Annotated in this window: 75 protein-coding genes and 2 pseudogenes; 44 read left to right on the forward strand and 33 right to left on the reverse strand. The window is 60.9% G+C overall.

Annotated elements, in window-relative coordinates:
* Positions 1-689 precede the first annotated feature (689 nt).
* The 3 genes and pseudogenes from gyrB to dnaA form a co-directional block, all read right to left on the reverse strand.
* Complete coding sequence (gyrB, locus tag H663_RS34325) at positions 690-3,293, reverse strand: DNA topoisomerase (ATP-hydrolyzing) subunit B (RefSeq protein WP_053169189.1); 2,604 nt, start codon at positions 3,291-3,293, stop codon at positions 690-692.
* Positions 3,294-3,378: 85 nt separating this feature from the next.
* Positions 3,379-4,488, reverse strand: coding sequence for a DNA polymerase III subunit beta (dnaN, locus tag H663_RS34330; protein WP_053169191.1), 1,110 nt, complete (start codon positions 4,486-4,488; stop codon positions 3,379-3,381).
* Between the two features lie 166 nt (positions 4,489-4,654).
* Positions 4,655-6,056: pseudogene (dnaA, locus tag H663_RS34335) on the reverse strand (chromosomal replication initiator protein DnaA).
* A gap of 239 nt (positions 6,057-6,295) precedes the next feature.
* Between dnaA and rpmH the strand changes: the two are divergent.
* The 12 genes from rpmH (at position 6,296) to H663_RS34395 (ending at position 17,240) form a co-directional block, all read left to right on the forward strand.
* A complete protein-coding gene (rpmH, locus tag H663_RS34340; protein ID WP_005798102.1) occupies positions 6,296-6,430 on the forward strand; it encodes a 50S ribosomal protein L34 in 135 nt (44 codons plus the stop codon).
* Positions 6,431-6,497: 67 nt separating this feature from the next.
* Positions 6,498-6,944 carry a ribonuclease P protein component gene (locus H663_RS34345; RefSeq protein WP_053169196.1) on the forward strand — a complete coding sequence of 149 codons (447 nt, stop codon included), beginning with the start codon at positions 6,498-6,500 and terminating at the stop codon, positions 6,942-6,944.
* Entirely contained in the window at positions 6,944-7,216 is a 273-nt protein-coding gene (gene yidD, locus H663_RS34350) for a membrane protein insertion efficiency factor YidD (protein ID WP_205872732.1), read from the forward strand. Before H663_RS34345 ends, yidD begins: the two co-directional genes overlap by 1 nt.
* Positions 7,213-8,901 (forward strand): membrane protein insertase YidC, encoded by a 1,689-nt coding sequence (gene yidC / locus H663_RS34355; RefSeq protein WP_053169200.1) that lies wholly within the window; start codon positions 7,213-7,215, stop codon positions 8,899-8,901. Before yidD ends, yidC begins: the two co-directional genes overlap by 4 nt.
* A gap of 88 nt (positions 8,902-8,989) precedes the next feature.
* Positions 8,990-10,402 carry a tRNA uridine-5-carboxymethylaminomethyl(34) synthesis GTPase MnmE gene (gene mnmE / locus H663_RS34360; protein ID WP_053169202.1) on the forward strand — a complete coding sequence of 471 codons (1,413 nt, stop codon included), beginning with the start codon at positions 8,990-8,992 and terminating at the stop codon, positions 10,400-10,402.
* Between the two features lie 264 nt (positions 10,403-10,666).
* Positions 10,667-11,644: a fatty acid desaturase family protein gene (locus H663_RS34365; RefSeq protein ID WP_053169204.1), complete on the forward strand. Its 978-nt coding sequence runs from the start codon at positions 10,667-10,669 to the stop codon at positions 11,642-11,644.
* Positions 11,645-11,694: 50 nt separating this feature from the next.
* Entirely contained in the window at positions 11,695-12,477 is a 783-nt protein-coding gene (locus H663_RS34370) for an SDR family NAD(P)-dependent oxidoreductase (protein WP_053169206.1), read from the forward strand.
* Positions 12,478-12,639: 162 nt separating this feature from the next.
* Positions 12,640-13,416 carry an ABC transporter ATP-binding protein gene (locus H663_RS34375; protein WP_053169208.1) on the forward strand — a complete coding sequence of 259 codons (777 nt, stop codon included), beginning with the start codon at positions 12,640-12,642 and terminating at the stop codon, positions 13,414-13,416.
* Entirely contained in the window at positions 13,409-14,119 is a 711-nt protein-coding gene (locus H663_RS34380; protein ID WP_053169210.1) for an ABC transporter ATP-binding protein, read from the forward strand. Before H663_RS34375 ends, H663_RS34380 begins: the two co-directional genes overlap by 8 nt.
* A 24-nt stretch (positions 14,120-14,143) precedes the next feature.
* Positions 14,144-15,358, forward strand: coding sequence for an ABC transporter substrate-binding protein (locus H663_RS34385; RefSeq protein WP_053169212.1), 1,215 nt, complete (start codon positions 14,144-14,146; stop codon positions 15,356-15,358).
* Between the two features lie 30 nt (positions 15,359-15,388).
* On the forward strand, positions 15,389-16,276 hold the full coding sequence (locus tag H663_RS34390; RefSeq protein ID WP_205872733.1) for a branched-chain amino acid ABC transporter permease: 888 nt from the start codon (positions 15,389-15,391) through the stop codon (positions 16,274-16,276).
* A gap of 4 nt (positions 16,277-16,280) precedes the next feature.
* The gene (locus H663_RS34395) at positions 16,281-17,240 is read left to right on the forward strand and encodes a branched-chain amino acid ABC transporter permease (RefSeq protein WP_053169216.1); all 960 of its coding nucleotides are present in this window, start codon (positions 16,281-16,283) and stop codon (positions 17,238-17,240) included.
* Between the two features lie 122 nt (positions 17,241-17,362).
* Here the strand turns inward: H663_RS34395 and H663_RS34400 are convergent, their stop codons facing one another.
* Entirely contained in the window at positions 17,363-17,899 is a 537-nt protein-coding gene (locus H663_RS34400; protein WP_053169218.1) for a 2,4'-dihydroxyacetophenone dioxygenase family protein, read from the reverse strand.
* 252 nt (positions 17,900-18,151) lie between these two features.
* Positions 18,152-20,137 (reverse strand): monovalent cation:proton antiporter family protein, encoded by a 1,986-nt coding sequence (locus H663_RS34405; protein WP_053169221.1) that lies wholly within the window; start codon positions 20,135-20,137, stop codon positions 18,152-18,154.
* 111 nt (positions 20,138-20,248) lie between these two features.
* Between H663_RS34405 and H663_RS34410 the strand changes: the two genes are divergently transcribed.
* Genes H663_RS34410 through lptC form a run of 3 tightly spaced genes read left to right on the forward strand, consistent with a single transcriptional unit; the run spans position 20,249 to position 22,414 of the window.
* Positions 20,249-21,235 (forward strand): KpsF/GutQ family sugar-phosphate isomerase, encoded by a 987-nt coding sequence (locus H663_RS34410; protein WP_053169222.1) that lies wholly within the window; start codon positions 20,249-20,251, stop codon positions 21,233-21,235.
* Position 21,236: 1 nt separating this feature from the next.
* Positions 21,237-21,815 (forward strand): KdsC family phosphatase, encoded by a 579-nt coding sequence (locus H663_RS34415; protein ID WP_053169224.1) that lies wholly within the window; start codon positions 21,237-21,239, stop codon positions 21,813-21,815.
* Between the two features lie 35 nt (positions 21,816-21,850).
* Positions 21,851-22,414 carry an LPS export ABC transporter periplasmic protein LptC gene (gene lptC / locus H663_RS34420; RefSeq protein WP_240620537.1) on the forward strand — a complete coding sequence of 188 codons (564 nt, stop codon included), beginning with the start codon at positions 21,851-21,853 and terminating at the stop codon, positions 22,412-22,414.
* Between the two features lie 379 nt (positions 22,415-22,793).
* Here the strand turns inward: lptC and H663_RS34425 are convergent, their stop codons facing one another.
* Positions 22,794-23,309 carry an RNA recognition motif domain-containing protein gene (locus H663_RS34425; protein ID WP_053169228.1) on the reverse strand — a complete coding sequence of 172 codons (516 nt, stop codon included), beginning with the start codon at positions 23,307-23,309 and terminating at the stop codon, positions 22,794-22,796.
* A gap of 228 nt (positions 23,310-23,537) precedes the next feature.
* On the reverse strand, positions 23,538-24,740 hold the full coding sequence (locus H663_RS34430; RefSeq protein ID WP_053169230.1) for an ammonium transporter: 1,203 nt from the start codon (positions 24,738-24,740) through the stop codon (positions 23,538-23,540).
* Between the two features lie 199 nt (positions 24,741-24,939).
* Between H663_RS34430 and H663_RS34435 the strand changes: the two genes are divergently transcribed.
* The 3 genes from H663_RS34435 to H663_RS34445 all read left to right on the forward strand — a co-directional run bounded on the left by H663_RS34435 (position 24,940) and on the right by H663_RS34445 (position 26,429).
* Positions 24,940-25,137: a hypothetical protein gene (locus H663_RS34435; protein ID WP_053169232.1), complete on the forward strand. Its 198-nt coding sequence runs from the start codon at positions 24,940-24,942 to the stop codon at positions 25,135-25,137.
* 92 nt (positions 25,138-25,229) lie between these two features.
* Positions 25,230-25,754: a GNAT family N-acetyltransferase gene (locus H663_RS34440; protein WP_053169234.1), complete on the forward strand. Its 525-nt coding sequence runs from the start codon at positions 25,230-25,232 to the stop codon at positions 25,752-25,754.
* Positions 25,755-25,871: 117 nt separating this feature from the next.
* Positions 25,872-26,429 (forward strand): TMEM165/GDT1 family protein, encoded by a 558-nt coding sequence (locus H663_RS34445; RefSeq protein WP_053169236.1) that lies wholly within the window; start codon positions 25,872-25,874, stop codon positions 26,427-26,429.
* Positions 26,430-26,467: 38 nt separating this feature from the next.
* Here the strand turns inward: H663_RS34445 and rsmA are convergent, their stop codons facing one another.
* From rsmA to H663_RS34460, 3 genes are read right to left on the reverse strand one after another with little or no spacing between them, the layout of a single operon-like run.
* Positions 26,468-27,241, reverse strand: coding sequence for a 16S rRNA (adenine(1518)-N(6)/adenine(1519)-N(6))-dimethyltransferase RsmA (rsmA, locus tag H663_RS34450; protein ID WP_053169238.1), 774 nt, complete (start codon positions 27,239-27,241; stop codon positions 26,468-26,470).
* Entirely contained in the window at positions 27,238-28,578 is a 1,341-nt protein-coding gene (locus tag H663_RS34455; RefSeq protein ID WP_053169240.1) for a peptidylprolyl isomerase, read from the reverse strand. Before H663_RS34455 ends, rsmA begins: the two co-directional genes overlap by 4 nt.
* Positions 28,571-31,000, reverse strand: coding sequence for an LPS-assembly protein LptD (locus H663_RS34460; protein ID WP_240620538.1), 2,430 nt, complete (start codon positions 30,998-31,000; stop codon positions 28,571-28,573). The genes H663_RS34455 and H663_RS34460 overlap by 8 nt, the downstream gene beginning before the upstream one ends.
* Positions 31,001-31,081: 81 nt before the next feature.
* Here H663_RS34460 and H663_RS34465 point away from each other — a divergent pair, with 81 nt between their 5' ends.
* The 3 genes from H663_RS34465 (at position 31,082) to H663_RS34475 (ending at position 34,292) form a co-directional block, all read left to right on the forward strand.
* Positions 31,082-32,188, forward strand: a complete 1,107-nt coding sequence (locus tag H663_RS34465; RefSeq protein WP_053169242.1) for an aminoglycoside phosphotransferase family protein — start codon at positions 31,082-31,084, stop codon at positions 32,186-32,188.
* Positions 32,189-32,190: 2 nt separating this feature from the next.
* A complete protein-coding gene (locus tag H663_RS34470; RefSeq protein WP_053169245.1) occupies positions 32,191-32,892 on the forward strand; it encodes a 16S rRNA (uracil(1498)-N(3))-methyltransferase in 702 nt (233 codons plus the stop codon).
* Positions 32,893-33,113: 221 nt separating this feature from the next.
* Positions 33,114-34,292, forward strand: a complete 1,179-nt coding sequence (locus H663_RS34475) for an MFS transporter (protein ID WP_053169247.1) — start codon at positions 33,114-33,116, stop codon at positions 34,290-34,292.
* Here H663_RS34475 and H663_RS34480 read toward each other — a convergent pair.
* Positions 34,258-35,115, reverse strand: a complete 858-nt coding sequence (locus H663_RS34480) for an alpha/beta hydrolase (protein ID WP_053169249.1) — start codon at positions 35,113-35,115, stop codon at positions 34,258-34,260. The two genes, H663_RS34475 and H663_RS34480, sit on opposite strands and share 35 nt — an antisense overlap.
* Positions 35,112-36,593: a M20 family metallopeptidase gene (locus H663_RS34485; RefSeq protein ID WP_053169251.1), complete on the reverse strand. Its 1,482-nt coding sequence runs from the start codon at positions 36,591-36,593 to the stop codon at positions 35,112-35,114. Before H663_RS34485 ends, H663_RS34480 begins: the two co-directional genes overlap by 4 nt.
* Before the next feature lie 274 nt (positions 36,594-36,867).
* Here H663_RS34485 and H663_RS34490 point away from each other — a divergent pair, with 274 nt between their 5' ends.
* The 14 genes from H663_RS34490 to H663_RS34555 all read left to right on the forward strand — a co-directional run bounded on the left by H663_RS34490 (position 36,868) and on the right by H663_RS34555 (position 52,300).
* Positions 36,868-37,611: a LytTR family transcriptional regulator gene (locus tag H663_RS34490; RefSeq protein ID WP_053169253.1), complete on the forward strand. Its 744-nt coding sequence runs from the start codon at positions 36,868-36,870 to the stop codon at positions 37,609-37,611.
* A gap of 301 nt (positions 37,612-37,912) precedes the next feature.
* Positions 37,913-38,776 carry an FAD binding domain-containing protein gene (locus H663_RS34495; protein ID WP_053169255.1) on the forward strand — a complete coding sequence of 288 codons (864 nt, stop codon included), beginning with the start codon at positions 37,913-37,915 and terminating at the stop codon, positions 38,774-38,776.
* Positions 38,777-38,793: 17 nt separating this feature from the next.
* Positions 38,794-39,279, forward strand: a complete 486-nt coding sequence (locus tag H663_RS34500; RefSeq protein ID WP_053169257.1) for a (2Fe-2S)-binding protein — start codon at positions 38,794-38,796, stop codon at positions 39,277-39,279.
* Between the two features lie 29 nt (positions 39,280-39,308).
* Positions 39,309-41,720, forward strand: a complete 2,412-nt coding sequence (locus tag H663_RS34505; RefSeq protein ID WP_053169259.1) for an aerobic carbon-monoxide dehydrogenase large subunit — start codon at positions 39,309-39,311, stop codon at positions 41,718-41,720.
* Between the two features lie 12 nt (positions 41,721-41,732).
* The gene (locus H663_RS34510; RefSeq protein WP_053169261.1) at positions 41,733-42,365 is read left to right on the forward strand and encodes an SRPBCC family protein; all 633 of its coding nucleotides are present in this window, start codon (positions 41,733-41,735) and stop codon (positions 42,363-42,365) included.
* Positions 42,366-42,367: 2 nt separating this feature from the next.
* A complete protein-coding gene (locus tag H663_RS34515; protein ID WP_053169262.1) occupies positions 42,368-43,366 on the forward strand; it encodes an AAA family ATPase in 999 nt (332 codons plus the stop codon).
* Positions 43,367-43,478: 112 nt separating this feature from the next.
* Complete coding sequence (locus H663_RS34520) at positions 43,479-44,696, forward strand: vWA domain-containing protein (protein ID WP_053169264.1); 1,218 nt, start codon at positions 43,479-43,481, stop codon at positions 44,694-44,696.
* Positions 44,697-44,720: 24 nt separating this feature from the next.
* Positions 44,721-45,821 (forward strand): XdhC family protein, encoded by a 1,101-nt coding sequence (locus H663_RS34525; protein ID WP_053169266.1) that lies wholly within the window; start codon positions 44,721-44,723, stop codon positions 45,819-45,821.
* A 2-nt stretch (positions 45,822-45,823) separates the two neighbouring features.
* Positions 45,824-46,504, forward strand: coding sequence for a nucleotidyltransferase family protein (locus tag H663_RS34530; RefSeq protein ID WP_053169268.1), 681 nt, complete (start codon positions 45,824-45,826; stop codon positions 46,502-46,504).
* A 17-nt stretch (positions 46,505-46,521) separates the two neighbouring features.
* Positions 46,522-47,223, forward strand: a complete 702-nt coding sequence (locus tag H663_RS34535) for a TIGR02466 family protein (protein ID WP_053169441.1) — start codon at positions 46,522-46,524, stop codon at positions 47,221-47,223.
* Positions 47,216-48,322 carry a hypothetical protein gene (locus tag H663_RS34540; RefSeq protein ID WP_133240033.1) on the forward strand — a complete coding sequence of 369 codons (1,107 nt, stop codon included), beginning with the start codon at positions 47,216-47,218 and terminating at the stop codon, positions 48,320-48,322. The genes H663_RS34535 and H663_RS34540 overlap by 8 nt, the downstream gene beginning before the upstream one ends.
* Positions 48,323-48,376: 54 nt before the next feature.
* Complete coding sequence (locus H663_RS34545; protein WP_053169272.1) at positions 48,377-49,381, forward strand: XdhC family protein; 1,005 nt, start codon at positions 48,377-48,379, stop codon at positions 49,379-49,381.
* Between the two features lie 271 nt (positions 49,382-49,652).
* Entirely contained in the window at positions 49,653-50,126 is a 474-nt protein-coding gene (locus tag H663_RS34550; RefSeq protein ID WP_053169274.1) for a (2Fe-2S)-binding protein, read from the forward strand.
* Positions 50,123-52,300: a xanthine dehydrogenase family protein molybdopterin-binding subunit gene (locus tag H663_RS34555; RefSeq protein ID WP_053169276.1), complete on the forward strand. Its 2,178-nt coding sequence runs from the start codon at positions 50,123-50,125 to the stop codon at positions 52,298-52,300. The genes H663_RS34550 and H663_RS34555 overlap by 4 nt, the downstream gene beginning before the upstream one ends.
* 425 nt (positions 52,301-52,725) lie before the next feature.
* Here the strand turns inward: H663_RS34555 and H663_RS34560 are convergent, their stop codons facing one another.
* The 6 genes from H663_RS34560 to H663_RS34585 form a co-directional block, all read right to left on the reverse strand.
* A complete protein-coding gene (locus H663_RS34560) occupies positions 52,726-53,469 on the reverse strand; it encodes a sulfite exporter TauE/SafE family protein (RefSeq protein ID WP_053169278.1) in 744 nt (247 codons plus the stop codon).
* A gap of 225 nt (positions 53,470-53,694) precedes the next feature.
* Entirely contained in the window at positions 53,695-54,528 is an 834-nt protein-coding gene (otnI, locus tag H663_RS34565) for a 2-oxo-tetronate isomerase (protein ID WP_053169280.1), read from the reverse strand.
* Between the two features lie 148 nt (positions 54,529-54,676).
* Positions 54,677-55,336 carry a class II aldolase/adducin family protein gene (locus tag H663_RS34570; RefSeq protein ID WP_053169281.1) on the reverse strand — a complete coding sequence of 220 codons (660 nt, stop codon included), beginning with the start codon at positions 55,334-55,336 and terminating at the stop codon, positions 54,677-54,679.
* Positions 55,337-55,607: 271 nt separating this feature from the next.
* Positions 55,608-56,876, reverse strand: a complete 1,269-nt coding sequence (otnK, locus tag H663_RS34575; RefSeq protein WP_053169443.1) for a 3-oxo-tetronate kinase — start codon at positions 56,874-56,876, stop codon at positions 55,608-55,610.
* Between the two features lie 121 nt (positions 56,877-56,997).
* Entirely contained in the window at positions 56,998-57,903 is a 906-nt protein-coding gene (ltnD, locus tag H663_RS34580; RefSeq protein ID WP_053169283.1) for an L-threonate dehydrogenase, read from the reverse strand.
* A 50-nt stretch (positions 57,904-57,953) separates the two neighbouring features.
* The gene (locus tag H663_RS34585) at positions 57,954-58,928 is read right to left on the reverse strand and encodes a Bug family tripartite tricarboxylate transporter substrate binding protein (RefSeq protein WP_053169285.1); all 975 of its coding nucleotides are present in this window, start codon (positions 58,926-58,928) and stop codon (positions 57,954-57,956) included.
* 385 nt (positions 58,929-59,313) lie between these two features.
* Between H663_RS34585 and H663_RS42520 the strand changes: the two genes are divergently transcribed.
* The 3 genes from H663_RS42520 (at position 59,314) to H663_RS42410 (ending at position 59,954) form a co-directional block, all read left to right on the forward strand.
* Positions 59,314-59,487 (forward strand): SDR family NAD(P)-dependent oxidoreductase, encoded by a 174-nt coding sequence (locus H663_RS42520; protein WP_420844055.1) that lies wholly within the window; start codon positions 59,314-59,316, stop codon positions 59,485-59,487.
* A 6-nt stretch (positions 59,488-59,493) separates the two neighbouring features.
* Positions 59,494-59,721, forward strand: a complete 228-nt coding sequence (locus H663_RS42525; RefSeq protein ID WP_420844056.1) for an SDR family oxidoreductase — start codon at positions 59,494-59,496, stop codon at positions 59,719-59,721.
* A 98-nt stretch (positions 59,722-59,819) separates the two neighbouring features.
* A complete protein-coding gene (locus H663_RS42410) occupies positions 59,820-59,954 on the forward strand; it encodes a hypothetical protein (RefSeq protein ID WP_276309837.1) in 135 nt (44 codons plus the stop codon).
* A 259-nt stretch (positions 59,955-60,213) separates the two neighbouring features.
* Here H663_RS42410 and H663_RS34600 read toward each other — a convergent pair whose 3' ends face one another.
* The 7 genes from H663_RS34600 to H663_RS34630 all read right to left on the reverse strand — a co-directional run bounded on the left by H663_RS34600 (position 60,214) and on the right by H663_RS34630 (position 66,252).
* Entirely contained in the window at positions 60,214-60,867 is a 654-nt protein-coding gene (locus tag H663_RS34600; protein ID WP_053169287.1) for an energy transducer TonB, read from the reverse strand.
* Complete coding sequence (locus H663_RS34605; protein ID WP_053169289.1) at positions 60,864-61,292, reverse strand: ExbD/TolR family protein; 429 nt, start codon at positions 61,290-61,292, stop codon at positions 60,864-60,866. Before H663_RS34605 ends, H663_RS34600 begins: the two co-directional genes overlap by 4 nt.
* Positions 61,293-61,294: 2 nt before the next feature.
* Positions 61,295-61,726, reverse strand: coding sequence for an ExbD/TolR family protein (locus tag H663_RS34610; protein WP_053169291.1), 432 nt, complete (start codon positions 61,724-61,726; stop codon positions 61,295-61,297).
* 33 nt (positions 61,727-61,759) lie between these two features.
* On the reverse strand, positions 61,760-62,605 hold the full coding sequence (locus H663_RS34615) for a MotA/TolQ/ExbB proton channel family protein (RefSeq protein WP_053169293.1): 846 nt from the start codon (positions 62,603-62,605) through the stop codon (positions 61,760-61,762).
* Positions 62,606-62,696: 91 nt separating this feature from the next.
* On the reverse strand, positions 62,697-62,873 hold the full coding sequence (locus H663_RS42530) for an FAD-linked oxidase C-terminal domain-containing protein (protein ID WP_116695899.1): 177 nt from the start codon (positions 62,871-62,873) through the stop codon (positions 62,697-62,699).
* Between the two features lie 6 nt (positions 62,874-62,879).
* A complete protein-coding gene (locus tag H663_RS34625; protein WP_083451008.1) occupies positions 62,880-64,013 on the reverse strand; it encodes a heme-dependent oxidative N-demethylase family protein in 1,134 nt (377 codons plus the stop codon).
* Positions 64,014-64,050: 37 nt separating this feature from the next.
* A complete protein-coding gene (locus H663_RS34630; protein ID WP_165803924.1) occupies positions 64,051-66,252 on the reverse strand; it encodes a TonB-dependent receptor in 2,202 nt (733 codons plus the stop codon).
* 205 nt (positions 66,253-66,457) lie between these two features.
* On the opposite strand from H663_RS34630, the gene H663_RS34635 reads away from it, so the two are divergent.
* The gene (locus tag H663_RS34635) at positions 66,458-67,873 is read left to right on the forward strand and encodes an aminotransferase (RefSeq protein ID WP_053169299.1); all 1,416 of its coding nucleotides are present in this window, start codon (positions 66,458-66,460) and stop codon (positions 67,871-67,873) included.
* On the forward strand, positions 67,873-68,748 hold the full coding sequence (locus H663_RS34640; protein WP_053169301.1) for a PhzF family phenazine biosynthesis protein: 876 nt from the start codon (positions 67,873-67,875) through the stop codon (positions 68,746-68,748). The genes H663_RS34635 and H663_RS34640 overlap by 1 nt, the downstream gene beginning before the upstream one ends.
* A gap of 33 nt (positions 68,749-68,781) precedes the next feature.
* On the opposite strand, the gene H663_RS34645 is transcribed toward H663_RS34640, so the two are convergent.
* The 5 genes from H663_RS34645 to H663_RS34665 form a co-directional block, all read right to left on the reverse strand.
* Positions 68,782-69,525, reverse strand: coding sequence for a helix-turn-helix domain-containing protein (locus tag H663_RS34645; RefSeq protein ID WP_053169303.1), 744 nt, complete (start codon positions 69,523-69,525; stop codon positions 68,782-68,784).
* 70 nt (positions 69,526-69,595) lie between these two features.
* A complete protein-coding gene (locus H663_RS34650) occupies positions 69,596-70,786 on the reverse strand; it encodes a M20 aminoacylase family protein (RefSeq protein WP_053169305.1) in 1,191 nt (396 codons plus the stop codon).
* Positions 70,783-71,832: a histone deacetylase family protein gene (locus H663_RS34655; RefSeq protein WP_053169307.1), complete on the reverse strand. Its 1,050-nt coding sequence runs from the start codon at positions 71,830-71,832 to the stop codon at positions 70,783-70,785. Before H663_RS34655 ends, H663_RS34650 begins: the two co-directional genes overlap by 4 nt.
* Positions 71,833-71,852: 20 nt before the next feature.
* Positions 71,853-73,553, reverse strand: a complete 1,701-nt coding sequence (locus tag H663_RS34660; protein WP_053169309.1) for an FAD-dependent oxidoreductase — start codon at positions 73,551-73,553, stop codon at positions 71,853-71,855.
* A 48-nt stretch (positions 73,554-73,601) separates the two neighbouring features.
* Positions 73,602-74,963 (reverse strand): MFS transporter, encoded by a 1,362-nt coding sequence (locus H663_RS34665; RefSeq protein WP_133240034.1) that lies wholly within the window; start codon positions 74,961-74,963, stop codon positions 73,602-73,604.
* Between the two features lie 110 nt (positions 74,964-75,073).
* Between H663_RS34665 and H663_RS34670 the strand changes: the two genes are divergently transcribed.
* Positions 75,074-76,555, forward strand: a complete 1,482-nt coding sequence (locus H663_RS34670) for a M81 family metallopeptidase (RefSeq protein WP_053169313.1) — start codon at positions 75,074-75,076, stop codon at positions 76,553-76,555.
* A 66-nt stretch (positions 76,556-76,621) separates the two neighbouring features.
* A complete protein-coding gene (locus H663_RS34675; protein ID WP_053169315.1) occupies positions 76,622-77,110 on the forward strand; it encodes a RidA family protein in 489 nt (162 codons plus the stop codon).
* A 236-nt stretch (positions 77,111-77,346) separates the two neighbouring features.
* Here H663_RS34675 and H663_RS34680 read toward each other — a convergent pair whose 3' ends face one another.
* From H663_RS34680 to yfcF, 3 genes and pseudogenes are all read right to left on the reverse strand, one after another.
* Positions 77,347-78,222 carry a YihY/virulence factor BrkB family protein gene (locus H663_RS34680; RefSeq protein WP_053169445.1) on the reverse strand — a complete coding sequence of 292 codons (876 nt, stop codon included), beginning with the start codon at positions 78,220-78,222 and terminating at the stop codon, positions 77,347-77,349.
* A 276-nt stretch (positions 78,223-78,498) separates the two neighbouring features.
* Positions 78,499-78,798 (reverse strand): annotated as a pseudogene (locus tag H663_RS34685) (NIPSNAP family protein); the annotation flags it as partial.
* Between the two features lie 196 nt (positions 78,799-78,994).
* Positions 78,995-79,630, reverse strand: a complete 636-nt coding sequence (yfcF, locus tag H663_RS34690) for a glutathione transferase (RefSeq protein WP_053169447.1) — start codon at positions 79,628-79,630, stop codon at positions 78,995-78,997.
* A 104-nt stretch (positions 79,631-79,734) separates the two neighbouring features.
* On the opposite strand from yfcF, the gene gcvA reads away from it, so the two are divergent.
* Both gcvA and H663_RS34700 read left to right on the forward strand, forming a co-directional pair.
* Positions 79,735-80,646 (forward strand): transcriptional regulator GcvA, encoded by a 912-nt coding sequence (gcvA, locus tag H663_RS34695; protein ID WP_053169317.1) that lies wholly within the window; start codon positions 79,735-79,737, stop codon positions 80,644-80,646.
* A gap of 583 nt (positions 80,647-81,229) precedes the next feature.
* Positions 81,230-82,210, forward strand: coding sequence for an IS110 family RNA-guided transposase (locus tag H663_RS34700; RefSeq protein ID WP_116695777.1), 981 nt, complete (start codon positions 81,230-81,232; stop codon positions 82,208-82,210).
* Positions 82,211-82,594: the final 384 nt, after the last annotated feature.

The raw sequence follows: 82,594 nt of genomic DNA on the forward strand, positions 1-82,594 counted from the left end.
GGCAATCCAGCGACTGAGGTCAAGCCATCGCCAATGCCATTGAAACTGCCGCTGCTGGATTGCCGCGTCGCAAGCTCCTCGCAATGACGGCCCTTTGTCATTACGAGCCGGACATCTGTTATTGGGCTCCCCAGTCATTGCGAGCGAAGCGCGGCAATCCAGCGACTGAGGTCAAGCCATCGCCAATGCGATTGCAAATGCCGCTGCTGGATTGCCGCGTCGCAAGCTCCTCGCAATGACGGCCCTTTGTCATTGCGAGCCCTACATCTGTTATTGCGAGCCCCAGTCAATGCGAGCGAAGCGCGGCAATCCAGCGACTGCGGTCAAGCCATCGCCAATGCCATTGAAACTGCCGCTGCTGGATTGCCGCGTCGCAAGCTCCTCGCAATGACGGCCCTTTGTCATTGCGAGCCCCTTGCAACATTGCTCTGCCCCCCGTCATTGCGAGCGAAGCGCGGCAATCCAGCTGATTTGTTTGGAGTTTTATTGATCCGGACCTTTGAAGTCTGCAGGGTGACTTCAATCTTGCACCTTGTGGGAGCTAGCCCTGCTGGCGATCAGACGCTTGTGGACCACAGGCTTTTCTCTTGCAGTGCAAGCTCCCACAAAATCCTCCCAACTTGGAACACACAGCTCTGACTTCATCGGGCCGAATCTATGAGATATCTCCGGATTCGGATTGATAAATCTTAGATATCAATATTCCCCGCCCGCAGCGCATTGGTCTCGATGAAGTGGCGGCGTGGCTCGACTTCGTCGCCCATGAGCATGGTGAACACGCGGTCGGCTTCGATGGCGTCGTCGATCTGCACGCGCAACAGGCGGCGCACGGTGGGGTCCATGGTGGTTTCCCAAAGCTGAGCGGGGTTCATTTCGCCCAAGCCCTTGTAGCGCTGACGGCTGGTGGTGCGTTCGGCTTCACTGATGAGCCAATGCATGGCCTGGCGGAAGTCGCCCACTTTTTCTTCTTTTTGGCGCTCGCCTTCGCCGCGCTGGGCTTTGGCACCTTCGCTGAGCAGGCCCCGGAAGGTTTCGGCCGCTTCGGACAGTGCGGCGTAGTCGGCACCGCGCACGAAGTCTTGGGTGATGACGCTGCTCTTGATGTTGCCGTGGTGGCGACGGCTGATGCGCAGGATGGGTTTGTCGGTGCGCACATCAAATTCGGCGGACACTTCGGCCGGGATGCCGGTGGTGTTGAGTTCGCGCAGCTTGGCTTGCAGTGCGGGGGCGCAGGCGGCGGCGGTTTCGAGGGTTTCGAGGTTGATCGACACACCGTCGGCCATGGCGCGCAGGGCTTCGGCGTCCATGAAGTTGGACAGGCGGCCAATGACCGCTTCGGCCACTTGGTGCTTTTGCGCCAGGGCCTCCAGGGTGTCGCCGCTGAGCACCTGGGCGTTGTCGCCGCCGGTGGTGATGCTGGCGTCTTTCAAGGCGATGCGCAGCAAGAAGCCGTCGAGCGCCGGGCCGTCCTTGAGGTACAGCTCTTCTTTGCCGGCCTTGACTTTGTAGAGCGGTGGCTGGGCGATGTAGATGTGGCCACGCTCGACCAGCTCGGGCATCTGGCGGTAGAAGAAGGTGAGCAGCAAGGTGCGGATGTGCGCGCCGTCCACGTCGGCGTCGGTCATGATGATGATGCGGTGGTAGCGCAGCTTGTCGGGGTTGAAGTCGTCGGTGCCGCTCTTGCCGGAGTCGGCGGCCACTTTGCCAATGCCGGTGCCCAAGGCGGTGATGAGCGTGATGATTTCGTTGCTGGTCAGCAACTTTTCGTAGCGGGCTTTTTCGACGTTCAGGATCTTGCCGCGCAGTGGCAAGATGGCCTGGAATTTGCGGTCGCGGCCTTGCTTGGCGGAACCTCCGGCCGAGTCTCCCTCGACGATGTAGATTTCGCACAGGGCCGGGTCTTTTTCCTGGCAGTCGGCCAGTTTGCCGGGCAGGCCCATGCCGTCGAGCACGCCTTTGCGGCGGGTCATTTCACGGGCCTTGCGGGCCGCTTCGCGGGCGCGGGCGGCTTCCACGATCTTGCCGCAGATGATCTTGGCGTCGTTCGGGCGCTCTTCCAGGTAGTCGGTCAGGGCTTTGGCCACGATGTCTTCCACCGGGGCGCGCACTTCGCTGGACACCAGTTTGTCTTTGGTCTGGCTCGAGAACTTGGGTTCGGGCACCTTGACTGAGAGCACGCAGCACAGGCCTTCGCGCATGTCGTCGCCGCTGACTTCGACCTTTTGCTTTTTGGCGATCTCGTTTTTCTCGATGTACTTGGCAATCACGCGGGTCATCGCGGCGCGCAGGCCCGTGAGGTGGGTGCCGCCATCACGCTGGGGGATGTTGTTGGTGAAGCACAGCACCGACTCGTTGTAGCCGTCGTTCCACTGCATGGCCACTTCCACACCGATGCTGGTGCCGGGAATGCCGCCGTAGCTGTCGGCCGGGCGCTCGCCGTTGGCATGAAAGGCCGTGGGGTGCAGCACTTTTTTGTTGGCGTTGATGAAGTCGACAAAGCCTTTGACGCCACCGGCACCTGAAAAGTCGTCTTCCTTGCCGCTGCGTTCGTCTTTGAGGCGGATGCGCACGCCGTTGTTGAGGAAGGACAGTTCGCGCAGGCGCTTGGCCAGGATGTCGTAGTGGAAGTCGTTGTTCTGCGTGAAGATGTCGGTATCGGGCAGGAAGTGCACTTCGGTGCCGCGCTTGTCAGTGGCGCCGGTCACGCGCATGGGCGAGACTTCAAAACCATCCACGGTGTCGAGCAAGCGGTTTTGCACAAAGCCGCGTGCAAATTCGATTTCGTGCACTTTGCCTTCGCGACGCACCGTGAGGCGCAGCCATTTACTGAGGGCGTTCACGCAGGACACGCCCACGCCGTGCAAACCGCCAGAGACCTTGTAGCTGTTTTGGTTGAACTTGCCGCCCGCGTGCAGTTCGGTCAGAGCGATTTCTGAGGCACTGCGCTTGGGCTCGTGCTTGTCGTCCATCTTCACGCCTGTGGGGATGCCACGGCCGTTGTCGGTCACACTGATGGAGTTGTCTGAATGGATGGTGACGACGATGTCGTCGCAGTGGCCGGCCAGCGCTTCGTCAATCGAGTTGTCCACGACCTCAAAGACCAGGTGGTGCAAACCGGTGCCGTCCGAGGTGTCGCCGATGTACATGCCGGGGCGTTTGCGCACGGCTTCCAGGCCTTCCAGGATCTGGATGGCACCTTCGCCATAGCCTTCAGATGCGCCCGCCTGATGGGCGTCGATCTTGGGCTGAGCGGTGGTGAATGCGTCTTCGCTGGGGGTGATGTCGTCGGTCATGTGAGTTTTTCTCGGTCGCTTGAATGGCCGAAACCCGCGAGGGGTCGCGGGTTTCGATAAGGTCTATGGCCTGTTGGCTTTCGCCTTAAATGCGCATCGGCATCACCACATATTTGAAGTTGTCGTTCTCGGGGATCGTGATCAGCGCCGAGCTGTTGGCATCGGCCAGGTCAATGCGCACCATGTCCTGACTCATATTGCTGAGCACATCAATGATGTAGGTCACGTTGAAGCCGATCTCAATGCTGTCACCGCTGTAGTCGATGTCGAGTTCGTCCACGGCTTCTTCCTGCTCGGCGTTGGTGGACGCCACGCGCAGGCTGCCGGGGTCGAGGTTCAGGCGCACACCCTTGAATTTGTCGCTGGTCAAAATGGCCGTGCGCTGCAGGCAGGACAGCAGGGCTTGACGACCCAGGGTCATGTTGTTGCTGTGGCCTTTGGGGATCACGCGGTTGTAGTCGGGGAACTTGCCTTCGACCAGTTTGGTCACGAACTCCATGCCGTCAAAGCTGAACTTGGCCTGGTTGTTGGCAAACTGCATCTCAATCGCGCCGTCAGCGTCCGACAGCAAACGCTGCAATTCGAGCACGGTCTTGCGTGGCAGGATGACTTCTTGTTTGGTGGGCACTTCCACGTCGAGTGTGGCGGCCGTGAAGGCCAGGCGGTGGCCATCGGTGGCGACCAAACTCAGGCGATTGCCTTCGGCCACAAACAAGATGCCGTTGAGGTAGTAGCGAATGTCGTGCACGGCCATGGCAAACGAAACCTGACTCAGCAACTGCTTGAGGGTTTTTTGCGGCACGCTGAACACGGGGCCAAAGGTGGCCGCCTCTTGCACCAGCGGAAAGTCTTCGGCCGGCAAGGTCTGCACGGTGAACTTGGACTTACCGCCCTTGAGGATCAGTTTGGCTTGCGAAGACTCCAGGCTCACGGTTTGGTCAGCCGGCATGGTGCGCAAGATGTCGATGAGTTTGCGGGCCCCCACGGTGGTGGTGAAGTCACCGGGGTCACCGTCCATCTCGGTCGTGGTGCGGATCTGGATTTCGAGATCGCTGGTGGTCAGCTGCACGGCGTGACCCGTTTTGCGGATCAGCACGTTGGCCAACACGGGCATGGTGTGACGACGCTCCACAATGCCGGACACGGATTGCAACACGGACAGCAATTTGTCTTGAGTGGCCTTCAGAACGATCATTTGTCTACCTTTGATGGTTTTTCAAGCTTGAGCCTTGTGGGCTGGGGTGAGGTGGTCAACAGACGACATTTTCGCCTGTTTTTGGGTGCTTTTGAGGGGCATGGACTGGATTGCCGTGTCGCAAACTCCTAGACATGACCCCAAAGCGTGAACTCATCTGGTCCTGTCAGCCCTTGAGGGTCTGCTCCAACACGTGCAGTTGCTGGTTCAGCTCAGTCATTTGCTGGCGCTCGGTGCCAATTTTGCGAACGGCATGCAGCACGGTGGTGTGATCACGGCCACCAAACAGCTCGCCAATTTCGGGCAGGCTTTTTTTGCGTCATTTCCTTGGCCAGGTACATGGCAATCTGGCGTGGCCGGGCAATGCTGGCGGGGCGCTTTTTGCTGTACATGTCCGCGACCTTGATCTTGTAGTAGTCGGCCACGGTCTTCTGGATGTTCTCGACGCTGATCTGGCGGTTCTGGATAGACAGCAAATCGCGCAGGGCGTCGCGCGCCAGCTGGATGGAGATTTCCTTCTGGTTGAAACGCGAATAGGCCAGGATCTTGCGCAGCGCGCCTTCAAGCTCACGCACGTTGGAGCGGACGTTTTTGGCCACGAAAAACGCCACTTCCTCGGGCATTTCACTGCCTTCGCTGATGGCTTTGTTGATCAAAATGGCCACCCGCATTTCCAGCTCGGGCGGCTCCATGGCCACCGTGAGACCGGAATCAAAGCGGGACACCAGACGCTCATGGATGTCCGCCAGCCCCTTGGGGTAGGTGTCGCTGGTCATCACGATGTGCGACTTTTTAGCCAGCAGGGCTTCAAAGGCGTTGAAGAATTCTTCTTGGGTGCGGTCCTTGTTGGCAAAGAACTGCACGTCGTCGATCAGCAGCAAATCGAGCGAGTGGTAGTGGTGCTTGAATTCGTCAAAAGTCTTGCGCTGATAGGCTTTAACCACATCCGACACAAATTGTTCGGCATGGATGTAGAGAACTTTGGATTCCGGACGGTCAGCCAGCAGCTTGTTGCCGATAGCGTGCATCAAATGGGTCTTGCCCAAGCCGACGCCGCCGTAGATGAACAAGGGGTTGTAAAGGTGCCCCGGAGAGCCCGCCACATGCATGGCAGCGGCGCGAGCCATGCGGTTGGCTGTGCCTTCCACCAGGGTGTCAAATGTCAGTGCTGTATTGAGGCGGCTGCGGAAGGTGTTGGCCACAGGCTCGTCTGGCACATCGAGCACTTCAGGCGCGCGCTCCATCGACGATGGCGTGGACAGGCGCACAGACTTGGCAGGACCTTCGCGCGGAGTAATCGCTAACTCAAGTTGAACAGGATGCCCCTGCAAACGCTCCAGCATGGCCGACAAACGACCCGCATATTGGGCACGGACCCAGTCAAGTTTGAAGCGGTTGGCGACGTATACCGTCAGACGCAATTGGTCTTCGGAAACCTGTGCGCTCAGGGGTTTGATCCAGGTGTTGAACTGCTGCTCTGGCAGTTCGCGGGACAGCTCATCGATGCAAGCCTGCCACAAGGATGCGCCAGCATCCGACTGGTATTCTGATGTGAGTCCCTCGTGCATTTGTATTTGTTTTATTGTGGACAGTAGGAGGCTGGAGCGGCTGGAAAAACTGATTTATCAAGAGCTTATCCACATGCCGACTCGGCAATTGGGTGCTGATCATAAACCACATCCAGGCAATTTTGACGACCACCTCACGAAAGCCTTTCGCACCAATAATTTGCCGTTCGCCAGAAAGTTTGCGATAATCTTGGGTTTCGCCCAAAGCAGCTTATGGCTTTGGGCTCTAAGGAAGAGTTATGAAACGCACCTACCAACCATCCAAGACACGTCGCGCCCGTACCCACGGTTTCCTGGTTCGCATGAAAACCCGTGGTGGCCGTGCCGTGATCAACGCACGCCGCGCCAAGGGCCGCAAGCGTCTGGCTGTCTAATGTCCGCGCAACCGTCTGGCAGTGATCTGATGTTGCTGCAGGCGGTTGGTGCTGGGGCCTGGCCACCGTGCAGCGTCTAAAAACACGCCCACAATTTCAGGCCGCCCTGGCTGGCGGTACGGTCTCGCGTACGGCGCACTTTGCGTTGCATCGCCTGAACCTGGTCGCACCGACAGACACCTCTTTGGCACCCGCCGATCAAGTCGGGCCTGAACCTTCACAGGAGCAGGCCCTTTTTGACTTGGCCGATGTCTGGCTGGGTGCCATGGTGCCCAAACGCTGGGCACGCCGCGCCGTCACACGCAACGCCATCAAAAGGCAGATTTACAACGTGAGCGAGCACTTTGGTGATCGCCTGCCTGTGGCCGCCCATGTGGTTCGTTTGCGCACCACCTTTGACCGCAAGCAATTCATCAGCGCCACTTCTGAGGTCTTGAAGCAGGCTGTCCGACAAGAGCTCGTGCAATTGTTCGAGCGTGCCGTCCGACCCCTGACAACAGAGGCTCGCGCATGATCATTCAGCGTTTGTTGATGGGCGTGGTGCGCGGCTACCGCTTGCTGCTGAGTCCTTGGCTGGGATCGTCCTGCCGTTTTGAGCCTACGTGTTCGGCTTACGCCTTGCAAGCGCTGGAACTGCATGGCGCCGCTCAAGGGACTTATCTGACGGTTCACCGCTTGGTGCGTTGCGGGCCTTGGTGCACTGGCGGCCATGACCCTGTTCCCACGCAAGCGCCTCGCTTGTTTTCTGCTTTGTTTTCTCCCACTTCGTCAAAGAAGACCCCATGAACGATATCCGTCGCACCATCCTTTGGGTGATTTTTGGTTTTTCCATGGTCCTGCTGTGGGATCAATGGCAGCTGCACAACGGCCACAAAGCCACTTTCTTTCCAAAACCGGAAGTAGCCGCTCCTGCGATCAATGCCTCAACACCGGCTGCCAGCGCCAATGGCGTGCCCACAGCCAGCACCGCAGCGGTGACGGCCACACCTGGCCAAGTGCCTTCGTCTGCGCCTGCCGCCGCTGCCGTCCCCCGCGAGAAGATCGAAGTGGCCACCGATGTGCTCAAGCTCAGCTTTGACACCGAAGGCGGCTCTTTGGTGCGTACCGAATTCACAAAGCATGCTGACTTTGTTGACAGCAGCAAACCGTTTGTTTTGCTCGACCAAAGCAGTAGCCGCGTTTACATGGCCCAAACCGGCCTGATCGGCGGCGACTTTCCCACGCACAAATCGCCCATGAAGTTCAGCGGAGATCGCAGCCTGAAAGAGGGCCAGAACGAGCTGACCTTGCGTTTCGAGTCCGATGAGCAAAACGGCGTGAAACTGGTCAAGACCTACACCCTGAAGCGCGGCAGCTACGCCATTGGCGTCAAGCACGAAGTGATCAACACCGGCACCGCCAACGTATCGCCTCAGCTGTACTTGCAACTCGTGCGGGATGGCAACAAGCCTGCGGGTGAGTCGTCGTTCTACTCCACCTTCACAGGTCCTGCTGTTTATACCGAGGCCAAAAAGTACCAGAAGGTTGAGTTCAGCGACATCGAAAAGAACAAGGCCGAAATTGACAAGACATCACCCAATGGCTATGTGGCCATGGTGCAGCACTACTTCGCAACCGCCTGGTTGCTGGCGGATGGCATTCAGCGCGAAAACTTCGTGCGCAAGGTGGATACCAATTTGTACGCCGTGGGCATGATCACACCTCTGGCCGATGTGGCACCCGGCCAATCCAAGAGTGTGAGCACCCAATTGTTCAGCGGCCCCCAGGAAGAAAAAGTGCTCGAAGCCTTGGCCCCCGGCCTGGACTTGGTGAAAGACTATGGCTGGCTGGCCATGCTGTCCAAGCCTTTGTACTGGTTGCTGGACAAGCTGTTTGGCTTCATCCAGAACTGGGGCTGGTCCATCGTGGCGCTGGTGCTCTTGCTCAAAATTGCTTTCTATTGGCTCAACGCCAAGGCTTACGCCAGCATGGCCAAGATGAAAGCCATCAACCCCAAGATCATGGACATGCGTGAACGTCTGAAAAACGATCCGCAAAAAATGCAGCAGGAGATGATGCGCATTTACCGCGAAGAAAAGGTCAACCCCATGGGGGGCTGCTTCCCGATCATGGTGCAGATCCCGGTGTTCATTGCCCTGTACTGGGTGCTGTTGTCCAGCGTTGAAATGCGCAATGCACCTTGGGTTCTCTGGATTCATGACCTGTCTGCACCCGATCCGTTCTTCATCCTGCCATTGGTCATGACCTTGACCACTTTGCTGCAAACCGCACTCAACCCCGCGCCGCCAGACCCGATGCAGGCCAAGCTGATGTGGATCATGCCGCTGGTGTTTTCGGTGATGTTCTTCTTCTTCCCGGCTGGCTTGGTGCTGTACTGGATCACGAACAACATCTTGTCGATTGCCCAGCAGTGGATGATCAACACCCGCATGGGCGTGCCGCCACAATTCAACTTGCCCAAGTTCAAGTAAACCCCGAAGGGCCGCGCAAGCGGCCTTTTTTTGGCCTTGGCGCTTACGCATGGGCCACTTACCCCCATCTCGCCATTCACCACCGCCCATGCTCGCCAGACACCAGGAACCCATCGTCGCCATCGCCACTGCACCGGGACGCGGCGCGGTGGGCATCGTGCGGGTGTCGGGGCGCAAGCTGTCGTCCTTGATCGAGGCCTTGTGTGGGCGCAGCCTCAAACCGCGCGAAGCCACTTATCTGCCCTTTGCCGATGCCGATGGCAGCCCGATCGACCACGGCCTGGCGCTGAGCTTTGTGGCACCGCACTCATTCACTGGCGAAGACGTGCTGGAGTTGCAAGCGCACGGCGGGCCGGTGGTCTTGCAGCTGCTGGTGGCGCGTTGCCTGCAAGCAGCAGCCGAAATGGACACAGCCACAGGCCAGCCACGTTTGGCCGGTTTGCGCGTGGCGCAGCCGGGCGAATTTTCTGAGCGCGCTTTTTTGAATGACAAGATCGACCTGGCACAAGCCGAGGCGATTGCCGACCTGATCGACGCCAGCACCGAGGCCGCTGCACGCAGCGCCAGCCGGTCCTTGGCGGGAGATTTTTCCAAAGAAATCCATGGGCTGCGCGATGCCTTGATTCACCTGCGCATGCTGGTCGAGGCGACGCTGGACTTCCCCGAAGAAGAGATTGATTTCTTGCAAAAAGCCGATGCGCAAGGGCAACTGAATCGCTTGCAAACGGCCGTGATGACTGTGCTGGGCAAAGCCCGGCAAGGCGCATTGCTGCGCGAAGGCATCAAGGTGGTGATTGCGGGCCAGCCCAATGCCGGCAAGAGTTCTTTGCTCAATGCTTTGGCCGGGGCCGAGCTGGCCATCGTCACACCCATTGCGGGCACCACCCGCGATGTGGTGCAGCAAACGATACAGATCGAAGGCGTGCCGCTGCATGTGATCGACACCGCCGGGCTGCGCGAGGGCGAGGGCGTGGACGAGGTGGAGCAAATTGGCATTGCACGCGCCTGGGGCCAGATTGAGAACGCCGATGCGGTGCTGTTTTTGCACGACCTGACGCGTGTCGGCCAGGCCGATTACGACAGCGCCGATGCCGAGATCTCCACCCGACTGCATAGCCGCCTGCCCGCCAGCGTGGCAGTGATCGATGTGTGGAACAAGGCCGACGCTGCGCCTGTGTCACTGGAGCGCACGGGCTTGAACCTGTCTGCACGCACGGGTGAGGGGCTGCAGGCCCTGCGCCAGCAGCTGCTGCAACAAGCCGGTTGGCAGCAAGCCAGCGAGGGCCTGTTCATCGCCCGCGAGCGCCATGTGCAGGCCCTGCACCGTGTGCGCGAACATCTGGAAGTGGCCGACGCGCATTTGGCCGCGCAAGCGCAAAACCTGGACCTGCTGGCCGAAGAACTGCGACTGGGCCAAAACGCCCTGAACGAGATCACGGGCGAATTCAGCGCCGACGATTTGCTGGGTGTGATTTTTTCGAGTTTTTGCATCGGTAAGTGAGCACAGGCATCGCTACGACAGAGAAACCTTTCGGTTTCTTGTTGTTGCCGATCAGCGGCTACCACCCCACCACGCGCCTGCGCCCGATCATCCATGTCGGAGCTGAAGCTGCCGACCTACACATCAAAGCGTTGTTAGTCCCGTTGGTCGGCGGTCGAAGACCCCGACGTGCTGCCTGTACAAAGCGCCCTCAAAAGGTCGCCTCAGCGACTGATTTGAGCAACCTTCGGGCACAAGATAGCTGTTTCGACGCACGCAAACGCCATGACCGCCGACGCCCAAGCCACCCTCAGCCTTGAACAAGACGCCTATTTGCGCAGCCGATCCGACTGGATGGGCGCTTACCTGGTGCTGCACGCTTGGGGTGTCATGGCTTTGGCCATGGCTGTTTTCATCGCATGGCCCAACCCCTTGAGCTTCATCGTCGCCTTGGTCATCATTGGCGGGAGGCAGTTGGGGCTGGCGATCTTGATGCACGATGCGGCGCACCGCGCCTTGTTCAAGAACACCTGGCTCAATGACACCTTGGGTGCTTTTTTGTGCGGCTGGCCCGTGGGTGCGAGCCTCACGCTGTACCGCCCTTATCACCTGAGCCACCACCGCCACACGCAGCAAAAGGAAGACCCCGACCTGATGTTGTCGGCCCCCTTTCCCATCACCCGACAAAGCTTCTGGCGCAAGATGCGGCGCGACATTTTGGGTGTCACGGCTTACCAGCGCCGCATGGAAATTTTCCGCATGGAAATGGGCCAAGACCCCAGCCGATGGCAGCGCCTGAAAAACCTGATCGCCTCAGAAAAGTACTTCTTCCTCAGCAACCTGACCATTTTCACCATCACCGCCGCTGCGGGCGTGTGGTGGGCTTACTTCGCCTTGTGGCTGCTGCCTTTGCTGACTTGGTACCAGGTGATCAGCCGCATCCGCAACATTGCCGAGCACGCAGTGGTGGGCGACAACAACGACCGCCTGCGCAACACCCGCACCACGCTGACGAACTGGGGCATGCGCATGGTGCTGGCCCCTTACTGGGTGAATTACCACCTGGAGCACCACCTGTTGGTGTTCACGCCTTGCTGGAAGCTGCCTGCCGCACACCGCCTGCTGATCTCGCAAGGCTTTGGCCCGCGCATGGAGTTGGCCCAAGGCTATCTGCAAGTGTTGCGCAAAGCAGTGTCCAGGCCGCATGACGATGTTGACCACGGCGCGCCGGGCCATGCACGCAAACGGGCTCAACTCATCTGATGGTCAGCACCTGACCGCTCTGCTGTGCACCCACAGTCAAAGGATTGAACATGGCACATCGACTCGACCAACAAGTGGCCATCATCACCGGTGCCAGCCGTGGCATAGGCCGCGCAATCGCCGAGGCTTATGCCGCTGAAGGGGCCAGCCTGTGCCTGATCGCCACCGATGAATCCCGCCTGAACGAAGTCAAGGATGCGCTGGGCTTGCCGCCTGAGCGCATCATGACCACAGGCCTGAACGTGACCGACCGCGATGCGTGCTTTGCAGCGGTGGCACAAGTCGAACATCGCTTTGGCCGCGTGGATGTGCTGGTCAACAACGCTGGCGTGTACCGGGCCAAGCCTTTCATGGACTATGTTCCGCAAGACTTTCAGGACATGCTCGATGTGAACCTGTTTGGCGTGCTGCACTTCACCCAAGCGTGTTTGCCCGGCATGCAGGCGCGAGAGCATGGCCGCATCATCAACATGGCGTCGACCGCGGGCAAATGGGGGTCGCGCAACCAAAGCGCCTACAACGTGAGCAAGCACGCGGTGGTGGGGTTGACGCGTTGTCTGGCGCTTGAAGCGAGCCCCTACAAAGTCACTGTCAATGCCATTTGTCCCGGTTTCATCCAGACCGACATGGTGGAAGAACTCAAGGCACAGGTGGCCCTCAGCTCGGGCATCAGTGGCGATGACATGGTCAAGGCGGTGTTGACACGCGTGCCGCTGGGCCGTGTGCTGGAGCCTTGCGAGATTGCGAGTTTGGCGGTGTACCTGGGCTCTGCCGAGTCACGGGGCATGACAGGGCAATCCATTCATTTGGATGGCGGCATGGTCTTGAGTTGAGTTTTTTTCAACGCCTTTGTGAATCGCACGGGGCGTTCAGACACTTGTGAGACAAGCGTTCGGGATAACCACTACGCACTTTTGCGGCGATCAACTCAGAATGCATCAGGCCGTGCAGCGATCTGGAAGCAGGGCCATTAACAGGAACCTTGTTCACAAGTCATGTCCAAAGATTTCATTCTCGAAACCCGTGAGCTCGTCAAGGAGTTCAAGGGATTTGTCGCCGTCAACAGTGTCAACCTGGGGGTCCAGCGCGGGCAAATCCATGCTTTGATCGGCCCCAACGGTGCAGGCAAAACCACGGTGTTCAATCTGTTGACCAAGTTCCTGATCCCCACCAAGGGACAGATTGTGTTCAACGGCCATGACATCACCGCAGAAAAACCCTCACAGGTGGCGCGGCGTGGCATTGTGCGGTCCTTCCAGATTTCGGCCACCTTCCCCAACCTGACGGTGATGGAAAACGTGCGCATCGGTTTGCAACGCGCCACCGGTACGTCGCTGCACTTTTGGCGCTCCGAGCGCAGCCTGAACCAGCTCAATGACAAAGCCATGGCACTGCTGGATGAGGTCGACCTGGGCGGCATGGCCGACCTGACGGCGGTGGAGCTGCCTTATGGCCGCAAGCGTGCCCTGGAAATTGCCACCACCTTGGCCATGGACCCCGAGCTGATGCTGCTCGACGAGCCCACACAAGGCATGGGCCATGAAGACGTGGACCGGGTCACGCAGTTGATCAAAAAAGTCGGTGCCAACCGCACCATCTTGATGGTGGAGCACAACATGAATGTGGTGTCCAAAATTGCAGACACCATCAGTGTCTTGCAGCGCGGACAAGTGATTGCAGAAGGACCCTACGCCGTGGTGTCACAAAACCCGCAAGTGCTCGAAGCCTATATGGGCACCACCGACAACCAGCTGGAGGGTGCCCATGGCTGAGCCCAAAGAAATGCTGCGCATCAGCAACTTGCAAGCCTGGTACGGCGAATCGCACATCCTGCACGGGGTGGACCTGACAGTGAACGAAGGCGAAGTGGTGACGCTGCTGGGCCGCAATGGCGCGGGTCGCACCACCACGGTCAAATCCATTTTGGGCCTGGTGGGACGGCGCACCGGCTCCATCACCATCAAGGGCCAGGAAACCGTGAACTGGGCACCACACGAGATCGCCAAACTCGGACTGGGCTATTGCCCTGAAGAGCGCGGTATTTTCTCAGCTCTGACATGCGAAGAAAACCTGCTGCTGCCACCCGTGATTGCCCCCAACGGCATGTCGGTCGAAGAAATCTACGACATGTTTCCCAACCTGCTGGAGCGGCGCAACAGCCCCGGCACACGCCTGTCCGGTGGCGAGCAGCAAATGCTGGCCGTGGGCCGCATTCTGCGAACCGGCGCACGTTTTTTGTTGCTGGATGAAATTTCCGAAGGCCTGGCCCCCGTCATCGTGCAAGCCCTGGGCCGCATGATCAAGGCCCTCAAGGCCAAGGGTTTCACCATCATCATGGTGGAGCAGAACTTCAGGTTTGCCGCGCCCTTGGCAGACCGGTTTTACGTGATGGAACATGGTCAGATGGTAGAGAGCTTTACCTCACAAGAGCTGTCCTCCAAGATGGGCATGTTGAACGAGTACCTGGGTGTCTGATTTTTTCTAACTGGAGACAACACGATGAAACGCAAACTTCTTTCCCTCGCAGCTTTGGCCACTTGCGCCTTTGCAGGCTCGGCCCACGCACAGATCTCTGACGGCATCGTCAAGATCGGTGTGCTCAACGACATGTCGGGTCTGTACTCAGACATCACCGGCCCCGGCTCGGTCACTGCGGCTCGCATGGCCGTGGAGGACTACATCAAGGCGACCAAGAGCACGCTCAAAGTCGAAATCGTCAGCGCTGACCACCAAAACAAACCCGACGTGGGCTCCAACGTGGCGCGCCAGTGGTATGACACCGACAAGGTGGACATGATCGCCGACGTGCCCACATCATCCGTGGGCTTGGCCATCGCAAAATTGTCTGCTGACAAGGGCAAACTGCACGTCAACTCGGGTTCTGCCACAGCCGACCTGACCGGCAAGGCCTGTAACGCCAACACCATCCACTGGGCGTATGACACCTGGATGTTGGCCAACGGCACCGGCAAAGCCATTGTCAAAAGCGGAGGTGACACCTGGTTCTTCCTGACCGCTGACTACGCTTTCGGTCAAGCTCTGGAGCGCGACACCGAAGCTGTGGTGCTCAAAAACGGCGGCAAGGTGGTGGGCAAAGTGCGCACACCCTTCCCGACACAAGACTTCTCTTCTTTCTTGCTGCAAGCGCAAGCTTCCAAAGCCAAGATCATTGGTCTGGCCAACGCAGGCGGTGACACCACCAACTCGATCAAGCAAGCCGCCGAGTTCGGCATCACCAAAGGCGGCCAGAACCTGGCTGGCTTGCTGGTGTTCTTGCCCGACGTGCACTCGCTGGGTCTGAACATCGCACAAGGCCTGAAGTTGACCGAAACCTTTTATTGGGACCTGAACGACAACACCCGCGCTTTCACCAAGCGTTTTGCAGCAGCTCAGGGCGGCAAATACCCATCCATGGTTCAAGCGGGCGTTTACTCCAGCGTGATCCATTACCTGAAGGCCGTGGACGCCGCCAAAACCGATGACGGCACCAAAGTCGCCGCCAAGATGAAAGAGCTGCCCACCGATGATCCTTTGTTTGGCAAAGGCACCGTGCGTGCTGACGGTCGCAAAATCCACCCAGCCTACCTGTTCGAAGTCAAAAAGCCTGCCGAATCCAAAGGTCCATACGACTATTACAAGCTGGTGTCGACCATTCCGGCCAACGAGGCCTTCCGCCCCCTGGCTGAGAGCGAGTGCCCGCTGGTCAAGAAGTAATCACACCCCTTTGTTCTAGCAAGTCGAATCATCATGGAAATCTTTGGCATACCTTCGCAAGCCTTGTTTGGGCAATTGCTGATCGGGCTGATCAACGGCTCTTTTTACGCATTGCTCTCGCTGGGCCTGGCCGTGATTTTCGGCTTGCTGAACATCATCAATTTCACCCACGGTGCCCAGTACATGCTGGGCGCCTTTGTGGCCTATCTGGGATTGACCAAACTCGGCATCAACTACTGGGTCGCGTTGGTGGTGACGCCTTTGGTGGTGGGTGCCACCGGCATGCTGATTGAGCGCACCATGCTCAAGCAGCTGTACAAGCTGGACCACCTGTATGGCCTGCTGCTCACCTTCGGACTGGCCTTGATCATTCAGGGTCTGTTTCGCCACGAGTTCGGCTCTTCGGGCATGCCTTATCCGGTGCCCGAAGTCTTCAAGGGTGCTTACAACACCGGCTTCATGTTCCTGCCCAAGTACCGCGCCTGGGTCATTGTGGCCTCGCTGGTGGTGTGCCTGTCCACCTGGTACGTGATCGAGCGTACCAAGCTGGGTGCCTATCTGCGCGCCGCCACCGAAAACCCCAGTCTGGTGCAAGCGTTTGGCGTCAACGTGCCGCGCATGATCACCCTGACCTATGGCTTCGGCGTTGGCTTGGCCGCCTTTGCAGGCGTGATGGCCGCGCCCATTTACCAGGTCAACCCAACCATGGGCGCTGACATCATCATTGTGGTGTTTGCGGTGGTGGTGATTGGCGGCATGGGCTCCATCATGGGGGCCATCCTGACCGGTTTCGGTTTGGGCCTGATTGAGGGCCTGACCAAGGTGTTCTACCCCGAAGCCTCCAGCACGGTGATTTTCATCATCATGACCATTGTTCTCCTGATCAAGCCAGCCGGGCTGTTCGGCACCCAGAAGTAAGACCATGACCACTGTCCCGACACCCTCCATCAAGGCCCAGTCGTTCACGCACCAATGGGTGGCCTTTGCCATCATGGTGCTGGTCTTGGCCATCGCGCCCATCTGGGTTTATCCGATCTTCCTCATGAAGGTCATGTGCTTTGCCTTGTTTGCCTGCGCCTTCAACTTGCTCATTGGCTTTGGCGGCTTGCTGTCTTTTGGCCACGCCATGTTTTTGGGCACAGCGGGCTATGCAGCGGCACACGCCGCCAAGGTGTGGGGCTGGAACCCTGAGCTGGCGGTGCTGTTTGCAACCGGCTGCTCGGCCTTGCTGGCTTTGGTGACAGGCATGCTGGCGATCCGCAGGCAAGGCATTTACTTTGCGATGATCACCTTGGCTTTTTCGCAAATGGTCTATTTTTTCTATTTGCAAACGCCGTTCACAGGCGGTGAAGACGGCATCCAGTCGGTGCCACGCGGCATGTTGTTTGGCCTGTTTGATCTGAACGACAACACAGCCATGTACATGTTTGTACTGGCGATTTTCCTGGCCGGTTTTGCCCTGATCTGGCGCATCATTTACTCGCCTTTTGGTCAGATCCTCAAGGCCATCCGCGAAAACCAGGACCGTGCGATTTCGCTGGGTTACGACACCGACATGTTCAAACTCATTGCCTTTGTGATTTCGGGTGCTTTGGCGGGCACGGCCGGGGCCACCAAGTCACTGGTGTTCCAGTTGGCCTCGCTGACCGATGTGCATTGGTCCATGTCGGGCGAGGTGGTCTTGATGACGCTGCTGGGCGGTCTGGGCACCTTGTTCGGGCCCGTGCTGGGCGCTGCCGTGATCGTGAGTATGCAAAATTACCTGGCCCAATTTGGAGCGTGGGTCACCATCATTCAAGGTGTGATCTTTGTGGTCTGCGTGCTGGCTTTCCGCCGGGGCATCATTGGTGAGATCGCCAATTGGATCAAGAAGCCCCTCTGAGGTCGTGCCTTTGAGGTCGTGCCTTTGAGGTCGTGCCTGTGTGGTCGTGCCTCTGAGCTGCGGCTCAACACCCAGAAAAAAACCGCTCAACCAAGTGGTTTTTTTTCTGGCAGCGAGGTGGATCAGCGCATGAAGGTCTTCACGTAATCCGCCCCCAGGCCCACGGCCTCAAAGTGGGCGCGGTACTTTTCGATGCGGGTGAACACGTCGTCGTAGCCCGTGGCATTGCCCTGAGTGTCCACGTACATCAATGCGCCATGCACGGTGAACATCGTCACCATGTCCTGACAGTCATCGGGCACGACCAGGGTGTGGGTCTCGCCCGGGGGCTCGAACACGTAACTGCCTTCTTCGGCCACCCAATCGTGCTCCAGATACAGCCATTTACCCCGCAGCACATGGGCATGCACCATGCCCGAATGGCGGTGGCGCTGCAGCAGGCCCGAGCGTTTGACCTTGAGCAGGTGCACATAAAAGCCGCCCGTCACATTCAGGTGCAGCGGGCGCGACCAGATGCCTGGGGCAATCGGGGCCCACAAGCGCTCGTCGTCGGTCTGCACATCGTGCACCACCATGTCAGGGGCCATGCCCCAGGGCTGAGGTTTGGCATAGGGCAGGCGGTCGTCACCCGCTGCTGCCGGGCTTGAAACGAGTGTCATGAGAACTTCCGATCAATCAGAAGTCGGCAGCTTAAGCGCCACAGCCCGGACTGTCTGCACTGTGGGCGACAGCCTGTGCGGAGCCCCACTGCCGGGGTCTGCGAACACCGAGCGACGAGACGTCTGCGCAGCTTTAAGTTGGTGGCTTGAGCCCCGACATTGCGGGTTTCGGCGCAGGCCGGGTGTCGGGGCTGAAGCCACCGACCTACGGGGTCACTTGACGCAAACATGATCTGCAGACCCAGGCCGCGTTCAGCCTCGCAACAGCTTTTCCTCAGCCACGGCCAAGGTCTGCAGTTTCCCGGACAGCACCAGCGTGTCGCCCGTCTGCAGTTCGGTCTCATCACTCACTCGCTGGGTCAGACCGTTGGCGCGGCGCAGGCTGACCACACGCACACCCATGGCGTGCAGCGCCAGGTCTTGCACCTGCTTGCCCAGCCAAGGCGATGCAAATGGCAAGCTCACGGGTGTCAGTCGCTCATGGTCAATCTCGTCCAGCGTGTCGTCGTCTGCCCCATGAAAATAGCCTTTGAGCAGGTTGTAACGCGCATCGCGCTGGTCTTGCACCACACGGATCACACGGCGCATGGGCACACCCACCAGCGCCAGCGCGTGGCTGGCCAGCATGAGCGAGCCTTCCAGGGCTTCGGGCACGACTTCGGTGGCACCCGCCAGTTGCAGTTTTTCCAGATCCAGATCGTCTTTCGTGCGCACGATCACCGGCACCTGTGGCGCGTGGCTGTGGGCGTGGTCCAGCACTTTCATGGCAGCCGGTACGTCCAGATAAGTGATGACCACGGCGCTGGCGCGGGCAAGCCCTGCCGCCATGAGCGATTGCAAGCGCCCCGCATCGCCAAACACCACCGAGTCCCCGGCTGCAGCCGCCTGACGCACGCGGTCCGGGTCCAGATCAAGCGCCATGTAGGGGATATTTTCTTTTTCCAGCATGCGCGCCAGGTTCTGCCCACAGCGGCCATAACCACAAATGATGACGTGTTTACTGGTGTTGATCGACTTGCGCGCAATGGTGGTCATTTGCAGCGATTGCTGCAGCCATTCACTGGCCACCACCTTCATGACGAAGGTGTTGGCGTGCATGATGATGAAGGGCGTGGCCAGCATCGACAACACCATGCTGGCCATGACCGGGTTGAGCAAGCTGGGCGGAATCACCCCGTTTTGCGAGCCCAAGGTGAGCAGCACAAAGCCGAATTCACCGGCTTGCGCCAAATACAAGCCGGTGCGCAAGGCCACACCGTTGGTGGCACCGGTCAGCTTGGCCAGTGTCGCCACCAGCAGCAACTTGAACAACACCGGCAAAGTGGTCAGCACCAGCATCAGGTGCCAGCGCTCGAACACGATGTGCCAGTCCAGCATCATGCCGATGGTGATGAAAAAAAGGCCCAGCAAGATGTCATGGAATGGCCGGATATCGAGCTCCACCTGGTGCTTGTATTCCGTCTCTGAAATCAGCATGCCCGCAATGAAGGCCCCCAGCGCCAGACTCAAACCGGCCAGCTCGGTGATCCATGCCAGCCCCAAAGTGACCAGCAGCAGGTTGAGAACAAACAGCTCTTCACTTTTGCGCCGAGCCACCAGCGTGAGCCACCAGCGCATGATGCGCTGCCCACCGGTCAAGAGCAAGGTGATCAACAAGACGGCTTTGGCCCCGGCCAGCAACAAGGCACCTAACAATTGCTCGGGTGCCGAACCCAAAGCAGGGATCAGCACCAGCAAAGGCACCACGGCCAGATCCTGAAACAGCAGAACGCCAATCACGCGTTTGCCGTGCTCACTCTCCAGTTCGATGCGGTCGGCCATCATCTTGACCACAATGGCCGTGCTGCTCATGGCCATTGCGCCGGACAAGGCCAGCGCGGTTTGCCAATCCATTTTCCACAGAGTCGGTGCCAAGGTGGCCAGAAACAATGAGGCCAGCGTGACGAGCAGCAAGGTGAGCACCACCTGCAACAAGCCCAGACCGAACACATGTTTCCGCATGGACCGCAGCTTGGGCAAGTTGAATTCCAGCCCGATCACAAACATCAGGAACACCACGCCAAACTCAGCCAGGTGCTTCACGCCTTCGGAGTTTTGCGCCAACGCCAGCGCATTGGGGCCGATGACCACGCCCACCACCAGGTAGCCCAGCATGGGCGGCAGTTTGAGCATGCGGCACCCCACCACACCCAGCACAGCGGCCAGCAAATACATCAGTGTCAGTTCCAGGGTACTCATGCTGGAATGGTAACAAGACGCCGTGAGGCATACGGGCGTTGTCAGCGACTGATGACGGTCATTTTGTCTGCTGCTTGAATGAAACAAGCGATTTCCGAGGTGCCCGATAAAATGACCATCATGCCTGTCAACCCACACCACACCCTGCAACTCGCCCGCGACACACTCGACATTGAGGCCGCTGCTCTGCTTCAACTCAAAGCACGTCTGGACGAGCGTTTTATCCAAGCTGTTGACATGATGCTTGTCGTACAAGGCCGCGTGGTGGTCACTGGCATGGGCAAAAGTGGGCACATCGGCCGCAAGATCGCCGCCACACTCGCCTCCACCGGCACACCGGCCATGTTTGTACACCCCGGTGAAGCCAGCCACGGTGACTTGGGCATGATCAAAATCGTGGACGTGGTGCTGGCCATTTCCAACAGCGGCGAAAGCGACGAGCTGGTCGCCATTTTGCCCATGCTCAAGCGCCAGGGCGTACCCCTGATTGCCATGACCGGTGGCTTGAACTCTTCATTGGCCAGACATGCAAATGTGGTGCTGGACACCTCGGTCGACAAGGAAGCCTGCCCCCTGAATCTGGCACCCACAGCCAGTACCACCGCTCAGTTGGCCATGGGCGACGCCCTGGCGGTAGCCTTGCTGGATGCACGCGGCTTCAAACCTGAAGACTTTGCCCGCTCACACCCCGGCGGTTCGCTGGGTCGCAAACTGCTCACCCATGTGAGCGACGTGATGCGCCAAGGCGCAGAAGTTCCCCGTGTGGGACCTGATGCCAGCTTCACCGATTTGATGCGCGAGATGAGCAGCAAAGGCTTGGGTGCCTCATCTGTGGTCGATCAAGACGGCCGCGTATTAGGTGTGTTCACCGACGGTGACTTGCGCCGCCTGATTGAAAAAGGCGCCGACCTGCGCGAACTGAAAGCCCGCGATGTGATGCACCCCCAGCCCCACACCATTCGCGCTGAAGCCCTGGCGGTTGAAGCCGCTGAGTTGATGGAGTTGCATCGCATCACCAGCATTCTCGTGGTCGACGAGGTCGGACTGCTGTGCGGTGCCCTCAACTCCAACGACCTGATGCGTTCCAAGGTCATCTGACATGCGCCCACTGATCCCCGCTTTGCATTACCCGCCCGAATTGCTGTTGCAGGCACAGGGCATTCGCGTGGCTTTTTTCGATGTGGACGGCGTGCTGACCGACGCCGGCCTTTACTTCACGGAAAGTGGCGAAAGCATCAAACGCTTCAATACCCTGGATGGGCAAGGCATCAAGCTTTTGCAACAAGCAGGCATCACACCCGTGGTCATCACAGGACGTGACTCAGCACCTTTGCGCCTGCGCCTGAAGGCCCTGGGCATCACGCATGTGCGCTTTGGCACCGAAGACAAGCGGCCTGCTGCCGAAGAAATTTTGCAAGCGCTGGGCCTGAGCTGGGCGCAAGCAGCCGCCATGGGCGATGACTGGCCAGACCTGCCCGTCATGCAGCGCGTGGCTTTTGCCTGTGCCCCGGCCAATGCGCATGCCCAAGCCAAAGCCATCGCACACCATGTCACCGAAGAGCGGGGCGGAGAAGGGGCAGCACGCGCTTTTTGTGATGTCTTGTTGGTAGCCAGTGGGCGGTACGCTCAGCTGCTGACCCAGGTGGGAGAGAGCGCACACAAGGGGCCTTCAGCATGAGTCGCACAGGCATTTCACAAGTGGTCATAGACAAAATGACACTGTCACTGCCACTGATCGTCCTGGGCTTGCTGGCCATGGGCAGTTGGTGGCTGGTACGGAGCATGCCCGAACTGCTGAGCGCCACAACTACCAGTACCGTTCGCCAAGAGCCCGACTACACCCTTGAGAATTTTTCACTCAGGGCTTTCGATGCTACGGGTCGCATGACCCATGAATTACACGGTGAACAAGCCAAGCATTACCCGGCCAGCGACGAGCTTTACATTCAGAACGTGCGGGTAGTCTCTATCAGCGAGACCGGCTCCAGAATCAATGCACAGGCCATGCAAGGCATCGCTACCGGCGATGGGAAGCAAGTCACACTCATTGGAGAGGCTCAAGCCATACGCCCTGCATTGGGCGAATTGCCGCGCCTTGAACTTCATGGTGAGCGCTTGCTGGCTCTGGTCGAGGAGCACCAACTTCTGTCATCCGATCCGGTCAAAATCATTCGCGATCAGGATGTCTTCACGGGTAACAGCATGAACTTCAACAGCGACAGCGGCGCATACATCCTGCAAGGGCGTGTACGTGGCGTTTTGGCACCTCAACCCTGAAGCCTCAACGCGCCGGAATTTTGGACTATTGAATCGGCCCGATGAAGTGTGAACCGTGTGTTGCCAGCTGGGAAGATTTTGCGGGAGCTTGCCAGCCAAGCGAAAAGCCTGTGGTCCACAAGCGTCTGATCGCCAGCAGGGCTAGCTCCCACAGGGTGCAAGATTGAAGTCATTCTGCAGACTTCATAGGGCCGGATCAATAACAAGACCCGCAGAACCTGTCTTGACTGCTCAGTGGTCGATGGTCGGTGGTCGAAGTCCCCTGCAAATGCTTGCTCAGGCCGAGCATTCGTAAACACCACACAAACAACAAAGCCCTGCTCTGCAGGGCTTTGCATGAGACGCAAGGGCTGATGTTCAGATCAGCCGAAAACGTGAATCAATAACCGCCGCCGTAGCCGCCACCGCCGCCTTCGCGACGACCGCCGCCGCTACCGCCGCGAGGGCCAGCACCGTAGGGGCTGCGGAAACCACCGCCACCACCTTCACGGCCACCACCACCGCCACCGCCGCCGTAACCACCGCCGCCGCCTTCACGACCGCCGCCGTAACCGCCGCCACCGCCGCCTTCACGACGACCGCCGCCGTAACCGCCGCCGCCGCCGCCACCACCGAAGCCACCGCCACCAGTACGTGGTGGACGTGCCTCCATGGGACGGGCTTCGTTCACAACGACGTTACGGCCGCCCAAAGGCTGACCGTTCATGCCGTTGATCGCAGCTTGGGCTTCGTCGTCGCTGGCCATTTCCACAAAACCAAAGCCTTTGGAACGGCCAGTGTCGCGCTCCATCATGACTTTGGCGCTGGTCACAGCACCGAATTCACCGAAAGCTTGTTCCAGATCGCCGTCGCGAACCGAGTAAGGCAGGTTGCCGACGTAAAGTTTGTTGCCCATGAAAGGGACTCCTCAAAACACAGAGATAAAAGCGATGGAGCTCCGAAAGCGCATTCAACAAACCTGAAAACATCGGAAGGGAAGCGAAACTGACCTGGTCACCGCGAACATTGCGCTGCCATTTTTCTACAGCAGCACTCGGCCATTATGCGCCATAAACACAATAAAGTTGCAAGGGCTATCCCTGCAAGGCGCACAGGTGTTGGCTTGGACACACAAATATGCGGCTCACCAACTCACTTCACGGTCTGGCGTAGCACTGATTTTGTGCACGGTCAAATCTGCGCCGTCATATTCTTCTTCGGGGCTGAGCTTCAGCCCCAAAGTCAGTTTGAGCAAGCCATACACAGCCAAGCCTGCCAGCAGGGCCCACACCACACCCATGGCGGTGCCAATCACTTGAGCCGTCAGATTGACACCGCCCAAACCGCCCATGGCCTTGAGGCCAAAGATGCCAGCGGCAATGCCACCCCAAGCACCACACAAACCATGCAAAGGCCAAACACCCAGCACGTCGTCAATTTTCCATATGTTTTGTGTCCAGGTGAACATCACAACAAACAAGCCACCTGCAACAGCGCCTACCGCCAACGCACCAAAAGGGTGCATCAAGTCAGATCCTGCACACACAGCGACCAGACCCGCCAAAGGGCCGTTGTGGACGAAACCGGGGTCGTTTTTTCCCAACAAAAGGGCCATCAGTGTGCCGCCGACCATGGCCATGAGGGAGTTGACCGCCACCAGACCGGATATTTTGTCCAGCGTTTGAGCGCTCATCACATTGAAGCCAAACCAGCCGACGATCAAAATCCAGGCACCCAGCGCCAGGAAAGGGATGCTCGATGGGGGGTGGGCTGACACCTGGCCGTCTTTGCGGTAACGGTTGTAACGCGCACCCAGCAAGATCACGGCAGGCAGCGCAATCCAGCCGCCCATGGCGTGGACTACCACCGAGCCAGCAAAGTCATGGAACTCGTCACCCGTGACGGCTTTGATCCAGGCTTGCACGCCAAAGTGCTGGTTCCAGACAATGCCCTCAAAGAAAGGGTAGACAAAGCCCACGATGACTGCCGTGGCAATCAACTGCGGCCAGAACTTGGCCCGCTCGGCAATGCCGCCCGAAATGATGGCGGGAATGGCGGCGGCAAAGGTCAGCAAAAAGAAGAACTTGACCAGGTCATAGCCATTTTTGGCCGCCAATTGTTCAGCGCCAACAAAAAATCCCGTACCGTAGGCCACGCTGTAACCAACCACAAAATACATCACGGTGGACACAGAGAAATCCACCAAGATTTTCACCAGCGCATTGACCTGGTTCTTTTTGCGGACCGTGCCCAGCTCCAGAAAAGCAAAACCGGCGTGCATGGCCAACACCATGATGCCGCCCAACAAAATAAATAGCGCATCTGCGCCCTGTTTCAGTGCATCCATAACCATCTCTCAAGAATTTTTGATTTGAATTGGTGCATCAGGAGCTCAAAACCCCTTGGTGCACCAAACTTAAGCAAGATGTAGGCCCAAATTAATGCATGTCATATGCGGTGGCGAGTCTGGGCCGTTTGCACAGTGAGGCGTCTTCCTGTTTATGGATTCGGTCCTGTGAAGTTTTCAATGCTCAAAGACGTTATCCATGGGATTGATCAAGCCTGCCGATGAAAAAACAATTCGGCTCGACATCCAGAAAATGTTGACAGCTGAAGAAATGTTCATAAACAATCATTTTGTGTTCACAAAAGCCGCCATTGCCACCAACTTTGCACAACTGCTGCAAATGGGCACATCTATGTGCGCGCTGACTCTGTGCAGCCGACGATGGCGGCCCTTGTGACACCCCGGCAGTGACCCACTGCCACCCCTCCAAGGCCCGCTCACCCAGCGGGCCTTTTTGTTTGTGCGATCCACCACCCACAGGAGCCTTTCATGACCGCGTCCCCGATCACCCTCCGAAGCGTTCAGCTGCAAGACGCCGCTGTCATCGCCACATTAATGTCCGACCCCGAGGTCTTTAGCAACTCGCTGTCAGGTCCTTATGCCAATGAAGAGGACTGGGCCAAACGGCTGAGCACACCTCAAACAGGCAGCAGTTTGAGACTGGTCGCGATACAAGCCGAGCAGGTCGTGGGGCTGGCCAACCTGCACGACATGGGGCGTGTGCGGCGCAGCCACGCTGTCGGTCTGGCCATAGCGGTCGCCAAACACGCCCAAGGCCAGGGGGTTGGCTCCGCCCTGATGCGTGGATTGACGGATTACGCCGACCAATGGGGACACATCCTGCGCACCGAGCTGACGGTGTTTGCCGACAATGCCCGGGCCATTGCGCTGTATGAGCGCTTTGGCTTTGAACATGAAGGACGGCACAAGGGTTATGCCTTGCGCAACGGCCAATACAGCGATGTGTTGTGCATGGCCCGCTGGCACCCCAAGCCGCATGGTCTGCACCCCTAAACCCATGCGGCCATGCCCCGGCAGAGATGGAGCCCAACAGGCCGGGGGACGCAGCCCTCCCGTAAGATCAGGCTCTTTTGATTTTGAGGCGGGCTGGTCGCCCGCTGTTTGTGCTGTATGGAAGCTTTCCTCGTCTCTACCGGCATCGTGGCCCTGGCCGAAATGGGTGACAAAACCCAGCTTTTGTCACTCGTGCTGGCCGCCCGTTTTCGCAAACCCTGGCCCATCGTGCTGGGCATTTTGGTGGCCACTTTGGCCAACCATGGCCTGGCCGGGGCGGTCGGCAGCTGGGTGACCACCGTGATGGGGCCCGATGTGCTGCGCTGGGTGCTGGGCGCGTCCTTCATCGCCATGGCCGTGTGGATGCTGATTCCCGACAAATTTGACGAAGATGACGTCAAAGATGCACCCCGCATGGGCGTTTTCCTGACCACCGTGGTCGCTTTCTTTTTGGCCGAGATGGGTGACAAAACCCAAATTGCCACCGTGATGCTGGCCGCCCAATACCAGGCATGGTTCATGGTGGTGACGGGCACCACGCTGGGCATGATGCTGGCCAATGCCCCTGTGGTGTGGCTGGGCGAAGCCATCACCCGGCGCGTGCCGCTGCGCCTGGTGCACCTGATCTCGGCGGGCATCTTCACCGTGCTGGGCGTGATCGTATTGCTCAGCTGAGCGACTGCGGGCGCGTTGCTCAAGCAAGCGCCCGGTTGTCACACCGCCTGGGCCAGCGCCACAAACTCCGCGACAGGCACCTCTTCGGCGCGACGCTGCACATCGAATTCGCCGCCAAATCCTTTTTCATCCAGCCATTTGCCCAGGGTATTGCGCAAAATCTTTCGCCGCTGGCTGAAAGCGACTTGCACCAGGGTTTCCAACGTTCTGACATCGACCACAGGAGGCTTGGCCAGGGGCAACATGCGCACCACGGCACTGTCCACACGCGGGGGTGGGTCAAAGCTTTCTGGCGGCACGAACAGCACATTGTCCATGTCGTAGCGCCACTGCAGCATGACCGACAAACGGCTGTAATCAGACGTGCAGGGCTTGGCCACCATGCGGTCAATGACTTCTTTTTGCAACATGAAGTGCTGGTCTTCAATCACCTCCACATGCGCCAACAAATGAAACAAGATGGGCGTGGAGATGTTGTAGGGCAGATTGCCCACCACCCGAATGCGCTGCGGCAAGTCGGCGCTTTGTTGCATCTGTGCGGCCAAAGCCGTGAAATCGACCTTCAACACGTCCGACTCCACCACCGAAAGATGCGGGTGTTCGCGCAATCGCACCGCCAGATCACGGTCAAGCTCAACCACCGTCAGATGGCCCAGCCGCTCGACCAAGGGCTGGGTCAGTGCGGCCAGGCCCGGGCCGATCTCGACCATGGGTTGTCCGGCTTGCGGGGCAATGGCATCAACGATGGCATCAATGATGCCGCCGTCGGTCAAAAAGTGTTGTCCGAAGCGTTTTCGCGCAATGTGCTTCATTGCGCGGGCTCGCGCATCTCGACGTAGGCACGCCCTCGCACATCTTCCACCCAAGCTGCGTAGGCCTCTTCCAGCTTTTTCTCGCGCAGGGCATTGCGCGCGAAGCTGCGCTGGTCCTGCTCGCTCATGGGCGCATTGCGGCGATCCGTCACCTCGATCAAATGAACCCCGAAACGCGACACCAAAGGCTCACCGACTTGACCGGGACGCAAGCTGTTCATGACTTGCTCGAACTCCGGCACAAACATGCCTGCGTTCGCCCACCCCAGATCGCCCCCTTGCTGGGCGCTGCCGTCTTGCGAGAGCTGGCGGGCCAACGCTGCAAAATCGGCTTTGCCCGACACAATGCTCTGCCTAACCTCACTCAAACGGGCCACAGCCTGCGCCTGCGACATCTGGGCAGAAGGCCGCAGCAAAATGTGGCGAGCACGCGTCTGTGTGGCCATCAGAGTGGCCGGGCCTTGACGCCGCTCCATCAGTTTGAGGATGTGAAAACCAGCACCGGAGCGCACCACATCCGATGTCATGCCGACCTGAAGCTTGCGTGTGGCTTCTACAAACAGTTCAGGGTAGCGCTCTGCGGGTCGCAAGCCCATTACGCCGCCATTGGCACCACGGTCGCTGGCTTGGGAAAAGCTTTTGGCCAGCTCGGCAAAGTTGTCCCCACTTCGGGCACGCCGTGCCACCACGGTCGCCTTCTCGGACAAGACCTTGATCTGCGCCTCGCTGGAGTTTTCAGGCACTTCAATCAAGATCATGGCCAGATTCAGGTCCACCTGCCCTTGTGCGCCCTGGTCTTTCAGAAGCTCTCGCAGGTGCTGCTCCACCTCCAGATCGCTCACCCGAATGCGACCTTCAACATCGCGCTCCCGAACGCGGGAAATCATCAGCTGTTGACGCAATTGCTCTCGGTAGCTGGCCACACTCATGCCGTCTTGTACCAGCCGCTTGCGAAATTCATCGCGCGTGAGCTGGTTGCTGCTGGCCACATTCATTTCTGCCTGGTCCAGCGCTTCGTCGTCGATCCTGATGCCGCTTTCGCGGGCCTGTTGGACTTGCGCTTTTTGGTTGATCAATTGCTCCAGCGCCAAGCGGGCGATGTCCTCGGCACTGGTTTTTTGCCCCTGGGCTGCGGCCTCTTTGATCATGCGCTGGCGCAATGCCTGCACTTCCTGGTTGGTGATGGGTTCTGAATTGACCACCGCCACAATGAAGTCGGCTTGCCGAACGGCGGTAGCGGGCGCTTGAGCCCAGGCGCCGGAGAGCCCCAACAAACTGGAAAGCCCGAATGCGCCGACCAGGCAGGCCGAACGGGCAGAGAAAAAACGATCATTCATAGTGCTGAAATCGACTGGGTTGAACGGTGCTGTCACGCAAAAATTGGTAACGCGGAATATTGGTTTTGAGTGCCTGCAATGGACTGGAGCCCACACTGGCCAGCCCCACAAACTCGATCTGGAACAACAAGCGGCTGGTGGCCGAAGTCACGGTGCTTTGCAGCCGCTCCAAGGCGATGCGGCCCAGCCAGCAGCCCGCATCGTATTCGAGACCCATCAGCGAGTCCACGACACGGTTTTCTTTCAAACTGAAATTGAGCCGCCCGACAGAGTACCAGCGGTCAGGCCCCAGGCCCTGACCGGCAGTGCGCGTCCAAGCCGATTCGGCTTGCCGGTCAGAGCGCCCAAGCAAATCACTCAGGGGCCACTGCCAGCCTACATCGAGCATCTCGGTGGATGGCGTCAACTGGTTGTTCAGGCGATAGGCCGCATTGAACACGCGGTAAGGGCTGGGGGTGTAACGCGCTTGCAACGTGGTGCGGCTGATCTGGTCAGTCTGGCTGTTGACCTGAATGGTTGAATCAAATGCCCAGCGGTCATCCCAGCGAATACCTGCACCCAGCAAAAGATCACTCAGGCCGCTGGCAGCAGCAGCCTGGCCCGGCAACACCACCTGTTGACTTGCAAAGCGGATGCGTTGGGCCATGCCCACACGCAACATCTCTGCGCCCGTGCTGGCATCAAAGAATCGGCTGTTCACGCCCAAGGTGACCGCATCGGTGTCCACCAAACGATCCTGGCCCACATAGGGGTTTTCGCTGTAAATGGTGGACAAATTGAAGTCCGCAGGACCGCTGTCATAGACCGGCAGCTGGCTTTGCTGGCGGTAGGGGGTGCGGGCATAAAAGGCCCTCGGCTCCAAAGTCTGCACCACATCGCGGCCAAACCACTGGGTTTCGCGCTCGAACACCAGGCCCGAATCCACACTGAAAGTGGGCAATACCCGGTTGACGGAGGTCGCGCCATCGTCCAGCGCACGGTCCATTTGATAGCGCGTGGCATGCAACTGTATTTTGGGCGTGACAAAACCCCAGGGCCTGATCCACGGGCGGCTGACCTGGGCTTGCACATAACTGCGTTCGCCATTGCGCAAGCTGGCCAATGTGGCAGCGCTCACATTCGGCATGCGGGAATAATCGGCCTCAAACCGAGTGGTGTCGCCCACCACGGACCAGTCCAAACCCTCTGGATTCCACTGGCCATAGCGCATGGTGATTTGAGGCGCGCGGTCGTAAGGCGGGGTAATGGCCGAGCTCACATCCTGCAGGGTTTGCCAGCGCTGCACCATGGCGCTCATGCTGAAATTGCCCCGCCCCCAGGACAAAACACCCGTGGACGGCAGCAAGCGCTGCTTGAGCGCCAGACCGGCACGAGAAAAATCGCGCCAATAGTTGTCATCACTCACGCGGTTAAGGGTCAAACCCAGGCCCACTCGCCCCACCCCATCAATACCCGTCTCAATGGAGCCGCTGTGCTGAGTGCTCAAGCCCCAGCGATTGGTTTGTCGCAATTTGTCCGTCGGCATCAGGTTCAGCCTGACCTGCCCTCGGTAATCCGGCTCCAGATAGCGGAACTCACTGTCTGCGGCCACCCCCCGATTGCTCATGATCTCGGTGGTGACCGTCAGATCGCGGTTGGGCGCCAGGTCCATGTAGTAGGGTTGTGAAATCAGCACCCCACTGGTGGTGTCCACGCCCACCAAAGCCGGCAGCAGACCCGACTGCCGCCCCGATGTCAGCGGGAAACTGACCACGGGTGAGGCCAGAATCGGCACCCCCTGAAAGCGCAGCTGCACGTTTTCGGCGCGGGCGCGCTGCTCCTCTTCGTCAATCGTCATCTGCGTGGACTTGAGCACCCAATCGGGCAACCACTCCGGGCCAGGAATGCGGCGGCAAGTGGTGTAAGTGGCTTGGCGCACGATGGCCCGCTTGTCATCGACGAACTCCACCTCTGAAGCTGTGCCATAGCCGCCTGTGCCATAAAGCTCGAAATCGGGTTTTTCAAACTTGCCCTTGAAACTGTCCATTTGCAGCGTCAAGCGCGGCCCGACAAACAAACTGCCGTCGCGGCTCACGCGCACCTGGCCTGTGGCCTGCACCACGTCCTGTGTCTGGTCGTAATCCAGTCTGTTCGCTTGCACACTCAAGCCGGGGCGCCGGATCATCGCCTGGCCAAGAATCTGCATGTCCATGTCTGGACGGGCGGTCACCTGCTCGCCGCCCAGAAACACAGCCCCCTCGCTTTGCTGGCGACTGGAAATCTTTTCCTCCAGCATCGGGCTGGTGCGCAAAATCAAACCCTGGGCCTGCGCCTGAACGGCCCCTGCATCCAGCGCCAACAACACAGCCACCACCACGGCACGCAAGGCGCAGGGGGATTGAAGAGCAAGCGGCAAAGAATTCAAGGCCAAACGTTGGGTCACAAATGGGGGAGAAGTTCGGAGATCGGCGCGTCAGGAGACTCAAGAGAGCGTGCAAACAGGCTTTGTAAAATGCGATTATCCATGAGCCCACACGCCCCCTCCCTCCCCACCGACGCAGTCACCTGGACCGACCCGGCCCGCCACGCCTTGTTTGACCGCTGGATCACCGACATCGCCCCCTCCCAAGGGCTCGTGTCCACTTCACTGCGCATCGCCTCTGCAGACGCCAGCTTTCGCCGCTACCTGCGGGTGGACACCGTGCAGGGCGAAAGCCGCATCGTCATGGACGCGCCACCCGACAAGGAAAACTCCGAGCCCTTTGTGCGCATTGCCGCCTTGATGAAGGCCGCAGGTCTGAATGCACCCGAGGTGCTGGACTGGCACGAAGCCCACGGCTTCATGCTGTTGACCGACCTGGGTGACGCCACCATGATGTCGGCCATCGACCCCGAGCGCCCCCAGGCCAACCATGGCCTCTACATGCAGGCGGTGGACACGCTAGTGCAGTGGCAGCTGGCCTCGCGCCCCGGCGTGCTGCCGCCCTATGATGCCGATTTGCTGAACCGCGAACTGAGCCTGTTTCCTGATTGGTATTTGGCCCAGCACCGGGGCGTGCAGCTGCAAGGTGCGCAGCGCGAGGTGTTTGACAAGGCCTTCGCCTTGATCGTGCAACGCAACCTGGCCGCGCCCAGCGTGTATGTGCACCGCGACTTCATGCCGCGCAATTTGATGATGCCGTTTGGCGCGAATCCACAGCTGGGCGCCCAACTCGGCGTTTTGGACTTCCAGGACGCGGTCTACGGCCCCATCAGCTACGACATCGCCAGCCTGATGCGCGACGCCTTCCTCACCTGGGACGAAGACTTTGTGCTCGACATCACCATCCGCTATTGGGAAAAAGCCCGCAAGGCGGGGCTGATGGACTTTGAAGACTGGCACAGCGACTTTGGTGCGTTTTACCGCGCCGTGGAATGGATGGGCCTGCAGCGCCACCTGAAAGTGGCCGGCATCTTTGCCCGCCTGACCTTGCGCGACGGCAAACCCAAATACCTGGCCGATGCGCCGCGCTTCATCCACTACATCCGCAGCACCTGTGACCGTTACCGCGAACTGGGCCCGCTGCTGAAATTGATCGACGAGATCGAAGGCACCACGCCTCAGGTCGGCTTTGCCTACGGGCGCATGTGAGCATGCCGCGCTTTTATTGCCCCGCCCCTTTGGCCACAGGCTTGGCGCTCAGCCTGCCCGCTGGCGCGGCCCGCCATGTGCAAGTGTTGCGAATGCAGCCGGGCGATGTGATCACCTTGTTCAACGGGGAAGGCGGCGAGTTTGACGCCACCGTCACCCGCATGGGCCGCAGCGATGTGGAGGTGGAAGTGGGGGCGCACCACGCGGTGGAGCGTGAAGCCGCCCGCGCCGTGCATTTGCTGGCCGGTATCACCGCCAATGAGCGCATGGACTGGCTGGTCGAAAAAGCCACTGAGCTGGGCGTGGCCAGCATCACACCCCTGGTGGCCGAGCGCAGCGTGCTCAAGCTCAAAGGCGAACGCGCCGAGAAAAAACTGGCGCACTGGCAAGGCGTGGCCGTGGCTGCGGCTGAGCAGTGCGGCCGCAACCGGGTGCCCACGGTGCACGCGGCCGTCACCCTCAAAGAGTGGTTGGCGCGGGCCGAAGCCGGGGAGCGCTGGGTGTTGTCTTTGTCAGAAGGCACACAAGGCCTGTCAGCCATGACCGGCAGCGGCCCCGTCACGGTGCTCAGCGGCCCCGAAGGGGGCCTGAGCCCCAGCGAAGAAGCCAGCGCCCTGGCCGCAGGATTTACCCCCATCACATTGGGCCCACGCGTGCTGCGGGCCGAAACCGCGCCCTTGGCGGTGCTGGCCATTTGCGCCTGACCTTGCCAGCGATGGGTTCCTGTCTAGGAGCCCACACCGTGGGCGATGGGTTGTGGTCCGCAGGGCATCGCTTGCAGGCAAGCTATAAAGACCAGCAGCCACAGATTCGTAACCATCTCACACAGAGGTGGGTGAGACTGGGGGCTTCAGCCAAGGCAACAGGTTTTTATTTGAGCCAAGGCGACACATCTTCATAAGTGGCTGGCGATACACTGCCCTTCATGAACCCCAACTTGATCCTCCTGACGCTCTGCCAGGGCCTGTTTTTCACCAACAACGTCACCTTCATCGCCATCAATGGACTGGTGGGTTTGTCCATGGCCCCGCTGGGCTGGATGGCCACTTTGCCCGTCATGGGCTATGTGGTGGGCGGTGCGCTGTCGACCGGGCTGGTGGCCAAGAGTCAGTCGCGCTGGGGGCGCAAAGTGTCTTTTCAGCTGGGGCTGGTGGTGGCTTTGTTTTCGGCGCTGCTGGCCGCTTATGCCGCCTGGAGCCACAACTTCTGGTTGCTGGTGGCGGCTACGGTCATTGCGGGTTACTACAGCGCCAACGGCCAGTTGTACCGTTTTGCAGCCGCCGAGTTGGCGGCGGACGGTTTCAAGGAAAAAGCGGTTTCGCTCGTTTTGGCCGGTGGCTTGATCGGCGCCATCGTCGGCCCCAACCTGGCGTCTCGCACACGCACCTTGTACGAGGTGCCTTTTTTGGGCGCTTACATGGCGCTGGGCATTGTGGCCATTTTGGCCATGGTGTGCATGGCCTTCATCCGCTTTCCGGCAGTGCCTGCCAAAAAGCCGGGCGACAGCGTGGGCAGGCCCCTGTCAGAGATCATGCGCCAGCCGGTGTTCATTGTGGCGGCGGCCGCTGCGGCGCTGAGCTACGGCGTGATGAACCTGCTGATGGCCGCCACGCCGCTGGCCATGCAGGTGTGCGGCTTCAGTTTTGACGATGCGGCGCTGGTGTTGGAGTGGCATGTGATCGGCATGTTCGCGCCGGGCTTTTTCACGGGGCACCTGATCAAGAAATTTGGCACGCTGCAGATCATGGCGGTGGGCGTGTTGATCAACTTTGTGTGCATCGCGATTGCCCTGTCGGGCGTGGAGTTGCACCAGTTCCTGATCTCGCTGTTCTTGCTGGGGCTGGGCTGGAATTTCCTGTTCACCGGCAGCACCACGCTGGCCATGAAGGCATGGACCCCCGCCGAGAAAGACCGGGGTCAGGCGGCCATCAACTTCTTTGTGTTCGCCACCATGGCCGTGACCTCGTTCGCATCAGGCGCTTTGGTCACCACACAGGGCTGGACTTGGCTCAACATCGGCTCGCTCTTGCCTGTGGCCCTGACGGGCGCAGCCTTGGTGTGGATGGTGGTCAAGCAGAAAAACGTGCCAGCAACCACGGCTTGAGCAGGCTGTAGACCTGCTCGCGCTCGGGGTCGTGAAAGATCTCGTGGTACATGGCCTCAAAGCAATGCGCCTGCACCACCTCTGCGGGCGCTGAGCGGGCAAAGGCCGCACTGGCTCCCGCTTGCACCAGGTGGTCATCGCCCGCATACAGCAGCAAGGTGGGCACCGACCAGCGCGCAGCCTCTTCGACGGTGCGCGTGCCTTGCGACAAAATCCACGCGGCCAGCCCGATCGAAATGCGCCGGTGCACCCGCGGGTCGGCCTTGTAGGCCTGCACCTCGGCCGCATCCCGCGCGACAAAGTTGGCATCCAACCCGTTGTCCACGCACAGGTGCGGGGCCAGCTTGGGCAAGGTGGCCAGCAAGAGTTTTTGCAGCACATTGGGCGAAGCCCCGAGTGCGGGGGACGACAGCACCGCTGCGTCAACAGGGCGCAGCTGCTCGGCCAAGGCGCGGGCCACCACCAGGCCGCCCATGCTGTGGCCCAGCAGCACCAGGGGCAAATTGGCGCTGTGCGGGTGCTGGCGCGTGGCGTCGATCACGCGGCCCAGATCAGCTTGCAGGCTGCCGGGGTGCAGCATGTCGCCGCGTGCGCCCTCAGACTGGCCGTGGCCTTGCTGGTCGTAAGCACGCACAATGAAACCCCAGCTGCGCAATTGGGCAGCCAGTTCACCATAGCGCCCGGCGTGTTCGCCCAGCCCGTGCACCAGCAACACCGTGCCCAAGCCTGGTGTTACGTCGGGAAGTGGCCAGTCGTAGACCGCCAGCATGCCCGCTTCACCTTGCAAATCCGAGCGTGTGGGCTGAAAGGGTGGCTGGCTCATGGCATGCGGGCCATGACTTCGGCCACGGATGCCGTCAGCTTTTTGGCGTAGGGCACATGCAAGAACTCATTGGGCCCGTGTGCGTTGCTCTTGGGGCCGAGCACACCGCAGACCATCATCTGCGCTTTGGGGAAACCGGCACTCAGCATGTTCATGAGCGGGATGGTGCCGCCTTGGCCGATGTAACCCACACCAGCACCAAAGTGCGCCTGACTCGAGGCGTTGAGGGCTTGCTCGAACCATGGCAAGGTGTCGGGCGCGTTCCACCCCGTGGCACCGCCGCCTGATTCGAAGGTGACCTTGGCTTGGTAAGGCGCGTTGTCTTCGAGCAGGGCTTTCATCTCGGCCACGGCTTGCGCCGCGTCCACCAGGGGCGGCAGGCGCAGGCTGAGCTTGAAGGCGGTGTAGGGCCGCAGCACATTGCCCGCGTCTTTCAGCGCCGGAAAGCCTTCGGCCCCGGTCACGCTCAGCGTGGGTGTCCAGGTGCGGTTGAGCAAGGCTTGCGTGGGGTCGGTGGTGGTGGGCAGCGCAAAGCTGGTCGAGCCGCCGCAATCGTAGTGCGCCCAGGGGAAGCGCTTGTACACCTCGTCGCCCAAAATGGCGGCCGTGGCTTGCGCTTGCGCCAAGCGCTCGGCCGGCACTTCGCAGTGGAAGCTCGCGGGCAGCAGGCGGCCGGTGGCGCTGTCTTCCAACCGGTCAAGCACCTGGCGCATGATGCGAAAGCTCGACGGCACCAGGCCCGAGGCATCGCCCGAGTGGATGCCCTCGGTCAGCACCTGCACCTTGAGCGTGCCGCTGGCCATGCCGCGCAGGCTGGTGGTGAGCCACAGCTGGTCGTAGTTGCCCGCGCCGCTGTCCAGGCAAATCACCAGGCCCACATCGCCCATGCGGGTGCGCAGCGCGTCCACATAAGGCAGCAAGTCATAAGAGCCGGATTCTTCGCAGGTCTCGATCAGGCCGACGATGCGCGGGTGCGGAGTCTTCTGGCTTTTGAGCGCCTGCACGGCCGCGATGCTGGCGTAGACCGCGTAACCATCGTCTGCGCCGCCTCGGCCATAAAGCTTGCCGTCTTCATAAACAGGGGTCCATGGGCCAAGATCGTTGCGCCAGCCGTTGAACTCGGGCTGCTTGTCCAGGTGGCCGTACATCAGCACCGTTTGCCCCGAGCCCTCGCTGGCAGCGCGGGTGGCCGCCACTTCAAAAAACATGACCGGCGTGCGCCCGGGCAACTGGATGATCTCGAGCGACAGGCCTTCCACCTTCTGCGCCTCAACCCATTGCGCGGCGCGGCGCAGCACCGATTCGATGTGGCCGTGCGCGGCCCAGTCGGCGTCAAACGCGGGTGATTTGGCGGGGATTTCGATGTAATTTTTCAGCTCGGGCACGATGGTGCTGTCCCAGGCTTGGGTGACGTCGTTCAAGGCGCGGGCGCTGTCGAGCAGGCTGCCGGGCATTTCGCGGTGCAGGGGGGCGTTCATGTTGGGGGCTCCTCGGGTCGGCTCAAAAGAAAAACACTGTAGCGCGTTTGGGATCGGCTGGCCACGGCGAGCACGCAAGCCAATGAAAGCGCCATGGATGCAGCGCGCCAAGCCCGGTCGGGTCAAGCAAGAGGCTGGGTAGAACGCCGCCGTCAGGCATGACCCCAATCGTTGTTACAGTCTCGCCAACGCCCACCCCACCCACAGCCTTCGGGCCTGAGGGGGGCTCACACCGACAACAAGCCGCCCAACAAGCAGCGAAAAAGGCTATCGCATGGACCCTAAAACCACCGCCAACCCCAGCCTGTACTTGTTTGAAAAGTTCGAGGCCGGGGTCATTCACCTGGATGCCCAGCGCAATGTGCTGGCCATGAACGACTTTGCGCGCCGGGTTTTGCCGGTGGACGAAAAACAGCCTTTCAATAAACTCGTCACCTCCTTCCATCCTGAGCGCTCCAAACCCAAGGTCAATTTTTTACTCGACGAGGCTTCGGGCTGCCCCATGGCCAATGCGGTGCCGATGACCATGATCATCAACATCCCCGAGCAGGTGCTGCTGATCAAAGTCAGCCGTCTGGGCGATGCCCAAGGTGTCACCACCGGTTTTGCCTTGGTGTTTTACGACGTGACCCAAGTGGTCAGCCAGGAACTGCCCGTGGTGGAGCCACCTGCCAAAAACATGCGCCTGTCGCGCATCCCGATGGTGGCCGATCAGAAAGTCTCTTTTGTGGACACCGCCGATGTGCTGAGTCTGGAATCGCAAGCCCACTACACCCGTGTACTGACGCGCGAGGGCTACCACTTTTGCAACCTGAGCATTGGCGATCTGGCGCTGCGCCTGGACCCGGCGCAGTTCATGCGGGTACACCGCTGTTTCATCGTCAATTTGCAGGCCGTGCAGTCCTTGGGGCGCGAGGGCAGCAAAACCCACATCTTGCTCAAAGGCAAAAACACCCAAGCCGTGCCCGTATCACGCGGCGAAGTCGCCCGCTTGCGCGAGGCGCTGGGCTTGGGCTGAACCCCCTGTAGTTGCAAGGCCTCGCAGCGATCAAGCCGAGAAAACCACCCCCACCCCCCTACACCCCTGGGTATTCAGCAGAAAAACCGAGGGTATTCACTTAACTTTATCAACGTAAGGACATTCCCTGATTGCGAGTTCAGAAAAGTCTGTTCAATTCATTTCATGCTCAATAAAGTGCATTTCGTGCAATAAATCGACCATAAAGAGACGATTTTGAATAAAGCCTGACTGTTCAGTCGGAAAAGGACTCTCCTCAATACTGGCCTCCTGTTTTCCAACAAAACTCAGGAGACCTTTGATGATTCCACCGCGTTTTGAATACCACGCGCCCAAAACTGTAGGTGAGGCGGTTGCCTTGCTCGGCCAGTTGGGCTCTGACGCCAAGCTGCTGGCAGGCGGCCACAGCCTGCTGCCGATGATGAAACTGCGTTTTGCGCAGCCCGAACACCTGATCGACATCAACCGCATTCCTGAACTCAAGGGCATTCGCGAAGAAGGTGCCACCGTGGTGATCGGTGCGATGACGGTGGAAAACGACCTGATCCGCTCCCCCATCTTGCAAGCCAAAGTGCCTTTGCTGTGCGAAGCCGCCAAGCTGATCGCTGACCCCCAGGTGCGCAACCGCGGCACGATTGGTGGCGACATCGCCCACGGCGACCCCGGCAACGACCACCCTGCTCTGTCCATCGCCATCGACGCCTCGTTTGTGCTGGAAGGCCCCAATGGCCGCCGCACCGTGGCCGCTGACGGCTTTTTCCTCGGCACCTACATGACGCTGCTCGAAGAAAACGAAGTCATGTGCGAAATCCGTGTGCCCGCCTTTGCACCCGGCACCGGCTCGTCTTACGAAAAGCTCAAGCGCAAAACCGGCGACTGGGCCACAGCCGGTTGCGCCGTGGTCATCCGCAAATCGGGTGACCAAGTCAGCCATGTGCGCATTGCACTGACCAACGTGGCCCCCACCGCCTTGCGTGCCGAAGCCGCCGAAGCCGCGCTGCTGAACAAGCCCTTCAACGCCGCCAACGTGCAAGCCGCCGTCGAAGCGGCGATTGCGATTTGCGACCCCGCGGAAGACCTGCGCGGTGACATCGAATACAAGACCGCCATGGCCGGTGAGATGGTCAAGCGGGCCCTGAACAAAGCCTGGTCGCGCTGCGCTTAAAGCATAAGGAAAACAACATGTCCAAAAAACTCGTCACCGTTTCCGTCAATGGCAAAAAAGAAGAAAAAGCCGTTGAACCACGCACCTTGCTGATCCACTTCTTGCGCGAAGAACTCAACCTGACCGGCGCCCACATTGGCTGCGAGACCAGCCACTGCGGCGCTTGCACCGTGGACATCGATGGCCAATCGGTCAAGTCCTGCACCCACCTGGCGGTGCAGTGCGATGGCTCGGAAGTGCTCACCGTCGAAGGCCTGGCCAACAAGGGCGTGCTGCACGCGGTGCAAGAAGGCTTTTACAAAGAACACGGCCTGCAGTGCGGCTTTTGCACGCCCGGCATGCTCATGCGTGCCTACCGCTTCTTGCAAGAGAACCCCAACCCGAGCGAAGACGAAATTCGCCACGGCATGGCGGGCAACCTGTGCCGCTGCACCGGTTACCAAAACATCGTCAAAGCCGTCCAGTACGCCGCCAAAAAACTGCAAGAGCCCGTTGCGGCTTGATGCGACAAACCATTTGATCGGAGACACACATGAACGCACCGGTACAAACCGCTGAAGCCCGCGAACTCGCGCTGGCCGGCATGGGCGCTTCGCGCCTGCGCAAAGAAGACGCCCGTTTCATCCAGGGCAAGGGCAACTACGTCGATGACATCAAGATGCCCGGCATGTTGCACATGGACATCGTGCGCAGCCCGATTGCCCACGGCCGCATCGTCAAAATCAACAAAGAAGCCGCGCTCGCCATCCCCGGCGTGCACGCCGTGCTCACGGCCGACGACTTGAAGCCCCTGAAGCTTCACTGGATGCCCACCCTGGCCGGTGACGTGGCCGCTGTGCTGGCCGACGAGAAGGTCCACTTCCAGATGCAAGAAGTGGCCATCGTGATTGCCGATGACCGTTACATCGCCGCCGACGCGGTCGAAGCCGTCGAGATCGAATACGAAGAGCTGCCCGTGGTGCTGGACCCCTATGCCGCGCTGCAACCCGGCGCCCCCGTCATTCGTGACGATCTGGCCGGCAAGACCGAAGGCGCACACGGCAAGCGTGACCACCACAACCACATCTTCACTTGGGATGCCGGTGACAAGTCGGCTGCCGACGCCGCTTTTGACAAGGCCGAAGTGACCGTGTCGCAGCACATGTACTACCCCCGCGTGCACCCTTGCCCGCTGGAGACCTGCGGCTGCGTGGCCAGCTTTGACCCGATCAAGGGTGACCTGACCACCTTCATCACCTCGCAAGCCCCTCACGTGGTGCGCACCGTGGTGTCCATGCTCTCGGGCATCCCCGAATCCAAAGTGCGCATCGTCAGCCCCGACATCGGTGGCGGCTTTGGCAACAAGGTCGGCATCTACCCCGGCTATGTGTGCGCCATCGTGGCCTCCATCGTGCTGGGTCGCCCCGTCAAGTGGGTCGAAGACCGCATCGAGAACATCTCGTCCACCGCCTTCGCCCGCGATTACCACATGGACGGCGAACTGGCTGCGACTGCCGACGGCAAGATCACCGGCCTGCGCGTGAACGTGGTAGCCGACCACGGCGCGTTTGACGCCTGTGCCGACCCGACCAAGTTCCCTGCGGGCATGTTCCACATCGTGTCTGGCTCTTATGACATTCCAGCGGCACACGCGAGCGTCAAAGGTGTTTACACCAACAAGGCCCCCGGTGGCGTGGCTTACCGCTGCTCCTTCCGCGTGACCGAAGCGGTGTACCTGATCGAGCGCATGGTCGACGTGCTGGCGCAAAAGCTGGGCATGGACAAGGCCGAGATCCGCGCCAAGAACTTCGTCAAGAAAGAGCAGTTCCCCTACACCAGCGCCTTCGGTTTTGAATACGACTCGGGCGACTACCAAACGGCACTCGACAAAGTGCTCGAAGCCGTGGACTACAAAGGCCTGCGCGCCGAGCAAGCGGCCAAACGCGCCGACCCCAACAGCCCCACGCTGATGGGCATTGGCTTGGTGACCTTCACCGAAGTGGTGGGTGCCGGACCATCGAAGATGTGCGACATCCTGGGCGTGGGCATGTTCGACTCTTGCGAAATCCGCATCCACCCCACCGGCAGCGCCATCGCCCGCATGGGCACGATCACGCAGGGTCAAGGCCACCAGACCACCTATGCTCAGATCATCGCCACCGAGCTGGGGATTCCGTCTGAAGTGATTCAGGTGGAAGAAGGCGACACGTCCACCGCGCCTTACGGCCTGGGCACCTACGGTTCGCGCTCCACCCCCGTGGCCGGTGCCGCCATTGCCTTGGCTGCCCGCAAGATCCACGCGAAGGCCCGCAAGATCGCCGCCCACATGCTCGAAGTCAATGAAAACGACCTCGACTGGGAAGTGGACCGCTTCAAGGTCAAGGGCGACGACAGCAAGTTCAAAACCATGGCCGATGTGGCGTGGCAGGCCTACCACCAGCCACCAGACGGTTTGGAGCCTGGCTTGGAAGCCGTGCATTACTACGACCCACCGAACTTCACCTTCCCCTTCGGCATCTACCTGTGCGTGGTGGACATTGATCGCGCCACCGGCGAGACCAAAATCCGCCGCTTCTATGCGCTGGACGACTGCGGCACCCGCATCAACCCGATGATCATCGAAGGGCAGATCCACGGCGGTCTGACCGAAGGTTTTGCCGTGGCCATGGGCCAGCAAATGCCATTCGATGCCCAAGGCAACTTGCTGGGCAACACGCTGATGGACTACTTCTTGCCCACCTTCGTGGAAACCCCGCACTGGGAAACCGACCACACCGTGACCCCTTCGCCACACCACCCTCTGGGTGCCAAGGGCGTGGCCGAGTCGCCGCACGTCGGCTCGATCCCGACCTTCACCTCGGCTGTGGTCGATGCCTTCTCGCACCTGGGTGTCACGCACCTGGACATGCCGCACAACGCTTTCCGCACCTGGAAAGCGCTGCGCGAGCACGGCGCCGCTTTGTAATCAGGAACCATCATGGAAGTCAAACTCGACAAACAATACCCGCTGGATGTGGACGCGGCACGGGCCTGGGCCCTGCTGACCGACCTGAAAGCCACGGCCAACTGCATGCCCGGTGCTGAAATCACCGAGCAGCTGTCTGAGACCTCGTTCAAGGGCGGCGTCAAGGTCAAGGTCGGCCCGGCTGTGGCCCAGTTTGGCGGCACGGTGGACGTGGTCGAAGCCGTGCCCGCTGAACGCAAGATGGTCTTGCGCGGCAAAGGTGCCGACAAGGGCGGCTCGTCCGCCTCGATGGACCTGACCGCGATCATCACCGCCGACCCGGCCAACCCGGCGCACTGCGTGCTGAATGGCCAAGCGGCGGTGATCGTGAACGGCAAGTTCGCACAGTTCGGCGGCCGCATGATGGTGCAAGTGTCCGACATGCTGCTGGCGCAGTTTGTCGAGAACTTCCGCCAGACTGCGCTCACCTTGCCTGCGGCCGAGGGCTCGCCCGCGGCTGCGCAGGCTGCTGCATCAGGTGGCGACGCTGCGGTGCCTGCTGCTGCGCCCACCGCCCCCGTGGTGGCCCGCGAGATCAACGGCCTGGCCATCTTCTGGGCTTTGCTCAAGAGCTGGTTTGGCGGCTTGGTCGGCAAGAAAGCCTGAGCATGACGACGCCAGACCTGAGCGCCACCGCTGCCACCCCCGCTGAGCAAGAGCGCTTGCTGCGTGAGCGGCTGCAGCGCTCGGGTTATCTGGCCGATGCCGACCTGGCCACCACCGTGTGGCTGGCGTCTGCTTTGCAGCGCCCGCTGTTGCTCGAAGGCGACGCGGGCGTGGGCAAAACCGCCTTGGCCACGGCCTTGGCCCAAACACAAAACGCCACCTTGGTTCGGCTGCAATGCTTTGAAGGCTTGGACCTGGCACAAGCCGCTTACGAGTGGAACTATGGCCGCCAGTTGATGGCGATCCGCATGAGCGAAGCGGCCCAAAATAGCGGCAGTCATAACGGCGGCAATCATGATGGCGCAGGCCGTGTGCGCGAGTCCGATGTGTTCAGCCGCGAATTTTTGCTCGAGCGCCCCTTGCTTCGCGCCATCAGCCAGACCGGCCCCTGCGTGCTCTTGATCGACGAGATCGACCGCGCCGACGAAGCCTTTGAAGCCTTTTTGCTCGAAGTGCTGGCCGAGTACCAAATCACCGTGCCCGAGATCGGCACCATCCGCGCCACGCACATCCCGCAGGTGATTTTGACCAGCAACGGCACGCGTGAGCTGTCAGACGCATTGCGCCGCCGCTGCCTGTACCACTACCTCGATTACCCGACGCTGGCGCGAGAAATCGCCATCGTCAAAACCGCCTTGCCCGAGGCCGACACCCGGCTGGTGGAAGACGCGGTGCAGTTCGTGCAGCGCCTGCGCCGCGAAGACCTGGCCAAGATCCCCGGCATTGCCGAGACGCTGGACTGGGTGCGTGCGCTGTTCCAGCTGCGCCACACCCATTTGCCCGAAGACATGTCGGCCGTGCTGGGCACCCTGGGCTGCCTGCTCAAGACCCGCGAAGACCGCTTTGTGATGGGCCCCGACCGCCTGCGCCAGCTGGTCGAAGGCCGCCGCACCGTGGGCGTGGCCGAAAACAGCACCGAGCAGGCCAAGGCCGCCGCATGACAACCCGGCCCCATCCCCCTGTAGGAGCCCACCCTGTGGGCGATGGGGCGTGGCACAGGCCCACAAAACCATCGTGCACAGGGTCGCCTCCTGCGTCAAAGAACGTGGCTGTATGACCCCCCACCTGGCCGCACCAACCACCCCTGCGCAGGCCACCGCGCCCTCAGAGCGGCTGGCAGGTTTCGCTGCGCTTTTGCGCGACCACGGCCTCACGGTGGGCGTGGCCGAGCAGCAGGCCATGTTGCAAGCCATGCTGTACTTTGGCCCTATTCACGAACGCCCATTGCAAGCCGCTTGGCGCGCCATTGCCTGCCACAGCCACCGCGAATGGCAGCTGTGGGCAGATGTGTACGAGCGCTTTTGGCACCCCGAAAAACTTCGCGGCGGCGTCAAGGTCAGCGGCCAAACCCGGCCCAGCCGCAACCTGCGCCAAAGCGTGCAGGCCCTGCACGATCAAATGGACGCGGCCCAAAAACCCGCCAGCTCACCGGCCAGCCAACCCGGCCAGAACGCCGCACCCCAAACCGCTGGCGACTCGGCATCGAGCCTGCATGACGAACAGGGCAGCGGTACGCCCCGCGCCCAAGGCGGTGCCAGCCGCACCGAAGCCCTGCACCAGCGCGACGGCCAGATGTGGATGCCGCAAGAACTCAGCGCCCTGCAAAGTCTGGCCCGCCAGATCACGGCCAAGCTGCAACCTCGCGCCACCCGCCGCTGGCGCGTGGCCCCACGCGGGCAGCGCCTGGACTTGCGCCAAACCCTGCGCCGCAGCGTGGGCTGGGGCGGCGAGTTGCTGCAACCGGCCTGGAAAGTCAAACGCGCCCTGCCCCCGCGCCTGTTCATCCTGGCCGATGTGAGCCGGTCCATGGAGTCGCACGCCGCGCTGTTTTTGCGCGTGGCCCGCGCTTTTGCCTTAGAGGCCGATGCCCGTGTCTTTGTGTTTCACACCCGCCTGGCCGAAGTCACGCCCTACATGCAGCGCGACACCCCCGCCATTCAGGAAAAAGTGAACGCTGTGACGGCTGGTTTTGGTGGCGGCACCCGCATTGCCACCAGCTTGCAAGACTTTGCCCGGCACCACGCCCGCGCCCAGCTCAACCGGGGTGCCCGTGTGTGGGTGTTCTCGGACGGCTTTGACACCGATGGGCCTGAATTTTTGAGCGCAGCGCTGCAGGAGGTGCGTGCACGCGGTGCCCGCATCACCTGGTTTCACCCCACGCGCCAGGTGCCCGCCGCTGGGGCCTTGCAGCGAGCGCGGGCCATGATTGACCGCTTTGTGCCCCTGGCCAGTTTGGCCGACTTGGCCGCTGCCCGCCATGTGTTGCACTGACATTTGACATCCAAGGAGAACGCCATGAACCGCAACGAATGGATCACGCAGGCCGCACGCTTGCAAGCCGCCGACCAGCCCTTTGCGCTGGTCACGGTGCTCAGCGCCCAAGCGCCCACTTCGGGCAAGGCGGGCGACAAGGCGGTGGTCACGCCCGACGGCCAGATTCATGGCTGGATTGGCGGTGGCTGTGCCCAACCGGCAGTCATCAAGACCGTGCGCCGTGCTTTGCTCGACGGCCAGCCGCGCAAGATCCGCATTGCCCCCTCAGACGAAAGCGCCGAGCGCGATCTGGGCGATGTGCTCGAATTTGGCATGGCCTGCCACTCGGGCGGCACGCTCGAATTGTTCATTGACCCGGTCATGCCCTCGGCCATGTTGACCGTGGTGGGCGACTCGCCCGTGGCACGTGCACTGGTGGGCCTGGCCCCCCGCGTGGGTTTGCGCGTGGCGGTGGTGGCGCAGGGCGCACAGGCCGCTGATTTTCCCGATGCCGACACGGTGCTGAACAGCGACGAGGCCTCGCAAGTGAGCGCCCGGCTGTCTTCACCCTTTGTGGTGGTGGCCACACAAGGCCGCCGCGACCTGCAAGGCCTCAAAGCCGCACTCGCCCTGCAGCCGCAAGGCCTGTGGTTTGTGGCCAGCGCGCGCAAAGCCGGTGTGCTGCTCGACACCTTGGTGACCAGCGGCGAAGACCCTGCAGCCGTGGCCCGCATCGTGGCCCCGGCGGGTGAATTCATTGGTGCGCAAACGCCCGAAGAAATCGCCTTGTCGGTGCTGACTTCGGTGGTGGCGGCACGGCGTGGGCGTGAATCCTCAGCGCCTGCGGCTCAGGCTGCTTTGACAGCGTCCATGGCTTCTTCAGCGCTTACATCATCTGTTGCAGCGGCGGCTGCTGGGTCGTCTTCTTGCTGCTCAACCACTGCGGCCACCGAGCCCAAGGAGGCCACCAACACCAAGGCGCTTGCGCCGGTGGCGGCCAGCGCTTGCTGCGGCGGGTCCAAACAGGCCGCAGGCCAAGCCGCTGCCACGGCGTCCGATGTCGTCCCAAGCCGGACCGTCGAGCCTGCATTGGCCCTGGCGGCTGTGCCAGCATCGGTCAAATCTTCTTGCTGCGGAGGCTGAACATGGGTTGCATTCTCAAAGGGGGCGGGGGCTTGTACAGCCGCGTGGCGGTGGGCGCGGTGCTGCTGGCTGCGGGTTCGGGCTCGCGCATGGGGCACCGTCCCAAAAGTTTGCTCGAATTGGGCGGCGTGCCACTCATTCGCCGCCAGCTGATCGCATTGTCGGGCGCGGGCATGGACGAGGTGGTGGTGGTGCTGGGCCACTACGCGGATCGCATCGAAGAGGCCGTCAAGGAATTTCCGGTGACGCTGGTGCGCAACCCTGACCCGGACGCTGGGCAGATTTCATCGCTGCGGCTGGGCTTGCAGGCGCTGTCGCCCAAGCTGGATGCGGTACTGGTGGCGCTGGCGGACCAGCCGCTCATCAACTCGCAAGACATCAACGACCTGATTGGGGCTTACAAAAAGCGCCCAACAGGCACGCAAGTCGTGCAACCCACGGTCGATGGCTTGCCGGGCAACCCGGTCATGTTCAGCACCGAGGTGCGCGAACAAATTCTGGCGGGCGCAGCGAACGTGGGTTGCCGCCAATGGCAGTCGGCCCATCCCGACCAAGTGCACCACTGGGCTTGCAGCAACAACCGCTACCGCACCGATGTGGACACGCTGGAAGACATTGCCGCGCTGGCTGCACGCACCGGACACCAGCTCAAGTGGCCAGCTGATTTGATGGTCACCGCTTGAAACCGACAGGCACCGCCATGATCCAGCCCGACCCACTCCACACGCTGTGGCACACGCCCATCGGCGTGCACCGGTTTGCGCAAGCCGAGGCGATCAACGAGGTGCTGGTGCGGGTGTTTCAGACCATGCGGGCCACGGATGTGGCTCAGGCCGGGACGGTGCCCAAAGCCTTTTACGCCAGCCGTGACGATTTGCTGCAACGCATTCGTCTGTCGGAATGGGAACAGCTGGTGGGCTTCATTGTGGACAGCGTGCGCCAGACCGTGGTGCTGGCCAACCAAGGGGCTTGGCCCGAGGCCAAGCCGGGTTTTCAGATCGCGCTGCGCGGCATCTGGTTCCAGATCTCCAGCCAGGGCAGCCACCACGATGTGCACACGCACGGCAACTGTTCGTGGTCGGGCGTGTATTGCCTGCAGGTCGATCCCCCCGAGCAGCGCTGCCAGCACCCGGTGCTGGGCGCGGCCAATGGTGTGACGCGTTTTTATGGTCCCCACTTCAACCGCCTGGGCGGCGCGGCCATGGATTTTGGCAACGCTTATTTGCAAAACGCCCACCTCGACATCGACCCCGTGCCGGGCCAGTTGGTGGTGTTTCCGTCTTGGCTGGCGCACCAGGCCATGCCCTATCACGGCACGGCTGACCGGGTGATCGTGTCCTTCAATGTGAGCGTGCACGCGGCCGGGGGTTCGGACCAATTGCATGGGTATGCGCATGTCTGATTTGCGCCGCGCATCAGCGACCCGGCACAGCGCTTTGGCCCATGCCGGCGAAGTGGCGCAGTGGGTGATGCTGCTCTTGGGCTGGTTGTGGCTGGGCGAGCAGGGCATGCGCCTGGGGTGGTCACTGGCCAGTGGGGTGCTGGCGGTGGTGCTGTGGTGGGCCGCGCGTTTGCTGTGCAGGGGCAGCCGCTGGGCATTGAGGGCCAGCCCGTCCGTGATGGCGGTGTGCGGCGGCCTGAGCGCCTTGGGCGTGTGGTTGCCAGAGGCTCTGGCTGCCACAAACCTGGCCCATCTTGGTCTCTTGGCCGTGGCACTGGTGTGGGGGGCGTGGAGCGGCTTGGTCGAAACTCTCAGCCGTGTCAGCACCTTTGATCTCGCTCCAGTGGCCTGGCACCCGGTGTTGGCCGCTGCTGCGGTGAGTTGGCTGTGGTGGGCACCAGTGGAGGGAATCTCGGCCACCGTGGCAACGAGTGTGTTGCTGGCGGTCTGCGCGGCCGTCTTGCACGCACGCGAGCTGGCGACGACGGATACGCTGCGGATGTGTCGAGGTCAACGTGCTGGTCTGTCCCAAGTGCTGGCCCCTTCAGCCATGGGCTTGATGATGGGCAGCTTGTGGCTGGGCAATGTGTGGTGTGCAGGTCTGGGTTGGACCACCCAAGAGATGGTGTTGGGGCACCTGGCCATGATGGCGGTATTGCCCACACTGGTGGCTTTGGTGGGCCGCGACGGTGTTGAGCGTCCCCAGTTTCGGCCATTACTGAGCCTGGCAATGCTGGCGCTGGGGGCTTTGATGCTGTTGGGGCAAAGTGCGTTGTACAACTTTTTGGCCATGCTGCTGCCCTCGCTGGCCTGGGCTGTGCACTGCAGCCGACCGCGTATGGCCCAGGTTTTTTCAAGCGGTGCATCCGCTTGGCTGATGCGCAGCATGGCGCTGGCACTGGGTCCGGGCTTGCTGCTCTGGGTCGGCATGGCCAGCCCGGCGCATGGCCCGCTGGCCATGCAAAGCGCCATGGCACTGCTGGGCACTTTGGCTGCAGTGCAGGTGCTGGTCTTGCGCGCACACCCCCCTGTCGCCTACCCGTCTTGGTCCACCCCTTGATCACCCTAAGATTTCTGTACAAACCACCCGCCCAATTCATCCACGGAGACAAGCATGAACAGCATCGACATTGACGTGATCCGCACCGCCCTCGACTGGCAAAGCCGGGGCCACCGCGTGGTGATGGGCACGGTGGTGCGCACCTGGGGTTCGGCCCCACGGCCCCCTGGCTCGCTCATGATCATTCGGGATGATGGCCAAGTGGCTGGATCGGTCTCGGGCGGCTGCATCGAAGACGATTTGATCCGCCGTGTGGCCGCAGGCGAGCTGGCCCTGCGCCTGCCCGACACCACCACCTACGGCCAGACGGCCGAAGAGGTGCGCCGCTTTGGCCTGCCCTGCGGCGGCTCGGTGCAGGTGGTGCTGGAGCCACTGTCGGCCCAATCGCAGCTGCGCGAATTGCTGGTGCTGATCGAGCAACACCAGCGCGTGGAGCGCCGCATGGACATGGCCACGGGCATGGTCCGCATGAGTGCGGCCACCGAAGGCGACAAGTTGCAGTTTGACGGCCAAAGCCTGACCACGGTGCACGGCCCACGCCTGCGCTTGCTCATCATCGGTGGCGGGCAACTCTCGCGCTATTTGGCCCATATGGCCGTGATGCTGGACTACCAGGTCACGGTGTGCGAGCCGCGCGTCGAATACCACGAAGGCTGGGAAGCCATGACAGGCGTGACCTTGTCCAAAGAGATGCCCGACGACTTGGTGCTGGCCATGCGCCTGGACCACAACAGCGCGGTGGTAGCCGTCACACACGACCCCAAACTCGACGACCTGGCCCTGATGGAGGCGCTGCGTACCCCCGCGTTTTATGTCGGCGCATTGGGCTCGCAGCACAACAACGCGCAGCGCCGCAAACGCTTGCTCGACTTTGATGTGAGCGAAGAAGAAGTGCGCCAACTGCACGGCCCCGTGGGCCTGAACCTGGGCGCTTTGACACCCCCCGAAATTGCGCTGAGCATCGTGGCCGAAATGACCGCCTTGCGCCGGGGCACCGATTTGAGCCAGGCGCTGAGCAATTGGTCAGGCTCGAAGACGGTGTGTGGGCTGAGCGCCTGAGTCTTTTGTAGGCGTCGCACCCCGTGCGCAATGGGCGTGGTACACGTCCTGATCTGTGGCCCGCACGCGGCCCCATCGCCCACAGGTTGGGCTCCTACAGGGAAAGGGCTTTGCGCCACACCACCCCTCAGGGTTTGCCCGTGTTTGAGCCTTGGGCGACAAGCCGACTTGAGCGATCGCTTTAACTTCTTTTTTTCACGGTGCAGGCGCAAGACATGGGTTTTGCGCGGCCACAGTCAGGCTGCATCGGTTGACACCACTGGAGACACGCATGGTTCGATTGAAAGTCAATGGCGAGGCCGTGTCGGTCGATGCCAAGCCGGAGACCCCTTTGCTGTGGATCATCCGCGAAAAGCTCAACCTCACCGGCACCAAGTTCGGCTGCGGCATTGCGCAGTGCGGTGCCTGCACCGTGCACCTGAACGGTCAGCCGGTGCGTTCATGCGCGCTGCCCCTGTCGGCAGCCGAGGGCAAAGACATCACCACGGTGGAAGGCCTGATGAAAACGCCCACAGGCCAGGCACTGCAAGCCGGTTGGGTCAAAGCACAAGCACCGCAATGCGGCTACTGCCAGTCGGGTCAGCTCATGACAGCGGCCAAGGTGATCAGCGTGGTCAAAAAGAACCTCAGCCGCACTGAGATTTTGGAAGCCATGAGCGGCAACATCTGCCGCTGCGGCACCTACAACCAGATCGCCAGCGCGGTCTCGCACGCGCAGAAAACCCTCCAAGGAGGCAAGGCATGAAAACCATGAACACCCCTTTGACACCGAGCGTATCGCGCCGCTCCTTCATCCTCGGCTCGGGCGGTCTGGCCCTGGGCCTGTCCTTTGGCCTGACGCAAACCGAGCTGGCGCTGGCCCAAGCCCCCGGCGCGGCAGGCATGGCCCCCAACAGCTGGATCAACATTGGCCTGGACGGGGTGGTCACCTTGATGTCGCCCGCCTCCGAAATGGGCCAAGGCACCATGACCGCCATGCCCATGCTTTTGGCCGAAGAGATGGACCTGGACTGGAGCCAGGTGCGCGTGTTGCAGTCGCCCAGTGACCCCAAACGCTTTGGCAATCCCCGCTTTGGTGGCGGCATGACCACCGGCGCATCGCGCACGGTGCAAGGCTATTACGAGCCTCTGCGCCTGGCTGGTGCCCAGGCCCGTTTGGTGATGGTGAACGCTGCGGCCCAAGCCATGGGCGTGCCTGCTGGCGAGCTGCGCACCGAAGCCAGCCGCGTGATCCACAGCAGCGGCCGCGCCATGACTTACGCCGACATTGCCAAGGTGGCCAAGCCCCCGGCCGAGCTGCCCAAGGTGGACAAGAGCATGCTCAAGCCGATGGCGCAGTTCCGCCTGATCGGCAAAGACATTCCCCGCGTGGACGTGCCCGCCAAATCGAGCGGCCAGGCGCTGTACGGCATTGACCAGCGTTTGCCCGGCATGCTGTGGGCATCGGTGCTGCGTGCGCCGGTGCAAGGCGAGGTACCCGAAAGCGTGGACGACAGCGCTGCCCGTGCGGTGGCCGGTGTGAAAAACGTGGTGCGATTGCCCTACGGCGTGGCCGTGGTGGCCGATTCGTTTTTCACGGCCAAGACCGCACGCGACCAGCTCAAGGTGGTGTGGAGCCGCAACTCCAAAGCCCGCGTGCAGTACACCGACCAAATGCGCGTGGAATACACCAAGCGCGCCGAAGACCTGACGGACAAAGGCGTGGCCTTCATCGCGCACGGCGACGCAGCGGCCAAGTTGGCGGGCGCCAGCAAAACCTTCAGTGCGTCCTACATCAGCGAGATGGTCAGCCACATTTGCCTGGAGCCCATGAACTGCACAGCGCGTGTGGACGGCGACAAGATCGAAGTCTGGGCACCGGCGCAATCGGCCTCGTTTGTGACCGGCACGGTGGCGGGCGCGGGCGGCTTCAAGCCGGAAAACATCACCGTCAACATCACCTTGCTTGGGGGTGGTTTCGGCCGCCGCGTGGAAGCCGATTACTCGGCCGATGCAGCCCTTGTCGCCAAGGCCATGCCAGGCACGCCCATTCAGGTGATCTGGACCCGCGAAGACGACATGGTGCACGACAAGTACCGCCCCATGACCGGCCAGCACCTGGTGGCCGGGGTGGACGCACAGGGCAAGATCGTGGGCCTGCTGCACCGCGTGGTGTCCGAGGGCATTTATTCACGCGTGGTGCCACCGGCTTTCAAAGCAGCTGGAGGCAAAGACGCCCCCGTGATGGAAGGGGTCGAAATCACCTACGACATCCCCGACCACAGCGCGCAGTTCATGATCGAAGAGCGCGGCATCCAGGCCGGCTTCTGGCGTGCAGTGGGCCCGGGCTACACCAAGTTCGCCATCGAGACCCTGATCGATGAAGTGGCGCGTGGCGTGAAAGCAGACCCAATGGCCTACCGCATGGACTTGCTGAAAAAACACCCGCGTGGCCAAGCCGTGCTCAAGGCCGTGGGCGACATGTCGCAATGGGGCAAAGCCAAGCTGCCCAAAGGCCATGCACTGGGCCTGGCATATTCAGATGCGTGGAACACCTATTGCGGCATGGTGGTGCAAGTGTCCATCGTCAAGGGCCGCCCCAAGGTGCACAAGGTCTGGGCAGCGGTGGACTGCGGTCACGCTTTGCAGCCGCAAAACATCCAGGCGCAGATCGAAGGCTCAGTCATCTTTGGCTTGTCGGCCGCCTTGCACGAACGCATGGATTTCAGGGCCGGTGAACCCCTGCAAACCAACCTGAACACCTACCAGGTGCTGCGCGCCAACGAAACGCCCGAAGTGTTCGTGAAGGTGATGCCCACCGACAACCACCCCGGTGGCATTGGTGAAGTGGGCCTGCCGCCCTTGGCCCCGGCCATTGCCAATGCGATCGCGTCAATCAACGGCAAGCGCTTGCGTGCTTTGCCGCTGCCGATGGTGTGATTTTGGAGTCGCTCAGGCCAAGGCAACCTGCGCCTTGGCCTGAATGATCCGGCTCGCTGAAGTTTGCAATGTGTGAGACATGTCCTCTCGCCACTCGCCACTCGCCACTCGCCACTCGCCACTCGCAGAGTACGACATGATGGGTTTCGGCGCAGGCCCATGTCGGGGTCTTCGACCGCCGACCTACAACATCTTTGCGCATTGAAAACTTCACAAGGCCGCATCCACAGATTCGAAAGGGGTGGTGGTGATCGGGCACTTGTCGGGGCTAAAGCCACCGACCTACGGGGGACTTTGTAGGTCGGCAGCTTTAGCTCCGACAGGGTTAGTCGGGGCTGCATGTCAACTCTGTTGCCACAAACTTACCGGAATGCAGTAGCAAAACCATGTCAGTCTTCATAAGGCCGCATCTATTGCGCCAGGCATCAAGCCCAAATCACGTCCACGATCAGTTTGATGGAAATCAGCAGCAAGCCCACTTGCACCCCTTTGAAGAACCAGTCATCAGCGATCTTGCGTGTGAGGTAGGCGCCCGCCACGGTGCCCGCCAAGGCAAACGGGATCAGCACCAAGGCGCCCATCAGTTCGCTCGGGCCATACGGCTGTAGCGCGTGGTAAGGCCCCAGCTTGGCCAGGTTGATGCATGCAAAATACAAGGTCGAGGTGCCCGCAAACACCAACTTGGGCAGTTTTTGGGGCAAGAGGTAAACCTGAAACGGTGGCCCACCCGCATGCGAGATGAAGCTGGTGCAACCCGACAAACCGCCCCAAAACAATCCCTTTTTCCAGTTCGCGGGGCGTGGCGCTTGCGCGTTTTTGCGCTTGCGCCAGGCGTTGAGCACAAAGCCCACGCCCATGAGGCCGATCATCATTTTCACGGCCGTGTCCGACACCAACGAAGCGGTGAGCCATCCCACCAGCACCCCGCCCACGCCTGCGGGTATGAGGATTTTCAGGTTGATGGCACTGAAGTTTTTGCGGTAAAGCCACAAGCCCACCGCGTCAGAGATGATGTAAATCGGCAGCAGCATCACCACCGCTTTGACCGGGGACATGAACAGCGAAAGAATGGGCACAGACAGCATGCCCACGGTGGGCAAGCCGCCTTTGGACAGGCCCACCAGGGCCGCCGCCAGCCCTGCCCAGATCAGGTAAGTTGCATCTGCCATGTCATATTTTTGATTCGGCCCTATGAAGTGTTCAATACTCAAAAATGTTGCAGGTCGGCGGTCGAAGACCCCGACATGGGCCAGTGCCGAGACCCATCATGTCGGACTCTGCGAGTACCGACCTACGAGATGAAATTTCTCACACATTTCAAACTTCAGCGTCCCGGATGTATGGGCGCTGCTCTGTGCTCAGCCCTGATCGCACCCCTGTTCGAATCTGCGTGCTCATAAATAGCCGCGCGCCCAGCCCAGGCCGCGTGAAGTACCGCCCGCCGACGCATCGGCCGGGTTGTACTCGCAGCCAATCCATCCGTCCCAACCGCATTCGGCGCTGACTTTGTCAATCGTCTGGAAGATGTGTGTCCAGTTCACCTCGCCCGTGCCCGGCTCGTGGCGGTGCGGCACTTCGGCAATCTGAAAATGCCCCACCCGACCCGTGGGCAGGTACTGGGCAATCTTGGCGCTCAAGTCACCCTCGACGATCTGGCAATGAAACAGGTCCATCTGCACCTTGACGTTGTCTGCGCCCACCGCACGCACGATGCGGTGTGCGTGGTCTTGTCGGTTGAGGTGAAAGCCCGGCACGCTGCGGGTGTTGATCGGCTCGATCAGCACATCGCGCCCGGCCTTGGCGGCTTCGACGGCGGCCCATTGCAAGTTGCTGATGAGTGTGGCGTCGGCCGCTTCAGCTTCTGCGCCTGATGCACGCAAGCCGACCATGGCGTGGATGCGCGGGCAGTTCAGCGCATCGGCATACACCAAAGCTTGTTCTATACCGACCCTGAACTCGGCTTCGCGCCCGGGCACACTGGCCGTGCCCCGGCTGCCGCTCTCCCAAGCTTGGGTGAAGCTCGCGCTGTCGGTGCCACCGGGTGGCGTGTTGAACAGCACCTGCTGCAAGCCGTTGGCCTTCAAGCGGGCGACCAGCTCTTGTGCTGGGAATGCGTAGGGAAACAAGTACTCCACGGCCTTGAAACCGTCTTTGGCCGCGGCTTCAAAGCGGTCCAGAAATGGCAGGTCGGGGTACATCATGGAGAGGTTGGCGGCAAAACGGGGCATGGGTTTTCTTTCGGTCAGTGTTGATGGTGATGGACGACACGCATGGATTGCCGCGCTTGGCTCGCAATGACAAAACCAGCGTCATCGCGAGGCGGGAGGCTACACACCGCCACGTCATCGCGAGGTACGAAGCGATCCATGGCAGCGCTCACCACTTCGCGCCAAAGGTCTGGCGCAGTTCCTCCAGTTCGCTGGCGGTCAATGGCGTGGTGTGGGTGGCCAACAGCATGAGCCGCGCGGTTTCTTCGAGTTCTTCGAGCGTGGCCATGGCGGCCGCAGGCGTGTCGTGCCACACATTGGGCCCCAGACGCGGCAGCATCACGGCGCGAATGGGTGTGCCTTGCGCGGCATGGCTGCGGATCAGGTCGGCCACCTCTTGCGCCGCCTGAGTGCTGCCGGGGCGGTGATAGGGCAACAGCGGCACATGGCCGACTTTCATCACAAAGTAGGGGGTGATGGGTGCCAGCAACTCAGGACCGACGGCGTTCAGGCTGAGCGCCACGCAATGCGTGCTGTGGGTATGGATGACGCAACGTGTGTCCGCATCGGTTTCGCAAGCAGCGGCGTAAATTTGGCGGTGCAAGGCGATGGTTTTGCTGCCCTTGTCGCCGCTGACTTGTTTGCCCTGCACATCCAGCTTGGCCAGTCGTGCCGGGTCCAGAAAACCCAGACAGGCGTCGGTGGGGGTGATCAAAAAGCCGTCATCGAGACGCACGCTGATGTTGCCCGCCGTGGCGTGCACATAGCCCCGCTCAAACAAGCTGCGGCCCACGCGGCAGATCTCTTCGCGTGCTTGGGATTCATTCATGCGAGGTCTCCAAAACTCGTTGCAGCATTCAAAAATACGGACTCTTTCAAAATGTCGGACTCTTCGAGTGCCGACCTACAAGATAGCCTGCCCTGACATGCCCTGCCCTGACATGCGCACGCGCTACGCTGAAATTGCGTTTGCGTATTGCCTGCATCACACCGACGACATCCAACTCTGTGTCACGACCATGTCGGACTCTTCGAGTGCCGACCTACAAGATAGCTTGCCCTGTAGGTCGGTGGTCGAAGACCCCGACGTTGGGGAGCGTTCAACGCAACACCCCAAAGGCTTTGCTGAAAAAGTCTTCGGTGCCGAAGTTACCTGACTTGAGCGTGATGTGCACACCTGAAGGTGCATGGCACCACGGCACACCGGGGTCGATTTGTGGGCCAATTTGCAACTGCGCAACGCCCAGCGCCTGCACACAAGCGCCCGAGGTCTCGCCGCCCGCCACGACCAGCTGCTTCACGCCCAAATCGGCCAAGCCACGCGCCACAGCGGCCAGCGCGTGTTCAACCAAAGCGCCCGCCTCGGCCACACCCAACTGCGTCTGCACGGCTTTGACGGCCTCGGGCTCGGCGGTGGAATACACCAGCACCGGGCCGTCCTGGAGCAGCGGCGCGGCCCAAGCCAGCACCTGCTGTACAACCGCGTCGCTTTGGCCGTGCATCAGCGCCGCAGGGTTGATCGCCATCGCGGGGCGGCCGGAAGCTTTGAAGTGCGCCACTTGCGCATTGGTGGCCAAAGAGCAACTGCCCGAGACCACGGCTTGCCAACCACCAGCCGCTGGCAACTGGCTGGCTTGCAAAGAAGGCTCCAGACCAAAGTTGGCGGGCAGGCCAATCGCCACGCCCGAACCGGCGGTCACCAGCGGCATGTCCTTCAAGGCAGGCCCCAGAAGATGCAGGTCGTCGTTGCTGGTCGCGTCCACCACGGCCACGCCCACACCTTCGGCACGTAGCGCGGCAATCCGTTCGCGGATGGCCGCCGCGCCAAGGACGACGGTTTTGTAGTCGATCAGGCCCACCTTGCGTTTCGTTTGTGCTTGCATCACGCGCACCAGGTTCGCATCCTGCATGGGCGTTAGAGGGTGGTTTTGCATGCCCGATTCGTTGAGCAGCACATTGCCCGCGAACAGGTAACCTTTGAACACGGTGCGGCCGTTGTCCGGAAAGGCGGGGGTGGCGATGGTGAAGTCCGTGCCCAGCGCGTCCATCAGCGCTTCGGTCACGGGGCCGATGTTGCCTTCGGGCGTGCTGTCAAAGGTCGAGCAGTATTTGAAATAAATCTGCTGCGCCCCTTGGGCCTGCAACCACTTCAAGGCGTCGAGCGACTGCGCGATGGCCTCAGCAGCCGCAATGGTGCGCGACTTGAGCGCCACCACCACCGCATCCACATCGGTGGCCAGTGGCCCAGTGGGCACGCCAATGGTTTGCACCACCCGCATGCCCGAGCGCACCAGGTTGTTGGCGAGGTCCGTCGCACCGGTGAAGTCGTCGGCGATGCATCCGAGTTTCAAGCAAGCGTTATTCGGCATGTCCATGTCCTTGGCTATTGTTTCAAACGATGGCAAGAGGGGTAGATGTGTAGGAGCTTGCCTGCAAGCGATCCCCCGTGGACCGCAAGCCATCGCCAACAGGCTGGCTCCTGCAAACGAATCAAAGTTGAGTTGCGCTTTTGGGCAACTCAATGCCCGGGAAAATCTTGATGACCGCGCTGTCGTCTTCCTTGGCAAAGCCCGCTGTGCTGGCCTGCATGAACATCTGGTGCGCGGTGCTCGACAGTGGCAGCGGGAACTTGCTGGCACGCGCCATGTCGAGCACGATGCCCAAATCCTTCACAAAAATGTCCACGGCCGACAACGGCGTGTAGTCGGCCGCCAACACATGGGCCATGCGGTTTTCAAACATCCAGCTGTTGCCCGCACTGTTCGTGATCACCTCGTACAAAGCGGCCGGGTCCACACCCTCGCGCAAGCCGAGCGCCATGGCTTCGGCTGCAGCGGCAATGTGCACGCCCGCCAGCAACTGGTTGATGATCTTGACCTTGCTGCCCGCGCCTGCGCTGTCGCCCAGTTTGTAAACCTTGGCAGCCATGGCGTTCAAGAAGGGCTCGGCCAGCGCATAGGCCTCAGGCTTGCCCGCTGTCATCATGGTCATCTGGCCGGATGCCGCTTTGGCAGCGCCACCCGAGATGGGCGCGTCCACATAACGCAGACCCATGGCTTCCAAGCGCTCTTCCAAAGCCACCGACCAGTTGGGGTCCACGGTGGAGCACATCACGAACACGCTGCCCGGCTTCATGCTGGCCGCGCAACCCGGGGTGCTGCCATCGCCAAACAACACGGCTTCGGTCTGCGCGGCATTGACCACCACCGACACGATCACGTCACACGCCGCGCCCAGCGAGGCCAGCGAGTCGTGCGCGGTGCCGCCCTCTTTGGCAAACGCAGCGGCCACCTCGCGGCGCACATCAAACACCTGCACGCTGTGCCCGGCGCGGCGCAGCGATGCGGCCATGCCCGAGCCCATGGCCCCCAAACCAATCAAACCGACTGTCGTCATCTCATCTCTCCCGTGTCAATCGCTGCACCCCGCTTGGCAAAGCGTGGGGGTCAATCCAAAGTGATCTTGGCGAAGCTCGCCACTTTTTTCCATTGCGCCGTGTCGGCCTGCATGAAGCTGGCCATGCCTTGGGCGTTCACCCAGGTCGGCTCGGCACCGGCTTTCTGCATGGCGGCCTGGACTTCGGGCTGCTTGGCCACACGCTCCAGCGCTTGTTCCAGCTTTTGCGCAACCGGTGCAGGCAGGCCCGCAGGCGCGGCCACACCAAACCAGGCAAACACCTGATAGCCCTTCATGCCGGCCTCTTCCATGGTGGGCACATGGGGCAAAGCGCTGCTGCGCTGGGGCGTGGTCACGGCCAGGGCCTTGAGCTTGCCGCCGTTGATCAGGCCCAGCGCCGAGGGCAGGTTGTCAAACATCATGTTCACTTCGCCCGCCATCAGGCCCGTGAGACCTGCGGCCGCGCCGCGATAAGGGATGTGCGTGACGAACGCGCCCGACTGGCTTTTGTACAACTCCGCACTCAGGTGCAGCGAGGTGCCCTGCCCGTTCGAGGCGTAATTGAGCTGGCCCGGCTTGGACTTGGCAAGCGCCGTGAGTTCGGCCACCGTGTTGATGCCCGAAGCCGGGTTGACCACCAGCACATTGGGCACGCGGCCCAGCAGGGCCACCGGGACAATTTGCTCGGGCTTGTAAGGCAGTTTGCTGTACAGCGCCGGGCTGATGGTGAGCGGCGGCGAGGCCATGAGCAAGGTGTAGCCATCGGCCGCCGCACGCGCCGCCTCGGCCGCGCCCAGGTTGCCACCCGCACCGGGCTTGTTGTCAATGACGATGGACTGGCCCAACTCCAGCGCCAGCTTGGGCGCGACCAGACGGGCCATGTTGTCAATCAGGCCACCGGGCGGAAAAGGCACCACCAGCTTGATGGGGCGGGTGGGCCAGGCTTGGGCCGAAGCGGTGCTGGCCATAAATGGCGAAGCGGCTAGGCATACGGCCGCTGCCGCGATCCAGTTTCTGCGTTGCATGGGGTGTCCTGATTCGAATTGATCAGGTCATCATACAAATTTTGGGTAGGGTTGGCATCAGGGTGATCACGGGGGCATGTTCTTTCTGCTCCGGCACGCTGAAGTTTGGAATGCGTGAGAAATGTCATCTTGTAGGTCGGCACTCGCAGAGTCCGACATGATGGGTTTCGGCACAGGCCCATTTCAGGATCTTTGAACGCCGACAACACCCTTGAGCATTGAAATCTTCACAGAGCCTAATCAATACCAAAGCTGACTCGGTTGATCAGTCCGTACAGCAAGTATTGAGTAGCTGGGGTGGTTTGCATGTGGCGGTTAACAGCCCCGATATTCCGTCGCCCAAAGCTCAAGTTGCTGGTACCGATCGGGCAGTCTGGAGCCTGTTCTGGATCTCAATCTGACTGGCATGTTTTATTGCCTGCGCAGTGAAATTCCAGCGATTTTGGCCAGTGGTAGCGGTGACACAGTGAGCTTGTCGTCGATTCTGGGACTCAACAGCATGGCCGGTCGAGCAGCATATGTTGCCATCCAACATGGTGTTGTGGGCCTGATCAAATAAGCCATCCTGGACTATGCACGAACAGGGCGGCGCATCCATACGGTTGAACCAGCTTATGTCGATACACCCCTTCTGAAAGATCGCACCGCTGATGAGCGTCAAAGCATTGCCCAGATGCATGCAATGGGGAGGATGGCAAGGCCTCAGGAAATCGCGGAGATCGTTGCTTTCTGCCCGAGCATTTTTCATCACTGGGCAAACGTAAGGGTAAATGGTGGCTCATCAGCACGTTGACCAGCACATGCGCAACATTTTAAAATTTTGAATTGCATGGCATCTTGATCGATTGACCATTACTCAGCCACCTCCACTTTTACTTGCAGAGATATCCAATGAATGAGCGCAGTGTGATCGTTTCCGAGGAAGTCGATGTCAATCAGGCTGAGCCTGTTAGCCCCTGGTTTACCTTCGTGATTGCCTGCTTGCTTGTTGCGATTTTTTTTGCACTTTTCATCGCGACTTTTTGATGAAATTATCCAAGGTCATCAGAAGATAGACTGCTCCGGATCGTGTAGAAACGGTCGGTGGTGATCGACGTTGTTCTGGCTAGAAGCAGTCTTCATCTCTTTCAAAACAAATACCGCTTTGGGTCGGCTACCGACGGCAATTCGGCGTGTGGTGGTCCGCTTGCACCCTTAATCACAGTGGTGCCCGAATCGCAAGCCGAATGGCATCGGCCTGCGTCAGGGGCTGCCTGCTGAAACTCAACGCAACATTTGCGCTTCATCACTCATTCTTGAAAACGAACTCCTGGGTCGCGGTGATTTCACCGGATTCGGCTGTGCACTTGTATTGCAGCATCGCCGCTCTGACTGCTGCGTGAAAAACGCTCGGTCCAGACAGAATCGTCACCTCCTTGACAGCACCCTCTTTGATCAGAGCTTGCGCTCTGACGACCCCTTCAGTTCCATGCTGAATCGCCCTTCGAGGCATTTCCGGTTGAACTTGAGTCGGGCAGGCCACTCTGATATCCGATCGATTGGGGGCCGGCTTGGGTGGCGCCGGTAACACTGGCGGGGCAATCACTGGAAGCGTTGGCGGAGGAGTTGAAACTGATTGAACCACCGGTGCAGTCGACGTTGCGGGGGGCGCAACGTCAGGCGGAGGCACAAACGGAGGCGGTGGCGCTTCGACCCTGGGCACCTCTTGTGGTTTGATTGGCTTCGGCGGTGGTGGTGGAGGCGGCGGTGGAATGATGACTTCCTGGATCACGACCGCTTCGAGTGGCTTTTTCAAAGCCACCAGCGCGTTCTTGGCCGTGCCCGAGACGATGGCCCAGCCAATCAAAATGTGCAGTGCAACCACAATCGCGATGCCTTTGTAGCGCCGCGAGGGGTCCTTCGGTTTGTAGACCGGATGCAAGCCAGAGCGTGTATTCATTGGACGAACTGCTCACTTCCAATCACGGCCATCTTTGTCAGTCCCTTTCGTTTGGACGTGGACAGGACATTGGCAAAGACGGCATATTGCGAAGCCTTATTAGGCCGGATATGCACCTCGGGCTGTGAAACCAATTGACCAATGGAGGCCATTTTGGCTTCCAGTTGCTCTGCGGACACCGCCTGACCTTGCCAATAAACCACACTGTTTTCATCAATGTCGATTTGGATTTTTTCAGGCTTGATGCTGTTGGTCGGTGGTGTGCCTACTGGCATATCCAGATTGACCGAGTGCAACTGAATCGGAATGGTGATGATCAGCATCACCAGCAGCACCAGCATCACGTCAATCAATGGCGTCGTGTTGATGTCCATCATCACTTCTGGATCGCCAGCGCCAGAACCGGATCTTATGTTCATGGCCATGCTTAGCCTCCCAGAGGTGGTGGTTCAGTGATGAAGGCCACTTTGACAATTCCGGCACGCTGGCATGCGTACAAGATCTTGCCAACGCCTTCGTAACGTGACGCCATATCACCGCGAATTTGCACTTCGGGCTGTGGGGTGACGGTGGACACTTTCTTCAACTTGTCCACCAGTGCTTCCACGTTGGCCACTTTCTGGTCATACCAGTAGATGCCACCCATGGTGTCCACTGAAATGATGATGTTTTCTGGTTTGGATTGCCGAATCTCCACCCGTTCCTTGGGCAAAGAAACCGGAATGGATGTAGTGACCACGGGTATGGTGATCAGAAAGATGATGAGCATGACCAGCATCACGTCCACAAGGGGCGTGGTGTTGATGGTTGAGATCACTGCCCCGTCATCTCCGTCTGGACTTCCTACGTTCATCGACATAGCGCCACCCTTTTGCGTACGGTATGCAATGAATTAGTTCTTGGCTGAGGTGGAAGCCACAAGCACGGCATTCAAGTCATGGCCGAAGCTGCGCACGTCATCCATGACATCTTTGTTGCGATTGACCAGCCAGTTGTAGCCCAACACGGCGGGGACGGCAACGGCCAAGCCGATGGCGGTCATGATCAAGGCCTCACCCACGGGGCCAGCCACCTTATCGATGGAGGCCTGGCCAGAAATACCAATGGCCGACAGCGCGTGGTAGATGCCCCACACAGTACCAAACAGACCGACGAAGGGAGAAACCGAACCGACGGTGGCCAAAAAGGACAGGCCACTTTGCATTTCGCGGTTCACCCGGTCAACGGCGCGCTGCATGCTCATGCTGATCCAGTCCGCCATGGGAATGGGGCTCATGAGTCCACCGTGTTTTTTGCTGGCTTCCAGACCAGAAGCAGCAATGAACTGATAAGGACTGTCCTGGGTCAAAGCAGAGGCTCCCTGCGCGAGGGAGCTGGCACTCCAGAATTTTTCGACTGCTTCACGACCCAAACGAGCCACCTTGCGCTGCTCAAGAACCTTGACAGCCAAAATGTACCAACTGCCCATGCTCATGATGACCAGGATCAACAGCACGCCTTTTGCAACAGAGTCCGAAGTTGTCCAGACAGCAGCCATGCCATAGGGGTTGTCGGCGGCTGCCGGGGTTTCAGCCTTTTGTGGTGTCACTTGCGCCGTCTGGGACACTGCAGTCGCAGGCCCAGCTGCTGGTGCAGCGGATTGGGCTAACGCATTGGTTGAAATGCCGACCATTGAAGCAAATACCAATCCGAGTGCCAAGGCCCAGGTGCGTATCCACACGTTAATTTTTGTCTCCATGACGATCTCCTTTATAAAATGAAATTCAAACTTCTTTTGCACTCGGATGGGTCGCCCAAAATGCGACTTTTTGTGGTGAATCCAAACAGATTCAATCTCTTCTTTCACTCGACACGCTCAATATTTTCCCGGGGTTCAGTATTCCTGTCGGATCGAAGGAGTGTTTCACCTGACTCATCAAACTGCCCGTGCATTCGCGCGGTCTGTCTAATGCTGGCCTGAAGTCCCACCCAAGCTGTATCTCGGTGGAGGTGGATTGAGTGCCCATGCGCGACTAAGCGTTGCCGTCAGCCGACATACCCAGCAAGGCCATCAGGACTTCGTGGCGCCCCCTCATGTACTCGCGGGTCTCGGGCCACGTGCGCTGCGCGGCAACTTCAAGGGCGCTGCGGACCTGCGGATCCGCCAACATGTCCCGCACGGGCCAGAGATAGTTCTTCAGTCCGAACGCGATCGCAGCACTGCGCGGCAGTTTCACCAGCGTCTGGTGCTCGGAACGGATGAATCCTTGCTCCAGCAGTCGTTCAGGTGTCATCGGTGGGACCAGGTCCAGCGCATCGGCATGTCGAAACAGCCTAGGCGACAGGTGGGGACCCCAGTTTCGCCTCCAGACCACCCGTTCAGGTCGCATGGCATGAAACGCACGGTCTACCGATGTTGCGAGGTGGGCCTCGTATTGCGGCACGCTGCCCTGGTGAATCTCCCGTGTCGTCCGACCCAGCTTCGCCCGTTCGTGGCTCAAGTTGCGGTCCTCTTCCCACTGCGCGCGCTGTTGCTCGTGCTCTGGACCTGGGTCAGGCCGATCGAAGTAACTGCGCAACGACCAGCCGTTTGGAAACAGCAGTGCGCCGCTCATCAGACGGTAGGTGACCTGGCCCTGCGCATCCGTTTCTGAGGGCAGCATGAGCAGGAAATCCTCGGTGGTCAGTGCCGCCACGGCAACCATCGGCTGCGCGCCCTGCGGACCGACATCGACGACCACACCAGTCAGATGGCAAGTGACGTGATCGCCTTGCCGGCTGAACGCGAGCGGATGCTGCGTTGTGAGCCACTGCACGACGCGATCACGCAACTCGGTCTCGGCCAGCAAGACCGTCTGCGAGTCCAGCCGGTCGACCACCCAGGTGCGCCGTGTTGCCAGCAGCGCCAAGCGCTGCCTCATCTGCTCGGGGTAGGTCGAGTCAATCTGCAGCCAGCTCGGGTCGCCCGCCGGATAGGCATTCATCAACACCGTCTGCGGAGGGGGCAGCAGGCGCTGCATGTGATCGCCCGGCAGGGCGCGCACCTGTTCCGCATCCACTGGCACCGCATCCAGCTGGAGGCCATGCGGTACATCGCGAGTGGGTGATGCGGACTCGACGAACTCGAGTCCCATCAGCCCCCTCGGTTTGTCAAACGGTTCGGTCATGCTCTTGCCTGGTCGTGACAGGGTTCGTTGAGGGCCATCAGTACTTGAAGCCGAGCCGGAACTCAACGGTGCGCGGCGCACCGAAGCTCTCTACAACGCCGCCAAAAGTGTAGTCGGCGCGCATCGTGCGGTAGAGCTTGTCGGTGGCGTTCCGCACGCCGGCCTGCATGTACCACGCGTCCCTCGGGGCCGTCCAGCGCAGCGATGCGTTGACCAGTCCATAGGCCTCACCCTTGTTGTTCGCCTGGTCCAGCGTCAACGGGAAGACCACGCTGCTGCGGTAGTTGTACTCGAGGTGGCTGCGCAGTTGCCCTCCGGACATCGCGACTTTGTGGTCCAGCCAGACCGAGCCGCTGCTCTTGGGTGTCAGCGGCAAGGGCATACCGCTGAGCTCGCGTTTCGTCGATGGGGACACGTAGCTCAGCAGTTCACTGTCGATGTAGGCGGCCGACAGGCCGCCACCGAAGCCCGCGCCCAGCGCCAGATCGGCGCTCAGCTCAAGGCCCTGAACTTTGGCTTTGGAGGCGTTGGTGACCCTGACAATGGGTTTCGGCCCTGACAGCACAGCCGTTCTCAACTGCAGGTCCGTGTAGTCGTAATTGAAGGCAGAGGCGTTCAGCGACAGGGCCCCGCCCATCAAGGTGCTGCGCACGCCGACCTCGGTTGCCACAATGCTTTCGGGCTCAAACTTCTCAATCCCGGCGGAACCAAAGTTGAAGCCGCCACTCTTGAAGCCCTTGGACACGCCGGCATATGCCATCAGCCCCTTCGCTGGCGTCCATTGCAGTTGCGCCTTGGGTGTGAACGAAGAGAAGCTGACGTCGCCAATGAAGTTCGCCCCGGAACTGCGGTTGGTTGCATCGCCATCCTTGCTGTCGCGGCTGTAGCGTGCGCCCAGCAAGCCAGACCACTCGCGCGTGAAGCGATAGGTCATCTGGCCAAAGACGGCTTCTGAACGACCGCTGCTCTTGACCGTCTGGCGTGCGAAGGTGCAACTGCCCGGCACGCCGCAGTTGATGGGTCCATAACCCAGCCAGTCCAGCGTCTCGGTGCCCTTGTCGCGGTAGAGGAAGACGCCTGCTGTCCACTCCAGGGGCCCATCCCCTTGGCTGTAGAGCTGGAATTCCTGCGAAGTGGACTTGACGTCGGTGGTGGTGTCCTGCGTTTCCAGCTTGGCGCCGGTCCAGTCGACGTCATTGCGGTCACCGCTGGTGAAACTCGTGAATCCGGTGATGGACTTGAACCCGACTGGGCCGAGGTCCCAGTTCACGGTGGCCGCCATGACGCTGGTCTTGCGCGAGCTGGTGACGGGGGAGTCCAGACGGATGTTGCGGGCATTTGTGCGGTGGTCCGCCCCAGTCAGTCGGTAGTCGGGATCACCCAGCGAGTACGGGTACAACGGCCCGGTGATCGCGGTGTCGGTGGACACGCCGTAGCCGATCGTGCCCTTGTCTTCGGACGCTTGGGCCATCAGAGTGAGATCAGACTTCCCGCCCAGCGCCACACGCAACTTGCCGCGGAAAGCCTTGAAGTTGTTGTCGTCCAGGCCCGTGCCCGTGCTCAGGTTGCGCGTGTAACCGTCGTCTTTTGTGTAGGCCACTGCGAGGCGACCGGACACATCGTCCGTGCCGCCGCCCACCGCCACCTGCGTGCGACGCAGGCCCAGTGAGCCGGAACCAATGAAACCTTCCGCACTGGGCTTGGCAGTGGGTGCACGCGTCACCACGTTGATGGCGCCACCCGTCGCATTGCGGCCATACAAGGTGCCCTCCGGGCCTTTCAGCACCTCGACACGCTGCAGATCGAACAGTTCGGTCAACGCCATGCTGGATCGCGGCAGATAGACGCCGTCCAGGTGCACGGCATTGGACGGATCGGCGCCGATGCTGCGCACATTGTTGGACACGCCGCGGATGGCCAGGTTCGTCTCGCGACCACCGGAGGACAGGCTCAGGCCAGGCACCTTCTGCTGAAGATCGGCTGAGTTCACGAGACCGGAGCGGGCCAGATCGTCGGCCGTCAGTGCAGTGACGGATGCGGGCACATCTTGCAGGCTTTGGCGAGTTTTCAACGCCGTAACTTCAACCCTCTCTAAGCTGGTGGTGGCCGATGCCGCTTGCCCACTGCCTGACCCGGTTTGCGCCGGATCACCTTGTTGGGCATGCGCCGACCAGGGGGCCAGCATGGCGATGGCGAGCGCCACTGGCGAGAGACGAAGAAGGGGAGCAAAGTGGGTCATGGGTTCCATCCTTTCAAAGAAAGCTCATTGTTGACGAATATTTTCCAAGATGTCAATACTTTATCTATTATGGAAAACTCTGACACAATCGGCTGCTGGAAAGGCCACTTCTGAGCAAAAGCGCGGGCGCAGCCAGCGTAGACAAGCGATATTGTCTGACGTTATATTTCCAAAACAGAAACTATTTTTCCCCAGGAGCCCCCACATGGTCAATGACAGCCACCCGGTCACCCCTTCGCTGGAGCAGCGCGATCGCGACTCCTTGCTGCACCCCTTCACCCGCGCCGACGACTTTGCCGCCGGCCGGGTTCCGGGGCAGCGCATCGTGCAAAGTGCATCGGGCATTCGCGTCACCGACGCCCATGGACGCTCAGTCATCGACGGCATGTCTGGCATGTACTGCGTGAATGTGGGCTATGGCCGACAAGCCATCGTCGACGCCATAGCTGAGCAGGCAAGCGAGTTGCCCTATTACCACATCTTCGCGGGTGCCTCGCACCCGAAGGCCATCCTGCTGGCCGAGAAGCTGATCGCGCTCACAGGCGGACGCATGAAGCGCGTCTTTTTTGGCCTCTCGGGTTCGGACGCCAACGAGACCCAGATCAAGCTGGTTTGGTACTACCACAACGTCATCGGCAAGCCCCAAAAGAAGAAGATCATTGCGCGCCAGCGCGGGTACCACGGTGCCACCACGATGACGGCAAGCCTGACCGGGCTGCCGAATTACCACAGCGGCTTCGACCTGCCCTTCGCATTGGTGAAGCACACGATCGCCCCGGATGCCTTCTGGGCTCCGGAGGTCGACCCGCGCGCCTTCTCTCAACGCTGCGCCGACGAACTGGAGCGGCTCATCTTGGAGGAAGGCCCCGACACCGTTGGCGCTTTCATTGCTGAGCCAGTCGTCGGCTCTGGCGGCATCCTGCCGCCACCGCCTGGCTACTGGGAAGCCATCCAGGGCGTGCTTCGCAAGTACGACGTGTTGCTGATCGCCGACGAGGTGATCACCGCCTTCGGACGCGTGGGTCATCTGTTGGCCGTCGACGGCTATGGCATCGAGGCCGACCTCATCACGCTGGCCAAGGGATTGAGCAGCGGTTATGCCCCGCTGTCGGCCGCGCTGGTCGGCCCCAAGGTCTGGCAAGCGCTGCAGGATGGCGCGCGAACGCACGGCTTCTTTGCGCACGGCTACACCTACTCGGCACACCCACTGGGCGCAGCCGCAGCCTTGGCGAACATCCAAATCATCGAGGAAGAAGGGCTTTGCGCGAACGCCGCCGAGGTGGGTGCCTACCTGCTTCAGCAATTGCGCGAGCGCCTGGCTGCCAACCCGCTGGTGGGTGACGTGCGCGGCGCTGGCTTGCTCCAAGCCGTGGAGTTTGTGGCCGAGGGCCCGCCCCGGCGGCGGCTTGACGCTTCACTGAAGTTCTCGGCCCAGGTGGCCGCCTTTGCCATGGAAGAAGGCCTGCTCGCCCGGCCCCTGCCCGTGAACGACATCGTGGGCATTTCACCGCCGCTCATGCTGACGCGCAGCGATGCCGACCAGGTTGCCGAGATGCTGCAGCGGGCGATTGCACGTGCATCTGCGATGTTGAGCGCGGACCAGCGCCGGGGAGCCGTGTGATGTCCAAGACCTACGAGTTTGTCACCCTGGACGTGTTCACCGACCGCCGTTTTGGCGGCAACCCGCTAGCCGTCATTGCCGACGCCCGCGGCCTGGACACTGCGACGATGCAGGCCCTGGCCGGCGAGTTCAACCTCAGCGAGACGACCTTCGTGCTGCCGCCCGATGACCCTCGCCATACCGCCAAGGTCCGCATCTTCACGCCATCGGCAGAAATCGGCTTTGCCGGCCATCCCAACATCGGCACCGCCTGGATGCTGGCAGCGCAGGGGCGCGACACCCATGGTCGCCTGACCTTCGAGGGCGGCAGCGGACTGGTGGAAATCGACGTGGAGCGCGACCGCAGCGAACTGCGCATGTGCCGTCTGATGACCCCCAAGGCGCTGAGGCTGAGTGCCGCGCCTGACGCTGCCGACCTGGCACCGTGCGCCGGACTGGACGCGGTTGATATCCGACAAACCGATGTGGCCTCGGTAGGTCTGGACTGTGTGTGCGCCGAGGTCGCCGTGGAGGTGCTGGCACGCGCTGCGCCCGATGCCTCGGCATTCCGGGCGGTGGCAGACCGCTGGCTGGGGCCACAGGGCCGCTTCATGCTGTGTCTGTACGCCCGCGACGGCAACCAGCTGCGGTCGCGCGTCTTCGGCCCGCTGTATGGTGTGACCGAAGATCCCGCTTGTGGCAGCGCCACGGCCGCTCTAGCAGGTCTGCTTCTGGAGCGAGACGGTGCGCCGAGCAACCGGCTCGTGATGCAGATGGGTGAGGAGATTGGCCGTCCGAGCGTGCTGTATGCCGGTGCCCAACGCGGCGGTGACGGCGTGCGTGTGTGGCTGGCTGGCCAGTGCGTGGAGATGACTCGCGGCACTGTCTGCCTGTAGCAGTACCGCCAGCAGGCTTTGGCACCGTGAAACTCAGCGCTTGCGGCTCTTGGTTTTTGGAAGCGGCTTGGCCGAGGCAGGGGCGGCCGAATCCTGAGAAGCAGGAGCCCGCACAAGCTGTGGCTCATCCATCGTTGGCGGATAACCCGCTGCCGCCAACGATGGCCCGTCCGAGCAGACGGTCAGTACGCGGCAGGGGCCATCGCCGACACGCAGGTAGGCATGGCCCATGCTGCTATCGAAGTACACCGAGTCGCCGGCCTGCAGCAGCACCGGGGCATAGAGCTCGGTGTGGAACATCACTGCACCTTCCAACACCACCGAGAACTCCTCGCCACTGTGGCGCAGGAGTTCACCGAACTCCGCCAGCGTGCGCGCCTTGGGTTGTCCGAAGATGGGCACCATCTGCTTGTTCAGCAGCTCGGTAGCCGGGTACACATGTCCGTAATTGGGCGTATCGATGACACTGCCCTCGCCGCTGCGGGACAAGCTGCGCCGCCCTGAAAAGGCGAGCGCCCGCGCAGGCGCTGCTTCGCTGGGTGCTGAGCCCGCAGCGAACAGCTGCCCGATGTCGATGGCCAGCCCTTTGCTGATGCGCGACAGCTTGTCATAGGTGAGCGACATCTTGTCGTTTTCCACCTTGGAGAGGGTGGAAACAGACAAGCCCGTACGCTCGCTCACTTCGGCCAGTGTCCAGCCGCGCTGCTCGCGCACGGCTCGCACCACCGCCCCGGGTCTGGCGGGCAGGTTAAGGTTTTCAAGCTCGGAGTCGCTCATGCATATTCTTGGGTCAGAGGGTCAGAAACCAACGGTTGGTGCGGCTGAATGTTAACCCGTTGCATCATATTCACATTCTCTCCTGTGCGAGCCAGGCCTGGGCCAGCCCCACCCACGCCGATGCGCCGATCGGGATCAGGGCATCATTGAAGTCGAAACTCGGGTTGTGCAGCATGCAAGGCCCCAGGCCATGCCCTGCATGGCGGTGGTCGCCATCGCCGTTGCCGATCATGAAGTAACAACCGGCCTTGGCCTCCAGCATGAAGCTGAAGTCCTCTGCACTCATGGTCGGCTCGAACGTGTGAACGTTTGCCGGCCCAACGAGTTCACGCAGCACGCCCTGCAGGAAGGCAGTCTCCGCCGGATGGTTGGTGGTGGGTGGGCAGTTGCACTTGAATTCCATCTCGCAGCGCGCGCCGTGGGCGGCACCGATGTTTTGCACCAACTGTCGCATCCGAGCCTCGACGAAGTCGCGCGCCTGCACCGAGAAGCAGCGCACCGTCCCGCGCAACTGGCAGCTGTCGGGCAGCACGTTCAGCGCGTCTCCGGCATTTACCTGTGTGATCGACAGCACCACCGACTCGGATGGTTTGACATTCCGCGACACGATGGTCTGCAGCGCCGTGCCGATCTGGAAAGCCACCTGGATGGCGTCGATGCTTTGATCCGGCATCGCTGCGTGCGCACCTTTGCCATGCACAACGATGGTGAACTCGTTGCATGACGCCATCATCGGCCCGGGGCTGACCGCGAAACTCCCCACAGGCAGGCCCGGCCAGTTGTGTGCAGCGAAGACGGCATCCACAGGAAAGCGCTCGAACAGGCCGTCGGCCATCATCGCCAGGGCGCCGGTGCCGCCCTCCTCGGCAGGCTGGAAGATCAGCACGATGGTGCCGTCGAACTCGGCATGCAAGGCCAGGTGCCGCGCCGCAGCCAGCAGCATCGCCGTGTGGCCGTCGTGGCCGCAGGCATGCATTCGGCCAGGGTGACGGCTGGCGTGGTCGAAGCGGTTGTGCTCTTCCACAGGCAGCGCATCCATGTCGGCGCGCAGGCCGATGGCGCGCTTGCCCTGGCCGCGCTGCAGAATGCCCACAACACCGGTGCGCCCGACGCCTCGCACCACCGGAATACCCCAGCCCTCTAGCAACTCGGCCACACGGGAGGCCGTGCGCTCTTCGGCAAAGCTCAGCTCAGGATGTGCGTGCAGGTCGCGGCGGATGGCCATGAACTCCGCCGCGCTGTCCTCGATGTCGCGAATCATGATTCTTTCCCCTCGAAACCTGCCAGCACATTCGCGACGTTGACACCCAGCACCTCGACCGCATAGCCGCCTTCCAGGACGAACAGCGTCGGCAGCCCCAGTTCAGCCAGGCGACGGCCCAAGGGGACGAAGTGGCTGCTGTCGAGCTTGAAGCTGCCGGACGGGTCGTCACGGTGCGTGTCCACGCCCAGTGAGACCACCAGAGCCTGAGGCTCGTAGGCAACGATGCGTTGGCAGCAGGTCTCCAGCGCTTCACACCAGGTTGCCCAGTCGCTGCCAGTGGGCAGCGGGCAGTTGAGGTTGAAGCCTTCGCCAGCGGCGGTGCCCATTTCGTCAGCACGACCGACGAAGTAGGGATAGTCTTCGGCCGGGTCGGCGTGCACGGAACACACGAGCACATCGGCACGTTCGTAGAAGATCTCCTGGGTGCCGTTGCCGTGGTGGTAGTCCACGTCCAGTACCGCCACGCGGCGCATACCGCCGTCGATGAAGGCCTGCGCGGCAATCGCCGCATTGTTCAAGTAGCAATACCCGGCCAGGCGTGCCGTGCCTGCGTGGTGGCCTGGCGGGCGGCACAGGGCGAGCGCCGACCGGGCACCTTCGGCCATTGCGCGTTGCGCCGACAACGCCACCTGAGCGGACTCATAGGCTGCTGCCCACGTGCCCGCCATCAAGGGCGCGATGGCATCACCGGCAAACCAGCCGAGCTGGGCCACGACGGAGTCCGGGCAGCGCGCCGGCATGCCGCCGGCAGGACTTCCCTGCACCGGCCAGAACTGAGGCAACGCCAGTTCCGAACCACGGTCGTTCGGCCAGCGTTCCCAGGCTGTTTGCAGGAAGTTCAGGTAGTCGGCTCGGTGCACCCTTGCGATGGGTGCCAGGCCGGCGTCGCCGGCCTGCTGCAGCTGGTGTGCCCCTGGGGCGCGTAAGGCATCCAGCACCACATCGACGCGATCGACCAAGTCGAAGTTCGGCGGATGACCTGCGCGTGCCATGGCCGGGCTGGGGTCGTGCAGGCGGTGGGCGTTGCCATGGACGATGAGCATGAGCGTGGTCTCCGAGGTGCTCAGGCGACGTGCAGGCGCTGCGCTGCGTGGCGGGCGGCGATGTGGCCAAAGATCATTGCCGGGCCCAGGGTGATGCCGGCACCGGGATAGGTGCCGCCCATGAAGCTGGCCGCGTCGTTGCCCGCCACATACAGGCCCTCGATGGGCTGACCCTGCACGTCCAGCGCCCGGGCGTGCTCGTCGGTCCGAAGACCCACGAAACTGCCAATGTCACCAGGCACCACCTTCACGGCGTAGAAGGGCCCCTGCTCAATGGCTGCCACGCAAGGATTGGGCGCATGGCCCCGGCTGCCATTGAAGCGTTCATAGACGTCGGCTCCTTTGTTGAACTCTTCGTCGATGCCGCGTTCCGCACCCGCATTCAGCCGTGCCACCGTCTGACGAAGGCCGGTGGCATCGATGCCACAGGCCTGCGCCAGCTCATCCAGCGTCTGCCCGCGCTTGAGGTAGCCGCTGCCAACGAAAGACCCGATGGGCAAGGGCCAGGGCGGCACCCGTCCGAGCCCGTACTGCCGGATGGCGCGGCTGTCACAGACGATCCAGCTGCACACTTCGGCGTCGTCTCGGCAGGCGTTGATCATGGCTGGAACGAAGTCGTGGTAGGACAGGGACTCGCTGATGAAGCGCCGTCCGCGCCGGTCCACCGCGATGTAGCCCGCCTTGCCGCGGTCGTTGTAGTGAGGGAAAGGCACATCGGTGCCATCCGCTTGCGGCACCAGTGACATCGGTGTCCAGGCCGCTGGGTGATGCTGCGTATCTTTGATCGCAACGCCTGCCTGACCAGCCAAGTGCAATGCGTCGCCCGTGTTGCCAGACGGCGCTGCGGTGCGGTGGTTCTTGCCCGCCGTGACATGGTTGTAGTAGCGCGCGCGCAGTTCAGGGCTGGCCGGAAAGCCGCCGCAGGCGAGCACGACGCCAGCACGCGCTCGAATCTCGCAAGGCCCTTCGGGTGTCTGCACCATCGCGCCCGCGACCCGGCCGTCCTCCACCAGCAACTGCTGCACCGGCGTGTTCAGCCGCAGATCGACATCACGCTCAAAAGCACTGAGCGCGAGCATGGCCACCAAGGCGTTGCCATTGGACAACCGCGTGCTGCGCCCATGCCCACCCAAGCGATCCATCACGTAGCGCAAGAACCTGCGGCCCACCACGCCACGGCTTTGCCAGGACTTGGACATGCCGTAGTAGTGAATCAGATCCTCACGGCCAACGATCATGCCGCCGAAGATCGTGGTGCTGGACAGCGGTGGGCGCAGGTCGCGCATGCGCGGGCCCAGGCGTCGCGCGTCGAACGGGTTGGCCCCCAGCGAGCGGCCCCCGCGCGATGCGCCTGCCACGCCTTGGTGGTAGTCGGGCCACAGTGGAGAGAGGTGGTAGCTGACGTGTGTGTGGTCTTCGAACCACGCAAAGATGTCAGCCGCCTGGCGCACATAGGCCTCGGCCTTGGCTTCGTCGGTGTAGGCACCGCCCTCACCGCGCAGGTACTGCAGCGCGAGCGCCGGGTCGTCTTCAATGCCGGCAGCGCGCGCTTGGCGACTGCCTGGAATCCAGACCAGACCTGCAGAGAAGCAAGAGGTTCCACCGAACACGGGCGCCTTCTCCACCACCACCACGCGCAACCCCTGGTGGGCTGCAGTCACCGCAGCCGCCAGGCCCGCTGCGCCCGACCCTGCCACCAACACATCGCATTCAAGCATCATTGCTGTGCACTCCAAATCATCATGACATTCCCACCTTAATCCCTAGCATCAAGCATCGCCCGATGACAAACCCCGCTTGGCCAGACGACGCCGCAGCAACCAGGAGCAAGTCAAAGTGGCCGCCCCAGCGACGAGCAACACGATGAGCAGGCTGGTAGACAAAGCGTCGCCGCCGCCACCGATTTGCTGGTTGAGTGCTGCCACCGAGGTTGGACCCAGGCCCAGGCCGCATCCGATCGACATGCACAAGGCCAAGGCCGCAGCAATGCCACGGGTGCGCCCACTGACCTGGTCCTGCAAGGTCGAAGCACAGCCGACATAGGCCGCATTGGCGGCCACCTGCCAACAGGCAAAGGCCGCGACGGCAGCCCAACCACCAGGCAGCAGCAGCAAACAGGCCGACAGCAGCATGGCGATCGCGGCCCGCACGACCGTGTCGATGCGTCCAGTTAGTGGTGAGCGTTCGTGTGCGCGGTCGCAGAGCACACCGCCAAGCCATCCACCGCCGACGCCGGCGATCAACATGCATGCTCCCAGTATGGATCCGGCGTCGGCCACGCTGAAGCCATGCGTCCGTGTCAGCAGCGCAGTGGCCCAGATGCTGAAGCCGAAGTCGGCCAGCGCCACCGTGGCACCCGCCAGCACCACAAGCACGATGCGGTCGCGCAAGGACCACAACTCCTGCGCCCGGTTGCCCACGTGTTCAGCAACGGCCAGGGCGCGGCGCTGCGGTTCCGGAAAAGCAAGGATGGCCGGCACCAGCAAAAACCCGCTCACCCCCATCAACACCACCACCTGGCGCCAGGGCGCGAGATCGCCCACCCACGGCAGGCCGGCATACTGGCCTGCAGCCGCCGCCTCCAGCATGTGGCCCCCCGCAGCAAAGGCCAATGCACTGCCCAGCGTGGCACCGAAGAGCGACACCGCAATGGCCCTGCCGCGACGCTCAGGGCGGAAGTAGTCGCACAGCATGGAAATACTGGCAGGCCCCAACACGGCCTCCCCCAGGCCCACCATGGCACGACTGGCGAGCAAGCCCGAGAAGCTGGTGGACAAGCCGAAGAGAACCGTGCCAACGGTCCAGACCGCAACACCCAGCACCACCAGGTTGCGGCGGTGCACGCGGTCGGCAAGCAGCCCGCACACCAAAGACGCCGCGCCGTAGAGCACCGCGAAAGCCGTGCCCTGCAGCAGGCTGAACTGGACATCGCTGATGCCCATTTCCAGCTTGATGGGATCGACCAGCACCGAAGGCACGTAGCGGTGCACAAAAGAGAACGTGGCGGCCACCAACATCACCAGCACGAAAGCCTGCGCCATAGAAGCACTCGGCCACGGCGGCTCAGCAGCCCCGCGCGGCACTGGCGATGTTGCAGACGGCGAGGTGATGTTGTCCACTTGATTTTTCAATTAATTTTCCAATTCAGAAACAATATTGACACATTGACAAATAGCTGTCAAGCTAAACGGGCACGTCGCAGCCGACGCCCAGACCGGATTGCCCCCCGACTTCATTGCCGATGAAACTCTTCCTAGCCGGCCTGCTGGCCGAGAACAACTCCTACTCGCCGATCCCCACCGGGCTGGGTGCCTTCGAAACCGAAGGCATCCGGCGAGGGCCAGCAAGTGGCGTCGACCCAGGCGGCTATCTAAGCGCCATCGAGACCGTGCACCGCGTGGTTTCGCCGCGTGGCTGGGAAGTGGTCGAGGGCCTGTTCGCCGCCGCCGTGCCGCTCGGCCCCATTCGGCAGCCGGTGTACGAGCAGTTGCGCGACGAGTTACTGGACAACTTGCGCGCCGCGCTGCCGGTACAGGCCGTGATGCTGATGCTGCACGGTGCGATGACGGCCGAGGACTGCCTGGACTGCGAAGGCGATCTGCTCGAGCGTGCACGCAGCATCGTGGGCCCAGAGGTGCCCATTGGTGTCGAGTTGGACCTGCATGGGCACGTCACGCGCAGCATGGTCCAGCATGCCACGTTGATGGTGGCTTACAAGGCCTACCCACACACTGACATTGACGAGCGCGCTGCTGAAGTGGCGCGACTGACCATCGACACCGCCGAGCGCCGCATCCGCCCCGTCACCGCGGTCTGGGACTGCCGCATGGCGGGCAGTTGGCCCACCACACGCGAGCCCCTGAAAAGCTTTGTCGGGGAACTGCAGGCCCTCGAAGGACGCAACGGCGTGCTGTCGGTCTCGCACGCCCACGGGTTCGCGTTTGGCGACGTGCCAGAGGCGGGTGCACGTCTTTGGGTGGTCACGGACGGTGACGAAGCCCTGGCCACCCGCCTGGCGAAAGAGCTTGGCCTGCGCCTGTGGACATTGCGTCACGCTTTGCACCAGCCGCCGCTGGGCATGGAGGCCGCCATGCGACGTGTGGCCGAGTTACCGCCATTGCCCGGGGCGGGGCCGATTGTTGTAGCCGATATGGCCGACAACCCGGGCGGCGGTGCCCGTGGCGACAGCAGCTTTGCGCTGCAGGCGGTCCTCTCGTTCGGCATCCCGAATGTGGCCCTTGGTGGCTTGTGGGACCCGGGCGCCGTGCAGCTGTGCTTCGAGGCGGGCCTGGGGTCGACGCTGGCCCTGCGCGTGGCGGGCAAGTCCGGCCCCACCTCGGGTTCTCCCGTGGACTTGCGCGTCACCGTGCGGGCGCTTGCCGAGAACCACGAACAGACCGCCTTCGGCGCCAAAAGCCCCCTGGGTGCTTCGGCCTGGGTGAGCACGGCCGAAGGCATCGATCTGGTGCTGATTTCGCGCTGCCAGCAGGTCATCGGCACCGATCTGTTCACCGGCTTGGGCATTGACTTGCGTGGCAAGCACGCGGTGGTGGTGAAGTCCATGCAGCACTTCCATGCCGCCTTCGCACCGCTCGCTCGCGATGTGCTGTACGCCGATTCACCGGGGTTACTGACGGCCGACATCGCCGCGCTGCCCTTCCATCACCGCGACCCCCAATTCTGGCCCCGCGTGGCCGATCCCTGGTCGGGTACGGCACCCTGAGGCCATGCCCGTCAACTTCAACGCGTGAGCCAGTGCCCACGCACCAACACTTTGAAAAGGAATTGCATGTCTGCCATCGATGAACGTCTGGCCCAACTGGGCCTTGTTTTGCCTGAGCCGCTGAAGATGCCCCCGGGCACCACCTTGCCCTTTCCCTGGGTCCGCGTGATTGGCCAGCGGGCTATTTTTTCAGGCCATGGCCCCACGTTGGGCGACGGCAGCATGGCACAGCCATTGGGCAAGGTGGGCGCCCAAGTGACTGCGGAGCAGGGCTACACGGCCGCCCGACTCACGGCGCTGGCGATCTTGGGCAGCCTCAAGCGCGAGCTGGGCAGTCTGGATCGTATCGAGGCCTGGGTGCACATCCTCGGCATGGTCAACTCGGCACCCGGCTTCGATCGCCAGCCCGCGGTCATCAATGGCTTCACCGACCTGATCCTTGAAGTGTTTGGCCCGCAGGTCGGCGCTCATGCTCGCAGCGCTGTCGGCATGGCCGAATTGCCGTTTGGCATCCCGGTAGAAATTGAAGGTGAGGTGCTGTTGCGGCAGGACTGAGACACCGCGAGCGAGGCGGACAACTTCGCAACACTGCACCGTATGGCCTGGCGAATGTCAGGCTTAAAGCCAGGTCATGTTGGCCATCGGATTCATTTACTCAACACCTTGAAAACGGTCGCTGGAGAGGTGGACAAGCAGCAAGTTGGATGGCTGGATGATTGCTGAATCCCAATGATCGTTTTAATTTCAGCTATTGAGACGGCCTATTGCATTGGGTTCCGAATTCTGAAGGCTCAGGCGTTTGGCATCTTGTGGGAGCCGAACGTACGGGCGTAGGCGCAGGTGAACTCGGCGCCTACCAGCAAGATCTGGGCTGAAAAGTAGACCCACAGCAGCACCACCACGAGTGAGCCCGCTGCGCCGAAACCCGACGCCACGCCGCTGCGACCGATGTAGGCGCCAATCAGGAACTTGCCGCCGGTAAACAGCAAGGTCGCAATCAAAGCGCCGAGCCAGACATCGGAGACCAGCACACGCTGGCGAGGCATGACCTTGTAGATCAGACCGAACATGATGGCCACGAGCAGGAAGCCACCGATCGCATTGCCTGCCTCCACAACACCCTGCCAGCCACCGAAGACGGGGTCGAGGCTTCGGCCCATGGCCGCGATCATGGCACTGGTGACCAGCGACACGATGAGCAAAAATCCCAAGGCCAAAATCATGCCGAAAGCCATCAAACGGGCGCGAACGAGCGTGAGCCAGCCGCTCTTTCGCAAGCGTCCCGGTACGCCCCAGATGCGGTCGAGCGCATCTTGCAGTTCTGCAAACACGGTGGTCGCACCGACGACCAGCAACACCAGGCCCACGGCGGTGGCCGTCAAGCCCTCAGCGGGTTCGCGCACGCTGGCCAGCAGGCCTTGAACGGCACCCGCGCCGACATCGCCCATCAGGTCCCTCAGTTGCGCCTGGATCTCACCGCGAGCGGCTTCCTCACCGAACACCAAACCGGCCACCGACACCACGATCAGCAACAGCGGTGCCAGCGAAAACATGGTGTAGTAGGCCAACGCAGCCCCCATGCTCGGCACATAGTCGTCGAGCCATGCGTTGGCAACTTGTTTGAACAATCCCCACCACGCCTTGATTGGGATGTTCGTCTTCAGCATGCACACTCCAATGAGCAAAGGGTGAATCAAGTTAGCGCCCTGACTGCCTGCGGTCTGTTCGCTGTCAAACCCACGGGTTCAGGCGTGTGGTGCCACTTCAAACCAAGTGGCTTCGGATGGACAGGCCTGCATGCTCGGCCCTGTGAAGTTTGCAACGCATCAAAGATGCTGTAGGTCGGCGGTCGAAGACCCCGACATGGGCCTGTGCCGAAGCCAACAGTGTGGGACTCTGCGATTGCCGAACTACGTGATGACATGACTCACACTTTTCAAACTTCAGCGTGCCAGATCAAGAACTGCACATTGATGTGCTTGCATCGACCGATCATTGGCCACGAGGCGCGACGACTCAATAACTGGCCCGGAAAAGCGCCGTTCGTAGCTGACGACGCAGCGGGTGTCAGCTGCGTATTGAAATGCCACCCGACTTTCCAGGTCGTGCATGGATTGGGCTCTGTGTTCTTCGTGCAGCGCCAGGCTTGGGACGCTGAACTTCGCCAGGGCTACGTTGTTCGCCCCTTCCGAGGGTAGAAAGTAGCCGTGGTGCTTGCCGCCAAACTTCTCCACAAAGGGAATTTATAGATTCGGCCCGATGAAGTCTGTGCCGCGTCTGATCGCCAGCAGGGCTAGCTCCCACAAGGTGCAAAATTGAAGTCAACCTGCAGACTTCAAAGGGCCGGATCAATAGATTTTCCCGTCATGCGCGAACTCCTTGAGCTTTAACAGGTCAATGAAGTAGCGCAGGTAGCAGGTGCTCATGGGTCAATGGCCATCAAGTGCGTTGCTCTTGCACCCAGCGCTGAACGCTTGGGCGCTGCCACTGCTGAGTGGCATAGATTTTGAGACGTTCAGGGACTGCATCACCGTTCATGACCAGGCGGTTGAGCATCAGTGCCAGATCGGTGTCAGCAATACACCAGTTGCCAAAGAGGTGACTGGCCTGCGCTGGCAGCAGTTGCTCGACCACCCTGAACAGTTTTTCAGCGGCTTGCAGCGCGGCGGCGCTCAGCGGGGTTGCTGTAGGTTGGATGAACACCGTGTCCGTCCCGCGCTCAGTGCGAATGGGCATGAGGTCGCTGCGCAGCCAGGCCTGGATTTGCCGGGCGCGGGCGCGCAGTTGCACGTCTTGTGGGTAGACCGCTGCATAGGCGGGTGGTGCAAAGACCTCTTCCAGATACTCACTGATGGCGCTGGACTCCGATAACGTGAATCCCTCATGCACCAGCGTGGGTACTCGTGCGGTCAGGGACTGATGGCGGTACGCCGTTTGCTGGTGTTGCTGTGCATTGAGGTCAAGGCGCTCAGTTACATACGGAATGTCTTTCTCGCGCAAACTCACATACACGGACATGGCGTAAGGACTGGTGAACTGGTGGTCAACAAAAAGGGCCAGCGGGCTCTGTGACATGGGGTTGTCCGAAAAATAAAACATGCGAGAAGTCTATCGGTGCAGTGTTCAGGCGCATAACGATTTATCTTTGACATACTTGCTAATCAAACTCACATAAGCTCATGACGGATATACACCGATTGCCCCATCTGATCGCGTTGCGCGCCTTTGAAGCCGCCGCCCGACATCAGAATTTTTCCCGCGCTGCTGATGAGCTTCATGTCACCCACGGCGCGGTAAGCCACCAGGTTCGAGCGCTGGAGCAAGACCTGGGCGTTGTGCTATTCACGCGAAATGGCAAGCGTTTGACGATCACCCCACACGGTGCAAGGTTTGCACAAGCGGTGCGCAACGCCTTGCAAGACATCGCGAGTGCTGCCCAGACGTTGCGTGAAGAGACGCGGCAAAAGCGCCTCACGGTGTCGGCAACTCCTTCGTTTGCGTCACGCTGGCTAGCCCCGCGCCTTGGTAGATTTATTGACTTGAACCCGGACACGGAGTTGGTCTTGCAGTCCAGTGGTCAGTTGCAAGACTTGGTGCGCGACGGCGTGGATGTCGGAATACGTTTTGGCCAAGGACAGTACCCCGGCCTGGTGGTGGAGCGGCTGATGGGTGACTCTTATTACCCGGTGGCAAGCCCCGCATACAACCAGGGACGGCTGCCCACATCCCCGAAGCAACTCAAGCCGGCTCAGCTCTTGCGCTCGGACGAGCCCTGGTTACCCTGGTTTCAGGCAGTGGGGTTGAAACTTGCAGAGCCCAGCGGCGGTGTGCGATTTCAGGACTTGTCATTGCTCATGCGCTCTGCCATGGGCGGGGATGGTATTGCGCTTGTGCGCCACGTGGTAGCGACACAGGAAATTGCCTCAGGTGAGTTGGTGCGGCTCTTTAATGTGTCGGTAAAAAGCCCTTGGGATTACCACCTCGCCTGTCCTCCGGACGCGCTGCACAAACCGCAGGTGCTGGCCTTTCGCCAGTGGCTGCTAGAAGAAGTTGCTGCGTTCAAGGCTATGACAGGCGCGGCTGTAGCCTGAGCAGGGCCTGATGTCGGAAGTGCGATTTATCGTCGGCCGGGCTATTGAAATCGCTACCGCGAATGGTCGCCATTCGTTAACGACTGCTATCGCTGCAAAGCGTGTTTGGCCTATTGATCCCGCACGCTCAAGTTAGAAATGTGTGAGAAATGTCATCACACAGGTCGCCACTCGCAGAATCCGACAGGATGGGTTTCGGCACAGGTCCATGTCGGGGTCTTTGACCGCCGACCTACAACGTCTTTGAGCATTGAAAACTTCAAAGGGCAAAGGTTTTGCAGGTCGGTAGCTTGAGCTCCGACTTTGCTGGCTTCGGCGTGGGCACTTGTCGGAGCTAAAGCTACCGACCTTGTATGCTTTATCTCAATGCCTTTGAATGTGTTTTTCTTTTAAAACATGTTCAAGACATGGCCGAGGGGCACCTCGGTCTGAGTGCTTGGATGCCGTTGCCGACCTTGGGCTTTACCGCCCGTGACGTAGATTTTTTGCACCAAGCACTCACCCTCGTTCCACGATCGGACAGTATCTTTGGCCCACCTCTGGTGTGAGCCCGCATTCACAAGGTTGATCTTTCGAGTTTCTTATGCACACACATTTTCTTGGCATCGACATCGCCAAATCCAAGTTCGACTGCGCGTTGGTTCGCCCCGACGGCAAAGTTCGCAACAAAGTTTTATCCAACAACGCTCAGGGCTTTGCCCAATTACTCACCTGGCTTGATGCCCATGGCGTCAGCTCCTGTCAGCTCAGCCAGCTGCACGTTTGCATGGAAGCCACAGGCATCTATTGGGAGGCCTTGGCCGAGTTCCTCTGCGATCAGGGCATCGCTGTCAGCGTCATCAATCCCGCTCAGATCAAGTCTTATGGGGCCTCTCGCCTGATGCGGTCCAAGACAGACAAGATCGATGCGAACTTGATCGCTCACTTTTGCAAAGAGCGCTTGCCCCAGCCCTGGAAGGCTCCCGCCCCTCATGAACGTGTCCTGCGCAGCCTGGTGCTTCGCCTTGAAGCCTTGCAAAACATGCTCACACAAGAGAGCAATCGCCTGCAAGTGGCTAACGCAGCCGTTCAGCCGCAAATTCAAAACCATATTGACTGGCTCAACGCCGAAATCAAGGCTGTGGCCAAGCTGATCAAAGACCACATAGACAAGCACCCGGATTTGCGCCAAAAGCGAGACTTGCTCCAGAGCATTCCTGGCATTGGCGAGCGCACCCTTGCCATCATGCTGGCCTACTTCGGCTCAACGGAGCAATTTGACAATGCGCGCAAGGCAGTGGCGTTTGTGGGGCTTGATCCCAGACAGCACGAGTCTGGCTCCAGCGTCAAAGGCAAACCTCGAATGTCCAAAGTAGGTCATGCTTTTGTGCGCAAAGCCTTGTACATGCCAGCGATGGCAGCGTTGTACAAAACGGATTGGGGCAAGTGTTTCAGGGACCGTCTGGCCAGTGCGGGTAAACCGCCCAAACTGATCATCGGCGCCATGATGCGCAAGCTCATTCATGTGGCCGTTGGGGTGCTTAAATCGAACAAACCGTTCAATTCAGCACTCCACTGCGCTTGACAAGCATCACAGTATCTACGGGGTGACGGTGCAAAACATTCAACCATCAGCGTGCCCAAATCAATGAGCCGAAATATCTTTGAGCATTGAAAACTTCACAGGTCAAAGGTTTGGTAGGTCGGTAGCTTTAGCTCCGACTTTGCTGGCTTCGGCGTGGGCAATTGTCGGAGCTAAAGCTACCGACCTACGGGGTGACGGTGCAAAAAATTCAACCATCAGCGTACCCAAATCAATGAGCCACAACATCTTTGAGCATTGAAAACTTCACAGGACACAGGTTTTGTAGGTCGGTAGCTTTAGCTCCGACTTTGCTGGCTTCGGCGTGGGCACTTGTCGGAGCTAAAGCTCCGACCTACAAAACTTTTCTTCATTGAATACTGCACA

Origin of the sequence: Limnohabitans planktonicus II-D5, assembly GCF_001270065.2 — a bacterium.
Classification (GTDB): domain Bacteria; phylum Pseudomonadota; class Gammaproteobacteria; order Burkholderiales; family Burkholderiaceae_C; genus Limnohabitans_A; species Limnohabitans_A planktonicus.

Bases quoted from the DNA above. Each gene is read 5' to 3' on its own strand.
- H663_RS34385 (WP_053169212.1), top strand. From the start codon at position 14,144: ATGAAACGCAAACTTCTTTCCCTCGCAGCTTTGGCCACTTGCGCCTTT.
- H663_RS34700 (WP_116695777.1), top strand. From the start codon at position 81,230: ATGCACACACATTTTCTTGGCATCGACATCGCCAAATCCAAGTTCGAC.
- H663_RS34415 (WP_053169224.1), top strand. From the start codon at position 21,237: ATGCGCCCACTGATCCCCGCTTTGCATTACCCGCCCGAATTGCTGTTG.
- H663_RS34510 (WP_053169261.1), top strand. From the start codon at position 41,733: ATGGAAGTCAAACTCGACAAACAATACCCGCTGGATGTGGACGCGGCA.
- H663_RS34680 (WP_053169445.1), bottom strand. From the start codon at position 78,222: ATGCTGAAGACGAACATCCCAATCAAGGCGTGGTGGGGATTGTTCAAA.
- H663_RS34370 (WP_053169206.1), top strand. From the start codon at position 11,695: ATGGCACATCGACTCGACCAACAAGTGGCCATCATCACCGGTGCCAGC.
- yfcF (WP_053169447.1), bottom strand. From the start codon at position 79,630: ATGTCACAGAGCCCGCTGGCCCTTTTTGTTGACCACCAGTTCACCAGT.
- gcvA (WP_053169317.1), top strand. From the start codon at position 79,735: ATGACGGATATACACCGATTGCCCCATCTGATCGCGTTGCGCGCCTTT.
- H663_RS34650 (WP_053169305.1), bottom strand. From the start codon at position 70,786: ATGATTCGCGACATCGAGGACAGCGCGGCGGAGTTCATGGCCATCCGC.
- H663_RS34395 (WP_053169216.1), top strand. From the start codon at position 16,281: ATGACCACTGTCCCGACACCCTCCATCAAGGCCCAGTCGTTCACGCAC.
- H663_RS34610 (WP_053169291.1), bottom strand. From the start codon at position 61,726: ATGTCGATGAACGTAGGAAGTCCAGACGGAGATGACGGGGCAGTGATC.
- lptC (WP_240620537.1), top strand. From the start codon at position 21,851: ATGACACTGTCACTGCCACTGATCGTCCTGGGCTTGCTGGCCATGGGC.
- H663_RS34675 (WP_053169315.1), top strand. From the start codon at position 76,622: ATGTCTGCCATCGATGAACGTCTGGCCCAACTGGGCCTTGTTTTGCCT.
- H663_RS34520 (WP_053169264.1), top strand. From the start codon at position 43,479: ATGACCCCCCACCTGGCCGCACCAACCACCCCTGCGCAGGCCACCGCG.
- H663_RS42410 (WP_276309837.1), top strand. From the start codon at position 59,820: ATGAATGAGCGCAGTGTGATCGTTTCCGAGGAAGTCGATGTCAATCAG.
- H663_RS34640 (WP_053169301.1), top strand. From the start codon at position 67,873: ATGTCCAAGACCTACGAGTTTGTCACCCTGGACGTGTTCACCGACCGC.
- H663_RS34375 (WP_053169208.1), top strand. From the start codon at position 12,640: ATGTCCAAAGATTTCATTCTCGAAACCCGTGAGCTCGTCAAGGAGTTC.
- H663_RS34525 (WP_053169266.1), top strand. From the start codon at position 44,721: ATGAACCGCAACGAATGGATCACGCAGGCCGCACGCTTGCAAGCCGCC.
- yidC (WP_053169200.1), top strand. From the start codon at position 7,213: ATGAACGATATCCGTCGCACCATCCTTTGGGTGATTTTTGGTTTTTCC.
- H663_RS34410 (WP_053169222.1), top strand. From the start codon at position 20,249: ATGACCATCATGCCTGTCAACCCACACCACACCCTGCAACTCGCCCGC.
- H663_RS34515 (WP_053169262.1), top strand. From the start codon at position 42,368: ATGACGACGCCAGACCTGAGCGCCACCGCTGCCACCCCCGCTGAGCAA.
- H663_RS34425 (WP_053169228.1), bottom strand. From the start codon at position 23,309: ATGGGCAACAAACTTTACGTCGGCAACCTGCCTTACTCGGTTCGCGAC.
- H663_RS34485 (WP_053169251.1), bottom strand. From the start codon at position 36,593: ATGAACGCCCCCCTGCACCGCGAAATGCCCGGCAGCCTGCTCGACAGC.
- H663_RS34440 (WP_053169234.1), top strand. From the start codon at position 25,230: ATGACCGCGTCCCCGATCACCCTCCGAAGCGTTCAGCTGCAAGACGCC.
- H663_RS34600 (WP_053169287.1), bottom strand. From the start codon at position 60,867: ATGAATACACGCTCTGGCTTGCATCCGGTCTACAAACCGAAGGACCCC.
- mnmE (WP_053169202.1), top strand. From the start codon at position 8,990: ATGCTCGCCAGACACCAGGAACCCATCGTCGCCATCGCCACTGCACCG.
- otnI (WP_053169280.1), bottom strand. From the start codon at position 54,528: ATGCCCCGTTTTGCCGCCAACCTCTCCATGATGTACCCCGACCTGCCA.
- H663_RS34570 (WP_053169281.1), bottom strand. From the start codon at position 55,336: ATGAATGAATCCCAAGCACGCGAAGAGATCTGCCGCGTGGGCCGCAGC.
- H663_RS34625 (WP_083451008.1), bottom strand. From the start codon at position 64,013: ATGACCGAACCGTTTGACAAACCGAGGGGGCTGATGGGACTCGAGTTC.
- H663_RS34605 (WP_053169289.1), bottom strand. From the start codon at position 61,292: ATGGCCATGAACATAAGATCCGGTTCTGGCGCTGGCGATCCAGAAGTG.
- H663_RS34530 (WP_053169268.1), top strand. From the start codon at position 45,824: ATGGGTTGCATTCTCAAAGGGGGCGGGGGCTTGTACAGCCGCGTGGCG.
- rpmH (WP_005798102.1), top strand. From the start codon at position 6,296: ATGAAACGCACCTACCAACCATCCAAGACACGTCGCGCCCGTACCCAC.
- H663_RS34500 (WP_053169257.1), top strand. From the start codon at position 38,794: ATGTCCAAAAAACTCGTCACCGTTTCCGTCAATGGCAAAAAAGAAGAA.
- dnaN (WP_053169191.1), bottom strand. From the start codon at position 4,488: ATGATCGTTCTGAAGGCCACTCAAGACAAATTGCTGTCCGTGTTGCAA.
- H663_RS34455 (WP_053169240.1), bottom strand. From the start codon at position 28,578: ATGAATGATCGTTTTTTCTCTGCCCGTTCGGCCTGCCTGGTCGGCGCA.
- H663_RS34475 (WP_053169247.1), top strand. From the start codon at position 33,114: ATGAACCCCAACTTGATCCTCCTGACGCTCTGCCAGGGCCTGTTTTTC.
- H663_RS34480 (WP_053169249.1), bottom strand. From the start codon at position 35,115: ATGAGCCAGCCACCCTTTCAGCCCACACGCTCGGATTTGCAAGGTGAA.
- H663_RS42530 (WP_116695899.1), bottom strand. From the start codon at position 62,873: ATGGGCACTCAATCCACCTCCACCGAGATACAGCTTGGGTGGGACTTC.
- rsmA (WP_053169238.1), bottom strand. From the start codon at position 27,241: ATGAAGCACATTGCGCGAAAACGCTTCGGACAACACTTTTTGACCGAC.
- H663_RS34470 (WP_053169245.1), top strand. From the start codon at position 32,191: ATGCCGCGCTTTTATTGCCCCGCCCCTTTGGCCACAGGCTTGGCGCTC.
- H663_RS34585 (WP_053169285.1), bottom strand. From the start codon at position 58,928: ATGCAACGCAGAAACTGGATCGCGGCAGCGGCCGTATGCCTAGCCGCT.
- H663_RS34550 (WP_053169274.1), top strand. From the start codon at position 49,653: ATGGTTCGATTGAAAGTCAATGGCGAGGCCGTGTCGGTCGATGCCAAG.
- gyrB (WP_053169189.1), bottom strand. From the start codon at position 3,293: ATGACCGACGACATCACCCCCAGCGAAGACGCATTCACCACCGCTCAG.
- H663_RS34505 (WP_053169259.1), top strand. From the start codon at position 39,309: ATGAACGCACCGGTACAAACCGCTGAAGCCCGCGAACTCGCGCTGGCC.
- H663_RS34560 (WP_053169278.1), bottom strand. From the start codon at position 53,469: ATGGCAGATGCAACTTACCTGATCTGGGCAGGGCTGGCGGCGGCCCTG.
- H663_RS34630 (WP_165803924.1), bottom strand. From the start codon at position 66,252: ATGACCCACTTTGCTCCCCTTCTTCGTCTCTCGCCAGTGGCGCTCGCC.
- H663_RS34435 (WP_053169232.1), top strand. From the start codon at position 24,940: ATGGGATTGATCAAGCCTGCCGATGAAAAAACAATTCGGCTCGACATC.
- H663_RS34670 (WP_053169313.1), top strand. From the start codon at position 75,074: ATGAAACTCTTCCTAGCCGGCCTGCTGGCCGAGAACAACTCCTACTCG.
- H663_RS34635 (WP_053169299.1), top strand. From the start codon at position 66,458: ATGGTCAATGACAGCCACCCGGTCACCCCTTCGCTGGAGCAGCGCGAT.
- H663_RS34465 (WP_053169242.1), top strand. From the start codon at position 31,082: ATGAGCCCACACGCCCCCTCCCTCCCCACCGACGCAGTCACCTGGACC.
- H663_RS34645 (WP_053169303.1), bottom strand. From the start codon at position 69,525: ATGAGCGACTCCGAGCTTGAAAACCTTAACCTGCCCGCCAGACCCGGG.
- ltnD (WP_053169283.1), bottom strand. From the start codon at position 57,903: ATGACGACAGTCGGTTTGATTGGTTTGGGGGCCATGGGCTCGGGCATG.
- otnK (WP_053169443.1), bottom strand. From the start codon at position 56,876: ATGCCGAATAACGCTTGCTTGAAACTCGGATGCATCGCCGACGACTTC.
- H663_RS34495 (WP_053169255.1), top strand. From the start codon at position 37,913: ATGATTCCACCGCGTTTTGAATACCACGCGCCCAAAACTGTAGGTGAG.
- H663_RS34400 (WP_053169218.1), bottom strand. From the start codon at position 17,899: ATGACACTCGTTTCAAGCCCGGCAGCAGCGGGTGACGACCGCCTGCCC.
- H663_RS34615 (WP_053169293.1), bottom strand. From the start codon at position 62,605: ATGGAGACAAAAATTAACGTGTGGATACGCACCTGGGCCTTGGCACTC.
- H663_RS34660 (WP_053169309.1), bottom strand. From the start codon at position 73,553: ATGATGCTTGAATGCGATGTGTTGGTGGCAGGGTCGGGCGCAGCGGGC.
- H663_RS34555 (WP_053169276.1), top strand. From the start codon at position 50,123: ATGAAAACCATGAACACCCCTTTGACACCGAGCGTATCGCGCCGCTCC.
- H663_RS34430 (WP_053169230.1), bottom strand. From the start codon at position 24,740: ATGGATGCACTGAAACAGGGCGCAGATGCGCTATTTATTTTGTTGGGC.
- H663_RS34655 (WP_053169307.1), bottom strand. From the start codon at position 71,832: ATGCTCATCGTCCATGGCAACGCCCACCGCCTGCACGACCCCAGCCCG.
- H663_RS34535 (WP_053169441.1), top strand. From the start codon at position 46,522: ATGATCCAGCCCGACCCACTCCACACGCTGTGGCACACGCCCATCGGC.
- H663_RS34445 (WP_053169236.1), top strand. From the start codon at position 25,872: ATGGAAGCTTTCCTCGTCTCTACCGGCATCGTGGCCCTGGCCGAAATG.
- H663_RS34380 (WP_053169210.1), top strand. From the start codon at position 13,409: ATGGCTGAGCCCAAAGAAATGCTGCGCATCAGCAACTTGCAAGCCTGG.
- H663_RS34365 (WP_053169204.1), top strand. From the start codon at position 10,667: ATGACCGCCGACGCCCAAGCCACCCTCAGCCTTGAACAAGACGCCTAT.
- H663_RS34405 (WP_053169221.1), bottom strand. From the start codon at position 20,137: ATGAGTACCCTGGAACTGACACTGATGTATTTGCTGGCCGCTGTGCTG.
- H663_RS34540 (WP_133240033.1), top strand. From the start codon at position 47,216: ATGTCTGATTTGCGCCGCGCATCAGCGACCCGGCACAGCGCTTTGGCC.
- H663_RS34545 (WP_053169272.1), top strand. From the start codon at position 48,377: ATGAACAGCATCGACATTGACGTGATCCGCACCGCCCTCGACTGGCAA.
- H663_RS34490 (WP_053169253.1), top strand. From the start codon at position 36,868: ATGGACCCTAAAACCACCGCCAACCCCAGCCTGTACTTGTTTGAAAAG.